This is a genomic window from Hymenobacter sp. 5516J-16, from assembly GCF_022919335.1.
Classification (GTDB): domain Bacteria; phylum Bacteroidota; class Bacteroidia; order Cytophagales; family Hymenobacteraceae; genus Hymenobacter; species Hymenobacter sublimis.
Genome location: NZ_CP095058.1, coordinates 2,977,156 through 3,090,040, shown reverse-complemented (window position 1 = coordinate 3,090,040; position 112,885 = coordinate 2,977,156). Strand labels below are relative to the sequence as shown.

General features: G+C 57.3%; 115 protein-coding genes, 1 other RNA gene and 9 pseudogenes (2 of these 125 running past the window's edge). 94 read left to right on the top strand and 31 right to left on the bottom strand.

The window, feature by feature from the left end; all coding sequences use genetic code 11:
• Positions 1-1,218: the final stretch of a PAS domain-containing protein gene (locus tag MUN84_RS15375; RefSeq protein WP_244694889.1), read on the top strand. Its footprint begins 1,371 nt before the window's first position; the window shows 1,218 of its 2,589 coding nt (coding positions 1,372-2,589); the start codon falls outside the window, past its left edge; it ends in the stop codon at positions 1,216-1,218.
• A 192-nt stretch (positions 1,219-1,410) separates the two neighbouring features.
• On the opposite strand, the gene ssrA is transcribed toward MUN84_RS15375, so the two are convergent.
• Positions 1,411-1,780: a transfer-messenger RNA gene (gene ssrA / locus MUN84_RS15370) on the bottom strand.
• A 256-nt stretch (positions 1,781-2,036) separates the two neighbouring features.
• Here ssrA and dnaX point away from each other — a divergent pair.
• From dnaX to MUN84_RS15315, 10 genes and pseudogenes are all read left to right on the top strand, one after another.
• Positions 2,037-4,214, top strand: a complete 2,178-nt coding sequence (gene dnaX / locus MUN84_RS15365; protein WP_244694888.1) for a DNA polymerase III subunit gamma/tau — start codon at positions 2,037-2,039, stop codon at positions 4,212-4,214.
• A 280-nt stretch (positions 4,215-4,494) separates the two neighbouring features.
• Complete coding sequence (locus MUN84_RS15360) at positions 4,495-5,763, top strand: M16 family metallopeptidase (RefSeq protein ID WP_244694887.1); 1,269 nt, start codon at positions 4,495-4,497, stop codon at positions 5,761-5,763.
• Complete coding sequence (locus tag MUN84_RS15355; RefSeq protein WP_244694886.1) at positions 5,745-7,529, top strand: insulinase family protein; 1,785 nt, start codon at positions 5,745-5,747, stop codon at positions 7,527-7,529. Before MUN84_RS15360 ends, MUN84_RS15355 begins: the two co-directional genes overlap by 19 nt.
• A gap of 169 nt (positions 7,530-7,698) precedes the next feature.
• A pseudogene (gene icd / locus MUN84_RS15345) lies at positions 7,699-8,960 on the top strand (NADP-dependent isocitrate dehydrogenase).
• An 829-nt stretch (positions 8,961-9,789) separates the two neighbouring features.
• On the top strand, positions 9,790-11,040 hold the full coding sequence (locus MUN84_RS15340) for a DNA/RNA non-specific endonuclease (RefSeq protein ID WP_244694883.1): 1,251 nt from the start codon (positions 9,790-9,792) through the stop codon (positions 11,038-11,040).
• A gap of 47 nt (positions 11,041-11,087) precedes the next feature.
• Positions 11,088-12,077, top strand: coding sequence for a hypothetical protein (locus MUN84_RS15335; RefSeq protein WP_244694881.1), 990 nt, complete (start codon positions 11,088-11,090; stop codon positions 12,075-12,077).
• Between the two features lie 35 nt (positions 12,078-12,112).
• On the top strand, positions 12,113-12,364 hold the full coding sequence (locus tag MUN84_RS15330; protein WP_244694880.1) for a hypothetical protein: 252 nt from the start codon (positions 12,113-12,115) through the stop codon (positions 12,362-12,364).
• 35 nt (positions 12,365-12,399) lie between these two features.
• Positions 12,400-15,402 (top strand): T9SS type A sorting domain-containing protein, encoded by a 3,003-nt coding sequence (locus MUN84_RS15325; RefSeq protein WP_244694879.1) that lies wholly within the window; start codon positions 12,400-12,402, stop codon positions 15,400-15,402.
• A gap of 168 nt (positions 15,403-15,570) precedes the next feature.
• Positions 15,571-15,870 carry a DUF3817 domain-containing protein gene (locus MUN84_RS15320; protein WP_244694878.1) on the top strand — a complete coding sequence of 100 codons (300 nt, stop codon included), beginning with the start codon at positions 15,571-15,573 and terminating at the stop codon, positions 15,868-15,870.
• Between the two features lie 303 nt (positions 15,871-16,173).
• Positions 16,174-17,028 carry a M12 family metallopeptidase gene (locus MUN84_RS15315; RefSeq protein ID WP_244694877.1) on the top strand — a complete coding sequence of 285 codons (855 nt, stop codon included), beginning with the start codon at positions 16,174-16,176 and terminating at the stop codon, positions 17,026-17,028.
• A gap of 147 nt (positions 17,029-17,175) precedes the next feature.
• On the opposite strand, the gene MUN84_RS15310 is transcribed toward MUN84_RS15315, so the two are convergent.
• The 3 genes from MUN84_RS15310 to MUN84_RS15300 all read right to left on the bottom strand — a co-directional run bounded on the left by MUN84_RS15310 (position 17,176) and on the right by MUN84_RS15300 (position 19,189).
• On the bottom strand, positions 17,176-17,982 hold the full coding sequence (locus MUN84_RS15310; protein WP_244694876.1) for an SDR family oxidoreductase: 807 nt from the start codon (positions 17,980-17,982) through the stop codon (positions 17,176-17,178).
• A 133-nt stretch (positions 17,983-18,115) separates the two neighbouring features.
• Positions 18,116-18,550, bottom strand: a complete 435-nt coding sequence (locus MUN84_RS15305; protein WP_244694875.1) for a hypothetical protein — start codon at positions 18,548-18,550, stop codon at positions 18,116-18,118.
• A gap of 105 nt (positions 18,551-18,655) precedes the next feature.
• Entirely contained in the window at positions 18,656-19,189 is a 534-nt protein-coding gene (locus MUN84_RS15300; RefSeq protein ID WP_244694874.1) for a DinB family protein, read from the bottom strand.
• A gap of 209 nt (positions 19,190-19,398) precedes the next feature.
• Here MUN84_RS15300 and MUN84_RS15295 point away from each other — a divergent pair, with 209 nt between their 5' ends.
• From MUN84_RS15295 to MUN84_RS15280, 4 genes are all read left to right on the top strand, one after another.
• Entirely contained in the window at positions 19,399-19,719 is a 321-nt protein-coding gene (locus MUN84_RS15295; protein WP_244694873.1) for an aminotransferase class I/II-fold pyridoxal phosphate-dependent enzyme, read from the top strand.
• Positions 19,720-19,748: 29 nt separating this feature from the next.
• Complete coding sequence (locus tag MUN84_RS15290; protein WP_244694872.1) at positions 19,749-20,594, top strand: aminotransferase class I/II-fold pyridoxal phosphate-dependent enzyme; 846 nt, start codon at positions 19,749-19,751, stop codon at positions 20,592-20,594.
• Positions 20,595-20,966: 372 nt separating this feature from the next.
• Positions 20,967-21,308, top strand: a complete 342-nt coding sequence (locus tag MUN84_RS15285) for a hypothetical protein (protein WP_244694870.1) — start codon at positions 20,967-20,969, stop codon at positions 21,306-21,308.
• A gap of 272 nt (positions 21,309-21,580) precedes the next feature.
• Positions 21,581-21,961, top strand: coding sequence for a hypothetical protein (locus tag MUN84_RS15280; RefSeq protein WP_244694869.1), 381 nt, complete (start codon positions 21,581-21,583; stop codon positions 21,959-21,961).
• A 67-nt stretch (positions 21,962-22,028) separates the two neighbouring features.
• On the opposite strand, the gene MUN84_RS23970 is transcribed toward MUN84_RS15280, so the two are convergent.
• Both MUN84_RS23970 and MUN84_RS23965 read right to left on the bottom strand, forming a co-directional pair.
• Positions 22,029-22,505: a zinc-binding dehydrogenase gene (locus tag MUN84_RS23970; protein ID WP_317238961.1), complete on the bottom strand. Its 477-nt coding sequence runs from the start codon at positions 22,503-22,505 to the stop codon at positions 22,029-22,031.
• Entirely contained in the window at positions 22,496-23,068 is a 573-nt protein-coding gene (locus MUN84_RS23965; RefSeq protein WP_317238960.1) for an alcohol dehydrogenase catalytic domain-containing protein, read from the bottom strand. The genes MUN84_RS23970 and MUN84_RS23965 overlap by 10 nt, the downstream gene beginning before the upstream one ends.
• 132 nt (positions 23,069-23,200) lie before the next feature.
• On the opposite strand from MUN84_RS23965, the gene MUN84_RS15270 reads away from it, so the two are divergent.
• The 4 genes and pseudogenes from MUN84_RS15270 to MUN84_RS24640 all read left to right on the top strand — a co-directional run bounded on the left by MUN84_RS15270 (position 23,201) and on the right by MUN84_RS24640 (position 24,855).
• Positions 23,201-23,647, top strand: coding sequence for a cytochrome b/b6 domain-containing protein (locus MUN84_RS15270; protein WP_262920544.1), 447 nt, complete (start codon positions 23,201-23,203; stop codon positions 23,645-23,647).
• A complete protein-coding gene (locus MUN84_RS23110) occupies positions 23,647-23,874 on the top strand; it encodes a cytochrome b/b6 domain-containing protein (protein WP_262920543.1) in 228 nt (75 codons plus the stop codon). Before MUN84_RS15270 ends, MUN84_RS23110 begins: the two co-directional genes overlap by 1 nt.
• 41 nt (positions 23,875-23,915) lie before the next feature.
• Positions 23,916-24,236 (top strand): hypothetical protein, encoded by a 321-nt coding sequence (locus MUN84_RS15265; protein ID WP_244694867.1) that lies wholly within the window; start codon positions 23,916-23,918, stop codon positions 24,234-24,236.
• Positions 24,155-24,855 (top strand): annotated as a pseudogene (locus MUN84_RS24640) (multidrug resistance efflux transporter family protein). The gene MUN84_RS15265 and the pseudogene MUN84_RS24640 overlap by 82 nt, the downstream one beginning before the upstream one ends.
• A gap of 9 nt (positions 24,856-24,864) precedes the next feature.
• On the opposite strand, the gene MUN84_RS23105 reads toward MUN84_RS24640, so the two are convergent.
• From MUN84_RS23105 to MUN84_RS15240, 4 genes are read right to left on the bottom strand one after another with little or no spacing between them, the layout of a single operon-like run.
• The gene (locus MUN84_RS23105) at positions 24,865-25,203 is read right to left on the bottom strand and encodes a DUF1990 domain-containing protein (protein WP_262920542.1); all 339 of its coding nucleotides are present in this window, start codon (positions 25,201-25,203) and stop codon (positions 24,865-24,867) included.
• Between the two features lie 43 nt (positions 25,204-25,246).
• Positions 25,247-25,588 carry a DUF1990 family protein gene (locus MUN84_RS23100; protein ID WP_262920541.1) on the bottom strand — a complete coding sequence of 114 codons (342 nt, stop codon included), beginning with the start codon at positions 25,586-25,588 and terminating at the stop codon, positions 25,247-25,249.
• On the bottom strand, positions 25,581-25,910 hold the full coding sequence (locus MUN84_RS15245; protein WP_244694862.1) for a hypothetical protein: 330 nt from the start codon (positions 25,908-25,910) through the stop codon (positions 25,581-25,583). Before MUN84_RS15245 ends, MUN84_RS23100 begins: the two co-directional genes overlap by 8 nt.
• Positions 25,901-26,149, bottom strand: coding sequence for a hypothetical protein (locus MUN84_RS15240; protein WP_244694861.1), 249 nt, complete (start codon positions 26,147-26,149; stop codon positions 25,901-25,903). Before MUN84_RS15240 ends, MUN84_RS15245 begins: the two co-directional genes overlap by 10 nt.
• A 126-nt stretch (positions 26,150-26,275) precedes the next feature.
• On the opposite strand from MUN84_RS15240, the gene MUN84_RS23960 reads away from it, so the two are divergent.
• From MUN84_RS23960 to MUN84_RS15215, 7 genes and pseudogenes are all read left to right on the top strand, one after another.
• Positions 26,276-26,476 carry a hypothetical protein gene (locus MUN84_RS23960; protein WP_317238958.1) on the top strand — a complete coding sequence of 67 codons (201 nt, stop codon included), beginning with the start codon at positions 26,276-26,278 and terminating at the stop codon, positions 26,474-26,476.
• On the top strand, positions 26,398-26,784 hold the full coding sequence (locus tag MUN84_RS23955) for an endonuclease V (protein WP_317239222.1): 387 nt from the start codon (positions 26,398-26,400) through the stop codon (positions 26,782-26,784). Before MUN84_RS23960 ends, MUN84_RS23955 begins: the two co-directional genes overlap by 79 nt.
• 58 nt (positions 26,785-26,842) lie before the next feature.
• Positions 26,843-26,959 (top strand): annotated as a pseudogene (locus tag MUN84_RS23950) (endonuclease V); the annotation flags it as partial.
• Between the two features lie 481 nt (positions 26,960-27,440).
• A complete protein-coding gene (locus MUN84_RS15230; RefSeq protein ID WP_317238957.1) occupies positions 27,441-27,716 on the top strand; it encodes a carboxypeptidase-like regulatory domain-containing protein in 276 nt (91 codons plus the stop codon).
• Positions 27,717-27,814: 98 nt separating this feature from the next.
• A complete protein-coding gene (locus MUN84_RS15225; RefSeq protein WP_244694860.1) occupies positions 27,815-28,933 on the top strand; it encodes a TonB-dependent receptor plug domain-containing protein in 1,119 nt (372 codons plus the stop codon).
• A 47-nt stretch (positions 28,934-28,980) separates the two neighbouring features.
• Positions 28,981-30,555, top strand: a complete 1,575-nt coding sequence (locus tag MUN84_RS15220) for a TonB-dependent receptor domain-containing protein (RefSeq protein WP_244698945.1) — start codon at positions 28,981-28,983, stop codon at positions 30,553-30,555.
• Positions 30,556-30,873: 318 nt separating this feature from the next.
• Positions 30,874-32,217, top strand: coding sequence for a RagB/SusD family nutrient uptake outer membrane protein (locus MUN84_RS15215; protein ID WP_244698943.1), 1,344 nt, complete (start codon positions 30,874-30,876; stop codon positions 32,215-32,217).
• Between the two features lie 105 nt (positions 32,218-32,322).
• Here the strand turns inward: MUN84_RS15215 and MUN84_RS15210 are convergent, their stop codons facing one another.
• Positions 32,323-33,243 carry a glutamate--tRNA ligase family protein gene (locus MUN84_RS15210; protein ID WP_244694859.1) on the bottom strand — a complete coding sequence of 307 codons (921 nt, stop codon included), beginning with the start codon at positions 33,241-33,243 and terminating at the stop codon, positions 32,323-32,325.
• A gap of 33 nt (positions 33,244-33,276) precedes the next feature.
• Positions 33,277-33,615, bottom strand: coding sequence for a winged helix-turn-helix transcriptional regulator (locus MUN84_RS15205; RefSeq protein WP_244694858.1), 339 nt, complete (start codon positions 33,613-33,615; stop codon positions 33,277-33,279).
• A gap of 157 nt (positions 33,616-33,772) precedes the next feature.
• On the opposite strand from MUN84_RS15205, the gene MUN84_RS15200 reads away from it, so the two are divergent.
• The 11 genes from MUN84_RS15200 (at position 33,773) to MUN84_RS15150 (ending at position 42,247) form a co-directional block, all read left to right on the top strand.
• The gene (locus tag MUN84_RS15200; RefSeq protein WP_244694857.1) at positions 33,773-34,486 is read left to right on the top strand and encodes a pirin family protein; all 714 of its coding nucleotides are present in this window, start codon (positions 33,773-33,775) and stop codon (positions 34,484-34,486) included.
• A gap of 197 nt (positions 34,487-34,683) precedes the next feature.
• Positions 34,684-35,262 carry a nitroreductase family protein gene (locus MUN84_RS15195; RefSeq protein ID WP_244694856.1) on the top strand — a complete coding sequence of 193 codons (579 nt, stop codon included), beginning with the start codon at positions 34,684-34,686 and terminating at the stop codon, positions 35,260-35,262.
• A 4-nt stretch (positions 35,263-35,266) separates the two neighbouring features.
• Positions 35,267-35,977 (top strand): pirin family protein, encoded by a 711-nt coding sequence (locus MUN84_RS15190; RefSeq protein WP_244694855.1) that lies wholly within the window; start codon positions 35,267-35,269, stop codon positions 35,975-35,977.
• 228 nt (positions 35,978-36,205) lie between these two features.
• Positions 36,206-36,826, top strand: coding sequence for a hypothetical protein (locus MUN84_RS15185; protein ID WP_244694854.1), 621 nt, complete (start codon positions 36,206-36,208; stop codon positions 36,824-36,826).
• A gap of 20 nt (positions 36,827-36,846) precedes the next feature.
• Positions 36,847-37,896, top strand: coding sequence for a hypothetical protein (locus MUN84_RS15180; RefSeq protein ID WP_244694852.1), 1,050 nt, complete (start codon positions 36,847-36,849; stop codon positions 37,894-37,896).
• Entirely contained in the window at positions 37,896-38,621 is a 726-nt protein-coding gene (locus MUN84_RS15175; RefSeq protein ID WP_244694851.1) for an alpha/beta hydrolase family protein, read from the top strand. Before MUN84_RS15180 ends, MUN84_RS15175 begins: the two co-directional genes overlap by 1 nt.
• Positions 38,622-38,811: 190 nt before the next feature.
• The gene (locus MUN84_RS15170) at positions 38,812-39,105 is read left to right on the top strand and encodes a YMGG-like glycine zipper-containing protein (protein WP_244694850.1); all 294 of its coding nucleotides are present in this window, start codon (positions 38,812-38,814) and stop codon (positions 39,103-39,105) included.
• A 153-nt stretch (positions 39,106-39,258) separates the two neighbouring features.
• The gene (locus MUN84_RS15165; protein WP_244694849.1) at positions 39,259-40,191 is read left to right on the top strand and encodes a D-2-hydroxyacid dehydrogenase; all 933 of its coding nucleotides are present in this window, start codon (positions 39,259-39,261) and stop codon (positions 40,189-40,191) included.
• 79 nt (positions 40,192-40,270) lie between these two features.
• The gene (locus MUN84_RS15160; RefSeq protein WP_244694848.1) at positions 40,271-40,786 is read left to right on the top strand and encodes a hypothetical protein; all 516 of its coding nucleotides are present in this window, start codon (positions 40,271-40,273) and stop codon (positions 40,784-40,786) included.
• A gap of 19 nt (positions 40,787-40,805) precedes the next feature.
• The gene (locus MUN84_RS15155; RefSeq protein WP_244694847.1) at positions 40,806-41,570 is read left to right on the top strand and encodes a hypothetical protein; all 765 of its coding nucleotides are present in this window, start codon (positions 40,806-40,808) and stop codon (positions 41,568-41,570) included.
• Complete coding sequence (locus MUN84_RS15150) at positions 41,570-42,247, top strand: hypothetical protein (protein ID WP_244694846.1); 678 nt, start codon at positions 41,570-41,572, stop codon at positions 42,245-42,247. The genes MUN84_RS15155 and MUN84_RS15150 overlap by 1 nt, the downstream gene beginning before the upstream one ends.
• A gap of 466 nt (positions 42,248-42,713) precedes the next feature.
• Here MUN84_RS15150 and MUN84_RS15145 read toward each other — a convergent pair whose 3' ends face one another.
• From MUN84_RS15145 to MUN84_RS15135, 3 genes are read right to left on the bottom strand one after another with little or no spacing between them, the layout of a single operon-like run.
• Entirely contained in the window at positions 42,714-43,484 is a 771-nt protein-coding gene (locus MUN84_RS15145) for a DUF72 domain-containing protein (RefSeq protein ID WP_244694845.1), read from the bottom strand.
• Positions 43,485-43,487: 3 nt separating this feature from the next.
• The gene (locus MUN84_RS15140) at positions 43,488-43,985 is read right to left on the bottom strand and encodes a DUF2243 domain-containing protein (protein WP_244694844.1); all 498 of its coding nucleotides are present in this window, start codon (positions 43,983-43,985) and stop codon (positions 43,488-43,490) included.
• Positions 43,978-44,256 (bottom strand): hypothetical protein, encoded by a 279-nt coding sequence (locus MUN84_RS15135; RefSeq protein WP_244694843.1) that lies wholly within the window; start codon positions 44,254-44,256, stop codon positions 43,978-43,980. The genes MUN84_RS15140 and MUN84_RS15135 overlap by 8 nt, the downstream gene beginning before the upstream one ends.
• Positions 44,257-44,537: 281 nt before the next feature.
• Here MUN84_RS15135 and MUN84_RS15130 point away from each other — a divergent pair, with 281 nt between their 5' ends.
• Positions 44,538-44,888, top strand: coding sequence for a hypothetical protein (locus tag MUN84_RS15130; protein ID WP_244694841.1), 351 nt, complete (start codon positions 44,538-44,540; stop codon positions 44,886-44,888).
• Positions 44,889-45,204: 316 nt separating this feature from the next.
• On the opposite strand, the gene MUN84_RS15125 is transcribed toward MUN84_RS15130, so the two are convergent.
• A complete protein-coding gene (locus MUN84_RS15125) occupies positions 45,205-45,966 on the bottom strand; it encodes a DUF72 domain-containing protein (protein ID WP_244694839.1) in 762 nt (253 codons plus the stop codon).
• A gap of 199 nt (positions 45,967-46,165) precedes the next feature.
• Here MUN84_RS15125 and MUN84_RS15120 point away from each other — a divergent pair, with 199 nt between their 5' ends.
• From MUN84_RS15120 to MUN84_RS15110, 3 genes are all read left to right on the top strand, one after another.
• Positions 46,166-48,289 carry a prolyl oligopeptidase family serine peptidase gene (locus MUN84_RS15120; RefSeq protein ID WP_244694838.1) on the top strand — a complete coding sequence of 708 codons (2,124 nt, stop codon included), beginning with the start codon at positions 46,166-46,168 and terminating at the stop codon, positions 48,287-48,289.
• A gap of 90 nt (positions 48,290-48,379) precedes the next feature.
• Entirely contained in the window at positions 48,380-48,628 is a 249-nt protein-coding gene (locus MUN84_RS15115; protein ID WP_244694836.1) for an NUDIX hydrolase, read from the top strand.
• Positions 48,625-48,780: a hypothetical protein gene (locus tag MUN84_RS15110; protein ID WP_244694835.1), complete on the top strand. Its 156-nt coding sequence runs from the start codon at positions 48,625-48,627 to the stop codon at positions 48,778-48,780. The genes MUN84_RS15115 and MUN84_RS15110 overlap by 4 nt, the downstream gene beginning before the upstream one ends.
• Before the next feature lie 183 nt (positions 48,781-48,963).
• Here MUN84_RS15110 and MUN84_RS15105 read toward each other — a convergent pair whose 3' ends face one another.
• Complete coding sequence (locus MUN84_RS15105) at positions 48,964-49,350, bottom strand: DUF3037 domain-containing protein (RefSeq protein ID WP_244694833.1); 387 nt, start codon at positions 49,348-49,350, stop codon at positions 48,964-48,966.
• The gene (locus MUN84_RS15100; protein WP_244694832.1) at positions 49,328-50,119 is read right to left on the bottom strand and encodes a HipA family kinase; all 792 of its coding nucleotides are present in this window, start codon (positions 50,117-50,119) and stop codon (positions 49,328-49,330) included. The genes MUN84_RS15105 and MUN84_RS15100 overlap by 23 nt, the downstream gene beginning before the upstream one ends.
• Before the next feature lie 218 nt (positions 50,120-50,337).
• Between MUN84_RS15100 and MUN84_RS15095 the strand changes: the two genes are divergently transcribed.
• On the top strand, positions 50,338-51,291 hold the full coding sequence (locus tag MUN84_RS15095) for a 1-phosphofructokinase family hexose kinase (protein WP_244694831.1): 954 nt from the start codon (positions 50,338-50,340) through the stop codon (positions 51,289-51,291).
• 125 nt (positions 51,292-51,416) lie between these two features.
• On the opposite strand, the gene MUN84_RS15090 is transcribed toward MUN84_RS15095, so the two are convergent.
• Entirely contained in the window at positions 51,417-51,668 is a 252-nt protein-coding gene (locus MUN84_RS15090; RefSeq protein ID WP_244694830.1) for a hypothetical protein, read from the bottom strand.
• Positions 51,669-52,138: 470 nt separating this feature from the next.
• Here MUN84_RS15090 and MUN84_RS15085 point away from each other — a divergent pair, with 470 nt between their 5' ends.
• The 9 genes and pseudogenes from MUN84_RS15085 to clpB all read left to right on the top strand — a co-directional run bounded on the left by MUN84_RS15085 (position 52,139) and on the right by clpB (position 60,904).
• Positions 52,139-52,597, top strand: coding sequence for an ATP-binding cassette domain-containing protein (locus MUN84_RS15085; protein ID WP_244694829.1), 459 nt, complete (start codon positions 52,139-52,141; stop codon positions 52,595-52,597).
• A 223-nt stretch (positions 52,598-52,820) separates the two neighbouring features.
• Positions 52,821-53,726, top strand: coding sequence for an ATP-binding cassette domain-containing protein (locus MUN84_RS15080; RefSeq protein ID WP_244694828.1), 906 nt, complete (start codon positions 52,821-52,823; stop codon positions 53,724-53,726).
• Between the two features lie 131 nt (positions 53,727-53,857).
• On the top strand, positions 53,858-54,124 hold the full coding sequence (locus MUN84_RS15075; RefSeq protein WP_244694827.1) for a hypothetical protein: 267 nt from the start codon (positions 53,858-53,860) through the stop codon (positions 54,122-54,124).
• Complete coding sequence (locus MUN84_RS15070) at positions 54,121-54,792, top strand: MBL fold metallo-hydrolase (protein ID WP_244694826.1); 672 nt, start codon at positions 54,121-54,123, stop codon at positions 54,790-54,792. The genes MUN84_RS15075 and MUN84_RS15070 overlap by 4 nt, the downstream gene beginning before the upstream one ends.
• 81 nt (positions 54,793-54,873) lie before the next feature.
• Positions 54,874-55,449 carry a hypothetical protein gene (locus MUN84_RS15065; protein WP_244694825.1) on the top strand — a complete coding sequence of 192 codons (576 nt, stop codon included), beginning with the start codon at positions 54,874-54,876 and terminating at the stop codon, positions 55,447-55,449.
• A gap of 50 nt (positions 55,450-55,499) precedes the next feature.
• Positions 55,500-55,955 carry a hypothetical protein gene (locus tag MUN84_RS15060; protein ID WP_244694823.1) on the top strand — a complete coding sequence of 152 codons (456 nt, stop codon included), beginning with the start codon at positions 55,500-55,502 and terminating at the stop codon, positions 55,953-55,955.
• A 450-nt stretch (positions 55,956-56,405) separates the two neighbouring features.
• A complete protein-coding gene (locus MUN84_RS15055; RefSeq protein ID WP_244694821.1) occupies positions 56,406-56,849 on the top strand; it encodes a hypothetical protein in 444 nt (147 codons plus the stop codon).
• Between the two features lie 75 nt (positions 56,850-56,924).
• Entirely contained in the window at positions 56,925-58,151 is a 1,227-nt protein-coding gene (locus MUN84_RS15050; protein WP_244694820.1) for an ATP-binding protein, read from the top strand.
• Positions 58,152-58,286: 135 nt separating this feature from the next.
• A pseudogene (gene clpB / locus MUN84_RS15040) lies at positions 58,287-60,904 on the top strand (ATP-dependent chaperone ClpB).
• 174 nt (positions 60,905-61,078) lie between these two features.
• Here the strand turns inward: clpB and MUN84_RS15035 are convergent.
• Positions 61,079-61,900, bottom strand: a complete 822-nt coding sequence (locus MUN84_RS15035) for a hypothetical protein (RefSeq protein WP_244694818.1) — start codon at positions 61,898-61,900, stop codon at positions 61,079-61,081.
• 295 nt (positions 61,901-62,195) lie between these two features.
• On the opposite strand from MUN84_RS15035, the gene MUN84_RS15030 reads away from it, so the two are divergent.
• The 10 genes from MUN84_RS15030 (at position 62,196) to MUN84_RS14985 (ending at position 71,859) form a co-directional block, all read left to right on the top strand.
• Complete coding sequence (locus MUN84_RS15030; protein ID WP_244694817.1) at positions 62,196-63,164, top strand: gluconolaconase; 969 nt, start codon at positions 62,196-62,198, stop codon at positions 63,162-63,164.
• 569 nt (positions 63,165-63,733) lie between these two features.
• Positions 63,734-64,381 (top strand): hypothetical protein, encoded by a 648-nt coding sequence (locus MUN84_RS15025; protein WP_244694816.1) that lies wholly within the window; start codon positions 63,734-63,736, stop codon positions 64,379-64,381.
• The gene (locus MUN84_RS15020) at positions 64,321-64,767 is read left to right on the top strand and encodes a hypothetical protein (RefSeq protein WP_244694815.1); all 447 of its coding nucleotides are present in this window, start codon (positions 64,321-64,323) and stop codon (positions 64,765-64,767) included. The genes MUN84_RS15025 and MUN84_RS15020 overlap by 61 nt, the downstream gene beginning before the upstream one ends.
• Before the next feature lie 196 nt (positions 64,768-64,963).
• Positions 64,964-67,315 (top strand): hypothetical protein, encoded by a 2,352-nt coding sequence (locus MUN84_RS15015; RefSeq protein WP_244694814.1) that lies wholly within the window; start codon positions 64,964-64,966, stop codon positions 67,313-67,315.
• Positions 67,210-67,512: a T9SS type A sorting domain-containing protein gene (locus tag MUN84_RS23945; protein ID WP_317239221.1), complete on the top strand. Its 303-nt coding sequence runs from the start codon at positions 67,210-67,212 to the stop codon at positions 67,510-67,512. The genes MUN84_RS15015 and MUN84_RS23945 overlap by 106 nt, the downstream gene beginning before the upstream one ends.
• 176 nt (positions 67,513-67,688) lie before the next feature.
• Positions 67,689-68,294, top strand: coding sequence for a HupE/UreJ family protein (locus tag MUN84_RS15005; protein WP_244694813.1), 606 nt, complete (start codon positions 67,689-67,691; stop codon positions 68,292-68,294).
• 236 nt (positions 68,295-68,530) lie between these two features.
• Entirely contained in the window at positions 68,531-68,728 is a 198-nt protein-coding gene (locus MUN84_RS15000; protein WP_244694812.1) for a hypothetical protein, read from the top strand.
• A 68-nt stretch (positions 68,729-68,796) separates the two neighbouring features.
• On the top strand, positions 68,797-70,860 hold the full coding sequence (locus tag MUN84_RS14995) for a M1 family metallopeptidase (RefSeq protein ID WP_244694810.1): 2,064 nt from the start codon (positions 68,797-68,799) through the stop codon (positions 70,858-70,860).
• A 195-nt stretch (positions 70,861-71,055) separates the two neighbouring features.
• Entirely contained in the window at positions 71,056-71,430 is a 375-nt protein-coding gene (locus tag MUN84_RS14990) for a PH domain-containing protein (protein ID WP_244694809.1), read from the top strand.
• Positions 71,431-71,502: 72 nt separating this feature from the next.
• Positions 71,503-71,859 carry a hypothetical protein gene (locus MUN84_RS14985; RefSeq protein WP_244694808.1) on the top strand — a complete coding sequence of 119 codons (357 nt, stop codon included), beginning with the start codon at positions 71,503-71,505 and terminating at the stop codon, positions 71,857-71,859.
• Between the two features lie 102 nt (positions 71,860-71,961).
• On the opposite strand, the gene MUN84_RS14980 is transcribed toward MUN84_RS14985, so the two are convergent.
• From MUN84_RS14980 to MUN84_RS14970, 3 genes are all read right to left on the bottom strand, one after another.
• Positions 71,962-74,001: an alpha/beta hydrolase family protein gene (locus MUN84_RS14980; RefSeq protein ID WP_244694807.1), complete on the bottom strand. Its 2,040-nt coding sequence runs from the start codon at positions 73,999-74,001 to the stop codon at positions 71,962-71,964.
• A gap of 331 nt (positions 74,002-74,332) precedes the next feature.
• On the bottom strand, positions 74,333-75,703 hold the full coding sequence (locus MUN84_RS14975; RefSeq protein WP_244694806.1) for an NAD(P)/FAD-dependent oxidoreductase: 1,371 nt from the start codon (positions 75,701-75,703) through the stop codon (positions 74,333-74,335).
• Between the two features lie 319 nt (positions 75,704-76,022).
• Complete coding sequence (locus MUN84_RS14970) at positions 76,023-76,715, bottom strand: carboxypeptidase-like regulatory domain-containing protein (RefSeq protein WP_244694805.1); 693 nt, start codon at positions 76,713-76,715, stop codon at positions 76,023-76,025.
• Between the two features lie 113 nt (positions 76,716-76,828).
• Between MUN84_RS14970 and MUN84_RS14965 the strand changes: the two genes are divergently transcribed.
• From MUN84_RS14965 to MUN84_RS14950, 4 genes are all read left to right on the top strand, one after another.
• Positions 76,829-77,227 carry an ArsR/SmtB family transcription factor gene (locus MUN84_RS14965; RefSeq protein WP_188559456.1) on the top strand — a complete coding sequence of 133 codons (399 nt, stop codon included), beginning with the start codon at positions 76,829-76,831 and terminating at the stop codon, positions 77,225-77,227.
• Between the two features lie 42 nt (positions 77,228-77,269).
• Entirely contained in the window at positions 77,270-77,596 is a 327-nt protein-coding gene (locus MUN84_RS14960) for a (2Fe-2S) ferredoxin domain-containing protein (protein ID WP_244694804.1), read from the top strand.
• A gap of 77 nt (positions 77,597-77,673) precedes the next feature.
• A complete protein-coding gene (locus MUN84_RS14955) occupies positions 77,674-78,369 on the top strand; it encodes a YjjG family noncanonical pyrimidine nucleotidase (RefSeq protein ID WP_244694803.1) in 696 nt (231 codons plus the stop codon).
• A 143-nt stretch (positions 78,370-78,512) separates the two neighbouring features.
• Entirely contained in the window at positions 78,513-79,061 is a 549-nt protein-coding gene (locus MUN84_RS14950; RefSeq protein ID WP_244694802.1) for a hypothetical protein, read from the top strand.
• Between the two features lie 62 nt (positions 79,062-79,123).
• On the opposite strand, the gene MUN84_RS14945 is transcribed toward MUN84_RS14950, so the two are convergent.
• Positions 79,124-80,128, bottom strand: coding sequence for a glycoside hydrolase family 43 protein (locus MUN84_RS14945; protein ID WP_244694801.1), 1,005 nt, complete (start codon positions 80,126-80,128; stop codon positions 79,124-79,126).
• Between the two features lie 202 nt (positions 80,129-80,330).
• Here MUN84_RS14945 and pruA point away from each other — a divergent pair, with 202 nt between their 5' ends.
• Positions 80,331-82,001, top strand: a complete 1,671-nt coding sequence (gene pruA, locus MUN84_RS14940) for an L-glutamate gamma-semialdehyde dehydrogenase (protein ID WP_244694800.1) — start codon at positions 80,331-80,333, stop codon at positions 81,999-82,001.
• A gap of 60 nt (positions 82,002-82,061) precedes the next feature.
• On the opposite strand, the gene MUN84_RS14935 is transcribed toward pruA, so the two are convergent.
• Complete coding sequence (locus tag MUN84_RS14935) at positions 82,062-82,655, bottom strand: Uma2 family endonuclease (RefSeq protein WP_244694799.1); 594 nt, start codon at positions 82,653-82,655, stop codon at positions 82,062-82,064.
• A 133-nt stretch (positions 82,656-82,788) separates the two neighbouring features.
• On the opposite strand from MUN84_RS14935, the gene MUN84_RS14930 reads away from it, so the two are divergent.
• The 15 genes and pseudogenes from MUN84_RS14930 to MUN84_RS14870 all read left to right on the top strand — a co-directional run bounded on the left by MUN84_RS14930 (position 82,789) and on the right by MUN84_RS14870 (position 93,853).
• Positions 82,789-83,181 carry an NADH-quinone oxidoreductase subunit A gene (locus MUN84_RS14930; RefSeq protein ID WP_244694798.1) on the top strand — a complete coding sequence of 131 codons (393 nt, stop codon included), beginning with the start codon at positions 82,789-82,791 and terminating at the stop codon, positions 83,179-83,181.
• A 69-nt stretch (positions 83,182-83,250) separates the two neighbouring features.
• Complete coding sequence (locus MUN84_RS14925) at positions 83,251-83,805, top strand: NADH-quinone oxidoreductase subunit B (protein WP_308428074.1); 555 nt, start codon at positions 83,251-83,253, stop codon at positions 83,803-83,805.
• A gap of 93 nt (positions 83,806-83,898) precedes the next feature.
• Positions 83,899-84,204 (top strand): hypothetical protein, encoded by a 306-nt coding sequence (locus tag MUN84_RS24635; RefSeq protein WP_410780053.1) that lies wholly within the window; start codon positions 83,899-83,901, stop codon positions 84,202-84,204.
• Positions 84,180-84,461 (top strand): NADH-quinone oxidoreductase subunit C, encoded by a 282-nt coding sequence (locus MUN84_RS24630; protein ID WP_410780052.1) that lies wholly within the window; start codon positions 84,180-84,182, stop codon positions 84,459-84,461. The genes MUN84_RS24635 and MUN84_RS24630 overlap by 25 nt, the downstream gene beginning before the upstream one ends.
• Positions 84,462-84,479: 18 nt before the next feature.
• Positions 84,480-85,748: an NADH-quinone oxidoreductase subunit D gene (locus MUN84_RS14915; RefSeq protein WP_244694796.1), complete on the top strand. Its 1,269-nt coding sequence runs from the start codon at positions 84,480-84,482 to the stop codon at positions 85,746-85,748.
• 22 nt (positions 85,749-85,770) lie between these two features.
• Positions 85,771-86,340, top strand: coding sequence for a complex I 24 kDa subunit family protein (gene nuoE / locus MUN84_RS14910; RefSeq protein WP_244694795.1), 570 nt, complete (start codon positions 85,771-85,773; stop codon positions 86,338-86,340).
• Positions 86,341-86,458: 118 nt separating this feature from the next.
• Positions 86,459-87,798: pseudogene (nuoF, locus tag MUN84_RS14905) on the top strand (NADH-quinone oxidoreductase subunit NuoF).
• Between the two features lie 138 nt (positions 87,799-87,936).
• Positions 87,937-88,938 carry a 2Fe-2S iron-sulfur cluster-binding protein gene (locus tag MUN84_RS14900; protein ID WP_244694794.1) on the top strand — a complete coding sequence of 334 codons (1,002 nt, stop codon included), beginning with the start codon at positions 87,937-87,939 and terminating at the stop codon, positions 88,936-88,938.
• Between the two features lie 99 nt (positions 88,939-89,037).
• Positions 89,038-90,119 (top strand): annotated as a pseudogene (gene nuoH / locus MUN84_RS14895) (NADH-quinone oxidoreductase subunit NuoH).
• A 59-nt stretch (positions 90,120-90,178) separates the two neighbouring features.
• Complete coding sequence (locus tag MUN84_RS14890) at positions 90,179-90,754, top strand: NuoI/complex I 23 kDa subunit family protein (protein WP_244694793.1); 576 nt, start codon at positions 90,179-90,181, stop codon at positions 90,752-90,754.
• Between the two features lie 70 nt (positions 90,755-90,824).
• Positions 90,825-91,337: an NADH-quinone oxidoreductase subunit J gene (locus MUN84_RS14885; RefSeq protein WP_244694792.1), complete on the top strand. Its 513-nt coding sequence runs from the start codon at positions 90,825-90,827 to the stop codon at positions 91,335-91,337.
• A 71-nt stretch (positions 91,338-91,408) separates the two neighbouring features.
• A complete protein-coding gene (locus MUN84_RS14880; RefSeq protein WP_244694791.1) occupies positions 91,409-91,936 on the top strand; it encodes an STM3941 family protein in 528 nt (175 codons plus the stop codon).
• Between the two features lie 164 nt (positions 91,937-92,100).
• Positions 92,101-92,514, top strand: coding sequence for a serine hydrolase domain-containing protein (locus MUN84_RS23095; protein ID WP_262920540.1), 414 nt, complete (start codon positions 92,101-92,103; stop codon positions 92,512-92,514).
• A complete protein-coding gene (locus MUN84_RS14875; RefSeq protein ID WP_262920539.1) occupies positions 92,499-93,470 on the top strand; it encodes a serine hydrolase domain-containing protein in 972 nt (323 codons plus the stop codon). The genes MUN84_RS23095 and MUN84_RS14875 overlap by 16 nt, the downstream gene beginning before the upstream one ends.
• A gap of 32 nt (positions 93,471-93,502) precedes the next feature.
• The gene (locus MUN84_RS14870) at positions 93,503-93,853 is read left to right on the top strand and encodes a hypothetical protein (protein WP_244694790.1); all 351 of its coding nucleotides are present in this window, start codon (positions 93,503-93,505) and stop codon (positions 93,851-93,853) included.
• A gap of 58 nt (positions 93,854-93,911) precedes the next feature.
• On the opposite strand, the gene MUN84_RS14865 is transcribed toward MUN84_RS14870, so the two are convergent.
• The 3 genes from MUN84_RS14865 to MUN84_RS14855 all read right to left on the bottom strand — a co-directional run bounded on the left by MUN84_RS14865 (position 93,912) and on the right by MUN84_RS14855 (position 95,584).
• The gene (locus MUN84_RS14865) at positions 93,912-94,289 is read right to left on the bottom strand and encodes a DUF1682 domain-containing protein (RefSeq protein ID WP_244694789.1); all 378 of its coding nucleotides are present in this window, start codon (positions 94,287-94,289) and stop codon (positions 93,912-93,914) included.
• A gap of 63 nt (positions 94,290-94,352) precedes the next feature.
• Positions 94,353-94,958: an RNA polymerase sigma factor gene (locus tag MUN84_RS14860; RefSeq protein WP_244694788.1), complete on the bottom strand. Its 606-nt coding sequence runs from the start codon at positions 94,956-94,958 to the stop codon at positions 94,353-94,355.
• Positions 94,959-95,110: 152 nt separating this feature from the next.
• Positions 95,111-95,584 carry a MaoC family dehydratase gene (locus MUN84_RS14855; RefSeq protein WP_244694787.1) on the bottom strand — a complete coding sequence of 158 codons (474 nt, stop codon included), beginning with the start codon at positions 95,582-95,584 and terminating at the stop codon, positions 95,111-95,113.
• Between the two features lie 272 nt (positions 95,585-95,856).
• On the opposite strand from MUN84_RS14855, the gene nuoK reads away from it, so the two are divergent.
• From nuoK to MUN84_RS14835, 5 genes and pseudogenes are all read left to right on the top strand, one after another.
• Complete coding sequence (nuoK, locus tag MUN84_RS14850) at positions 95,857-96,189, top strand: NADH-quinone oxidoreductase subunit NuoK (RefSeq protein WP_045687923.1); 333 nt, start codon at positions 95,857-95,859, stop codon at positions 96,187-96,189.
• Between the two features lie 107 nt (positions 96,190-96,296).
• Entirely contained in the window at positions 96,297-98,252 is a 1,956-nt protein-coding gene (gene nuoL, locus MUN84_RS14845; RefSeq protein WP_244694786.1) for an NADH-quinone oxidoreductase subunit L, read from the top strand.
• 4 nt (positions 98,253-98,256) lie between these two features.
• Positions 98,257-98,526: a superinfection immunity protein gene (locus MUN84_RS24625; RefSeq protein ID WP_375374025.1), complete on the top strand. Its 270-nt coding sequence runs from the start codon at positions 98,257-98,259 to the stop codon at positions 98,524-98,526.
• A pseudogene (locus tag MUN84_RS14840) lies at positions 98,526-99,994 on the top strand (complex I subunit 4 family protein). Before MUN84_RS24625 ends, MUN84_RS14840 begins: the two are co-directional and overlap by 1 nt.
• Before the next feature lie 51 nt (positions 99,995-100,045).
• Positions 100,046-101,452, top strand: a complete 1,407-nt coding sequence (locus MUN84_RS14835; protein ID WP_244694785.1) for an NADH-quinone oxidoreductase subunit N — start codon at positions 100,046-100,048, stop codon at positions 101,450-101,452.
• 77 nt (positions 101,453-101,529) lie between these two features.
• Here the strand turns inward: MUN84_RS14835 and MUN84_RS14830 are convergent, their stop codons facing one another.
• Together MUN84_RS14830 and aspS are read right to left on the bottom strand one after the other, a co-directional pair.
• Entirely contained in the window at positions 101,530-102,870 is a 1,341-nt protein-coding gene (locus tag MUN84_RS14830; protein WP_244694783.1) for an OmpA family protein, read from the bottom strand.
• A 476-nt stretch (positions 102,871-103,346) separates the two neighbouring features.
• A complete protein-coding gene (aspS, locus tag MUN84_RS14825) occupies positions 103,347-105,110 on the bottom strand; it encodes an aspartate--tRNA ligase (RefSeq protein ID WP_244694782.1) in 1,764 nt (587 codons plus the stop codon).
• A gap of 312 nt (positions 105,111-105,422) precedes the next feature.
• Between aspS and MUN84_RS14820 the strand changes: the two genes are divergently transcribed.
• The 6 genes and pseudogenes from MUN84_RS14820 to MUN84_RS14795 all read left to right on the top strand — a co-directional run bounded on the left by MUN84_RS14820 (position 105,423) and on the right by MUN84_RS14795 (position 110,712).
• A complete protein-coding gene (locus MUN84_RS14820; RefSeq protein WP_244694781.1) occupies positions 105,423-105,875 on the top strand; it encodes a hypothetical protein in 453 nt (150 codons plus the stop codon).
• Between the two features lie 123 nt (positions 105,876-105,998).
• Entirely contained in the window at positions 105,999-106,616 is a 618-nt protein-coding gene (locus MUN84_RS14815) for a hypothetical protein (RefSeq protein WP_244694780.1), read from the top strand.
• 102 nt (positions 106,617-106,718) lie between these two features.
• Complete coding sequence (locus MUN84_RS14810; RefSeq protein ID WP_244694779.1) at positions 106,719-107,165, top strand: nucleoside deaminase; 447 nt, start codon at positions 106,719-106,721, stop codon at positions 107,163-107,165.
• Positions 107,166-107,274: 109 nt separating this feature from the next.
• The gene (locus MUN84_RS14805; RefSeq protein WP_244694778.1) at positions 107,275-107,883 is read left to right on the top strand and encodes a superoxide dismutase; all 609 of its coding nucleotides are present in this window, start codon (positions 107,275-107,277) and stop codon (positions 107,881-107,883) included.
• A 261-nt stretch (positions 107,884-108,144) separates the two neighbouring features.
• Positions 108,145-109,427 (top strand): annotated as a pseudogene (locus tag MUN84_RS14800) (nucleoside permease).
• Positions 109,428-109,635: 208 nt separating this feature from the next.
• A complete protein-coding gene (locus MUN84_RS14795; RefSeq protein WP_244694777.1) occupies positions 109,636-110,712 on the top strand; it encodes an AAA family ATPase in 1,077 nt (358 codons plus the stop codon).
• A gap of 164 nt (positions 110,713-110,876) precedes the next feature.
• Here MUN84_RS14795 and MUN84_RS14790 read toward each other — a convergent pair whose 3' ends face one another.
• Positions 110,877-111,296 (bottom strand): nucleoside-diphosphate kinase, encoded by a 420-nt coding sequence (locus MUN84_RS14790; RefSeq protein ID WP_110978668.1) that lies wholly within the window; start codon positions 111,294-111,296, stop codon positions 110,877-110,879.
• A gap of 264 nt (positions 111,297-111,560) precedes the next feature.
• Between MUN84_RS14790 and MUN84_RS14785 the strand changes: the two are divergent.
• Together MUN84_RS14785 and MUN84_RS14780 are read left to right on the top strand one after the other, a co-directional pair.
• A pseudogene (locus MUN84_RS14785) lies at positions 111,561-112,603 on the top strand (DHH family phosphoesterase).
• A gap of 47 nt (positions 112,604-112,650) precedes the next feature.
• Positions 112,651-112,885: the start of an FKBP-type peptidyl-prolyl cis-trans isomerase gene (locus MUN84_RS14780; protein ID WP_244694776.1), read on the top strand. 815 nt of this gene lie beyond the right edge of the window; 235 of the gene's 1,050 nt are visible here — the first part of the coding sequence; its start codon is at positions 112,651-112,653; its stop codon lies off the right edge, out of view.

Below are 112,885 nucleotides of genomic sequence, written 5' to 3'. Positions count from 1 at the left end.
GATGAGCACGGCGCCATTGACGGGGTAGTAGTTTTTGCCTTTGACGTGACGGCCCAGGTGCAGGCCCAGCACGCCAGCGCCGCCACGGCCCGGCGCCTGCAGGTTCTTACTGATTCTTTGCCCGTGCTCATTGGCTACCTCGACCAGGACCGGCGCTACCAATTTGCCAACGAGGCCTACCGGGCGTGGTTTCGGCAAGATCCTGCCAAGTTACTAGGCCAACCCGTCCGCGAAATAGTGGGGGAAAAGGCCTACGCGGTAACAAAGGGCTACATGGACCGAGCCCTGGCCGGCGAGCATCTGAGCTTTGAGGCCCAAATGCCCTACCGCCAGGACTTAACCAAGCACATTCATACCAGCTACGTGCCCGATGTGCGCGAGGGTCAGGTGGTGGGTTTCTACACCCTGGTAACCGACATTACGGAACAGGTGCAGGCCCGCGAGCAGGTCCAGGCCCTGAATGAGGAACTGGCTGCCATCAACGAGGAGCTAACGGCCTCCAACGAGGAGTTAAGCGAGACCAACCAGCAGCTTACGCGCACCAACCAGGACCTCGATAATTTCGTGTACGCTGCCTCTCACGACCTCAAGCAGCCGGTGAACAACTTGGCCGGGCTGTTTGCCGAGGTGCGCCGGGGCGTAACTTTCCACGACCCCGCCGAGGAGCAGCTGCTCGTTCCGCTCATCGACGGCGCCCTGCATCAGCTCAGCGCCACCATCGACGACTTGGCGGCCCTGGGCCAGACCCAACAAGTTTCGGCCCCCACCGAAAGGGTAGCGCTGAGCCGCGTGGTAGAGGAAGTTCTCCAGACGCTAAAACCGCAGATAAAAGCCACTCAGGCCCGTATTACCACCGACTTTGAGCGTCTGCCCACCTTGAAGTACGCCCGAACTAACTTGCGTACCATCCTGCTTAATCTGCTGGGCAACTCGCTTAAGTACGCGGATCCTACCCGGCCGGCCCGCATCCAAGTCACGGCGTGGCTGGAGGCCAGTCAGCCCGTACTTATGGTTCAGGACAATGGGCTGGGCTTCGATGCGGACAAGCATGGTCCGGAGCTGTTTCAGCTTTTCCGCCGCTTTCACACCCACACGCCCGGTACCGGCGTGGGCCTTTACTTGGTTCACCGCATTGTACAGGCCCAGGGCGGCCACGTTGCGGTAGAAAGCCGGGTTGGCGAAGGCGCGACTTTCCGCGTTGCCCTGGGTCCGGCCTAGCCTGACCGGAGTTGACCCGGCTCCTGACTTCCGGCGCTTTCTTACTTCCCTCTCCCGGCCACTACGTGCTAGCACCTAGCATCATGCCCGCCCCGCTACGCGGCTTTGCAATCATAACAAAGGCGTAGTGTATTGGCAACACTGTTGGGCAGAAACTAAAAATCCCGCCCTACGATATCGTAAGGCGGGATTCAGTGGAGCTGCAGGGATTCGAACCCTGGTCCAGACAAGGAAGCCGTCGAGCTTTCTACGTGTGTATCTATGCTTGAATTTTCGAGACATTCCAGGCGCACATCAGGCCCTTGGTTTGTCCTTATCTGCTGTGGTTTCGCCTTGGAGTCGCAGCGCCCCAAGACTATCCTAATACTTACGACGCCCCGAACTCACCCGTGAAAAGGAAGACGGATGCGGGACGATGGCAATTACCTAATACCTAGATTAGGCAGCCATGGCGTAGCTATACTCGCCGGTTGTTGTTTGGACGACTTTTTAACGGGAGATTCATCCAACTCCCGACACGCTTACTCGCGACCTGCACAAGCTGTCAATTCCGGTCAGCCCCAATTTTAAAAGAACGGTTCCCACCACAAGTAGCGGGGTGCAAATGTACGCACATTAGCAGAAAAACGTTGTGCAGGGGCAAAATTGTTCCCGTTTTCACCTGTCATTCCGAGCGGAGCGAGGGATTAGAGTGCCTAAGCGGAGGTTAGCCCCGTTTGCTTCCTATGGTAGGAATAACAGTTGTATTTCCTACCGGCAACCTACCCACTTCGTCCTTCCAAACCCCGGCTTTTCGGGGTATCTTTGTGGCTAGTCGTATGGAGAATTTCGTTGTTTCAGCCCGCAAGTACCGGCCCGCCACGTTCCGCAGCGTAGTGGGGCAGCAGCACGTTACTACCACCCTGCAGAACGCCATTGTCAGCCAGCACCTGGCCCAAGCGTTCCTGTTCTGCGGGCCGCGGGGCGTGGGCAAAACCACTTGCGCCCGCATTCTGGCCAAAACCATCAACTGCGAGTTTGTGGAGGAGCACGTGCGCAAGGGCCGGCCGGTTTCGGAGCTGCTGCAAACTCAGCCTGGCATCGTGCCCGACGCTCTGCAGAAGGCCGCTGACCCCGATAATACACCCTTCGAGCTAGAGGCTTGCGGCAAGTGCTCATCCTGCCGCGCCTTTCAGGAAAACGCCTCGTTTAACGTACACGAGCTGGATGCGGCCTCCAATAACTCCGTGGAGGACATCCGCAGCCTCGTGGAACAGGTGCGCTACGCTCCCCAACAGGGCCGCTTTAAGGTGTACATCATCGACGAGGTGCACATGCTCTCGAATGCGGCCTTCAACGCCTTCCTCAAAACTCTGGAGGAGCCGCCTTCCTACGCCATTTTTATTCTGGCTACCACTGAGCGGCACAAGATTATCCCGACCATTCTTTCGCGCTGCCAGATCTTCGATTTTAACCGGATTCGGGTCGATGACATTCGCGGGCATTTGCGCTACGTAGCCACCCAGGAGCAGATTCAGGCCGAGGACGATGCCCTGCACCTACTGGCTCAGAAGGCCGACGGCGGCCTGCGCGACGCCCTGAGCATGTTCGACCAAATGGTCACGTTCTCGGGTCACAACCTGAGCTACAAAGACGTCATCCAGAACCTGCACATTCTGGATTATGAGTACTATTTCCGGCTAATAGATGCCTTGCTGACCGAAAACCTATCGGGCACGCTGCTACTGCTGGAAGAGGTAATGCAGAACGGCTTCGACCTGCACAACTTTGTGGTAGGCGCGGCCGAACACCTGCGCGGCCTGCTCGTGTGCAAGGACCCCGTGACGGTGCAGCTACTGGAAGTCTCGGACAATATCCGGCAGAAGTATGTGCAGCAGGCCCAGGCGGCCCCGCTACCCTTCCTGCTTTCGGCTTTGAACCTGGTAAGCCAGTGCGACCGGGAATTCAAGCAGGCCAAAAACCAGCGCCTGCACGTGGAGCTGATGCTCATGAAGCTGGCCTACCTCAACAGCGCCGTGCAGTTTGCCCGCGACCTGAGCGCCGCGCCGGCTGCCGCTGCCAGCACCCAACGGGCATCGTCGGATAACGGCGAGGCGAAAAAAAAAAGTAGCGTAACTACTTCTCCGGTTCCCGTCAGCAGCCCGCCTGCCCCCAATGGTAGTGCTGAAGTGCCGGCTACCCCTGCTCCTGGGGCAAGTGGCACCGCTCCGTTACCCGCAACGCCGGCACCCACCCCGGTCCCGGCCGCTAGTTCGCAGCCAAAATCAGCTCCTGCTGACCCTGAGCCAATTGTACCCATTGAAAGAGGGGTAGAAGAGTTGCATGGCACCCCCAGCATCGAGGACGAAGCGGCTACCCAAGTGCCCTTCACGCCCCAGCTCCGCGACTCGGTGCCCCACGTGGAAATTGGCAAGCCCAGCGTAGCCGGCCACGAGCCGGGCCAGCTGCCGGTTACGGCCGCTCCCCTACCCCCGCCCCGCCCCGGCATGCCCACCGGCAAACCGATAGGCCTGGGCAGCAAGTTGCCAGGCTTGGGCAACCTAGCGGCCATGAAGGCCCAGCTAGAACAGCAAGCCGCCGCCGGTAAAGCGGCCGTTGATGCAGAGCCCAGTGGGCCCGTTACGGGCCTACCAGCCATCAACGATGAGGTGCTGCAGCGGGTATGGAAAGAGCTGACCGAGGAACGGAAGGCCATCAGCATGATGCACTACAGCCTGCTGAACCGGCCAGTGCAGGCCAACGAAAACCACCTCATCATGCTCCGGGTGGACAACCCGGTGCAGGAGGACCAGTTCAATGAGTTCCGGGCCGAATTCCTGGGTGAGCTGCGCCGCCGCACTGGCTACCCTCGCCTCAACGTGCAGGCCGAGGTAGTGGAGCGCATCGAAACGGGCCGCAAGCTCTATACCTCCAACGACAAGCTGGAATACTTAATGGAGAAGTACCCCATGCTCACGGCCATGAAGCAAAAGCTAGGCCTGGACGCGGATTTTTAACCGTAAGGCGTTCCTGATAAATCAATAGAGAACTGTCATTCCGAGTGCCGCGAGGAATCTGGGCTGATCCATTGAATGGCTACCTCAGATTCCTCGCGGCGCTCGGAATGACAGTTCGTTGCTTGGCTGAATCATCTTGATCAGCAGTTCTTACAACTTCTCATACGCAAAAATCCGCACTTTGAGGCTGCAGCGGCTTCGTCAAGCTTTTTATTCCCAGGGGGGCCGCCTATCTTTGGCTTCTTGTCCTTTCTGCTTTGCTTTCCGCGCTGGCCTTCCTGTGAAAAAAAACCACTTGCTTTTGATTCCGGCCCTGGCCACCCTGGGCCTGACCCAGTGCCAAACCAGTAAGCCCACTGCCGCGGTAGCTCCTCCCACTACGGCCGCCGCGCCAGCTCCTCAGCAGAAAGAATATACCTACCAGACCGTAGAGGGCGACCCGCTGAAAGCGCGCATCTACACCCTGGACAACGGCCTGACCGTTTACCTCTCCGACTACGACGACGCCCCGCGCATCCAGACCTACCTGGCCGTGCGCGCCGGCTCCAAGAACGACCCCAGTACCGCTACCGGCCTGGCGCACTATCTGGAGCACATGGTGTTCAAGGGCACCTCCCGGCTGGGCACCCAGAACTGGGCCGCCGAGAAAGTGGAGCTAGACAAAATCGAGGCCCTCTACGAGCAGTACCGCGCCCAGCGCAACGACCCCGCTGCCCGCAAGCGCACCTACCACCAGATCGACTCGATTTCCAGCGTAGCAGCCAAGTACGCCGTGGCCAACGAGTACGACAAGGTGATGGGCGCCATTGGGGCCAAGGGCTCTAACGCCTACACCTCGGTCGAGCAGACGGTATACCAGGAGGACATTCCGAGCAACCAGCTGGAGAAATGGGCCGCCATTCAGGCCGAGCGCATGCAGGAAATGGTGCCGCGCCTGTTCCACACCGAGCTGGAGGCGGTATATGAGGAGAAAAACCGCGGTCTGGACTCCGACTTCCGCAAGGAGTTCGAGGCCATGAACAGCAGCCTGTTTCAGAAGCACGAGTACGGCACCCAGACCACCATCGGGACCATCGAGCACCTGCAGAACCCCTCCATTACCGAGATTAAGAAGTACTTCGGCCAGTACTACGTGCCGAACAACGTGGCCCTGTGCTTGAGCGGTGACCTGGACTACGACCAAACCATCCGCATCATCGACCAGTACTTCGGCAAGCTGCAGAGCAAGCCGGTGCCGGCCTTTACTGCCGCCCAGGAAGCGCCCATTACGGCGCCTATTGTGAAGGAAGTGCTGGGCCCCGATGCCGAAAATGTAATGGTCGGGTTCCGCTTTCCCGGCACGGCCACCCGCGACGCGCTGGTGTTGCGCATGGTAGATAAAATACTGAGCAACGGGCAGGCCGGCCTCATCGACCTGGACCTGAACCAGAAGCAGGCCGTACTGAGCGCCGCCTCGTTCACGGACCTCAACAACGATTACTCCACCCACATCCTGTACGCTACCCCCGCCAAGGCCAGAGCCTTAATCAGGTGCGCGACCTGCTACTGAGCGAGCTGAACAAAGTAAAGAAGGGTGATTTTCCGGAGTGGTTAATTCCGGCCATTATCAACAACGAGCAGCTGCAGCGCACCAAGAGCTACGAGAGCAACGAGGCCCGCGCCGGCGCTTTCGTGGCGGCTTTCGTGGCCCGCGAGGACTGGAAAGACTACCTCAAGCAGTTCGACGACTTCGCCACCATCACAAAGGAAGAAGTGATGCGCGTGGCCAACCAGTACTACGGCCCCGGCTACGCCCTGGTGTACAAGCGCACCGGTAAAGACCCGAACACGGTGAAAGTGGTGAAGCCCGCTATTACGCCCGTGCCGGTGAACCGCGAAGCGGCCTCCGACTTTTACAAGCAGGTCACCACCATGACCTCGCCGGAGCTGCAGCCGGTGTTCCTGGATTACAAAAAGGACATCCAGGAAACGAAGCTGGCCTCGGGCCTACCGGTGTACTACACCCACAACGCCGAGAACAACCTCTTCAACCTATACTATGTGCTCGATCTGGGCACGAACCACGACCCCAAGCTGGGCCTCGCTACCGACTACCTGCAGTATTTGGGCACCGGTAAGTACAACGCCGCTCAACTCCAGCAGGAGTTCTACAAGCTCGGCTGCTCCTTCTCGGTGAGCAGTGGCCAGGACCGCACCTTCGTTAGCCTCTCGGGCCTCGACACCAACTTTGAAGCAGCCCTGCAGCTGTTTGAAAGCCTATTGGCCGCGCCTAAGCCTGATGCTGCGGCCCTTAAGAACATGGTGGCCGGCGTGCTCAAAGCCCGTCAGGATGCTAAACTCAACAAAGGCGTGATTCTGAACCAGGCGCTGGTAAACTATGCCAAGTACGGCCAGAGAAACCCCTTCACCAGTCAGCTGAGCGAGAAAGAGCTAAAGGCCCTAAAGCCCGAGCAGCTCACCGCCCTCATCCAGAAGCTCCCGACCTACCAGCACCGCGTGCTGTACTATGGGCCGCGTAAGGCCGATGCTAATGAGCCAGCAGTAATTAAAGGCGACCAAACGCAGAAACCCGAAAATCGGGCGGTAATGCCAGGCTTACTCTGGTCACTGAATCAGTTGCACAAAACGCCCGCCAAGCTCACACCCGTACCGGCTAACAAGGACTTTGCCGAGCAACCGATGACGGACCGCAAAGTGTACTGGGTGGACTATAACATGGTGCAGGCCGAAATCTTGTTCCTGAGCAAAGGACCCGTGTTTGACAAAGGTCTGCTGCCGACGACCAGCCTCTACAACGAGTATTTTGGGGGTAGCATGGGGAGCATTGTGTTCCAAGAACTGCGCGAGTCAAAGGCGCTGGCGTACTCGGCTTCCTCGCGGTTTGCCTCGGCCGATAAGGTAGGGCGCAGCTCCTACAACCTCAGCTACATTGGCACCCAGAGCGACAAGCTGCCCGAGGCCATGGCCGGCATGAACACCCTGCTCAACGACATGCCCGTGGCCGAAGCCAACCTGCAGATTGCCAAGCAAAGCATCCGCAATAGCATTGCCACCGAGCGCATCACCAAGTCCGACATCCTGTTCAGCTACGAGCGCGCCAAGCGCCTCGGCCTCGACTACGATGTGCGCCGCGACGTGTACGAGCAGACCTCTAACATGAGCTTCCAGGACCTGCAGAAATTCCAGCAGGCCCGCGTGAAAGGCCAGCCCCAAACTATTCTGGTTATCGGTTCCAAAGACCGCCTCAACTTTAAGGAGTTGGCCAAGTACGGCCAGGTCCAGCAACTCACGCTGAAAGAAATCTTCGGCTATTAGTGTCCCATGTGAACGTCATGCTGAACGGAGCCGAAGCATCTCTCCCGCTTCGTTGTTAGACCTTCTGATTATTAGAGGTAGAGATGCTTCGGCAAGCTCAGCATGACGGCCAGATGACTTTTTCTACTCAACCACAACAACCCTAAGTACCCAAAGTACCTTTTCAACAATGGCAGAGAAAATCACCATCAAGAACGGCAAGCTGAATGTGCCGGACCAACCTATCATCCCGTTCATCGAAGGCGACGGCACGGGTCCGGACATCTGGGCGGCTTCCGTCCGCGTATTCGACGCGGCCGTAGAGAAAGCCTACGGTGGTTCGCGCAAGCTGGAGTGGAAGGAAGTAATGGCCGGCGAGAAGTCGTTCAAGCAGACTGGTAACTGGCTGCCCAACGAAACCCTGGATGCTTTCCGCGACTACCTCGTGGGCATCAAAGGCCCCTCACTACTCCCGTGGGTGGTGGTATCCGTTCCCTGAACGTGGCCCTGCGCCAGGAGCTGGACCTGTACGCCTGCGTGCGTCCGGTACGGTGGTTTGAAGGCGTTCCGTCGCCGGTGAAGCAGCCGAACCTGACCGACATGGTCATCTTCCGCGAAAACACCGAGGACATCTACGCCGGCATCGAGTACATGAACGGCACGCCCCAGGCTCAGAAAATGCTGGAATTCCTGCAGGATGAGATGGGCGTGAAGAAAATCCGCTTCCCCGAGTCGTCTTCGTTCGGCATTAAGCCCGTTTCGAAAGAGGGCACTGAGCGTCTGGTGCGCGCTGCTATTCAGTACGCCATTGATAACAACAAGCCTTCGGTGACCATTGTACACAAAGGCAACATCATGAAGTTCACTGAGGGTGCCTTCAAAACCTGGGGTTACGAGCTGGCGGAGCGTGAGTTCGGCGACAAAGTGTACACCTGGGCTCAGTACGACAAGGTAGCCGCTAAGCAAGGTCAGGAAGTAGCCGACGCTCAGCAGAAAGCGGCGCTGGAAAGCGGCAAGATCCTGGTGAAGGACAGCATTGCCGATGCTTTCCTGCAGCAGATCCTGCTCCGCCCCGCCGACTACTCGGTAGTGGCTACCCTGAACCTCAACGGCGACTATATCTCCGACGCCCTGGCGGCCATCGTGGGTGGTATCGGCATTGCGCCCGGTGCCAACATCAACTACGTAACCGGCCACGCCATCTTCGAAGCTACCCACGGCACCGCGCCCAAGTACGCCGGCCTCGACAAAGTGAACCCCGGCTCGGTTATCCTGTCGGGTGCTCTGATGCTGGAGCACCTGGGCTGGCAGGAAGCGGCCGACCTGATCTACAAAGGCCTGGAAGCCGCCATTGCCTCGAAGCGCGTAACCTACGACTTCGAGCGTCTGATGGACGGTGCTACCCTGCTGAAGTGCAGCGAGTTCGGCGACGAGATTATCAGCCGGATGTAGTAGCTTGGCACTAGCCAATTAAACCACACAACCCCGCGTTGGCTGCAAGGCCGGCGCGGGGTTGTGTGGTTTAATTGATTAAGTCAAGAGTGTATTCTTACATTACAGCAAGTAAGCATACCGAATAGGCGCAACTACATTCCTGTATGTACCTTACTTACCAACTACAGCTGCGTTTGTGTAGCATTCAACAGCACTCAAATTTGCTTACCCACAACCATACTGAGTTAGTGGCGTGCAAACCATTCACTTCCTGAAGCCCCGGTTGTCCCTGCAGCCGGGGCTTCGTCTTTTCAGATAACAGGTCGCGTGTAAGGTAACGACCGTGCGAGTAGTGCGAGGGCAGGCCCTACCATCACATCTTGAAGGTATGTGAGGCAGCATCCAATTACTGACGGCTCCCTAGGTGCAGTAATGGTCTCTAGAACAGACAGGAGGATGTACTAAGTAAGGCACCATGCATAATTCAATAATTTTGCACTATTCCTTTTAATTATATCAATTATATTACAGTAGAACTATATAGACTCAACTCCCTTTTAAACGGCTTGAGCCAGTGTTGTTAGCGGTAATGATGGTTTGACGTACTAGAATATCCTGCAGGGGCGTAGCGTTACTCAAAACTCATATGTTGCACTATTTACATATATTATATTTATGCCCGCATTTTGTTAACAATTTGGAAATAAGTTAGTCCTAAAACAGGCTTATTTTTGCGGATCTGTTGGGCCTGTGGTTTCATCCGGAACTTGTTTTCTTGTTTTCTTCTTGCGGGTATATGCCAAAAATTTTACGACGTGCTTTGCACGCTTGGTTGCTATTGCCGTGCATGGCGCTTCAACCTCTTCTGGCTGCGGCCAACGTTCAAGAACCTTTTGACACTGGCACCAAGCCGGCCTACCCTGCTGGCACTGTAAGCCTTACCTCTGGCGACTGGATTCTGACGGATGCCGTGCTCGGCAGCGCGGAGGCCGACCGTAAAAATGGAGCGCAAGCCGTACGCCTGCAGCAGAACGGAACGCTCAGCATGGCCTTCTTCCTGCCTAATGGCGCCAATACAGTAACCGTGCAGCACGCCATTTATGGCACCGACGCCAGCAGCAGCTGGGAGCTGTGGGCGCAATCGGAGGCCTGCAACTGCAACAAGTGGACGAAGGTGGGCAACACCGTATTCACGACCACTGCTACGCTACAAACGGCGGCCTTTACGGTGAATATTCCGGGCAAGGTGAAGTTTGAGATTCGGAAAACGTCGGGTGGGGCGGCTCGCCTGAATCTGGACGATTTTGCCGTTACTGACTACGGCGTTGCCCAGCCCTCCCTCGACAACGATCACCTGGCCCTGGGCAACCCTAGCGGCGCTACCGCCGACCCCAGCTACCCAAACAACTACCTGTTGCTCAAGCCCCAATTTGCCGTGGGCTACAACCGCGACCAGGGCAAGCCCAACTGGGTGAGCTGGCACCTCGACATCTCGGACCGTGGTAGCAGCGACCGGCAGGACGACTTCCGCAACGATACCTCCCTACCCCAGGGGTGGTACCAGGTGCAAAGCACCAGCTACTCGGGTTCGGGCTTCGACCGGGGCCATAACTGCCCCAGCGCCGACCGCACTTCTTCGGATGAAAACAACTCGGCTACCTTCCTAATGACCAACATGATGCCCCAGGCCCCGCAAAACAACCAGGGGCCCTGGGCTACGCTGGAAGGCTACGCGCGTACCTTTTTACCCAACAATGAGGTGTACATCGTTTGCGGCAGCTACGGGGTAGGCGGCACCGGCAGCAACGGCGGCCTGACTACTACCCTCGACCAGGGCCGCCTTACGGTGCCTAACCGCACCTGGAAGGTGATTGTGGTTCTACCCGTGGGCGACAATGATGTGGCCCGCATTACGGCCGCTACCCGCGTCATTGCCGTGGATATGCCCAACATCAACACCCTGAATCAGGACTGGAGCACCTACCGCACGACCGTGGACGCCATTGAGGCCGCCACTGGCTACGACCTGCTCTCGAAGCTCCCGATAGAAGTACAGACGGCCATCGAATCGAAGGTTGATGCCGGCCCGGTCCTGTAGTCTTCAGTCCTACTTTCTCATTGATTTTGCGGCGTTTCCGTCACTATATGAATTACATTTCTAAGCAGCACCACGTTGCCGGGCGGGTAAGAAAGCTGATGACTGGGCTTCTGACAGGCCTAGCAACAGCAGGACTCCTAACCACTGCTACCACCGCGCAGGCGCAACTCATTCTAACCAACGCCACACCGGTTACCGAAACCTTTGACGGCCAGGGCAACGCCGCGGGTGCCGTTCCGGCAGGCTTTGTGCTGGCGGCCGGCACAACGAACATCAACTACTTCAACGCGGCCAATGTGGCCGTTACTACCCGGGCTAGCGGCACTGTAGCCCCCGGCGCCCTGGCTAGCAACTCCGCCGGCGCGGCCTACAATTTTGGCAACGGCACCACGGCTACAGCCACCGACCGGGCCTTGGGTTTCCTGTCTTCTGGTAGCTACTTGGCGCCGCGCCACTTGCTGCTAGCCGTGCGCAACAACACGGGCGCTACCATTACGGAGCTGGCCGTGGCCTATGACGTGGAGAAGTACCGCACTGGTACCAACCCCTTCGAGTGGCAGTTCTACACCAGTCCCGATGGCGCTACCTGGACTCCTCAAACCAGCCTGACGATAACCTACGGCTCCGATGGCGCCAATGCGGTTGTCAATCCGCCGAGCAGCACATCCAAGAGCACAGTCCTGAGCGACCTGAACCTAGCCAACGGGGCGACTACCTACCTACGCTGGTCGTACGTGGGCACCCTGGGCAGTGGCAACGCCCAGGCCTTGGGCCTCGACAACCTCAGCCTTACCCCTACCCTCTCGGGCACCGCTAACCCAGCGCCAGCCGCAACTATTACCACTGGCAGCGTGCCCACCGCCGCTTTCTGCGTGACGAGCACGGTGGGTAGCACTGCTTTTCCTGTGGCCTATACCAGCAGCGGCACTTACACTGGCAGCTACAAAGTGCAGCTTTCTGATGCCAACGGCGTTTTCGCGGCTAGCACTACTACAGGCATCATCGGACGGGCACTAGCTCGCCGATTTCGGCTGTAATTCCGGCCGGTACGCCTAGCGGTAGCGGCTACCGCTTGCGGGTGCTGAACGATGCGCCGGCTACCTTCGGCTCCGATAATGGCGCTAACCTGAGCGTTAGCCTGACGCCGGAAGCCAGCTCCGTTACCGTTTTTCCCGCTTCCGTTCAGACGCTGCCAGTTGACGGCACGGGGGCCACGCTTACCGCCTCGGGGCCGCTGGCGCTACGTTCGCCTGGCAGTACGGCACCAGCGACACCGGGCCCTATACTAGCATTGGGGGCGCAACCTCAGCAACGTATCAGCTGAAAGGCAGTGATTTCCCGAGCGCCGGAAGCTACTTTGTGGTGGCGCGGGCTACCGTTACTACCTCCTGCGGCACGGTAAGCAGCGTTAGTGCACCCGTTGCCGTAACGGTAGCAGCGCCAGTGGTTCCGCCGGGTGTACAAGTTTCGCAGTCCAGCCTACCTGCATTTGGCGCCGTGGAAGTTGGCGCGGGTAGCCAGCCAAAAAGCTTCACGGTGAGTGGCAGCAACCTGACCAGCAGTCTTACCATTACGCCCCCGGCAGGCTTTGAAATTCGGACCGGCAACAGCCCGTTTGCCTGCTGTGCCATTGTGCTGGAGCCGGTGGGCGGCACCGTGCCCAGCACCACCATCGACGTTCGGTTTGCCCCTACCACTACTCAGGCAGCGCAGGCGTCTATTCCGGTTGCTACCGCTGGCCTACCGGAGCAAGCCGTAACGGTTTCCGGGACGGGCAGAGTAGCTACCTACCCCGTTACCCTGAGCACGACGGCAGTTTCTGGCCTTACGCCTACCAGCGCCACAACCGGCGGTAGCGTGGTTTCTGATGGTGGTAGCGCCATTACGGCCCGCGGCGTAGTGTGGTCGAAAACGGCCAACCCCGTGCTGGGCATCACCAAAACCGAGGATGGCGCTGGCACGGAGGCTTTCACGAGCACCATCAGCAACCTACTGCCCGGCACTACTTATTTCGTGCGGGCCTATGCCACCAACGCGGCCGGTACTGCCTACGGCGAGGAGCTTTCCTTTACAACGGTTACAGTGCCGTTGGCTCCCGAGCCCACCGTTGCCGGCACACTTACTGCCAGCCAAGTAACCACTACCTCGCTGCAACTGACCCTAGCTGGCGACAACGCCACCAAGCGCCTGGTAGTAGCCCGCCTGGGCAGCGCCGTTGATGCTGAGCCCGTTGATGCCGTTACCTATGCCGCTGACGCCGCGTTTGGCGCCGGCAAGCAGCTAGGCAAGGGCAATTACGTGGTGTATAATGGCACCGGCACTAACGTTACGGTCACGAATTTGCGGCCGAATACGCCATACTATTTCACCGTTTTCGCCTTCAACGACAACGGCACGCCCTACGCCGAGAACTACCTGACAACCACACCCGGCACTCTCACCCAGACCACGCCTGCAGTTCCGGTAGCCCTGTTGCTGGAAGAAAACTTCGAGTACACGTCTGCGTCTTTGCTGACCGCCAACTACTGGTCGGCCCACAGTGGCGCGGGTTCCAAGCCAGTGGCAGTAACGGCAAGTGGCCTTTCCTACCCCAACTACAGCACCGGAACTGGTAAGGCCGCAGCCCTGACCGCCAGCGGCGAAGACGTAAACCGTTCCTTCGAGCCCGTGTATGGCCGCACGCCGGTGTACGCCTCCTTCCTGGTGAACGTCTCCAACGTTTCCGCTGCCGGCGACTACTTCTTCCACTTAGGCCCGAAAGTTATTGGTACCACGTTCCGCAGCCGCGTGTTTGTGCGCAAAACAGCGACGGGCAAGCTGCAATTTGGTATTAGTGGCTCCGGCGCCGCTACCTACGCTCCGGGAGAATACGAGCTAAACACGACCCACTTGGTGGTGGTGAAGTACTCGTTTGATGAGACCGGCAGCGTCAGTCAGCTGTTCCTCAACCCTACCACTACCCTTGCGGAGCCAGCTACAGCCTCGGCCAGCTCCACTGAAACCGGCACCACTCCCGCCGCCCCCAACGACAACATCGGTTCCGTGGCTTTGCGCCAGGGCTCGGCTTCACCGGCGCTGGTAGTTGATGGCATACGCGTGGGTACCTCGTACCGGGCCGTGAAAACCGGCGTGGCCTGCACCGACCCGGAGCTGACCGTGCCCACCCTGGCTACGGTGCAAACCAGCGCTACGGAATGTGGTGCTCCGGTGGCGTTTGTCGCAACGGCTACCGGCGTTCCGGCGGCTCCCATTACCTATTCTATTGTGAAGGATGGCGTTGCTACTCCCATTACTTCGCCCTACTTCTTTCCGGTAGGGACAACCACCGTTACGGCTAGCGTTACAAACCCCTGCGGTACTGACACCAAGACATTTGTGGTGACCGTAGAAGACAAGCAAGCCCCCATTGTACAGACGCAAAACTTAACGGTAGCCCTCAACGCCGGCTCTGCCACCATCACGGCCGACCAGGTGAACAACGGCAGCTCCGATGCCTGTGGCATTGCGTCGATGGTGCTAAGCCAAACGGCGTTTAGCTGCGAGAACATAGGAGCCAACACCGTAACCCTGACCGTGACTGATACGCACGGCAACATCGCTAGCCACACGGCTACCGTAACGGTTACCGGCACGGTACCAACACCCGCTATTGCCATCATTCCGGCTTCTAAAGTGTACACCGGCGGCGTGGCTTCTACCCTCTACTTGGGTTACGGACCGCAAAGCGCAACGCTTGCCGCATCGGGCGGCGACAGCTACAGCTGGAGCCCAGCGGCTGGCCTCAGCAATGCGGCTAGTGCCAACCCCGTGTTCACGGCCCAAACGGCTGGTACGTTCACGTACACGGTCACCGTGACTTCTGCTTCCGGCTGCACGGCCACCAAGAGCATAACCCTGCGCGTAGTGGATGCCCGCTGCGGCAACAAGAACGATATGGTGAGCGTGTGCCACAACGGCAAGGCCCTCTGCCTTTCCGACAATGCCGTAGCGGTACACCTTGCCCACGGCGACCAGCTTGGCGACTGCACAACCGCTTCGCTAACAGCTACGAGCACTTCTTCGGCTCAGTTGGCCGAGGCGGCCGAGCTTGCCACTACCCTGGAGCCGGTGTTCGAGGCTTACCCTAACCCCTTCACCGAACGCACTGTCATTCGCTTCCGGGCTGGCAGCACGGGTCCGGCCCAGCTGCAGCTCTACAACCCGCTTGGCCAACTAGTGAAAACGTACTACAACGCCACCGCTCAGCGCGGCCAGGTGTACGAGTTTACGGTAGAAGGCACCAACCTCACGTCGGGCCTCTACATCAGCAAGCTGCTACTCGACGGCAAAGTGCAAACCTTGCGCATATTGCTTAATAAGTAGCTTTTCGGGGTTACTTCACAAACAAAAGGGAAGCTCGTTAGGGCTTCCCTTTTGTTTGTGAAGTAACCGTTGGCTGCCGCACAGCTGCGTTACCTGCCTCCCTAGGCAGTGCCACTATTGCCTTAGCCGACCGCAGCGTAACTTGCCACTTCATTGATAGTTCATCCTATGCTTTCTTCGTTGCTACGCACTTCGTTAGGCCGCTTACGCGCGGTGGGTTTCCTAGAGGGAGTTTCCTTCCTGGTGCTGCTGGGCATTGCTATGCCGCTGAAATACTTTTTCGGGCAGCCGGCGGCAGTGCGCATCGTGGGCATGGCTCACGGGGTGCTTTTTGTGGCCTACGTGCTGCTGGTGCTACAGGTGAGCCTGGAGCGGAGCTGGTCGTGGCGGAAGGCCCTGTTGGCCCTAGCCCTTTCGCTGGTACCGTTTGGCACGTTCTGGGCCGACATGAAGCTGTTTCGGGAGTAGCGCTGTAGTGCCTGCCCCTTGCTATATGCCACCAAAAAAGGCAGCTGTTCCTGGCAGGAACGGCTGCCTTTTTGCTGTTGACCTAGTCCACTATCTGCCTTCTGAACCCATCAAATAGGCAAATAAAAATATCTTTATTCGTCTGGGCAGTTTATTAAACTTATAATATATAAGCACTTTTAATAAAAATAATACATCTGTTGTGGTATAGTTTTGAATTATTGATACTACTTTGCTCGCATTATGGAAGAAAGTGTTTGACTTTCTTGATGTCCCTCCTACCACAACCAAAACCCAATTTGCATGCGCGCACCCCGTTTCTCTCGCTTGGCTTTCTTGGCTACTCTAGGCACTTTTTCGGTTTTCAGCTGCAGCAAAGACCAGGAGTCGGCGGCTGTACAGCCAGTCGCTAGCCACCAGCAAGACGCAAAAGTAGAGCAGGCCTACCCCGGCCAGACCGGCGAAAGCCGGGCGGGCTACCTCGGCGGCCAGCCTATTGAATACCGCAGCATTAACGGCGAATTGATTTACGAAGGCGACATTATTCTGACAGCCGACCAAGTGGCAAAGTCCACCGGAACGGCCCAGCCGGAAAGTGCTGGTCGCACTTCAGGCCGGTGGCCCTCGGCGGTTGTGTACTACACCATTGACGCCGCCCTTCCCAACCAGGCCCGCGTAACCGACGCTATTGCCCACTGGCAGGCCAACACGCCTATTCGCTTTGTGAAGCGCACCACCCAGGCTAACTACGTTACCTTCCGGGTAGGCTCGGGCTGCTCTTCCAACATTGGAATGGTAGGCGGGCGCCAGTACATCAACCTGGCCTCGGGCTGCACCACGGGCAACAACATCCACGAAATTGGCCACGCCCTGGGCCTGTTCCATGAGCAGACTCGCAACGACCGGGATACCTACGTAAACATCCTCACCCAGAATATTCAGTCGGGCTACGAGAGCAACTTCTCGAAGTACTCGGCGCTGGGCTACGGCGGCACCGATTACGGCATGCTCGACTTTGGCTCCATCATGATGTACGGTTCCTTCTCGTTCTCCTCGAACGGGCAGCCCACCATCACGAAAAAAGACGGCTCCACGTTTAACATCCAGCGCACGGGCCTCTCGGCCGGCGACAAGACGGGCATTGATGCCATGTACTAGGAGTTGTTATCAGGTAGCTCAACCATTGTCGTGCAGAGCATTCTGCCACGCAAAAGCTCTACCTGTTCGCACGACTTAGGCCTGTAATAGTCTGTACTAATAAAAAAGGGCACCCGAAATCGGGTGCCCTTTTTTATGCGATACGCCTTACCCAATATTAGGTATTGAGCACCTCGCCCCATTCGGGTGAATGGCCTGGCCCGTGATGTAGGAGGCGTCTTCGGAGGCCAGAAACACGTAGGCGGGCGCTACCTCGGAGGGCTGGCCGGGGCGCTTCATGGTGGTATCCTTACCGAAGGAGGCGACCTTTTCGGCGGGGAAAGAGGCCGGGATGAGCGGCGTCCAGATGGGGCCGGGCGCCACCGAGTTAACCCGGATTTTCTTCTCGGCTAGCTGCTGGGCAATGGAGCGGGTATAGGCCGTAATGGCGCCCTTGGTCGAGGTATAATCCACGAGCTGCTGGTTGCCACGGTAGGCGTTGATAGAGGACGTGTTGATGATGGAGTCGCCCTCTTTCAGATGAGCCAGCGCGGCCTTGGTCACGCGCACGAAGGAGAAGAAGTTAACCTGGAACGTGTCCAGCCACTGCTCGTCCGGTATGTCGGCCACATCCTGGTTCACGAACTGTTCGGCGGCATTGTTTACTAAGATGTTGAGCTGGCCCAGCTCCTGCACCGTCTGATCCACAATGGACTGGCAGAACTGCGGGTCGCGCAGGTCGCCGGGCAGCGTCAGGCAACGGCGGCCTTCGGCTTCCACCAGTTGGCGGGTTTCGTAGGCATCCTGCTCTTCCTCGGGAAGATAGGTAAAGGCCACATCGGCGCCTTCGCGGGCAAAGTGCACGGACACGGCCCGACCAATACCGGAGTCGCCGCCCGTAATAAGGGCTACTTTGCCTTGCAGCTTCTCGCTACCCTTGTAATTAGCCCGGATGTATTCCGGTTGGGGTGTCATTTCCTGTTCAATTCCCGGTTGCTGATCTTGCGCTTGCGGGGCAGGGTGGTTGGTTTATTTTCCATAGCAGTGGTAAAGGATTGAGCTTTACCCAACGCCAGGAAGGCCCCAGGGGTTATGGTGGAGTCCGGGTTTAGAGTTGCTTTTCAGCTACTTGCTTCGCTTGCAGCCACGCAGTAGCTTCCTGCTCGGCCGTGAATTTCCCCATCTGGAAGGATTGACCTTCGTACGCTTCATCGGCCGGAACTAGCCCGCTCGCTGCCAGCTCGCGCTTCAGGTCTGGGGCCAGCAGGTAAGCCAGGTACACCGTGCCACCTAGCGCCAAAGGCAACTCCGGGTAGTAGCTACCTACCAGCCACTCTACATTGGCAGAATCTACCCGCGGACGCCGCCGGATATCCAGCAGCCAGAACCGAGCGTGGTGCTGGCGCGCCGCTTCTAGCATACGGGTGTACCCCCTCCTTGACTCCTCCAGGGTAATAGGTCGGGTCCAGCGGCCCAGCAAAATCAATAAATCATCGCGGTAGTGCAGCTCTAAAAAATCGGGGGATGGAAGCGGAGTAATCATAGCGGACAACTGAGGATGGGGCAACGCGTACTACTGCAACCTACCCAGAAATTATCCAATGATCAAGCCGCTTCAGAGTAGCATAATTGAATAAGCGGCTTCTTTTTACCCTACTCCTACCCCAGCCCGTACCATCTGGGCCGTTACCAGCAGCTGGCCCGTGTGGCGGGTGGTGTGCTCCGCGGCGTGCACCAGCAGCCCGATTACGGTGCTGGGCAGCCCGGCCCGCCCCACCGGCCGGAACTCCAGCAGCGTGCTCTCAGAGGTAGTGCGCAGGGTAGCCAGCATAACTTCTACTTGCCGAGAAAACGCCTGGAGCAAATCCTGGGTGCTTTCTGGCGGTACGGAGCCTTCTTTTTCCGCGGCTAGAAACGTGAACTGGGCTTCCGTAAGCGGCTGGTGGCGGGCGTAGGTCTGCATCCGGTCGAGCACGCCAGCCAAGTGGCGCAGGTGAAACTCTACCGACGCTACCCCAGCCGGCCGGACCGACAGCAACTGGTCGGGAAAACCAAGGAGGGCGGCCTGGAGTTCCTCGCGGGCCTGCAGCAGGGCGTGGGCTACAGGCTGGAGCAAGGGCGGTACATCGGGCAGCGGGCCACGCAGCCACACTTCCGGCAGATTAGCAACGGATGCAGTCATGGCAGCATAACCGGCTAGCAGGCCACGGAGTTTGGCCCGCGGTACCCGCGGAGGGCCGCGGGGCCCGTCATTGGCCCCGCAGCACCCTGCAATTTTTCGTTTTCAACTACCTGAATATGAAACTTTTTGCTTGGTCATGAGGAGCTACTAGGCCGCCGAGAACTTGCAAATAAGTGGGGCTTCTAGCCCGGAGGCTTATCTTTAAGCCCATGCTTCAGATTTCGCAGCGTGGGCTGGCTCTGCCCCCCTCTCCTTACCGCCGACTCACTCCTTACGCCGACGCGGCCCGGCAGCGCGGCATCACGGTGCATCCGCTCAACATCGGTCAGCCCGATATCGAGACGCCCCCGGCCATGCTGGCAGCCGTGCAGCAGGCTGATATTCGGGTGCTGGAATACGGCCCCACGGCCGGCAATCTCAGCTACCGCCAAAAGCTGGCCGAGTATTACCAGCGCCTGGGCCTACCCGTAGCCGCCGACGATATATTGGTTACTACTGGGGCAGCGAATCCATTTCCTTTGCCCTGCTAGCCTGCCTAAACCCCGGCGACGAGTTCATCGTGCCCGAGCCATTTTACGGGCCGTATCAGGCTTTTGCCATTTCCACGGGTACGCACGTAGTGCCGGTTGCCGCGCACCTGGAGCAAGATTTTGCCTTGCCCCCCATTGCGGAGTTCGAGCAGAAAATCACGCCTCGCACCAAGGCCATCCTCATCTGCAGCCCCAACAACCCGACCGGCTACGTGTACAGCCGCCAGGAAATGGAGCAGCTCAAGGACCTGTGCGTACGCCACAACCTCTACCTGCTTTCCGACGAAGCCTACCGGGAGTTTTGCTACGACGACGCGTACACCAGCGCCCTACACCTGCAAGGCGCTGATAACCACATCGTACTCCTCGACACGATTTCGAAGCGTTACAGCGCCTGCGGGGCCCGTATCGGCTCCTTGGTCACGAAAAACAAGGCTCTGCGCGACGTTATTTTCAAGCTGGCTCAACTGCGGGTTTGTCCGCCGGGCCTGGGCCAGCTGCTGGCCGAAGCCGCTGCCGACTTACCCGAGGACTATTTCGACTACACCAAAGCCGAATACCAGGCCCGCCGCGACCTAATGGTACGCCGCCTGCGGGCCATGCCGGGCGTGCAGTGCCCCCTACCCCGCGGCGCATTCTACGTTCTCTGCCACCTCCCCGTTGATGATGCCGAGCGCTTTGCTCAGTGGCTACTGGAGGAGTTTCAGTACCAAGGACAAACCTTAATGGTGTCGCCGGCGGCGGGTTTCTACGCTTCTGCCCACCTAGGCCGCCAGCAGATGCGCCTAGCCTATGTGGTAAATCAGCACGTCATCAACCAAGCCATGGACTGCTTGGAGGTAGCCCTGCAGCAGTACCCCGGCCGGCAGGGGTAAATCAGTTTAGGCCTCACGCAGAACAGGTAGCGGCCGTGAGCTACCACTAAACTCAACCTGCCGATCCTCCTGATGAAGGGAAGATGACCGGCGGGTTGAGTTTACTGGTTGGGGAGAATATGAAAAGATTCAGACCAACGGCGGTTAGCCAAGGCTGGACAGCTAATTGCTACCCAACGCCTTTTTTCAGTATCTTCTGGGCTGATTCTTGCCTTTCCGTGGCCCAATGAACCGCTTCCCACTTCTTCTGCTACTTCCGCTGCTGGGCTAGCTCCCAAATCCAGCCGTCCTACCCCCGACTCGGTCCGCCTACTTACCCTGCGCATCAACGGGCAGTCAGTACAAACGGACACTATTAGCTCCCGCTTTTATTTGGGCGCCGACCGGGCCCTGCGTCTCAACATTGTGCGGGCTGATGACCCCGATGGAGAAGGCCTAACCATCATCATCGACCGGTTCCCGATTCAGGCGGGCACCTACAGCTTCCAGGAAATCCTGAGTGGCCGTAACCGCGACGCCTCCTACCGCTACGGCAGTACCGCCGCCTACTCCAAATCCTGCCCCGACAACCCCGGCTCCGTAACGATTACCGGCGTCAATGCGGCTCGCCATTGGCTGATGGGCACTTACCGCTGCCAGGTCTGCGAATCGGGCCGCGGCGGCAAGCGCCTAACCTTGGAAGGCACGTTCCGGTATCCGGTGGAAAAGGAATAGGACGTTGATGATACCTGTTAAACCTATTATTGCTTATGCTGTATCAGCTAAACTCGCCTCTAGCTATTCTGATTATTGCTGTAGACTTTCTCATCGTGGGCCTACTAGCCACATTGCTTTTGAGGCCGCGTAGGCTATTGGTCAAGTGGCCTGTTATTCTTACCCTTATCGTACTGGCCATACCGCTAACCGGAATTAAGCTTCTGTTAAGCTCACCGGGTACAGCGGCTTCTACGCCTGGTTCGGTTATAATCAAAAACCCGGAGTACCACATGAACAAGCTGTATTTCCTTCGGCAATACCCTAAAGGAACATGGCAGGTAGATTGGATAGAGTATTTGTTAACTTCTGACAAGGAAATAGTTCTGGAAACAGAAAGTCATAATGGCTTGGAGGTAGCTTACCAACATAGTGGCAAATGGCACTACGCTCCTATCGAGTTTAATAACTCTTACCAGACCGAAATCATTTTTCCACAAGACTTTACCGCCGTAGATATGTCTGGCCGCATTGAGGCCGCTGTAGCGGGCTATACGCTCACTGAATTGGGTAGCTGGCTTTCTAATTTGCTTACAGTTGGCAGTATAGGCTTACTCGCCACGCTATTAGGTCGCCTCTTCTCGTCGAAAAGCCGCCTTGCAACAGCTAGCTAGAGTATTCTTCAGCAAAAAGCCCGACTACCTTATGGCAGCCGGGCTTTTTTATTCTAGCTCATGTCAACTAGATAGTCGCCAAATCCAGCACGAAGCGGTACTTCACATCGGACTTAAGCATCCGCTCGTAAGCCTCGTTGATGTAGTCCATACGGATGAGCTCAATGTCGCTCATGACGTTGTGTTCGGCGCAAAAATCCAGCATTTCCTGCGTTTCCTGAATGCCACCAATTAGGGAGCCGGCAATGCGGCGGCGCTTGGCAATGAGGTTGAAGGCATGCAGTTGAGGCGCTTCTGGCGGTACGCCTAGCAGCACCATGGTGCCATCCACGCGCAGGGTGTTGATGTAAGGGGCCAAGTCCATGGGTGCCGATACGGTGTTGATGATCAGGTCGAAGTAGTTCGACACGGATTTCATCGACTCCTTATCCTTGGTTACCACAAACTTGTGAGCGCCCAGGGCTTTGGCATCAGCTTCCTTGTTAGGCGAGGTGCTGAACACGGTTACCTCGCAGCCCATGGCGGCGGCGAATTTTACGGCCATGTGGCCCAGGCCGCCCAGGCCATCACCGCTACTCGGTCGCCGGCTTTGGCGTTCCACTGGCGCAGCGGCGACCAGGTGGTAATGCCGGCGCACAGCAACGGGGCCACGCGGGCCAAATCCAGCTTTTCGGATACGTGCAACACAAATTTTTCCGTCACTACAATGCTGTTGGAGTAGCCGCCGTAGGTTACCGTGCCGTCGCGGTCAGTGGCGCCGTAGGTACCCACGAAGCCTTCGTCGCAGTACTGCTCTAGGCCTTGGTTGCACTCGGGGCAGTGCTGGCAGGAGTTGACCATGCAGCCTACGCCGGCCAGGTCGCCGGCTTTAAAGCCTTTCACGTGGGCACCTACCTCGGTCACGCGGCCCACAATTTCGTGGCCGGGCACCATGGGGAATACTGAGCCGCCCCACTCGTCGCGCACCTGGTGCAGATCAGAGTGGCAGACGCCGCAGAACAGGATTTCGATGCGCACATCGTGGGCGCCAACCTCGCGGCGCTGAAAATCAAAGGGGACGAGGGGAGCATTTACTGCCGGAGCAGCATAGCCTTTTGCTTCTGCCATAAGAGAAGGGTTGGTTGTAGAGGATTAAGACGCGAGAACGAACCGCAACAACGGTTTCAGGGCTGATTGTTTAAGAAGCTGTTGGCAAGCGCTACCTTACGGCACCTACTATCCTCCCTCTTTTACTGCTCCATGACTCCGCAAACCGAACAAGCCCCACTAGCTACAGGCCCGAAACGCAACTCCTTGGGCCTGCGCCTCTGGCATTGGGCCAACACCGCCGTTATCAGTGGCCTGCTGCTCACCATCCTGTTTCTGTTCGTTATTGTGCAGATGAAGACGGTAGGCCCGGAGTTTCAGAAGGTGCTGGCCGCAGAAGGCGTTACGTTTTCGCGGGAGCAGGTGCGGGGCCTGACGCGCATCGTGTCGCACCGCATCTGGGGCTGGCACATTGGGCTAGGTGTGGCCCTTACGGTGTTGCTGGTGCTGCGCATAGTGGTGGAAGTGGTGCAGAAGGGCGGGCAGCGCTTCGGCGTGAAGCTAGCCGTAGCGCGCCGCGTTTTCCGGCAGCGCGGCCCGAGTTGCAAGACTCTCGCCACTCCCTGCTGGTTAAATATTCCTACCTCGCCTTCTACCTGATGCTGGTCGTGATGGTAGTAACCGGGCTGGCGCTGCTGTACGCCGACGATTTTGAGGCCCTTCATGCAATAGAGCACACCGTGGAAGAGATACACAACATCACAATGTACCTCGTGCTGGCTTTTACCGCCGGCCACCTAGCGGGAGTTGTTTACGCCGAGCTGACCAAGAACCGGGGCATCGTTTCGGATATGATTCATGGGGGCGGCCCCGCGGAGCAAGCGTAGGGCGCTACCTTGCGGCAGCGGCTGCAAGCCGTTTCTCACGTATGAGTTCCTCGCCTCCCGCTGCTGCCCTCCCCTACCGCGCCATGCTACTGGCAACGTTGGGAGCGGTGCTGTTTTCATCTACCTTCCTGCTTAACCGCCTCATGGCCACTACTGGTGGTCCGTGGGTCTGGACGGCGGTGCTCCGCTACGCTTACACGGCCTTGCTGCTGGTGGGGTGGCTGCTGGTGCGCCGGGAGTGGGGTCCGTTCTGGCTGTTCTGGCGGGGCTCCTGGCGGATATGGGTGCTCTGGGGAGCGTGGGTATCGGCGTTTTCTACTCCCTCATTGCCGTGGCGGCACAGTTTAGCCCGGCCTGGCTGATAGCGGGTTCCTTTCAGCTCGTGCTGCTTTCAGGCCTGCTACTTACGCCCGTCATTTACACTGACCACCGAGCCGCACTCAACTTCCCGGCCCTGCGGATGGCCGGGCTGGTAGTGGTAGGGGTGCTCTTGATGCAGGTACCTAACCTAGTGGAGGGGTTTTCGGGCCGGGCGCTACTGGGCTTTGCGCTGGTGGTGCTGTCTACTGTTCTCTATCCCTTGGCCAACCGCAAGGTGCTGGTGTACTTGGAAACAACGGGCGCCCGGATTTCCGCCGCGCAAATGGTGCTGGGCCTTACCCTGGGTAGCTTGCCCTTCTGGGCGCTCCTGAGCATCTGGGGCAGCCTGAGTAGCCCCGGCCCTACCCCCAGCAGTGGGGTTATACCTTTGTGGTGGCGCTGCTAGCGGGCGTGCTGGCCACAGGGCTATTTTACTACGCCTTGGCGCTGGTAGGCCACAACGCCACTCACCTTGGAGCCGTGGAAGCAACCCAAACCGTGGAGCTGTTGGCTACTGTAACCCTGGAGGTCACCCTGCTTGGGGCCCCGTTGCCGCCGGTTATCAGCTGGATTGGAATGGGCCTGGTGGTAGTAGGCATTGTGCTGTACAGCCGCCTGTAGCCGCTCTAGTTACCCTCCGGCCTTGCGAAGCTGCTCCTGGGCGCTGGGCTGACTTGACACGGCCTGCACCGGCGGGCCAGCCTGCGCTGCTGGGGCCCGCCAGCCCTTGCGCAGCACTTCCGTCACCTGCGCCTGCATCCGTTTCAACGACTCCGTGGAGAACTTGCGTTGCAGCCGCCGCCCAAACAGCTTGAATCCCAACCAGTAAAATGGATTACTAATGCGGCCCGTTTGGGAAAACGCGTGGATGTGGAACCGGACCCGGCCCGTGGTGAGGTTTTTATGAATAGTAAAGTCGATTTGGCCCCGCTCGAAATGCCCTTCCAGGGTGCGGTAATTATAGCCCACACGTGTTCCTGCTGCCCGTCTGGGAGCGTACGCACCTCGTCGGTCACGCCCCGATGCGCACCCCAAACCAGAAAGTGAACAGTAGAAACCGTCCCCGCAACACCATCACGCGCTGCTCCAGGGGCTGGTCGGGCAGGAAAATGCCGGTAATCAAGTCGGGCGGCGGAAAGGTATAGTTGCGCAGTACTTCCCGGGCGGCGGCCCAAGAACCGTGCGCATCGGGTGGGCCGGGCGCCTCCAAGGGTAGCTCCGTTTCGTAGTCATCCACGCGCCAGCCATTTTCGGGGGTGTACTCGGCCGTGCGCGTCAGGTCAAAGTTGTAGTTCGCCTGGGTGTAGGCCGCCAGCCGAGTTTTCTGCAGCTCATGCGGCGGTAGCTTAGGCATCGTGGCTGACGTGGGTTCCGGCACTACCCTGCTTGATGGTTTCAACCTGCACTGGCACCAGCTGCAGGCCGCCGCTGTGCTCGGCTACGCGCTGGCAAAACGTTTCCCAGGTCTGCTGCTGCACTTTCCGCCCAATGCCCAGCGTGTCGTAGGTCAGGGCTACCAGCCCGTCGCGGGAGCGGGCCCGGGAGTGAATCTCAAACCGCAGCGTGTCGGGTAGCCATTCGTGGGGTCGCAACGAAAAGCAGATTTTGCCGGCTTCCGGATGGTTTTCCAGGGTAGTCAACTCAAAGTAATCCGAGCCGATTTCCGTCACGCGCACCTCTCCGTTCCAGGGCCCAGAATCTTGATCCGGAATTCGTCGCCTACTTGCAGATTACCAGCCGCGCCCTGCTTTTTCTCGAAATCGGCCAGCAAATCGGGTGAGTATTCGGGTAGGTGGCACTTGATGTGTTGCAGCAACTCGGCCGCCGGTTGGCACGGGTGCTGTACATCAACCCAGTAGCGACGCTCGAAAAACGGGCCGCTGCCAGTGTGGGCAGGTTGCTCAGCTTTGGACATAATAGGGAAGAATAGTTGGTAAACTAACGTACCGAGCTCACGCGGGTTGTAGCCCCTCACCGGGCCAGCCTACAACCCCACCAGCACTGGGCTAGTACAAGTAGTCTCCACCTTGCCCTTCTCCTGATGGCCTATTACCGCCCGCCCGGCCCACCCGCCGACCCCATTATCGTCCGCGACCTTACGCGTCAGCAGGATGAGCTGCGCACCCAGGTTCGCCTGCAACCGCTACCCCAGGAGCCCAGCTCATTGCCGGCTGCGACTCCTCTTTCCCCACGCCGGAAACTGTATTATCTGTTTTTGTGGTGTTGCGGTTTCCTACCTTAGAAATTGTGGAGAAAGTGTACCACACTAGCCCGGTTACGTTGCCTTACATTCCGGGCTTGTTGGCTTTCCGGGAAGCTCCTAACCTGTTACTAGCCTACGATAAGCTCCAACGGAAGCCCGACGTAATTATGGTGGATGGTCATGGCATTGCGCATCCGCGCCGCATGGGCATAGCCGCCCACCTGGGTGTACTGCTCGATGTTCCCACGTTTGGAGTAGCCAAGCAGCGGCTCACCGGCACTTACCAAGAACCTGCCCTGACGAAGGGTAGCATCACCCCCTTACCGAGAAAGGTGGGGAGCTACTAGGGGAAGTAATCCGTTCCAAGGACAAGGTGAATCCGCTCTTCGTGAGCCCGGCCACCGCTGCGACCAAGCCACCGCTACCCGCCTCACGCTGGCCTGCCTGCGCGGCTATAAGCTCCCGGAGCCCACCCGCCTAGCCGACCATTGGGCGGAGGAGTTTAAAAAGGAGTTGCGGTAGTGCTGTAGAGAATAACCAACAGCTGCACTTGTATGCAGGAAAGTTTATGTGTTTCATAGTTTTCAAACGCTCACAGTTCATAGTTACGCCTTGGACTGAAGCTGTAACTCGATTACTACTGCTGAACCAAATGAGCTACTAAGGTTTTTGTGCTAGTAACTGTTTTGCGTGATTCAATATGTACAATTTTTTAAAACACTAATTTTATAACTATTCTAATTATACACTATTTAGCATGATTTTAAAATCACAGACCATCCATGTTTGAATTAGTTATAACATGTCGTTCGCGCATTTTCTTTGTTTCAAAAGAAATTGTCAAAGAACGATTCATATTTATAACTATTTTAATAATCACCCTAAATTATATAAAGTAAGATTGGGTTGGATGCATAAATATTAACAATAGCACCCTATTTTTATCGACACATAGACGCAATGTTTACTTCATTGCAATAGTCACTTAAACACTCCACTTTCAATGAGAAAATCATTACTCATGGGTATCCCTCTGGCTGCACTGGTTGTTGTGCAGGGGGTAGCTCAAACCCGGAGCCTATCTGGTCGAGTTACAGACCGCTCTACTGGCGAAGGTCTGCCGGGAGTAACAGTTTTAGTTAAAGGCACCACAAATGGTGTTTCTACTAACTCTGATGGTACGTATACACTTACGGTACCCGCAAATGGTGGTACACTAGTTTTCTCCTCCGTTGGTTACGTCCCCTGGAACGGGCCATTGGATCTGACAACTCCTTAAACATTGGTCTTGCCTCCGACACGAAAGCTCTAAGCGAGGTTGTTGTTACTGGCTACGGTACGCAGGAACGCCGTGACGTTACGGGCTCTATCGCTTCGGTGAAAGGAGAAACCATTGCCCAACTGGCAACACCCAGCTTTGACCAGCAACTGGCAGGACGAGCTTCTGGTGTGCAAGTAACGACTCCATCTGGCATACTTGGAGAAACCCCTCGCATTCGGATTCGCGGCACTAACTCTATTTCCTCGGGTTCACAACCTCTTATCGTAGTGGATGGGGTACCGGTAGTAACCGGCAACCAGAGCGGGGTAACACCAAACAACCCGCTTGGCGACATCAACCCAAACGATATTGAGTCGTACGAAATCCTGAAAGATGGCTCAGCCACAGCTATTTACGGTTCGCGAGCAGCAAACGGCGTAATCTTGATTACAACCAAGAAGGGACGTTTGGGCCGGGCCAAGATAACCTACGACAACTGGTTCGGCTGGGCAAAAACGGCCAAGCGTTACGAGGTGTTAGGTGCTGAGGATTTCATAAACATCACGAACGAGAAGTATCGTAACGCAGTAGGTGCAGCTGACTATACTCCTATTGCAGCTCCGTTTGAAAATAATGTAAGCACCGATTGGCAGGACTTAATTTTCCGCACCGGTTTCCAGCAAAATCATGCTGTTTCGGTATCGGGGGCAACGGAAAAGACTAACTACTTCTTCTCGGCAGGTTACACCGATCAGGATGCCGTTATCAAGGCTAACTCCTTACAGCGAGCCACCTTCCGGGCTAATTTGGAACAAGAGGTAGTTAAGTGGCTGCGCGTTGGATTGAGCTTAGGCTTGACTCGTACGGAAAACAACGGTTTGAACACCAGCCGCAACGGTTTGTCGGGTAACGTTACCAACGCTCTTTCGCTCTATCCCAACGTACCAGCTCGTAACCCTGATGGCTCTTACTACATCAGCACCACAAACCCAGCCGTACTGGGTCAGGGTAACAACGCTGCTACTATTGACTTCAACTATACTAACATCTTGTTCCCGCTTGAAAACAACGTTTTCAAAGCGACTAACTACCGGATTTTGGGCAATGGCTTCGCCGAAATTGAGCCTATTGCCGGTTTGCGTCTGCGTAGCCAATATGGTACTGACTTCTTCCTCAACGACGACTTCCAGTACAATGATCCTCGGCATGGTGACGGCCGCGGTGCGGGGGCTTAGTATTCCAACAGTTTGCGCCAACTTTCCGTTGGAACTGGCAGAATACTATCTCTTATAACAAAACTTTCAACGAAGCTCATAAAATTGGATTCGTTGGCGGCGTAGAATACCAAAAAACAACTGCTCGGTCGTACTCGGCTACAGGCACGGGTCTGTCTGACCGGTTTTTTGGACCTGAAAACATTATCTCGGGTACTATCGGTACGCCCACCATTGGCGGCGGCTTTGTGCAAACCGGTTTTGACTCTTATTTTGGTCGTCTTAACTACGCTTTCAAAGATCGTTACCTGCTGAGTGCTACTTTGCGTAATGACGCTATTTCCTCGTTACCTGAGGCAAATCGTCGGGGCTACTTCCCTGGAGCCTCCGTTGGCTGGCGCATTTCTGAAGAGTCATTCCTGAAGGATAGCGGCGTGTCACGGGTCCTCTCCGACCTGAAAGTGCGGGCTAGCTACGCCGAAGTAGGCAACGTGGACATTGGTGCCTTCCCTTATGCCAGCTTATTTGGACCAGCTAAGTATGGTTCTCAGAACGGTATTGCCTACAACATCAACGGACAATTTGGTAACCAGAACCTGAAGTGGGAATCTTCGAAGAAGAAGGACGTAGGTATTGATTTTGGCTTCCTAGAAAACCGCTTCACCCTGTCGACTGATTATTATCAGAACAACATTGATGACCTGATTCTCTTCGTACGCACCCCACAGTCGTTGGGTATTCCCGGCAACGGCTACAACGACAACATCGGAGCAATGCGCAACGAGGGCTTTGAGTTTAATTTTAACTCACAGAACATTGCGCGTGAGGGGTTTACGTGGAGTACCAATATTAACTTCTCCACAAACAAAAACAAGGTATTGGCCCTCAATAACAATGAGGACATCCTGAACCCCTATAACGTTACGCGTGTAGGCCAACCTATTGGCGCCATTTATGGCTATGACTTCGTAGGGGTAAACTCACTAAACGGCTACCCAATTTACCGAAAGGGCGACGGCCAACTAGTGCAGGCAAACGTTGACAATAACCGCTATTACCTTTACGACGCAGCTAACCCAGCCGCTACTACTACAACCACGGCCCTAAGTGCTGCTACGGACCGCAAAATCTTGGGTAACTCCAACCCGACCTGGTTTGGTGGCATCGATAACAACGTGGCGTGGAAGAACTTTGATCTGAACATATTTGCCCGTTTCTCGGGTGGTAACAAGATCATGAACGTAAGCCGTCAGCAGTTGCTGCGGATGGACCTAGTGAACAATGGCGTAGAGATTCTCGACCGTTGGACAACCCCAGGTCAACAGACGGATGTGCCGAAACTGGTGTTCCGCAACTCGGACTTCATCAACCTCAACAACGCCGCTGTTTCGCGCTTTGTAGAAAAAGGCGACTTCTTTCGTCTTCAGAACGTGACTCTGGGCTATACCCTGCCTAATAATATCAAGGGCTTATCAGCGCTGAGCCGGGTACGCATCTACGGTCAGGTACAAAATGTCTTCACCATCACGAAATACAGTGGGCTTGACCCAGAGGTTAACTCCAACGGGAATACAAATCAGCAGTTCGGGGTTGACTTTAATAGCAACCCGCAACAGCGCGTGTTCACGGGGGTCTTAACGTAGCTTTCTAGTAAACTGTCCATGACAACGATATCTAACTTTTTGCTTTCCCGCCATTCTCGGTTAGTAGCCCTGACGGCATTACTTTCCCTGGGTTTGAGTGCGTGCGAAGTAACTGACCTTTCGCCCAAAGATGCTCTGCCGGAAAATGCAGCCTTTGAAGACGCCGCCAAAGCTGAATTGTCGGTGGCAGGGATGTACAATGCTGCTCAATCAGGTTATTATGACCCTCTGAACGGAACTGCTATTGCAGTTCGAGGATATCCTTTTGGATCCGCAGCTAGTGAACTCGGCGATGTTCGGGGTGAGGATGTGGTAGATATGGCCGGCTTTTTCGGCATTGTGTACCAGAACACCATCACGCCGTCTAGCCCGAACGTAGTGAATATGTGGTCAACGTTATACGCTGTCATTAATCAAGCTAACGTTACCATCGAAGGAGTGAAATCGGCAGGGACACGGGGCGTACTGGCAGCTGACGTAGCAGCCGCTTATGAAGGAGAGGCCCGGTTTCTGCGAGCCCTGGCCTACCACGAATTGCTGCAGCACTTTGCTCGACCCTACGCCGATGGGGCCGGCAATAAACCTGGTGTTCCTTACCGCGACTTTGCGATCAATACCATTGAAAACATTACGCGGGCTAAGACACAAGGCCGTAATACGGTTGGAGAGGTATACACCAAAATTCTAGAAGACCTCACTTTCGCTGAAACCAATCTGCCGGTTAACCGCACGGGTACCAATAAGGTAACCCGCGCCACGAAAGGTGCTGCCATTGCGCTCAAGCAACGGGTGTATCTGCATCAAGGTAACTGGGCCTCCGCCGTCACGGAGGGCAACAAGCTGATTTCGGCCGCTGCGCCCTTCACTAGTGCTGTCGGTTCTTATACGTTGGCTGGCAGCCCGGCTAATGCCTTCCCCGGTGGTACTACTACCACCAATGAGAACATCTTCTCGATTGAGAACAGCTCTGACGATAACCCCGGCGTAAACGGCGCGTTGCCCACGATGTTCGGTTCGCCAAATACGCCAGCTCAGACTCCTCCTGGCATTCAGGGTCGTGGCCTGATAGCCATCAGCCCCGTGCTGTTTAATGCTCCCTTTTGGACCTGCTCTGATGCCCGCCGGACTCAATTGTTGCAGGCTACTTCCACGCGCTATTTTAGCTTCAAGTACAAGGATGCCAGAACGAACACAGACTTTGCGCCTATCATCCGGTATGCTGAGGTTCTGCTGAACCAAGCCGAAGCCATATCGCGCTTGGGCACTGACCCGGCCCGCGCATTAACACTACTCAATGCGGTGCGTAACCGCGCCGTATCAGGTACCGATCAGTTTTCGGCAGCAAACGGCAACGTGCCGGCCGGTGACGCCCTCACCCAAGCTATCCTGAATGAGCGTCGGATTGAGTTCGTAGCTGAAGGCTTCCGCTGGGACGACATCCACCGCTTAGCGGTTGATCCGAAGTTCAGCACTTCCGGGATTCCGCGTAAGGCTGGTAGCGCTCAAGCCGTTATCGCTAATTACAATTGCACTACTCGTCCGACTGTAGCTGGCACAATTGCTTCTATTCCGTACTCGGACTTCCGCTTCCTGTGGCCTATTCCAGCAGTTGAGTTAGCAAATAACCCTACTCTGCAATCACAGCAAAACCCTGGCTACTAACACATATTGTAGCTTGATTGAGCCCCCTCTGTTAGTTTAACGGAGGGGCTTTTGCTTTTTTTAGTAACTATGTAATTATCAGTCTGATACTTCACTTTAGCCTGATTACCTTGCCTTACTAGCTGCTTCAACTCCTGCTAATAACATCCCCAACGATTCTCCAGCTGCTGCGGGTAGCGCCAGTAACTGCGCTACTGCTTGGTATACTACTTGCGGAGTTCCTACCTCATCCATCACTCCGCGCTGCTCTCCGGCTTGGGTTGATTTAGACAATTTCTGACCGGCTGCGTTCAGGACAAGGCCGTGGTGGGCAAACTGAGTTGCCGCGAAGCTTTCTTGCCCAGGCAGATATTGCGTTAGCCAGAGTTGAGCCGCGGTGCTAGGCAGCAGGTCTAGCCCTCGGACGATAAGCGTAGTACCCAAGCTCACATCGTCCACGACGGAGGCGACCTGGTAGGCGGCCGCGCCATCCTTTTTGCGCACCACAAAGTCGCCCAGGCTTTCGTCCAGCCGGAGTGACACTGGGCCTTGTAACCCGTCAGGGAAGTGGACGGGGGTGGGGGTGGGCACGTGGGCCCGCCAAGCCGTGTTGGGCGTTGTAAGGGGTAGTGGCTGATGCTGGCAGGTGCCAGGGTAGCGGCCGTCGGGTAAGGCCAGGCGGGCGAGTTCGGAGCGGGAGCAGCGGCAGGCGTAGAACACGGCGGGGTGGGCCTGTTGAGCGGCCTGCAATACGGCCTCATAGTCGGCCAGAAAATGACGCTGTGAGAAATACCGCTCGAAGTCATCGGGGCCCGTGGGGCCGTGGTCATAGTCGAGGCCCAACCACTCCAGGGTACGGAAGATATTATCGAGGTAGGCGGGCCGGAACCGGGCCCGGTCCAGATCATCAATGCGGAGGTGCAGGGTGCCGCCGGCCTGGCGGGTGAGCAGCCAGGTCAGGGTGAAGTTGATGGCGTTGCCCAGGTGCAGAAACCCGCTAGGGGTAGGTGCCAACCGCGAAACAACTGGAAAATTAGGCAGGTGCATGAGCGAGAATCAGGAAAGCAATGCCCTACCCTGCTAGGCAGCCCGTAGCACGGCCTTGTTCTGTTCGCCCCAGGTCCGGATGGCCTCGATGACGGGGTGCAGGCTTCGTCCGCAGTCGGTGAGGGAGTATTCTACAGTGGGTGGCACGGTGGCGTAGGGCTGACGCCGTATAATGCCGTGGGCCTCCAGCAGCTTCAGCTCCTTAACCAGCATGCGGGCCGTAATGCCGGCGACGTCACGCTCCAACTCCTTGAAACGCAACACCTCGTGCTGAAGCAAACTGTCGATGATGGCAAACTTCCATTTGCCCTCCAGCACATCCAGCGTCTGGCGGAATGCGCACTGCGGAAATTCTTTTGCGCGAGTAGCCATGGTATCTGCTTGATTTTCAGCAAAGGTTACAATAAGGATATTAATATACAGGTGTGTGCCTACTTGCAAAAGTATAGCAAGAGGTGAATCTTTGACACACAATCCATGTATGTACATATGATTGTGCGTTTCGATTCACTTTACTCTTTTACTTACCATGCAGACCTTGCTTCATACGGCCGCCTCCCGGGGCCACGCTAGCCACGGCTGGCTTACTTCCTACCACACGTTCAGCTTTGCGGGGTACCAGAACCCGGAGCGGGTGCATTTTGGGGTGCTGCGCGTGCTCAATGATGACACCGTGGCGGGCGGCATGGGCTTCGGCACCCATCCCCACGACAACATGGAAATCATTAGTATTCCTCTGTCTGGCACGCTGGAGCACAAGGACAGCGCCGGCAACCACGGCATTATCCGGAGCGGCGACGTGCAGGTGATGAGCGCCGGCACGGGCATTGCCCACAGCGAGAAAAACCACAGCTGGCAAGAGGAAGTGAAGTTTCTGCAGATTTGGGTGTTCCCGAACAAGCGCAACGCTACCCCGCGCTACGACCAGCAGACCTTCCGGGCCGAGGACCGCCACAACCGCTTCCAGCAAGTGTTGTCGCCGAACCCCGACGACGCGGGCGTGTGGATTCACCAAGACGCCTGGTTTCACTTGGCTGATTTCGATGCGGGTTTTGCCGCTGCGTATCAAGTGAAAAAGCCCGGTAACGGTGTGTACGTGTTCGTGCTGGAAGGCGACGCCACGGTAGGCGGGCAGGCCTTGCACCGCCGCGACGGATTCGGCATCTGGGACACGGATTCTTTCACAGTACAGGCTGACTCTACTACCCGTCTGCTGCTGATGGAAGTACCCATGACGCTGTAAAGCCACGCAGAGGCCTGCATTATTCCGGCGGGCCGGCGCGTAGGCTTCACCAACAAAACAGCGGCGTCTGCCGACTCCCCGTTGGGGGTCGGCGTGCTCGTTCTACATTCACTGCTACACACCTGTTTTTGCCTACTTCCCGCTCTTTGTTTTGCCTCGGCCTAAACAATGGCGGGAAGTATGGTTTACTAGCTACCATGAAACACGCCCCCACTACTTTCCCCGTGCAGGAAACCATCCGCAAACGCTGGAGCCCGCGGGCCTTTGCCAGCTACCCCGTGGCCCCAGAAACGCTTCAGCAGGTGTTTGAAGCCGCCTCTTGGGCCGCCAGCGCCATGAACGAGCAGCCCTGGCGCTACATCTACGCTCATCACGCCAATCAGAAGACCTTCCAGAAGATGGTGGACTGCCTGCTGCCGGGCAACCAGCCCTGGGCCCAACATGCGCCCGTCCTGATTCTGGCCCTGGCCAAAACTCACTACGACAACGGCAACCCCAACGGCGCCGCCCTCCACGACCTGGGCCTGGCCAACGCCAACCTTATCCTGGAGGCTACTGCCCTGGGCCTGCATGGCCACTTCATGGGCGGCTTTGACGCAGCCAAAACTCGGGAGGCCTTTCAGCTTCCGGAGAGTTTGCAGCCCGTGACGTTCATTGCCCTAGGCTACATGGGAGCGGCCGAGCAGTTGGAGGAGCCCTTTTTGAGCCGGGAAAAAGCCCCGCGCCAGCGCAAGTCGCTCAGTGAAATTGTGTTCCACGAAAGCCTACCCGCCTAACGTTATGCCCTTTCGCCTCACCCGAGCCGCCGACCGCGGCCTGAAAGACATTGGATGGCTGCAAAGCCATTTTTCCTTGAGCTTCGGCCCCTACGCCAACCCCGAGCGTGCTGGCTTCGGGCTGCTGCGAGTATTCAACGATGACTTTGTGCAGCCTGGCAACGGCTTCGGGCTGCATGCTCACGCCAATATGGAAATCATTTCCGTGATGCTGGCCGGGCGCATGAACCACAAAGACTCGTTGGGTTACTCCGAGGAGGTAGGCCCCGACTCGGTGCAGATTATGAGCGCCGGCAGCGGCCTGCGCCACGAGGAGCACAACATTGGCGAGGACCAAGTGAATTTTCTGCAGATCTGGATTGAGCCCAAGCTTCAGAACGTGACGCCCCGCTACCAGCGCCGCTCCTTCCCCCGCGAAAAACGTCGTAACCAGCTCACCACTATCGTCAGCAACGAGGAAGGTACCGCCCACTGCTGGATTAACCAGAACGCCCGGCTCAGCCTAGGGTTCTACGACGCTGGCCAGCACCTGGAGTACCGCCTGAATCCGGTGAATAAGTGCGTGTTTGTATTCGTAATGGAAGGCCAGCTCACCGTAAATGAGCAGGCCGTGGCCGCACGGGAAAGCATTGGGCTGTGGGAAACTGACTTGGTGGCTATTAAAGTGGAAGCCGCTAGTCACTTTGTCCTGATTGAAGCGCCCATCAATCACTAAGCCTTTAGAATCCAGTGCATTCTCTAAAAATGCACTCTTCATGAACAAAGCCTCTGCCCTTGGGTGGGGCTTTCTTGTTTGCGGCCGAATAAGAAAGCTCGGCGCTACGTGATAATGAGGCAAGGAGTTGTACATCCTTTAGAAAATCTGCCGGATTGTACCGTCCTTTGTAGTAATTTTCTGTTGCTTACCTCTTTCTATGAAAATATTTCGACTCACCCTGGCCTTGTGCGTGAGCACGCTGAGCCTGGCTACGGCGCAAGACTTGCCGTACCAAACGCCCCCAGGGCCATTGCCGCGTTGGCCGATGCTGCCCCTACCCCGCGGGTTAGCTTTGCCTCCAACGGGCAGTGGATGCTGCTAATGGATGTGCGCGACATGCCGTCTATTGCCGAGCTAAGCCAGCCGGAACTGCGTCTAGCGGGCTTGCGCATCAACCCGCGCACCAACGGCCCCAGCCGGGCGGCCTACGTTTCTTCCCTGCGCTTGCGCAAGTTACCCGATGGCAAGGAGCTGCTAGTAACGGGCCTGCCCGCCAACGCCCGCATCAGCGACGTGCAATGGTCGCCGGACAACACCAAAATTGCCTTCACCCACACCACCAGCAACCACGTGGAGCTGTGGATTGCGGATGTAGCTTCGGCCTCGGCCCGGCTGGTGCCCAATCTGTTTTTGAACAGCGTTTTCGGCACCCCGTTCGAGTGGGTTTCTGACAACAAAACCATCATTGCCCGCGCGGTGGTAGGCGGCCGGGGGAGGCTCCCAGCGCCACTGAAGTACCCAAAGGCCCGGCTATTCAGCAGAACATCGGCCGCACTGCCGCCGCCCGCACCTACCAGGATTTACTGAAAAGCCCGACCGACGAGCGGTTGTTTGATTACTTTGCCCTGTCTCAGGTAGTAAAGGTGGGCCTCGATGGCCGCATGGCGCCGCTGGGTCAGCCCGGCATGATTCAGCAGGCCGTGCCTTCCCCGAATGGCCGCTACGTGCTAGTGCGCACCCGCCACCGTCCTTACTCCTACACCCTGCCCGTAAGCAGCTTCCCGCAGCGGGTGGAAGTACTGAATTTAGAAGGGCTGGTAGTAAAGGAGCTGGCCGAGCTGCCCTTGGCCGATAACGTGCCTACCAGCTTTGACGCCGTGCCCACCGGGCGCCGTCAGTTTGGCTGGCGCGAGGATGCCCCCAATACCGTGTTCTGGGTGGAAGCTCAGGATGGCGGCAACCCCAAAACCGAAGCTCCGGTGCGCGACAAGCTTTTCGCCCTGCCGGCCCCCTTCGACGGGCAGCCCCAGGAGTTGGCGGCCCTGCCCCTGCGCTTCCGCAACATTCACTGGGGTACCGACAAGCTGGCCCTGGTAGAAGGCTACCGGTGGACTGACCGCAAGGAAACCACCTGGACCCTGGACTTGGCCACCAAAACCTCGCTCACGCCCCTGTTCGAGCGTTCTTCCCAGGACACCTACACCGACCCAGGCACCCCGTACTTGCACCGCAACAGCCAGGGCCGTCAGGTACTGACTACCGATGGAGCCGGCGACGTAGTGTACTTCATTGGGGCGGGTGCCTCACCCGAGGGCGACCGGCCGTTTATCGACGAGCTAAACGTGCGGACGAAGAAGAGCGCCCGGTGGTGGCGTTCTGAGGCCCCTTATTACGAGATGCCCGTCACGATTTTGGACCCCGGCAAGCGGACATTTGTAACCCGGCGGGAATCGGCTCAGGAGTCGCCGAACTACTTCCTGCGCGACGCTCCAAGCCTGAAGCTTACCCCGCTTACCAAATTCCCGAACCCCTACGCCAGCCTCGGCAACTTGCAGAAGCAGGTGCTAAAGTATAAGCGCGCCGACGGGGTAGAGCTGACGGCCAACCTCTACCTGCCCCGAACTACAAGAAGGAAGACGGCCCGCTGCCGACCCTGATGGAGGCCTATCCGGTAGAGTTCAAGGACAAAAAGGACGCCAGCCAGGTAAAAGGCTCGCCCTACACTTTTGCCCGTTTGAACTGGGGCTCGCCGGTGTACTGGGTAACCCAGGGCTACGCCGTGCTGCAAGGCACTAGCATTCCAATTGTGGGCGAAGGCACGAAGGAGCCCAATGACACCTACGTGGAGCAGCTCACGGCTTCGGCTAAGGCTGCCATCGACGAGGGACAGCGCCTGGGTGTGGTGGACCCCAAGCGGGTGGCCGTAATGGGCCACAGCTACGGAGCGTTCATGACGGCCAATTTGCTGGCTCACACCAACTTGTTTAAGGCGGGTATTGCCCGGAGCGGCGCTTATAACCGCACCCTGACGCCCTTCGGGTTCCAGGGCGAGGAGCGGACTTACTGGCAGGCCCCGGAGGTGTACAACACTATGTCGCCTTTCAACTTTGCTGACAAGATCAAAACCCCTATTCTGCTGATTCACGGGGAGGCGGACAACAACTCCGGCACCTTCCCCATTCAGAGTGAGCGGTTTTATAACGCCCTGAAGGGCCACGGCGCTACCGTGCGCTACGTGGTGCTACCTGCCGAGTCGCACGGCTACGCGGCCCGCGAGTCCATCATGCACATGCTGTGGGAGATGAATATCTGGCTTGACACCTACGTGAAGAAAGCCAGCACCACGCCCGCCGCGGAAAATACCAAGGCCGACGTTCGATAAGCGCTGCTTTCCGTTGCGTACACTACCCCCGGGCTGTTGGTTCGGGGGTATTTTTTTACGGTTACTGCATATAGCTTTTTATATACTACACAATACCTAATTGTGTAAAATTTCAGCCAGTATGAAACCCGGGTTTTAGTGCTTCGTTATAAAGCTAAAATTCATCCATTCAGGATTTATCATACTGACCATGAAAACGTTCAAGCTATATGCGGCCATGCTTTCGGCCCTTTTCGTGATGGAAAGCACTGTGGTAACGTCAACTGCCGAGGCGCAGACCACTCCCAAAAAAACCTGGAGCAAAAAAGCTAAGGGTGCCGCCATTGGTGGTGGCGCTGGAGCTGTAACCGGGGCCGTAATCGGCGGCGGCAAAGGTGCCGTGCTAGGCGGCGTGGCCGGAGCAGCGGCCGGCGGCATTATCGGTCGTAAGAAAGACAAGAAAAAAGACCCCGTCCGTTACGATCAGTACTCGCGTAGAGACTAATGACAATGTTGCTGTAGCAACCTTACAAAGCCCCGAATCACCCGATTCGGGGCTTTTTTGTGGGCAGGGCAGCCGCCTACGCTGGCACCTTACTAATCAGCTACCAGCCCCTCCGCGTGCAACCCCCGAGCGGAGTTAGCGAGTATGGCTACTATGCACGTATTCGTTTATTCTGACCTGAACCCCGAAGCGCAAGCTCGCCTGCTGGCGCAACTGCCCCCAGATGTTACCGTTTCCTTCCGCTCTGAACTGGCCGCCTCGGCCCAACAGGAAGAACTGCAGGCGGCGGACGTACTGCTAGGCAACCCACCGGCCGCATGGCTGACGCCCGCACCACCCCGGCTCCGGTTCTGGCAGATTGATTCGGCCGGAATTGAGCGGTATCAGCAGCTGCAGCTTAGCTGCCCGGTTGCTAACATGGGCGACTTTTTCGCCTGGCCCTGCGCCGAAACAATGGTAGCGGGCCTATTAGGGCTGCTGCGCTACGTGCCCGAGCTGGCAGTATTACAGGACCAGAAACAGTGGATAGGTGGCCCCTTGCGCCCGAAGCTAGGGTTACTCCGCGGCAAGCGCGTCCTCATTCTGGGTAGCGGCGCCATTGGGCAAGCCGTGGCTCAACAGCTCACAGGTTTCGGGTGCGACGTGCAGTTTCTGGCTCGCACCGACCCACAGGCTCACCTGCATTCCAAGGAAGAACTGCGCGCTGCTTTGCCCACTACCGACATAGTGGTGAATTGCTTGCCGGGTAGTGCCGAGGGGTTTTTCTCCGCTGACCTGATTGCTACCATGCCCCCGGAGGCCCTCTACGCCAGCGTAGGCCGCGGCAACACCACCGATGAGCCCGCCCTAATTGCCGCCCTGCGAGCGGGTCGGCTCGGGGGTGCTGTGCTGGATGTAACGGCCCAAGAACCGCTGCCTACCAACAATCCCCTCTGGGATTTGCCGCGCGTGCTGCTCACGCAGCATAGTGGCGGCGGTCAGCCCGGCGAAGATGAGGGTAAAGTGGACGTGTTCCTACGCAACCTTGACCACCTACGCCAGCAGCAGCCCCTAGAGAATCAGGTGAATTTGCGGCGGGGCTATTGAAGTTGCTATTCTTGCGTTGCAGTGCAACCATTTCGCGGGTGGGAATACTCTTGCCGTTACCCACTCTTTACTGTTTGCTATGCGCCAACTGTACTCCCTCCTAGTAGGCGGCACGTTTCTGCTGAGTCTTACGGCCTGCCCCATGGTGGAGCCGATTGACCGGGTGCCGCTCCCCTCCTATAAGCCCCTGCTGATGGCCCGAACTCAGCTGGAGCAAGCCGTGGCCGTGCTGCCGCCCCAGGAAATGCACAATACCGGCAAAATCTATCTGCGCGACCCGTACATCCTTATTAATGAGCAGTATCAGGGAGTGCACATTATCGACAACCACGACCCCAGCCGTCCTCAGCCGGTAGCCTTTTTGCGTATTCCGGGTAACGTGGACGTGGCCATGAAAGGCAATTTGCTGTACGCCGACAGCGGCCCGGACCTGCTCACCTTCGACCTTGCCAACGTGCGAGCTGCCCGCCTGCTCCACCGCGTGCGCGAGGCCGTGCCGGAGCTGCCCTTGCCCGAAACCGCCCAGGTACCCGCTGAATACCAGGTAAAAAACCGTCCCGCCGATGCCGTAGTCGTCGGCTGGCAGAAGCTATAATCCTATTTTCTCTGCCACTATGCGTCTACTTTCTACTCTTATATCTACTGCCCTAGCCGGCATTTTCGGCTTAGCGTTAAGCGGATGCTCGGCCCAGAACGACGCCAGCCCCACTAGCGCCGACGGGGGCGACGGCAAAGGTGGGTCCCTGGCCCGCTTTACCGTGCTCAACAACACGCTCTACGTCGTTGACAACCAGAGCCTGCGCCTCTTCGACCTGACCACGCCCACTACCCCGGTCCGCAGCACGGTAGTACCCCTGGGTTTTGGCATTGAAACCATCTACCCGCGCGCGCCCTACCTGTTTCTGGGCACCCAGCGGGGCATGTACATCTTCGATGCCAGCCAGCCGGCCCAGCCCCAGCAGCTCGCTTTCTACCAGCACGTTATCAGCTGCGACCCAGTGGTGGTGGACGACCGGTATGCTTACGTAACCTTGCGCGACGGCCGCACCTGCGGGGGTGGCCCCAACCAGCTCCAGGTTATCGACCTGAACAACCTACGCGCCCCACGTCTGGCCCAGTCCTACCCCATGACGCACCCGTTGGGATTGGGCGTGGATAGTACGTTGCTATTCGTGTGCGACAAAGACCAACTGAAAGTGTTCAGCACCCGCACGGCGCCGATGCTGCCGCCCCCGCAAACGTTTAACGTCAGCGTGTCCGACGTTATTCCGCACCGTGGGCTGCTGCTAGCCATTGGGCCCGGCGGGCTGTACCAATACCGCTACAGCGGCAGCACGCTCACCCGTCTCAGCCACCTGCCCATTATCCCGACCAACTAATGCGCGGCTTGCTTATGTGGGGAGTGCTGGGTGCGGGGCTATTGCGCCTGAGCACTACGGCAGCAGCCCAGTCGGGGGCACTGGGCCGGCCGGCGCGGCTGCACAGCGTAAAGTTAGGCATGACTCCTGTGGCGGCCGGAGGGTTTCATATTAGTGGGGAGAGAATGTGGGGGCCTACCTCCCGCAACGCGTGGGTAGTTACACCCCAACTCTATTACGGTCCCGTTTCCGACTTCACCTCCGACCTGAGTGAGGGACCACAGGACCGGGTGCGCGGCTACGGCCTGGAGGTGCAGCACCGCATCTACCTGGGTGAGCAAACCGCTGGGGTCGAGGGGTTTTACGTAGCCTACGGCCCGAGTTACCAGCATTTTCGTTTGGCGTTCGAGAGTCGCAGTTGGGCGCCGGAACTGGCAGCCAACGGCCTCACCTACTACGAGTACCGTTTGCGCCCCCAAACTGAGGTAATTGACCGGTACGGGATGTGCGCCGTGGTGGGCACCCAAGCATTTTTGCCCCGCACCCCCCTTTTTGTTGACGCTTTCATTGGCATAGGGCTGCGCAAGGCATCCTCCCGCTCTACCGTAAACGGGCCCCGTTACGCGAGTGGCATGAGCGACTATGGCCATGAGGGAAGCTACATTCCGCTGGGTTTCCGGATTGGTGCCGCCTGGTAACGCGCGCCGTGCTGTAGTCCGTGTTCCTACCAGGTACGACAGGAAACGGGCTCCGCGGCTTTCGCGTAACGGCAGGAACAGCAACGCTGCGCCGGTTTCTAGCCGGGCGGTGGGTGTGGCATTCAGTAAACCTAGTTTACAGTGCGGTTCAAACCCAGGAGCGGGTTCCGGGCAGTGCGTTACGCTACCGGGAACCCGCTCCTGGGTTCAGTTTGTGGTAAGGACTAATGACCGGGAATGATGCCCGTCAGGCGCATTACCCAACCCAGCAGATAGACGCCTATGATTACCAGCACGTAGGCCCACCAGGGCATGTGCGTCAGGCGGTAGCCCATGCTCATGTATCGTCTTGGTCTTGTTTCCATGGTGTATCTGGTTAAGTGCGTGCCTGTTAAGATATCTTTTTCGCCAGATAAATCCTACCCCAACCACCTTATTATAACCGGCCTAAAGTTCCTGCTACCCGCTACTCGTTAGCTGCCCCGACTATTGCCTGCATCTGGCGGGCGTTGCCGATGGCGGAGGCGTCAATGTCGTTGTTGAAGTAGAGGTAGGCTTCCCTTACTTGTCCGGCGGCCTGAATCTGGCCCAGCACCCGGCGCAGAAACTCCTCCGGATACGGCGACTTATACAGCTCTGGCACGCCATGGAAGCGGTAGTACACCACTTCCGTGTTGGTTACTACCTCGTCGGGCAGGGCCGGGTGGCTTTGGCCTACAAAAGCAATGCGCCGACGGGCCAGCTCCTGGTACACGTGGCCCAGCCACCAGCTAGGGTGCCGAAACTCCACTACGTTGCGGAAGCTCGGGTCGAGGCTTTCCACGATGCGCGCCAGCCGCTCCTCCGAGTACGTGAGGCGCGGGGGCAGTTGAAAGAGCACAGGCCCCAGCTTTTCGCGCAGACCCTCCTGTACCGTACCATAGAAGTCGGCGAGCAGTTGGGCGCAGTCGTGAAACTGTTTGTAGTGGGTAATTAGGCGGGGAGCCTTCACCGAAAACTGGAAGTCTGCGGGGCTTTGCTGGTACCAGCTTTCTAGGGCTGAAAGTTGAGGAAACCGGTAAAAGGTCACGTTCAGCTCCAGGGTGCGGAAGTGCTGGTGGTAAAACTCGAACCAGCGGCGCTGGGGTAGCTTTTCGGGGTAGAATACGCCTTTCCAGTGCTTGTAGTGAAAACCCGAGCAGCCAATGTGGTAGGTGGTTGAAGGTGGCGCAGCAGCGCCGGAAGAAAGCATTGGCATACTTTAGTCCCGGTAAGCGGTGCGCGGCGTAACATCCCGGCGGCCTGCCCGAATGAGGCCCCAGCCCGCCAGCAGCAGCAAGGCCCCAAACGCCAGGAAAGCCATATCCCAGGGCAGCTTCTCGTCGGTGTACTCATACACGTGATGAAGCCCGAGCAGGGTGTGGTCAATCAGGCCTTCCACCACATTGAACAGGCCCCACCCCAGCAGCAGCCCACCCACCAACGTGCGCCCCGACCACGCCACATCCGGGCGCCGGCTGGCGACCCACAGCACCCGCAGCCCGATGGCCGTGAGCACCCACACCGCCGCGTGAAATACCCCGTCCCAGTACATGTTTACTTTGGCCGCCACCAAGGTGTTGGGCGGCAGTTGGTTGGAGAGCATGTTGTGCCACTGCAGAATTTGGTGCAGCACAATGCCATCCACGAAGCCACCCAGCCCAGCCCCCATCAGCAGGCCGGCGGCAATTAGAGGGGTACGGTGTAGGGGTTCAGTCATGGGCGGAGGGAGAAGTTAGGCGAGCTTTGAGGGTCGGAGCGTAGAACAAGCCCAACCCTACGAGGAGCACTACCGCCACGGGCAGCAGCAACAGGAGTAGGTTGGCGGTGTACTCGGCGTTGTGAATCCCGGCGTGCACCCGGGGGCGGCACACCCGGCAGGCCCAGGCCGCCGGGCCTGTCAGCAGAAGTAAACTGGCAAGCCAGGTAGCAACTACCCGTTTCATCATGGCCGAACAGATACGTGAGGGTACCTGAAGCGTACGTAGCACCCGGGCCGGAAAGTTATGTCGAGCTAGCCGCGCCCGGTGCCTACCCGTACCGGAGGGCGCCAAACTGCCGCTGCTTACGTAGCGCAAAACCAGCTCGACGGTTCCCCAAGTCCGCCCATCTAACCCATTGATTAACAACAGATGAGCTTAACAGTACTGCCGTGGGTTTTTCCGCTTCTAACGCAACTGCGCCTGCCGGGCAGCATACCACTAACGGGCCCGACGCTGGAATTAACGGACTGGTCTGTCGGCCATATTCCCACCACCTAATTTCTACGAGCATGTCTAAGCAATCTGGAAAACGCAGCCAGCACGACCCCAACTCCGGGGCCAACGCCAACGACAAAATCAGCAACCAGTCTTCGGAACAGGCCCAGCATCTAGGCTCCACCGATCAGGACCGGTCGGTGCGCAGTGGCTTGCCGGGCCAAGCCAGCCAGCCCCACGTAGCCGTGGGCAACCGCCCCGAGTCGTTTGAAAACCAAATAGCCGGCGACATGAACAGTGGTACTGGCATGACGGCTCCTACTGAGAAAGGCAACCGGGCCGGCATGAAGAGCGGCGAAGGCCAAACCGGTGAAACTGCTATGAACACGTCTTCTGGCAAGAATCCCACCGCCGGCAACGACTAAGCTGCGCCTCTCGACTCCGCTACCCGCCGTGCCTTCTATACGCCAGCAGAAAATATCCTCCTGCCAGCGTATAGAAGGCACGACGGGTGACCTACCGCTAGACGGCAACCGCACTTTTCTACCTGTCATCCTGCGCAGCGCGAAGGACCTTATCACGCCTGGACAAGTTTCGTAATAACGGGCTCGTTCAAACATGATAAGGTCCTTGGCGCTGCGCAGGATGACGTGTTTTTGAGGTACAGATGGGCTTCTTCAGTTCCGGCTGAAATGACGCGCTAGAAAGTACGTCGGGGCGTTTTAGGGTAGCAAACGCCCGTCAATTTGCGCACGTGGCCTGTTCCTGGGTGCTCTGCTTGAACAGCTGCTGCATTTGCTGGGCATTCAGGGCTCCTACCCCACCGATGCCGTTGTTGAAGTAGAGGTACACTTCCTGCGCTTCCGGGGCCGCGGCAATTTCGTGGGCTACCCGCGTCAGAAACTCCGGGCTGTACGCCGACTTGTACAGTTCCGGCACGCCGTGAAAGCGGTAGTACACCCGCGGCGTGTTGATGATTACCTCATCGGGCAGGGGTAGCGGGTGGCTTTGGCCCACGAAGCTGATGCCGTGGCGGGCCAGCCGCCGAAATACTTCCCCATCCCACCAGCTTGGGTGCCGAAACTCGATGACATTGTGAAACTCCGGGTCTAGCTGCTCGATGATGCGGGTTAAGTACTCCTCGGTGTAGGCGGCTTTGGGCGGCAGCTGAAACAGTACTGGGCCCAGCTTCTGGCCCAGCCCTTCCCGGATAGTTGCGTAAAACTCGGCCAGAATAGGCTCCGCTTCCGGCCCGAACTTCTTGTAGTGCGTTACCTGTCGGGGCGCTTTCACGGCAAACCGGAAGTTTTCCGGGCTCTGCTGGTACCATTGCTCAAAGGCCTTGAGTTCGGGCATTCGGTAGAAGGTCACGTTCAGCTCCAGGGTGTTGAACTGGGTGCAGTAGTAGGCAAACCACTTGCGCGGGGGCAGGTCGGTGGGGTAGAACACGCCTTTCCAGTCGCGGTACGAAAAGCCGGAGCAGCCGATATAGATGGTGGGCATATAGCAAAAGGGAAAGGCGTGCGGCTAGAGCGGCCGGCCCTGGGCCTACGCAGGGCACCTGGCTTGGGGTTCTGGGGAAGCGGCTTTCCGCTAGAAGCAACGGCTGGTGTAGCGCAGACTGGACGCAGCTTTCTTATCTTGCCTGTGACAGTTCACTTACCCCGAAGCACATCTTCTTTCTGCACCCTACTTCCTCACGATGAAAAGACTGTTTCCTTCCCTGGCGGTTCTGCTGGTAGGCTCCCAAGCCGCCGCCCAAGCGCCCATCAAAACCCAGCCCTACCCCCAAACCCGGAAGGTAGATACCGTTACCACCTACTTCGGCACCAAGGTTGCCGACCCTTACCGCTGGCTGGAAAACGACCAGGCCCCCGACACCAAGGCCTGGGTGCAGGAGGAAAACAAGGTGACCCAGGGCTACCTCGCCCAGATTCCTTACCGAGAGGCCATCCGGAAGCGGTTGGAAACCCTGTGGAACTACGAGAAGTACGGCGCCCCCTACAAGGAAGGCAAGTACACCTACTTCAGCAAGAACACGGGCCTGCAAAGTCAGTCGGTGCTGTACCGGCAGGTGGGCAACGGGGCGCCGGAAGTGTTCCTCGACCCGAATAAGTTTTCCAAGGACGGCACTACCTCGCTGGCGGGCATCAACTTCACCAAGGACGGCTCGCTGGCCGCCTACCAGATTTCGGAAGGCGGCTCCGACTGGCGCAAGGTCATCGTGCTGAAAACCGCTGACAAGAGCCTCGTGGGTGATACGCTCAAGGACGTGAAGTTCTCGGGCCTGGCCTGGAAAGGCAACGACGGCTTCTACTACAGCTCCTACGACAAGCCCACCGCGGGCAGCCAGCTAGCCGGCAAAACCCAGATTCACAAGCTTTACTACCACAAGCTGGGCACCAAGCAAAGCACCGATAAGCTGGTGTTCGGGGGCGAGAAAACGCCGCGCCGCTACATTGGGGCCTCCCTCACCGAGGATGAGCGTTTCCTGGTTATCAGTGGGGCGAATACCACCACTGGCAATGAGCTGTACATCCAGGACCTGAGCAAGCCGGGCAGCCCCATTGTGCAGGTAGTGGACAATGAGAAAAGCAACGTGGACGTGGTAGACAACGTGGGCAGCAAGCTCTACATCTTCACCAACCTGAATGCGCCCAACAACCGGGTAGTAACCGTGGACGCGGCCAACCCCAAGCCCGCCAACTGGAAAAACCTGATTCCGGAAACCCAGAACGTACTGAACGTCAGCACCGGCGGCGGCAAAATCTTCGCCAACTACCTCAAGGACGCTACCTCTCTTATTGAGCAGTATGACATGAACGGCAAGAAGGAGCGGGCTATTACGCTGCCTTCGGTGGGCACGGCTGGCGGCTTCGGCACCAAAAAAGAGGAAAAGGAAACCTACTACACCTTCACCTCCTACATCTACCCGCCCACCATCTTCAAGTACGACATTGCCACCGGCAAATCTACCGTCTACAAGAAGGCCGGCGTGCAGTTCGACCCCAGCAAGTTTGAGTCGAAGCAGGTGTTTTACACCTCCAAGGATGGCACCAAAGTGCCGATGATTATCACCTACAAGAAAGGCTTGGTGATGAACGGCAAGAACCCGACCCTGCTCTACGCCTACGGGGGCTTTAACTCCAGCGTCACGCCCGGCTTCAGCACCAGCAACATCATTCTGCTGGAGAATGGCGGCATCTATGCCGTGCCCAATATCCGGGGCGGCGGCGAGTACGGCGAGAAGTGGCACCTGGCCGGCACCAAGCTGCAGAAACAGAACGTGTTCGACGACTTCATTGCCGCCGCCGAGTACCTGACCAAGAACAACTACACCTCTAAGGACTACCTGGCTATTTCGGGCGCTTCGAACGGCGGTTTGCTGGTGGGCGCTACCATGGCCCAGCGCCCCGAGCTGTTCAAGGTGGCCTTCCCGGCCGTGGGCGTGATGGACATGCTGCGCTACAACCAGTTTACGGCCGGCGCCGGCTGGGCTTACGACTACGGCACGGCCCAGGACTCCAAGGAAATGTTTGAGTACCTCTACAAATACTCGCCCTACCACGCCCTGAAGCCCGCCGCCTACCCCGCCACCATGGTAACTACCGCCGACCACGACGACCGGGTAGTGCCGGCCCATTCCTTCAAGTTTGCCTCCAAGCTGCAGGAAAGCCAGAAAGGCGATGCCCCCGTCCTGATCCGTATCGAGACCAAAGCCGGCCACGGCGCCGGCCGCTCCACCGCCCAGGTTATCAGCGAGCAGACCGACAAGTGGGCCTTCTTGTTCCAGAACATGGGCGTCCCCTATCAGGCTGTAAACTAGCCTACCTCTAGCTGCTCTTGTACTAGCTTGCCGGCCTTCTAAAGGTCGGCAAGCTTTTTTATAGCCCGTTCCGAGTTCAACCGTTTGCTCATGCCCCTCATCGACAAAATTGCCTGGCTGCACCTGCACGAAGGCCGCCTGCTCAGCACCCGCAGCCGCGGCAAAGACCGGTACTACATTCCTGGCGGCAAGCGCGAAGCCGGCGAAACGGACGCCCAAACCCTGCTGCGGGAAATCAAGGAAGAGCTAACCGTAGAGCTGAACGCGGCTACTCTGGTACACGCTGGCACCTTCACGGCCCCGCCCACGGCCACGCGGAGGATGTTCTGGTGCAGATGACCTGCTACTACGCTACGTACGCTGGCACCCTGCAGCCAGCCGCTGAAATTGAGGAAGTCGTGTGGCTTACTTACGCCGACCGGCCCAGGGTTTCAGCCGTAGACCAGCTGATTTTCGACTGGCTCCGCGAGCAGCAGCTTCTGGCCGATTGATACGAACAACAAACACTGTCATTCCGAGCCCGAGCGAGGAATCTGGGTTAGCCTCTCGTGAGTATTCCAGATTCCTCGCTTGGGCTCGGAATGACAGGTCGGTCGTTAGTACTACAGCAGACACCGTAATCAACCCTCAAGCACAGCCACACAAATGCAGCAGTAGCACCACCCTGCGCTTGGCTATTGCACCAATTGGGCATGCAGCCGGGCTAGGGTGTCGGCGGCGTTTTCGCAGAGGCCGGGGTGCACGGGCGAGGTTTGCACGACGGTGCTGCGCGTGGCCGTGAGCCAGCGGAAGCGCGAGGCCAGCGGCAGCTGCCCGATGGGGCCGCCCTCCTTCCGGCCCCGGCAAATTCGCTCGAAGGATTGCAGCCGCTCGGTCAGGTCGGTTAGGTCAAGCTGGTCGCCGGCAAAGGCACGCAGCCGGGCCTCGGGCACCTCGAAGCGGGCCTGCAGAAACCCCTGCGCCGAGCAATACACAATCACCCCGACGTTCAGAAATTCTTCGCGCTCCACACGGGGCACTACGCGCAAAACGGCGTACTCAAACAAGTGCTTTTCGGGCATTTTCGGCTTCCTGAACAAAGGTTTCTGATGCGGCGAGCCGGGCGGTGAGAAACCGCACATAGTTCTGGCGCTGCTCTTCCACGGTCACGGAGGGCTCGGCTAGCCAATCGGCGGGCACGGCATCCACAATGGCCTGGATGCGCTCGGGCGTGAGTAGGGCGCGGCCTTCGGCGTCGGCGGCGGCCAACTCCTTGGCCTGGGGGAGGAGCACGTGGTCTTTAATTTGGGCGAAGGGCCGGGGCCGCGGCTCGGCCCAACCGGGGCCGGCGTGGTGCACGTACAGGGCCGCACCGTGGTCAATCAGCCACAATTCCTTATGCCACATAAGCAGATTGGTGTTGCGGGCGGTGCGATCCACGTTCAGCGTCAGGCAGTCCAGCCACACTATTAGGGAAGCCAGCCGGGGCTCAATGGTGGTTACTAGGGGGTCGTAGGTGCTGGCCCCGGAGAGGTAGTGAAGACCCAGGTTTTGGCCGGTGCTGAAGCGGAGCAAATCCTGAATTTCCTCGTCGGGCTCGGTGCGGCCGAAGGCTTCATCGAGTTGGCAAAATACCAGCTCTGGGATCCGCAGGCCCAAGGCTCGCGCCATTTCGCCCACAATTAGCTCGGCAATCAGCGCCTTCAGCCCCTGGCCCGCCCCCCGAAATTTCACCACGTACAGAAAACCGTCGTCGGCTTCCACCAGGGCCGGCAGGGAGCCGCCTTCGCGCAGCGGGGTAACGTAGCGCGTCACGTCAACGGTTCGGAGGGAAAGGTCACTAACCTGCATAGAGCACAAAAAAGAAGGAAATAGGCCCGCAAAGGACGAACAATTCCGGCAGTTTTTGCAGTTGCCGCCGGCTGGCACCTAGCGGCCGAGCCGGCGGAGCCTAGCGGCAGTAGGCCGGGCCTTCGCGCAACCAAGTGCGCGACTACCAGTACATACGCGTACTACCTTGCTGGCGGCCGATCCTTATCCGGCCCCACTCATTTGCTACTGCTGCTCCCATGAAGCCTATTGTCACTCTGACCCTGAACCCTACCGTCGATAAAAGCACCACCGCCGACCAGATTATTCCCGACCAGAAGCTGCGGTGCGCGGCCCCGAAATTCGAGCCCGGCGGGGGCGGCATCAACGTTTCGCGGGCCCTCAAGCGGCTCGGCGCCGATTCAGTGGCGGTATTTCCGGTGGGCGGCCCCAGCGGCGCGCTGCTGCGGGAGCTGTTGGAGCAAGAACACATTCAGCAGCAGCCGGTGGAAACCGTAAGCCGCACCCGCGAGAATTTCATCGTGGTAGATGCTACCACCAGCCAGCAGTACCGCTTCGGTATGCCCGGCACCCCGCTTTCCGTGGAGGAGCAGCAGCAAATTCTGACTACCCTAAAAAGCCTGGCCACGGTACCCGAGTTCCTGGTTATTAGTGGTAGCCTACCCCCCGGAGTAGAACCCGAGTTTTTAGTGCGCATTGTACGGGCCGCCAAAGGGCTGGGCATCAAGGTGGTCATTGATACCTCGGGCCCAGCCCTGCACCAGGTGCTGGCCGAGGGTGTATACTTGGCAAAGCCCAACGTGGGCGAGCTAAGCAAAATGGCCGGGGTTGATGAACTGGACAGCGAAGCCGTGGCCGAGGCCGCCCACAAGCTGGTGCGGGAGGGCAAATGCGAAATTGTAGTTACGTCGTTGGGTCCGCAAGGTGCCTGCGTAGTTACCCAAGATTTGGTAGACCACGTACCGGCTCCGGCCGTGAAAAAGCGCAGTACCGTAGGGGCCGGCGACAGCATGGTAGCAGGCTTGGTGTACGGGCTGTCCACGGGCCTTTCGGTGCAGGAAACGGTGCGCCTGGGCGTGGCTTGCGGCACGGCCGCGACCATGAATCCCGGCACCGAGCTGTTTCGCAAAGCAGACGTGGATAAGCTCTATCAGTGGCTGCTGCAGCAAACCATGCCGGCAAAGGCAGCCTAATTACTGGGTTAATGTTGCCTCCCAGAATAGTACGAATACGGGCCCGGTACAGTGCGTACCGGGCCCGTATTGCGTGTAGGGCCTCGTGTTTGAGTAGGTAGCACGGTTACAGCTACCCTAATGAATTATGCCGCCGACCAATAGTCGCGCAACAGGGCTTGTAAGTTCGCTAGCGTCAGCAAGGAAGACCGGAAGTGAAGCAGCGGGGAATGCACCGGTCCTACTAGCACTTCAATTTCGGAAGAGTCAGAATACCACAGCACGCTGATTAAGGCTCTGTCGAAGTGCCGGCAGATTACGCGCCCTTTGTCCTGCCAGGCAGGTGGGCACTCCGAAGAATCACGAAAGCCTAATTCCAGTAAATCAGCAAGCAACATGAGCAGAAATGGTACGCATTAAGAAAATTATAGAGCAAATTTATCAGCTAGCGCCCTGGACTCCAAAGAAATAAGCATTAGCCAGCTGAATACTACCCCCGGACTTCCCGCAAAGGCCTGCCCAATTCGAAAAAGCCGATTCGCTTCTTTCGCGCCTCGCCTCTGCCAGACGGTTATATACAAGGCAAAAATCCTGACTGCGCTTATGACCTAGTGAGTCATTTCACAGTCAAATTTTCTTCTCACTACTTCTGTCCTTGCCTGGCCTTTCTTGGTTAACGCTTGCTATTCAGCCTATTGACACGTATTTGCTTCGGGTTGGCTCCGGCAGTGGCATTGCGTGAAAAACTGTACATTCGCCTTCGTTAGCAGAAAACACCGGTTTATGTAATAGCTGATTTCTTTCGAAAGTCGAGTAGCTACCCCGTTCCGTGGGCGGCTATATCTGGTTGCTTTTCAAGAAAGAACTTATGCTACTTCTACAAAACCTCGGGTACGCACACCCCAACAAAGACGTGCTCTTCGACCAACTGAATCTGGTAGTAAATCACCACCAGAAGATGGCGCTAGTTGGCAACAACGGCGTTGGGAAGTCTACGCTGCTTCAACTTCTTGCGGGCACTGTACTACCGTCCGGCGGGCTGGTGCACGCCAGTTCCCCGCCGTACTACGTTCCCCAGCATTTCGGGCAGTTCAATGACCTTACCATAGCCCAGGCCCTCGGCATCCATGATAAAATCAGGGCCCTGCAGGAAATTCTGGAGGGTCAGGCCACGGAAGCCAACCTGGCGGTGCTGGATGACGACTGGACCCTTGAGGAGAGAAGTCAGGAAGCCTTACAACAGTGGGGCCTGGCGGCGCTACACCTAACCCAGCCGATGGCTAGCCTCAGCGGGGGCAGAAGACCAGGGTTTTTCTGGCCGGCGTAGCCATTCATCAGCCTGGCATCATACTGCTCGACGAGCCCAGCAATCACCTGGACGGCGCCGGCCGGCACCAGCTCTACGAGCTTATCCGGACTACCCCAGCACCCTGCTGGTAGTAAGCCACGACCGGAAACTGCTGAACCTGCTCGGCTCAGTTGCGGAAATAAGCCGGCGCGGCATCACTCTGTACGGGGGCAATTACGACTTCTATGCCGAACAAAAGCAGTTGGAACGCACTGCGCTCAACCAGGACGTGAAGAGCCGCGCAACTGCCCTGCGCAAAGCCAAGGAAACCGAGCGCGAAGCCCTGGAGCGCAAGCAGAAGCTGGATGCCCGCGGCAAGAAAAACCAGGACAAAGCTGGCCTACCCACCGTTGTGCTAAACCTGATGCGCAACAGTGCCGAGCAGAGCACGTCCCGCCTCAAAGGCATTCATGCCGAGAAGGTAGGCGCGCTTTCTCAGGAGCTAAGCGAACTACGTAAGGAACTGCCAGCCACCGACAAAATCAAGCTCGACTTCGACAACTCTACCCTGCACAAAGGCAAGCTACTCCTCGCTGCTCAGGAGCTTAACTACGGCTACGGTACCCGCCTGCTGTGGCCGACGGCCCTCACTTTTCAGATACACAGTGGCGAACGAGTGGCGCTGCACGGGCTGAACGGCTCGGGTAAAACCACGCTCATTAGGCTGCTGCTGGGCTACCTGGAACCAACGCTCGGGACGATAGCGCGGGCGGCAAACAAGGCCGTGTTCATCGACCAGGAATATTCTCTGCTCACCGACCACCTTTCCGTGTTCGAGCAGGCCTGGCTATTTAATAGCTCGGGGCTGCAGGAGCACGAAGTAAAGATTCGCCTGACCCGTTTCTTGTTTACCAGCGCCACCTGGAGCAAAGCCTGTGGCGCCCTGAGCGGAGGCGAGAAAATGCGGCTGCTCCTGTGCTGTCTGATGATTGGTCAGCAAGCGCCGGACCTGATTATTCTGGATGAGCCCACCAACAACCTCGACCTACAGAATCTGGAAATTCTGACCACCGCTCTTCACGACTACCAGGGCACGCTGCTAGTGGTGTCCCACGACGAGGTATTTCTGGAGCAGTTACGCGTAGAAAGAGCCATCCGGCTGGGGTAGGTTGCTACCCTCTGGTACATAGGCCAAAGAAAATTTATTGGATTTCGCTTGCTTGCTTTGAAAAACAAAGTACTTTTGACTGCGTACTACAACAAGCAGCGTCTCCTCTAAAAATCTGCGGGTCTGTACCCATGAAAAGCGCAGGGAACACAAAAAACGGCACGGGCCGAAAGCGGCAAATTCTAGCGGGTATTGCGGTGCTGCTTGCCGTGGGCGTGGGATTTCTCTTGAGCAAATGGAAGGAAGCCTCAGACCATGGCGGCCAACTGTCCCGGGCGCCATTTCGCATTGCGGGCAACCTGTACTACGTGGGCACCCGGGATGTAACGTCCTTCCTGCTTACTGGCCCGGCAGGCCATGTGCTGATTGATGGGGGCTACCCCGGTACCGCCCCATGATTCTGAAAAGCATTGCTACCCTGGGTTTTGCTATCAAGGATGTAAAAATCCTGCTCAACTCGCACGCCCACTCCGATCATGCTGGTGGTTTGGCCGCCCTGCAAAAGGCCTCGGGAGCCACGCTATGGATTCATGAGCGGGATGCCGACATTGTTGCCACCGGTGGGGCCACCGACCCAACCATTGGGCCCTTCCGGATTCTGGCTGCCGTGGGCCTCCTCAAGTATCCGCCCCCTCGCATCGACCACCAGTTCAAGGACGGCGCCCAAGTACAGCTCGGGCCTATTCGTCTGACGGCGCATGCCACCCCTGGTCACACCCCGGGTTGTACTACCTGGGCATTTCCTGTGCAGCATGGTGGCCGCGAGCTGCTTGCCGTGCTTGCCACCGATATGGTGCTGCTCCCGACTGCCTCACTCGTGGAGCCCGAGAGTTACCCCGGTATTCGGGCCGATTTCGAGCACAGCTTTCGTGTGCTGCGCAGCCTTCCTACTGACATCTACCTGACTTCTCATGCGCGTGCCTTCAGCCTGAAGCGCAAAGCGGAGGAACGCGCCACGGCCCCGGACCCGGTGCTGCCATTCATCGACCGGCAGGGGTATATCGAAGATATTACGAAGGCAGAGGCCGCCTTTCGCAAAGCGCTCAAGGAGCAGCAACAACAATAGCCGCCTACCCTTTTGGCAGCACCACATACTACCCGTAACAACAGCATTTTCTCTACATCTGACCTCCAAAATTCATTAATCATGACACTTACCAAAAGCATTCTTCGCGTTGCGCTGGCCACGGGCCTGCTACTGCTCATTCCTCTTGTGGCCATGCAGTTCACGCACGAGGTAAACTGGACGTTTTCGGATTTCGTCTTCGCGGCGGTTATGCTGTTCGGCACGGGCCTGACGTACGTGCTGATTGCGCGCAAGTGGAACAACCTCACCTACAAGCTAGCGGTAGGCGTGGGCGTTGTCGCCGGGCTCATGCTGATGTGGGCCAATGCCGCAGTGGGATTGGTTGGGAGTGAAGATAACCCGGCTAACCTGCTCTACCTCGGGGTACTAGCCGTGGCCCTGATTGGCGCTTTTGCCGCGCGCTTCAAGCCGCTTGGCATGTCGAACGCCATGTTTGCGGCGTCTTTTACCTACGTGATGGTCACTGCCGTTGCACTGTTCATCTGGACACCCACGGGCGCGGCTGCCGAGCCCCAAGTGCGGTTAGTGAATGTGTTGGTAGCCAATGGGGCTTTCGCCGCCATCTGGGCCGTATCGGGGTGGTTGTTCCGCCGCGCCAGCGCGATTGGCTCTAATCTGAACCAACGCCTAGCCTAAAAGTGCCACGTACGAAACACATCATTCCTACCTTTTACCTACCTACTCCTATGGCCACATCTCATCTTGTAATGGCGGGCATCCTGCTGCTTGTCTTGGGGCTCCTGTACCTGCTGGTAGCCAGCTGGGGCCGCAGCGGCGCGTATAAACTAGCCGCGGGCGTAGCGGTAGCGGCTTCCCTCCTGCTCGTGTGTGGCAATCTGGCCGTGGGTTTCATTGGCAGCGAAGACAACCTCGCCAACCTACTCTACGCCGTTGTGCTGGCTGTGGGCTTCATCGGGGCCATTCTAGCGAAACTTCAGCCGCAGGGCATGGCCAAGGCTATGTTTGCAACCGCGCTTGCGCAGTTCGCCGTTCCGTTCGTGGCAATGGCTATCTGGCGGCCCGAGCTGAACCTGGGAGTGTTGTGGGTGATTGTGCTGAATACCATTTTTGCCGGGTTGTGGGTAGTGGCGGGGTGGCTGTTTCGGCGGGCAGGTTTGGCTAGCGCGGGTTTGGGCCGGTAGTGAGGAAATTACTAGATGAATGTTGCTACTTTCAGCCTCTATGCAATAGCTGAACCCAAGAATTGCCTATATCGTTAAGCCCTTGATAGCAACTACTTTTTGCAGACAATTAGGTAGCTTTGTTCTAATGAAAAACCCAACTTCCACCTCTGCTTGCACCCCAAAGCTGGTTACGCAGCTTAATGCTCCTAAGGCTACGGCTCCTGTGCAGCCGGTAGCCTTCCGGCCAGTACAGCCGGAGGATTTAGCATCTAAGCGCCGTAAGGCTTATCCCTACCTGTTTTGATTCCCGCTGATTTTCCGGGTAATGCTTACCCATTTCGCTTTATTCGTGAAGAGCCGCCCTACTCCCCGGGCGGCTTTTTGCTTGAGCGGTTTATCTGTCCCTTCAAAACCAGAAAGGGACGGCACTACATTATCCAAGTTGAGCAATACCAACACCACATCTACGTGCTCAAATTCTATCTGAAGGAGCACCGTTATCAGCATGACCCAGAGCCAAAATATTATTTTCAAACCAATGATGGGCCGGCCGAAGCTATTCGTATCCTCAATACTTGCCTGTCGGTAATGCTCTATCTACTCAAGCGCAACCCGCTAGCTTCCGGCGGCTTCATTGGCACTCTCAAACCAGAGGAAGGCGAAAACGCCACCAACGGCCAACGTTTCCGCATTTACTCCCAGCTGGCCCGCGACTTTTTTCCACCTGAACGGTGGGAGCATCAGCACAGCCCGGAAACCAACGCGTATCTTTTGCTTAACAAAGCCGCGCTAGGCCACTACCCCGACTTGTTGCAGCAAGCTCAACTTATGTTTCAGGCACTCTACCCCGATTTCTCCAACGCCCTCAGCGACACCTTGCGGCCCGTGGTTCCGCCGATTCGAATTGGATAACCAGCTTTTAACCACTGTCTTCAACAAATTACTTGTACTCACGCTGCAAAAATCATTTAATTAAACTCAAATCCTATGAGCAAGCTTAAGTTAATGACTAAAGAGGATAAATTATTGAAGCTGGATGATGTATTCAGTCCTACCGCTCCTATTGAGAAAAGGGATTTGTTTTATGGTAGGATTGGTCAACTTAGTGATTTGTATAGTGCAGTAACTCAAAGAGGAGCACATGCTGTTCTTTATGGTGACAGGGGCGTTGGAAAAACCTCCCTTGCCAATATGGCCACTACGATGTTTCCCGATGTAGTGGCGACTAAAGTAACATGTAACAGGACTGAGGATTTCAAAACTATTTGGCAGGAAGCTCTGAAGAAAATAAGATTCTACTCAAGCTCCAAGAGCATAGGTTTTAAGGCTGAAATCAGACAAGAGGCTGTTCAGCTTGATTTATTTCTACCTCCTAAAGATGAAATTGATTCATCTGATATTCTTCAGGTGTTCGAAAATTTATCAACTAAGCTATTAATTATTTTTGATGAATTCGATAGTATAACAGATGAAAACATTCGCACAAGAATGGCTGATACGATTAAAGCGTTATCCGACAATGTTCCGAACGTAACTATTTTAATCGTTGGAATTGCAGATAGTGTTGGTGCTCTACTTGGAGAACATCCTTCATTAGAAAGATGCTTGATGCAGATTCAAATGCCAAGAATGTCCGATGAGGAATTGAAAGAAATAATTGATAATGGATTAAAGAAACTAGAGCTAGAAATAATAGACAATGTCAGAGATAAGATAATCGAGTATTCTTCAGGCTTTCCACACTATACGCATGCTATATGCAAATCTTCTGCTTGGTATTCAATCAATCAAGATGTTAACACTATATCCTTACAGCATTTTACCTATGCGGTGAAGAGAGCAATACATGCCACGGCACAGTCTTTAAGAAATTCTTATCAAAAAGCTATAATAAATTCTAAAGGACCTTCACACTTTGAGGAAGTATTAGCTGCATGTGCTTCAGCTAAACTAGATGAATATGACTGCTTCACCAATAGTGCGTCTTTAGCACATTTCAAAGGCAAGAAAAAAACTAAATCAAATATGACGACTAGTGATTTTAGATATTATCTAGATGCTTTGTGCAAGAATGAGAAAGGTCCGATTTTAGAGAAAATTGGGCAGGGTGTTAACCTTAGATACAAATTTATTAATCCAATGATGAGAGCGTTTATCAGGCTTAAGGTTTATGAGAAACGACATGAGTCCAATAAAGTATTCGAGCAAAACTAAGACACTTTGTCTATATGTCATTTTCAAATTACACAAAATAGAGACAAAAAGTCCGTTAAAGTTCTTCTGCACCCCGTTTGCTAAGCATCTCGTAGAACTTCCTAACCCGAAGCACCTACCTAGATCTTAGCGACCATGAACTTTAATAATTATACGATCAAGGCACAGGAGGCCGTGCAGAAAGCCACTGAAATTGCCGGGGGCAACCAGCAGCAGGCTATTGAAACCGGCCACCTGCTGAAGGGCCTCTTCCAGAGCGACGAGAACGTGCTGTCGTTTCTGGCCAAGAAGCTGGGCGTAAACTTGAACATCCTCACGCCCCGCCTCGATGCACTAGTAACGGGCTACCCCAAAGTAAGCGGGGGCTCGCCCTACCTCTCCAACGAAGCCGCCGCCGCTCTGCAGCGCGCTACCGGCTTTCTGAAAGAGTTCGATGATGAATATGTGTCGGTGGAGCACCTGTTGCTGGGGCTGCTGGGCGGTAAAGACGCCGTGGCGACCCTGATGAAGGATGCTGGCTTCAACGAGAAAGACCTGAAAGTGGCCATCAAAGAGTTGCGCGGGGCCGCAAGGTAACCTCGCAGACCGCCGAAGACCAGTACCAGAGCCTCAACCGCTACGCCCGCAACCTCAACGAGCAGGTGCGTACCGGCAAGATGGACCCAGTTATCGGCCGCGACGAGGAAATCCGCCGCGTACTCCAGATTCTGAGCCGCCGCACCAAGAACAACCCCGTGTTGCTGGGGGAGCCCGGCGTCGGTAAGACCGCCATTGTGGAGGGCCTGGCCCAGCGCATCGTGGCCGGCGACGTGCCCGAAAACCTTCAGGACAAAATTATCATGTCCCTGGACATGGGCCTGCTCATTGCCGGCGCCAAGTACAAGGGCGAATTCGAGGAGCGCCTCAAGTCTGTCATCAAGGAAGTAACCGACTCCGAAGGCCAGATCATTCTGTTCATCGACGAGATGCACACGCTGATTGGGGCCGGCGGTGGCGGCGAAGGCGCCATGGACGCAGCCAACCTGCTCAAGCCCGCCCTGGCCCGCGGCGAGCTGCACTCCATTGGGGCCACTACCCTCAAGGAGTACCAGAAGTACATTGAGAAGGACAAGGCCCTGGAGCGCCGTTTCCAGGCCGTGATGGTGGATGAGCCGACCACGGAGGACGCCATCAGCATCATGCGCGGCATTAAGGAAAAGTATGAGCTGCACCACGGCGTGCGGATTACGGACGACGCCGTTATTGCCGCCGTGGAGCTGTCGAGCCGCTACATCACCGACCGGTTCCTGCCCGACAAGGCCATCGACCTGATGGACGAGGCTGCCGCCAAGCTCCGCATCGAGTTGAACTCCATGCCTGTGGAGCTGGACGAGGTGCAGCGCCGCATCATGCAGCTAGAAATTGAGCGCGAAGCCATCCGGCGCGAGGAAAATCACGACCGGGAAAATGTGCTCAACAAAGAGCTGAGCGAGCTGACGGCCAAGCGCGATTCGCTGAAAGCGCAGTGGGAAAACGAGAAATCGGCCCTCACCAGCATTCAGACTGAAAAGGAGAACATTGAGCGCTACAAGCTGGAAGCCGACCAGGCCGAACGCCAGGGCGACTATGGCCGCGTGGCCGAGCTGCGCTACGGCAAGATTCAGGAAGCTGAAGCCAAGCTAAAGGAACTGCAGGCCCAGGCCGAAGCCGATAAAGGCAAGGATGGTGGCTCGATGCTGCAAGAGGTAGTGACTTTCGAAGATATTGCCGAGGTAGTAGCCAAGTGGACGGGCATTCCGGTAAGCAAGATGCTGCAGTCGGACCGCGAGAAGCTGCTGAACCTGGAGCAAGAGCTGGGCAAGCGTGTAGCCGGCCAGACGGAAGCCATTGCGGCCATTTCTGATGCCGTGCGCCGCTCCCGGGCGGGCCTCCAGGACCCCAAGCGCCCGATTGGCTCGTTTATCTTCCTGGGCACGACCGGCGTGGGTAAAACCGAGCTGGCCAAGGCTCTGGCCGAGTACCTCTTCAACGATGAGAACAGCATGGTGCGCATCGATATGAGCGAGTACCAGGAGCGCCACGCCGTGTCGCGGCTGATTGGGGCGCCTCCCGGCTACGTGGGTTACGACGAAGGTGGTCAACTGACGGAAGCCGTGCGCCGCAAGCCGTACTCCGTAATTCTGCTCGACGAAATCGAGAAGGCCCACCCCGATGTGTTCAACATTCTGCTGCAAGTGCTGGATGATGGCCGCCTCACCGACAATAAAGGTCGGGTGGCGAACTTCAAAAATACCATCATCATCATGACCTCGAACACGGGCGCCGACATCATTCAGAAGAATTTCAAAGAGCTGAATGAGTACAACCATGACGAAGTGGTAGACCGCACCCGCGAGGAAGTGGTGGAGCGCCTGAAGCAACACATGCGCCCCGAGTTCCTGAACCGCATCGACGAAATTGTGATGTTCCAGCCGCTGAAGCGCCGCGAAATCCGCCGCATCGTGGACATCCAGTTCCGCCAGATTCAGCAGCGGCTGGAAGAAGCCGGCATCCGCCTGGAAGCCACCGACGAGGTGCTCGACTTCCTAGGGGAACAGGGCTTTGACCCGCAGTTCGGTGCCCGCCCCTTGAAGCGCGTACTGCAGCGGCTAGTGCTCAACGAGCTGTCGAAGGACATCCTCTCGGGCCGCGTGAGCAAGGACGCCGTGGTGGAAGCCGTGCTGGAGGACGAGCACATCCGCTTCGTGAACGTGGAACTCCCGACCGTAGGGTAACCCCGGAGTGCAAACAGTAGAAAGCCCCGCTGGCAGAGTGCCAGCGGGGCTTTTGTATTTAGCGAAATGGCTTCTCGGCCGCCAACCTATTAAATCGAGGATATTCCGTTACCCGGCTTCGGCAGATTCAGCGCCTACTATCCAGAGCCCCTTACATCAGTGAGTGGCACCCTACTACAAGTAGCCGCCCAGCACGAGGTACTGAATGGCATCTTGCTGAGCAGCGGCCACGCCCCCTACTGCCGAACGGTTATGATACTTGTTGTCCTTCTTCACAAGCATCTTGTATGTAATGTCGCGGGCGCCGGGAGAGTCGGCCATCCAGGCTTCAATAGTTACTTCCGCAATGGAGAGGCCGTCTGGTAACACGATAGCCCAGTTGGAGCGGCCCGATTCGTTGCTTACCGGGTTGAGGTAGCCGATTACTTTGTCGCCCTGCACGATTTCGGTACGTTTAGTACGCTTGTTATAGTTGATGCCCGCCTGGTTGCTACGGGAGCGGTCAACCGTTTTGTATTCTAGTGGCTTCGTGTTGTTCTGCTTCTCGGTTTCGGCGGCATATTTGGCGGATAGATTCTCACTGTAGGCTTCGCGGAAGCGCTTGATACCATCCGGGTTGGGCTGCCCGTCGCGCATCACCTCGTTTTTCACTAGAGCTTCGGCTAGCTGCTGGGCGAAATTCAGACCGGTTTTGCTCATTTCGGCTGTTTCGCCGCCGGGTTGAAACGTCATCATGTAATAGATGAAGGTTTCGTTATTCGGCAAGGCGGTAATGTTGCCTTTTGCCTTCATCACCTCTTTGTCATCCAGCGTCAGCAGAGTGTAGTCTTTCATCAGCATGCTTCCGCCTTTGGCCAGCTTAGCGTAGGGCTTCTTGTCTACGGTGATGACGTCGCCCTTGATGGCCACGTTTTGGGCATGCACGCTGAGCGAGAGTAGCATCAGTAGCATGACTGCGCCTAAGCGGCGGGTAGTGCGAATAAAGAGGGTAATCATGGTTTTTAGTAGTGAAAGTGAAGAGAATGCAGCGTACGATAATTTCGAAAATCTCTGCAAGGTAGGGCGCCGCCTGACTCATTCCTAGTCCTATACTTGGTGAGGCTTACGCCAACTCCCGGAAGCCAACCTTCCTGCTACCACTCTGCCGAAAGAGCTATTTACTGCCCTGAAAGTAACGCTGAGCGTAGTCTCTTCTGGCCGAGGCACGTATGAGTAGCTACCTGATTTGTTGACCTTTAACTTAGCTCGTATGCTTGGCTTTACTACTTCCCTTACAACTGCGCCGCGACCTTTGGCACAATATCTTCGGCTGGCAACTCTGGTGCTTAGCCTGACTGGCATGTTGGCCGGCTGCTCTGACGATGAGGATGACACAGCTGCCGAGCCGGCAGCACCTACCCGCATCAATGTGGCCCAGGCCGGTTTGCACCCCGAAGGCATCCAGTATGATGAGGCCAACAAACGGTTCCTGGTCAGCTCCCGCACCAAGGGGCAACTAGGCAGCGTGCGCGACGACAGCACCTACACGCTATTCGCCGATGATGCCCGGTTGATTTCCACCATTGGCCTGAACCTGGATGCCAGCCGGCAGCGTCTGCTGGTGGCCGTGTCGGATAATGGCGCTAATACCAGCCGCTCCACGGCCGCTACGTTGCGTAAGCTAGCGGCCGTGGCTATATATAATGCCAGCAGTGGCAGCCTGATTTCCTACGTCGATTTGGGCGGTCTGCGGCCAGCTGGTAACCATTTCGCCAACGACATAGCCGTGGATGGACAAGGCAATGCCTACATCACCGACAGCCTTTCACCGATTATCTATAAGGTGGATGCTCAGGGCGTAGCTACAGTTTTCCTGGAGAATGCGCAGCTTAGCGGCGGCACGGGCTTTGGCCTGAATGGTATCGTGTATCACCCTGATGGCTACCTGCTGGTGGCTAAATCCAATGACGGCACGCTGTTTAAGGTACCGCTGAGCAACCCCAGCAGCTTTTCCCGCGTGACCAGCGCCCAGAGTTTGGTAGGAGCCGATGGCCTACTGCTGCTCAATGCCCAAACCCTGCTGGTGGTGGCAGGTAGCCAAAGCACCGTGTTCCGGCTAACTAGCTCCGACGCCTGGGCTACGGCAACAGCTGCCGGCAGCTTTGCCACCGGAGCCGTTAGCCCCACCACCATCACGCGCCGCAACCAGTCGGATGCTTACGTGCTGTATCCTTACCAAAGCACTTCGCCCCGCTTCGCCATTGTGAAAGCCACTTTTTAAACTTCCCCAGCTGGCGCAGAACGTAGCTGTAGGGCAGTGCGGGCTGGTGCAGAATTGTGGCTACTCTATTGCATGCAGAGCCCCGTTGCTAGCCTGGCAACGGGGCTTCTGTGTTAGGATGTCCTATGAATAAATGCTGTTTTTTCTGGTAAATGCGCTAGGTGGGCAGGTCTTTTTCTATACCTTTAGATCAATAGTATCCGGAAAAAATATAACGTTGTTTTTTTCTGGGGGCAAGTCTCCGTCATCCTTATTAATAGCACGTTCCAAGTCAGGACTTCTGGCTGAGTTACACTTCTTTTTCCTTTCCTTATCGTTCCCACCCTTACTTCCATCCCTATGATGCGAACAACTACCATGACCAGCCTCGGCCGGCCACTTGCCGTGGCGTTGCTGGGGCTGTTGTCTTTTACCGAGGCATTAGCACAAAAACGACCTATTCCGGCGACGACCGGCGCGCACTACCGGCCCACTACCCGCAGGCAGCCGTCAGCTCTACCGCTACCGGCGGCAACTGGAGCGACGCCGCTACCTGGACGGGTGGCGTAGTACCCACGGCGGCCGACAACGTGACCATTGTGAGCGGAGCAACGGTAACGCTGGACGTGAATGCGGCCTGCGCAGCCCTGACGGTGGCTACGGGCGGCTCCCTGCTGACCTCGGCTACTACCGCCTATCAGCTGCTGGTAGCCGGCAGCCTAACCAACAACGGCACGCTGGACTTAAGTAACCCATCCGGGACGAGCACGGTTGGCTCGGAACTGCGCTTTACGGGTGGTGGCGACGCCAGCTTCAGCGGCACGGGCACCACTGATCTGCAGAGCCTTTCCCTGGGCAAAGCCGCCGCTACGGATGTAGTAAGCCTAGACCTGCCTACCCTGCAAGTACAGGGCGCAGCCGGCACAGCCACCACGGGCACGGGTTTTCTGCTGACACGAACCGGCTCACCCGCGGCCGACTACATGACGGGTATTCTGAAGCTAACGGGCACTGCCACGCTCACCAACAAAGTTTTTCAGACTGTTTCCTACGTCATTCCCGCCACCGGAGGCATTTGGCTCAACAACCCCAATTTCACGGTAGTAGGACAAGGGGCTCCCCCATTAACAACGGGCTGCTGCGCGTATCGGCGGGCACCTACACCATTGGTTCGGGCATGGGCAACTCTCTCAGCTTCGGCAGTGGGGCGGCCCTTACCGTGGAGGGCGGGGCCCTGAACGTGGCCGGCCGCTTAAACGCCGCCGCCTCGGCTCCCATCACCTTTACCCAGAGCGGCGGCACGATTAGCGTAATGACGCAGACGCCGTCGCCTAGCGGTTTTGCCTCGTTTGGCTTGCTGAGCAACGATGCCGGCAGCGTCCAGAATATTTCGGGCGGCACTATCATTCTGGTAAACCGCAACGGGGCCTCTCCTCCCAACAACGACTACAATGTGCTGGGCACGATGAACCACACGGGCGGTACGCTGCAAGTAGGTTCGGGCGCCACGACTACTAACTTCGATTTCCGGATTGGGGTAACGTGCCGGGTTTGGTTATCGATAATACAACCAACGCCAAATCAGTTACCCTCGGGGCTCCTACCACGGTGTACGGCCCGGTAACTATCAACTCGGGTACTACGCTGGATGCCAGCGTGCTGGAGCTTACTCTCCGGGGCCAAGCCTCACCAACAACGGCACCCTGACTGCCTCGTCGGGCCGGTTAGCCTTCACTGGCACCGCAGCCCAAACCCTGGGCGGCTCGGGCACCTTCTCCCCGGTCTCGACGCTTACCCTTAACAACGCCGCGGGCCTAACCTTGGGCACCCCCCTCACCGTTAGCGGCAACCTGGTTCTCACCAACGGCAAGCTCATCACTTCGGAAACAAACCTGCTGACCCTGCAGGCCATCAACCCGCCTACCGGCTCGGCGACCAGCTACGTACAGGGCCCTCTGGCGGTGCAAGTGAATAGCACTGCTCCGGCGGCGCGCACCTTTGCCGTGGGTGATGCTACGGCCTGGCGCCCGGTAGTACTCAGCGGCCTGACCACCTCGGGCACGCAAACGTTCACGGCTACGGTTATCAGCGGTACCCCTACCGCCACGTTGAGCAGCCCCCTCACCTTAGTCAATTCGGTTCGCTACGCCCGCGTGCAGGGTCCGCTCCCGACTACAGCTTCCGTGCAGCTTAGCTACGGCGCCGATGACGTCATTGGCAACTTGTCTTCGGCGGTAGTGGCCCAGGCGTCGGCCCCGGCTGGCCAGTACGTTTCGCGGGGCGGAGCGCCGGCCACTACCCCACCACCGGCTTGTTCTCGACCCTGGACCTTGCCAGCGGCGCGGAGTACTTTGTTTTGGCTAACACCCAGCAGGAAGGGGCGTGCTGAGCACCAGCGTGGCCAGCGGCTGCCCCGGCATTTCGGGCACGCTCACGTTGTCGAATTACAGCGGCACTATTCAGGGCTACCAAGTGAACACCGGCTCGGGCTTCCAGGCCGTACCCGGCACCAACACCTCTCCTACCCTGGCCTTCACCGGTCTAACCCAGACTTCTACCTTCCAGGCTGTTCTGCTCACCCCCGACGGACGCACGGTGTTTTCCCAGCCCGTTACGGTAACCGTGACTCCGGCCCCGATGCTACCCTGACGGCCACTTCAGCTACGACGTTCTGCGGCTCCGGCACGCTTACGCTTACGGCCCCGGCCGGCACGGGCAGCTTGTTTTACCAGTTTCTGCGCAACGGCCAGCCCATTGCCGGCGCTACTTCCGCTACGTATACCACCACGGTTACGTCCAGCGCATCGTACTCCGTAACGGTTAGCAACACCAGCGGTTGCTCGTCTACTTCGGCCCCCATCCAGGTGACGGTAAACCCGGCCACCAGCGCGGGCTTCAGCTACGCCAGCGCCAGCTACTGCACCTCGGGCACGACCAACCCCACGCCTACCCTAACAACGGGGGCCACGGCTGGCACGTTCAGCAGCACCACCGGCCTAGCCCTGGACGCGGCCACTGGTGCCATCAATCTGTCCGCCAGCACGCCCGACACGTATACCGTTACCAACTCGGTCGGCGGCACGTGCCCATCCAGCGCTACCTTCCAGGTAACCATCACGGCTCCGGCCACCGCAGGCTTCAGCTACGCGACGTCCACGTTCTGCACGTCGGCCAGCGGTACCGTAACGCCCGCGTTGGCTACCGGCGCCTCAGCCGGCACCTTCACCAGCACTGCCGGGCTAACCCTGGATGCCGCAACGGGCGCTATTACGCCCGGCACCAGCACGCCCGGCACGTACACCATCACCAACACCGTAGCAGCGGCCGGCGGCTGCGCGGCGGCTACCGCCACGGCCACCGTCACGATTACTGCTCCGGCCCTTGCCGGCTTTAGCTACCCGGCTACCAGCTACTGCACTTCGGGCACAACCAACCCGACCCCGGTACTGGCCAGCGGTGCTTCAGCAGGCACGTTCTCGTCTGCAACAGGCCTGAGCATTGACGCGGCTACGGGCACAATTAACTTGGCGGCCAGCACTCCGGGCACCTACACGGTAACCAACACGGTGGCTGCCGCCGGCGGGTGCGCCGCCGTTACGGCCACGGCTACCCTCACGATTACGGCCCCGGCTACGGCAGGCTTCAGTTACGCCAGCACCTCGTTCTGCTCCGGTGATGCGACCAACCCCACGCCTGCCCTGGCAACGGGCGCTACGGCCGGCACGTTCAGCAGCACCCCTGGCCTGACGATTAACGCTACCACGGGTGCTATTACCTTGTCTTCGAGCACGCCCGGCACGTATACCGTGACCAACACGGTAGCCGCCGCCGGTGGTTGCTCGGCCGTAACGGCTACTACCACCGTAACCATCAATGCTACCCCGGCTCAGCCCACGGTAACGGCCTCCTACAGCGGCGCCACCACAACCCTGACCAGCAGCGCCACAACGGGCAACCAGTGGTACCTGAACGGCACGGCTATTCCCGGTGCTACCAACCAGACGTACGTGGTAAGCGCGGCGGCCCAGTACGGTAACTACACCGTGGTAACCACCTCGGCACAGGGCTGCGCCTCCCTGCCCTCGCAGCCGCTGGTGGTAACTACCAGCCAGAAGCCGCTGGCCGGCTCCTCGCTTACTATTTACCCCAACCCGACCCCGACGGCCGCCTGACCCTGAAGCTGCAGGGCTACACCAAGGCCGTTGAGCTGACGGTGTTCAACGCCGTGGGCCAGCCAGTGCGCACCCTCACGGTGCCCGCCGGCCGCCTAGACCAAGCCCTGGACCTGAGCCAGCTGCCCAGCGGCGTGTACATGCTGCGCGCCCGCACCGAAGGTGGTCTTGACGTCCGCCGCATTGTGAAGGAGTAATCTTTCACAAAAGCGCATTCAAAAAGCCCCGTCGAGGATTCGGCGGGGCTTTTTTATGCTGTAAGCGGCCGGCTCAGTTACCGGGCCACTTCTTCAGCCAGCCTGGGCGCGCTACCCCCGTAGTACGGAGTAAGCCCGACTTTACGCATCCGCCCGCTATCTGCTAGATTTGCCCGATGTCGTCCTCTGTCTTCACTACGTATCTGCAGCTTGGGTTCCACCACATTTTCAACCTGCAGGCCTACGACCACCTCGTATTTCTGCTGGCCTTGTGTGCGCCCTACGTATTGCAGGACTGGCGGCGGGTAGTGGCCTTGGTTACTAGCTTCACGGTGGGCCATTCCGTCACGCTGGCCCTGGCTACGCTGAACGTGGTGCGCTACTCACCCGCACTGATTGAGGTGTTGATTCCTATTACCATTGTGCTGACCTGCCTGCTGAACCTGGCGCGGGCCGGCCGCGCCGCCTCCCGCCCAACTACCCGCCGCGAGTCAACTCACCTGCTGCTGACGCTACCCAACCTGCTGGCAGCCTTGTTTGGGCTGATTCACGGCTTAGGCTTCTCGAGCTACCTGCGCGAGCTGCTGGGCCAGCAGAGTCGGCCGGTGCTGGAGTTACTGAGTTTTAACCTGGGTGTGGAGTTGGGCCAGCTGCTGATTGTGGCCATCATTCTGCTGGTAGGGCTGGTGCTACTGCGCGCCTTCAACGTTGCCCGCCGCGACTGGCTGTTGGTTACGAGCGGAGCCGCTTTGGGCATTGCGCTGACTTTGTTGGTAGGCTAAGTGGTCAAGTGGTGAAATTGTGATATGGTGAATTTGTGAGTTTGATGTTCTGATCGTACGAAGCTGCTCCATACACGCAGTTAGAACATCAAATTCACAAATTCACCATGTCACAATTTCACCACTTGACTTGCAACCCACCGAGCCCGTTTGTGTCTTTCGCCGCACGCGGCGGAGGCCAATCTTTGGACCCGTCATTTTAACCTGATTTGCTCTCTTCTCTTCGCTCTTCCTCTATGCTAAAACCTACTCTGCTGGCCGCCGGGCTGGTGGCGCTACTGGCCTTGCCGGCGGCGGCCCAGTCCACCAACTCCGGCACCGATAAATTTGCCCAGCTGGAAACCCTGCTGCCTACCCCAATACCTACCGGACGGCCTCGGGCGCGCCCGGCAACGAGTACTGGCAGCAGCGCGCCGACTACAACATCCGGGTAAAACTGGACGACACGAAGCAGTCGATTTCCGGCGACGAGGACATTACCTACACCAACCTCTCGCCCGATGTGCTGACCTACCTGTGGGTGCAGCTCGACCAGAACGTGATGGACAAGAACTCCATTACCACCGCCACGGAAGTCGGCCAGATTCAGCCGCGCATGTCGTTTCAGGCCCTGGAATACCTGCAGCAAAGCGAATTTGACGGAGGCTTCAAGATTTCGGAGGTGAAGCTAAAGGGTGGCAAGGCCCTGCCTTACGTTATCAACCACACCATGATGCGCGTGGACCTACCCACGCCCCTGCGCCCGCGGCAAGCCGTGACGTTCAGCATCAAGTGGGCCTACAACATCAACGACCAAACCAAAATCAGCCAGCGCTCGGGCTACGAGTATTTCCCGGAGGACAAGAACTACCTCTACGAAATTGCGCAGTTCTATCCCCGCATGGCCGTGTACTCCGATAATCAGGGCTGGCAGCACAAGCAGTTCCTGGGCAACGGCGAGTTTGCCCTGCCCTTCGGCGACTACCGGGTGAGCATTACGGCTCCTGCCGACCACGTAGTGGGCGCCACTGGCACGCTGCAGAATCCCAACGACGTGCTGTCCTCGGTTCAGCGCCAGCGCCTCGAAAAAGCAAAGAACTCAACCAAACCGGTCCTGATTGTGTCGCCGCTGGAGGCGGAGCAGGCCGAGCAGAAGCGCGCCACAGGCACCAAAACCTGGACGTACGCCGCCAAAAACGTGCGCGACTTTGCCTGGGCTTCCTCCCGGAAATTTATCTGGGATGCCATGGGCATCAAGCAGGATGGCACGCCCGTGATGTGCATGAGCTACTACCCCAAGGAGGGCAACCCACTGTGGGGCAAATATTCGACGGAAGTGGTGGCCCACACCATTAAAACCTACTCGAAGTTCACGATTCCGTACGCTTACCCGGTGGCTATTTCCGTGCACGGCCCGGTGGGCGGCATGGAGTACCCGATGATCTGCTTTAATGGCGGCCGCCCCGAGAAGGATGGTACCTACTCGGCGGACCGGAAATACGGGATGATTTCGGTGATTATCCACGAGGTAGGCCACAACTTCTTCCCGATGATTGTGAACTCCGATGAGCGGCAGTGGACGTGGATGGACGAGGGCCTGAACACCTTTGTGCAGTACCTCACGGAGCAGGAATGGGAGCGTAACTACCCCTCCAAGCGCGGCGAGCCGGCCAACATTGTGGCCTACATGCAAACCGACAAAACCCTGCAGACGCCCATCATGACCAACTCGGAATCGGTGCTGCAGTTTGGCAACAATGCCTACGGCAAGCCTGCTACCGGCCTGAACATTCTGCGCGAAACCATCATGGGCCGCCAGCTCTTCGACTACGCTTTTAAAGAATACGCTACCCGCTGGGCCTACAAGCACCCTACCCCCGCCGACTTTTTCCGGACCATGGAAGACGCCTCGGGTGTAGACCTGGACTGGTTCTGGCGCGGCTGGTTCTACACCGTGGACAAGACCGACCTGGCCATTGAAAGCGTGAAGTGGTACACCGTGGACTCCAAGAACCCGGAAATTGAAAATGCCCGCAAGCGCGAAATCATCAACAAAGCGCCCCAGAGCATTTCCCAGCAGCGCAACCTCCAGGACATCAAGAAAACCCTGGTGGACGACAAGCCCGAGCTGAAGGATTTCTACAACAACTACGATCCGCTGGCTACCACCGAGGCCGACAAGCAGCGCTACCAGCAGTTGGTGAAGGGCTTGAGCCCCGAGCAGCAGCAGCGCCTCAACAGCGGCCTGCACTTCTACGAGGTCAGCCTGAAAAACCGCGGCGGCCTGACCATGCCGGTTATCGTGCAAATGACTTACGAGGATGGTAAGCAGGAAATCATGAACATTCCGGCCGAAATCTGGCGCAAGAACAACGCGGAGGTAACTAAGGTGTTCATCACCGAAAAGCCGGTAGTAAGCTTCGTGCTGGACCCCTTCCTGCAAACCGCCGACACGGACCTCTCCAACAACGCCTGGCCCCAGAAAGCCGCACCCTCGCGCTTTGAGCTGTTCGAGCAGCAGCAGCGCGCCCAGCCCAACCCATGCAGCAGCAGTCGGCCCTGCAGCAAAAGGAGCAGAAGCCAGTGAACAGCACTACCTCGGGCGGCACCAACTAACGGTCATTCCGACGCAGGAGGAATCTGGGTTAGCCTCTGATAAGTGTTCCAGATTCCTCCTATGTCGGAATGACATTGACTTTTCAGCGAAAAGCGCCGGATTACTCTGTAGTCCGGCGCTTTTCTTTTAGCTTCCTTCCAATCTTTCCACCTTACTCCTACTGCTATGGGACTTCTCGATGCCCTCCTCGGCAATGCCGCCGAAACCGACGCCCAAGACATTCAGCTGGAACTCAGCCAGCTGCTAGCGCCCGGTGAAACTGTGCGCAATGCCTACGCCGTAGTGCGCGACCTGCTGGTGTTTACCAGCAAGCGTTTGATTCTGGTGGACAAGCAGGGCGTGACGGGCAAAAAGCGCGAGTACCTGAGCATTCCCTACCGCAGCATCGAGCGGTTTTCTATGGAAACTACCGGCCATTTCGACCTAGATGCGGAAATAAAAATCTGGGTGCGCGGCCAGACCGAACCCATCAGCAAGAACTTCCGCAACGACAAGAACATCCACGATGTGTACCGCGCCCTGAGCGAGTTTGCGCTCTAGCGCCGGGGTAGGCGTATGCAACCTTTTGTCAGGGAAGGAGGCTCCCAGTGTCACATTCTGATTACATCTCGCATGACACGAACCATACTTTCTCTGGGGTTAAGTGGCTTTTTGCTGGCCGTGCTACTAGGTAGCTGCCGGAGCAACGAAGAAGCGGCGGAGCCTGATCTGTCCTGTATTAGCGGACAGGTAGTAGGGCCGAGCTGCAATGGCACACTCATTCAGCTTCCGGCTGATGTGGCACTGGGCAACACCATTTCCTACGCTGATACGTTGCGCCCGCACGTCATTGGAACGTATTCCGAATTGCCGGCGGGCGTGGGCCCAGGCGACAAGTTCACCTTCAGTCTGCGTAAGCCTACCAAAGTAGAGGCTACCCTCGCATCTGCCTTGCTATCTACTCAACCTTCGATGTGCCGCAGATGGTAGTAGAAGGGCCAAGGTGCCAGAGGTAGTCATCGTATTCCTATCTCAAAAAAAGCCCGTCGCAGATTTGCGACGGGCTTTTTTAAATTCATAATCAGTGTTCCATTACTGACCGCCAGCGGTAGTAGTTCCCGTCTTCAGATACTTGTCGTACCAGGCCAGGTACCGCTCGTAGCGGTCCTTCACGTAGCTGGGCTTGCTGATGCCGTGGAACTGGCCGGGGTAGATGATAAGCTGAGTGGGCACTTTCAGGCTTTGCAGGGCCTGGTACATCTGCTCGGTGTTGAGCAGGGGCACGTTGAAGTCCTTTTCGCCGCACAGAAACAGGGTGGGCGTGCTGATCTGGCCGGCATGGAAAAAGGGGTAGGAAATGCGCATCCACACGTCGGTATGCTCCCAGGGCGTGCCCAGCTCGGTTTCGTAGTCGCGGATGTACTGGTCGGTGCCGTAGCCGGCCAGCACGTTGGCAATGCCTGCCCCGCTAGTGGCAGCCTTGAAACGCTTGTCGCGGGCGATGAGGTGGTCGGTGAGGATGCCGCCGTAGCTCCAACCGCCCACCCCGAGGCGGGCCGGATCGGCAAGGCCCTGCTGCACGGCGTAATCGACTACGGCCAGAGCATCGTCGGAGTCTTTGTTGCCCCAGTCGGCGTAGATGGCGCGGCAGTACTCCAGACCACGGCCCGAGCTACCACGCGGGTTGCTGGCTACTACCGCGTAGCCGCGGGCGGCCAGCACCTGCCACTCGGGCGAGAAGCTATAAGCAAACTGCGAGACAGGCCCGCCATGAATCCGGAGCACCGTGGGGTACTTCTGGCCCGCCTGGTAGCCCACGGGCTTTACCAGAAATCCGCTGACCAGCGTGCCGTCTTTGCTCTTAGCCTGCAAAGGCTCCACGGCCCCAAGCTGCACGGTTTTCAGCCAAACGTCATTCTGTTTCGACAAAGGGCGCAGGCTTTTCTTCTCAAAGGCAAACACCTCGTCGGGCAGCAGCGGCTCGCTGTTTACTACCACTACTTGCCCCTTTGGGCCTAGCTCAAACTCCGTGATTTCGCGCTGCCCGTCCAGCACCCGCTCTACCTTGCCGCCGGTGGCCGGCACGCGGGCCAGCACTTGGGCGCGGTCGTCTTCGAGTAGAAAATACAGGCTCTTGCCATCCTTGGACCACTGGGGTTTCAGCGTGTTCCGGTCGAGGCCCTGGGTGAGCAGCTTGGGCGTGCCGCCGGTAGCCGGAATAACGGCTAATTGGTGCAGGCCGTACACGAGCTGCTCTTTGGGGGCACCTTCCACGAAGGCAATCTGCTTACCATCAGGGCTCCAGGCGGGGCGGCCGCTCCAGTTGCTGGGGGCGCTGTCGGCTACATCAGTTGTCGTGAGTTGGCGCGGCTGGGCCCCGGGCGTGGCGTCGATGGCGTAGAGGTCGAAGTTGTCGTGGCGGTCGGGGTCTTCGCCGCGCTTACTCACGAACACTAACTGCCGGCCGTCGGGGCTCCAGGCGGGGGCGTACTCATCAAAGCGGCCGGGCGTGAGGTTTACCAACTTGCGCGTGGCCACCTCGAATACGTACAGGTGTTGGCGCTGCTTGTTGAGGTAGCCATCCACGTCCTGCTTAAACTGAAACCGGTCGAGGACAATAACCGGAGGCGTTTTCTTGCGGGCCCGCTGCACCTGCGTCAGTGAGTCCGGGTCGGCGTCACGGATGATGAGGGCCAGGCGCTTGCCGTCAGGGGCCCACACGTAGTCTTGCACGCTGCCTCTCAGCTTGGTGACTTTCTCGGCCTCGCCGCCGTTGCGGTTTAGCAGCCAGAGTTGAGCTTTGCCTTCCTCGCCCTCGCCGCGGCTGGAGAGAAAGCTCAGGTAAGTACCATCAGGGGAGAAACGGGGGCTGGTTTCGTTGTCGGGGCTGGTGGTGACGCGCAGGTTGCGGGTACCGTCGTAGCGGGCCATCCACACGTCGGCGTTGTTTTTATCGGCGGCGGTATCGGCCTGACTCACCACGTAGGTAACCCACTGCCCATCGGGCGAGAAGTGAGCGTCCCGGACGTCGCGCAGTTGCTGCAGGTCGCGGGCCGTGAGCGGGTGCGGAACCGTTTGCGCCGCCACGGCGGCCGGAGCCAGCACGCCCAGCAGGAAGAACAGCTTTTTCATATAGAGGGGTAGAAAAGAATGCCAACAAGGACAAGGAGCCGCCGGAGAGGTTGCCCCCACTTCTTCCTGAAGATACAACGCCGCAGGGGCCTTCTCCACGGATGAGGTACAAAAAAGACCCCGCCGGGTGGGGCGGGGCCTTTTCATCAACTGTCATTCCGAGTATTCTGCGCATCCAGCAGCGACGAGGAATCTGGGTTAGCCTCTCAACGACTTGGCTCAGATTCCTCGCTCTACTTGGAATGACAGATTAAACTACATGAGCAACAACGCGAGCAGTAGGTCGGTGGAGCTAGGTGTTGCGTTTCTATTATCCTTTTACTACCCCCAACTACAGCGGCAGTAGGCATGGGCACCGAGGGTTATACTGGGGAGTGGAGGCATTTTGCTGGGCAGAGGGTTTGCCCTTATCGTCCTTGAAATCGTTGCGCTTGTAGGGCCGGATGATGAGGCGCAGGGCTTTGTCGGAGCTGAAATAGCTGATGGCCCAGCCTACCAGCGTCACCACCTTGTTGCGGAACCCGACCAGTGTAAGCAAATGCACGAATAGCCAGGTGAGCCAACCCAAGAAACCGCCAAAGTGCCGGTTGCCAGGCAAATCAACCACGGCGCGGTTGCGGCCCACAATAGCCATGCTGCCTTTGTTGAGGTACTTGAAGGGCTTCAAGGCTTCGCCCTGGAACAAGCGCTTGAAGTTGTCGGCCAGCTGTTCGGCCTGCTGGATAGCTACCGGAGCCAGCATGGGGTAGCCGCGGGGCATTTCCTCCGTCACCATGTTGGCCACATCCCCGATGGCGTACACGTTCTGGAAGCCTAGCACCCGGTTTACGGTATCCACGTTGATGCGCTTGTTGCGGGCTACGGCCGCTTCCGGCAGGCCCTCCACGGCGGCCCCATTCACGCCGGCTGCCCAAATCAGGTTTTCGGTGCGGATGTACTCCGTTTCAGAATAGTAGAGCTTGCCGCTCTCAAACCGTTGGGCTTTCATGTTCAGGCGCACGTGAATACCCATGTCTTCCAGGTATTGCTTGGCCTGCACCTGCGAGTCCTTGGACATGGGCCCTAGCACTTCCTCCCCCGATTCGACCAAGTAAATTTCCATCTGCTTCAAGTCGAGCTCGGGGTAGTCTTGGGGTAGTACGTCCTTGCGCATTTCGGCCAGGGAGCCGCAGATTTCCACGCCCGTGGGGCCGCCGCCCACCACCACCACGTTCAGCAAGGCTTGGCGCTGGGCCGGGTCTTCGGTCAGCAGGGCCTTTTCGAAGTTCTGAAACAAGTAGCTGCGCAGGTTCAGGGCGTTGGGTATGCTCTTGATTTGCATGGCATTGCGCTCAATGCTGTCCAGCCCAAAGTAGTTGGTTAGCGAGCCGGTGGCTACTACCAGGTGGTCGTAGCGGATTTCGCCGATGTTGGTCACTACTGTGTTGCGGCCCGTATCTACCCGCTCCACATCGGCCATGCGGAAAAAGAAGTTCTGCTGACCAGCGAAGATTTTACGGATGGGGTAGGCAATGCTGTCGGCTTCCAGGGCGCCGGTGGCAACTTGGTAAAGTAAGGGCTGAAAATTGTGGTAGTTGTTACGGTCGATAACCACCACTTGCACGGGCGAGTCGGCCAGGTCTTTGGCCAGCCGCAGCCCAGCAAAGCCACACCCAATAATAACAATGCGCGGTTGGGAGGTAACCGGAAGATTGGTATCCATAAAACAGTACAGGAAATTGCGCCGCAAGCAGCGCCGCAAACCAAGGCAACAGTGCCAAAATCCTGTACCGAAAAATGCCGGTTGAGGTTGTGAATCGGTGAACTAGTGAAATGGTGAGATGGTGAGTTCTGTCAGGGCGATGTACGACGCCATCCTTCCTCTCTACTGCTGTGACCACCCCAATAAAATAGCAAGCCCTTATCCTCGTGTAGAGAATAAGGGCTTGTCACGTCTCAAGGGGTAGTGCTACGTGGAGGAAGGGTAACGTTGCGCGGCTCGCCCTAACAGGACTTACCAGTTCACCATCTCACTAGTTCACCTAGTAGTCTACCCCTTCTTTTTTCTTGAACTCACCGTCTTTCACCTGTTTGATTAGCTGCAGCCAGCTGAACGGGTTGAGCAGGGGGTTGTTGGTAGCGGGGGTGGGGCCCATGCCCATACGGCGCTGCTGATCGTACTGCTGGTTTTGCATGGTTTGGCGGTAGTTACCCATGCTGGTTACCGGTAGGGTATTAAACATGCGGCGCATTACCTGCTCGTTCAGCTTGTCGGCAGGCGTCCGGTCACTTTCCGTGGGGGCTTTCATGGCCAGGAAGGCTTCCTTGAAAGCTTTTTCGGTGGCGTAGGGGAAGATGCGCACTTCGGGCAGCACGGTGGCGTCTTCCTTGAGCTGCACAATAACGGAGTAGCTCTGGCGCTGATAGTCTTCCGGAATGATAACGTACTGGTTACGGTAGCCCAGGCTCCGAATAACGATACTGTCGCCGGCCAGCACGGGTAGGGAAAAGTAGCCGTAAGGGTTGGAGGCCGTGCCCCGGCCCGCCTTGGGCACGAAAATGGCCGCACCCGGCACCCCCAGCAACGAATCGCCAGAGGCCACGATGCCAGTGAACTGCACCACCCGGCGCTGGCCCTGGGCCCGTGCCTGGCCCGGCACCAGCAGCAAGGCTACCAGCAGAAACCCAAGCAGGGCGGGTAAGAAAGAAATACGAATTCGAGCCACAGCAGACATACAAGGCATTACAGACGACAAAGATACGGCACTTTCAGGGCCGCTGCCCGGTTTAGCCTAAATTCGGGCCCGCCCCAATTGGTTCGGTCCTCCTTCCCTGCTTTTGTCTAAAGATGCGCCTCAAACACTTTACCGTTGCATTTGGCCAGCAACTATTCAAGGCCCTGGGCGATGAGAGCCGGGTGCGCATCCTGCATTTGCTCTGGCGCAACCAGGAAATGTGCATTTCCGACCTGGAACAGGTGCTGGATTTCACCCAGACCAAAACCTCCCGGCAACTAGCGTACCTGAAAAATGCCGGCCTGGTAAATTTCCGCCGCCTCGACAACTGGGTGTTTTATTTCATCAAGGACGAGGCCCAGGATTTTCTGCACCAACTGCTGGGCTACATGGAACGGGACCCGCAGCTGGTACAGGATCAGAAGATTTATCAAACGCTCTGGTCGAACCGGGAACTGGCCGCGTATAAGCTGCAAAACCGCCGCTGGACCGGCTCGCCCGAACCCCGCTAAGCTGGGGCGCAGGCTTCTCTCTTTTCCTGGCTTTTTTAGTGTATGAAATCTGCTTCCGCCGTTACCCGCCTGTTTGTTTGTACTGCCCAGAAAGATGAAATTGGAAAGGATGTAGCGAAGGCGCTGAAGATTGAGCTTAAAAAGCAGGGCCTCAAAAAACTCTTTACCGGCGGCGAAAAGCTCAAAGTACGGGTGCAAACCTGCAACTGCCTCGACCTCTGCAAGCACTGCAAAAAAGGACCCGGGGCGGCCATCATTCTGCATCCGGAAGGCACCGTGTACGGCGACGTAAAACCCAAAGACGCAGCCGACATTGTGCGGGAACATCTGGGCGAGGGCCAGGTTGTCAAGCGGTTACGAATAGAATAAAAGCTCACATACCGGACCTTCGGCCTAGCTCCAGTGCCATCCGCAGCCTACCCTCATTTTTAATTCTCAATTTTTAATTGAAAACGTACCGCCATCTTTTCTTCGACCTGGACCACACGCTCTGGGATTTTGAAGCCAACGCCGACGAAACCCTGCGCCACCTATTCACGCAGCACGAGCTAAGCCGGCACGGCATTACCGCGGAGGATTTTATCCGGGTTTATTCCGACATCAACCACGGGTTGTGGCGGCTGTATCAGGGCGGCAAAATTACCCAGCAGCAGCTACGGGTTACCCGCTTCCCGCGCACGTTCGTAAAGCTGGGTTTGCAGGAAACCGATTCGCCCGAGGCTATTTCAGCCCAATTCACCGAAATTCTGCCTCAGAAAACCGCCGTGTTTCCCTACACCTACGAGGTGCTGGATTACCTGCGCGACAAAGGCTACGCCCTGCACCTAATTACCAACGGCTTCAAGGACATCCAGTACGTAAAACTTAACTCCTCCCGGCTCACCGACTATTTTCAGGAAATCGTGACGTCGGAGTGCTGCGGCCACCTCAAGCCCGACGCCCGCATTTTTCAGCACGCCTTGGAACGCACCGGCGCTACCCCGGTTGAGAGCCTGATGATTGGCGACAACCTGGAGTGCGACGTGCTAGGCGCCTTCAATGCGGGCATCGACCAAGTGTATTTCAACCCCGACAAGCGCCGTCATTTTGCGCAGACCACTTACGAAATCAGCTGCCTAAGTGAGCTGAAGAGCATTCTGTAGCTGTGTCTTTCTGAAACAGCCATCCTAAGCAAAGCCAGGAACCAGAGTTTCTTCCTTACGAGCCCAGTCAACACCCTACCCGCGCTCGGCACATGACAGCTCCACCCAAGACCTAACTCGGCGGGCTCCTTACCTTTGCGGCCATGATACGACTCATTGGCTTTTCGGGGCGCCGCGGCAGCGGCAAAGACACCATCGCCCGCCTGCTGCAGCAGTTGCAACCGGAGCGCCGATGGCATATTCGCTCCGTGGGGGAGCCCATTAAAGCCGTATGTGCCGCACTGGCAGGAGAAGGCGTGGCGCCTTACTTTTCCCAGCAGGGCAAAGCGGAGCGCCTGCCCGCGTTTGGCCGCACCCGCGGCGAAATGCTGCAGCAGGTAGGCCTGGCCCTGCGCCACTGGGAGCCGAACATTTGGGTGCAGGCTTTCTTCTCCCACCTACCGGCGGAGCAATGCACCCTGATTCCGGATGTGCGCTTTCCCAACGAGGCCGACCTGATTCGTAGCCGCGGCGGGCTGATGCTGCGCGTGGAAGGCGACCCGCTCCAGCAGCGCGGCGACGGCACGCGCGACGACCTGCACCTCAGCGAAACTGCCCTCGACGACTACCCCCACTTCGACGCCACCATCCTCAACAACGGCTCATTTCAGGAGCTGGAGCAACAGGTGCGCGAGTTGTTGGAGCGGGTATGAAGTATTTGCTGCAAAGACAAACCACTTGCTAGCAGCCTCTGCTAAGCTAAAGGGTCGGTTACTTACCCACCTACCGGCCCCGGCTGCAGTTGCCACGACGGCGTCCCGCCCGTCACGAGCCGGGGCCAGCCATCCACGTATTCCAACCGGTCTAGCAGCAGCACGCGGCGGGAGAAGCCTTGCTCGTCGTCAATGGCATCAAAAGTCGGCTGCCGGGGGTCGATGGCGTGGTAGGCCAGCCAGTCCTGCCCGGCCGCATCCGCGACGACGCAGTTGTGGCCGGGGGCGTGCCAGTGCTCATTGCCTTCCAGCAGCATGGCGTAAGGGTTGCCGGTGGCCTGGGCCAGGGTTTCAAAGGGGCCCGTGGCGGCGCGCGACCGGGCCACCAGCACGCCGTAGTGCGCATCGGGGCCGCAGCAGTTGTTGCCAGAATAAAACAGGTAGTACCAGCCCTGGCGCAGCACCACCCAGCTGCCTTCCAGTAGCTGGTCGTAGCGGCGCGGGTCGCCGGCTCCGGCGGGCGTCAGCAGCACAATTTCCTGGCTGCCAGAAGCAAAAGACAGCCGGTCCTCCGCTAACTCTCGCACCCGAATGGGGCCAAAGCCGGAACCCCAGTAAAGCAGACGCTTGCCGGTGGTGGGGTCATCAAAAGCCATAGGGTCGATTTCCAGAAAGCCCGTGCCTCGTTGCAACGGTGCGCCCACATCCACGAACGGGCCGGCGGCAGTAGCGGAAGTAGCCACGGCCAGGCACAGGCCCACGCCGGTATCGGGTTTGGCGGAGTAATAAAGGTAGTAGATGCCGTTATGCTCACTTACGTGCGGGGCCCAGAACTTCTGGGTTGTGCTGGCCCAGAGCGGCTTCTGCGGCAGTCCTTCGCCTAGGTAGTCCCAGTGCACCAAATCGGCGGAGCGGGCCACCTGCAAGTTGACAATAAGGTTGCCAGGGCGCTTGGTTTGGGTGCCGTAGGCGTAGTAGAAACCATCCGAAGCCCGGATAATAGTGGGGTCGGGAAAGTCGAAATCCCAGACGGGGTTGCGGTAGGTAAGGGCAGCTTTAGGCATCATGTAAAACCAAGTAAGACAACTCCTAAGCAAACGAGTTCTGGCCAGCTAGGATGCAAAAGAAGGCCGCGAGTAAGCCTGAGCGCAGAACATCACGTGGCCTGGCGCGCATTAGCGGCCTTGAGCAATAATCTATTTTCCGGTTGCTGGCTACCTTTGCCTCTCCCCCATCCACCATCCACGCATCCCAAAACCAGTAACCATCATGGCCAACGGCTTTTTCAACGTTCCCATTCCTATTAACGAGCCAGTTAAGGCGTACGCCCCCAACTCGCCCGAGCGCACCGAGCTGCTCAAGACCCTGAAGGAACTCAAGCAGCAGGAGCGCGACATTCCCATGCACATTGGCGGCCGAGAAGTACGCACGGGCAAAACCCAGCGCATCTTCCCGCCCCACGACCACCAGCACACGCTAGGCTTCTTCCACGAGGGCGACGCTTCGCACGTGCAGCAGGCCATTGACGCCGCCCTAGCCGCCCGCACTGCCTGGGCTGAACTGCCCTGGGAGCAGCGTGCTGCCATCTTCCTGAAAGCCGCTGAGCTGCTGGCTGGCCCCTACCGTGCCCGCCTCAACGCCGCTACCATGCTGGGCCAGAGCAAGAATGCGTTTCAAGCTGAAATCGATGCGGCTTGTGAGCTGATTGATTTTTTCCGCTTCAACGTGCACTTCATGCAAGAGCTGTACGGGCAGCAGCCCCAGAGCCAGCCCGGCATGTGGAACCGCCTAGAGCATCGCCCGCTGGAAGGCTTCGTGTTTGCCCTCACGCCCTTCAACTTCACCTCCATTGCCGGCAACCTGCCTACCTCCGCCGCCCTCATGGGCAACGTGGTGGTATGGAAGCCCGCCAACACCCAGATTTACTCGGCCCAGGTGCTGATGGAGTTGTTTAAGGAGGCTGGCGTGCCCGACGGCGTTATCAACCTAGTGTATGTAGATGGCCCCACCGCCGGTGAGGTTATTTTCTTCCACCCGCAGTTTGCCGGCATTCACTTCACTGGCTCCACGGGCGTGTTCCAGAACATCTGGCAGACCATCGGTCAGAATATCAAGCGCTACAAGAGCTACCCTCGCATCGTGGGCGAAACTGGCGGCAAGGACTTTATTTTAGCTCACCCTTCGGCCCACGCCAAGGCAGTAGCTACGGCCATTACCCGCGGCGCCTTCGAGTACCAGGGTCAGAAGTGCTCGGCCGCCTCACGCGTTTACCTGCCCAGCAATTTGGCCAGTGAAATCCTGGGCTACGTGAAGCAGGACTTGGCCTCGTTTAAAATGGGCGACGTGGAGGATTTTTCGAACTTCATCAACGCCGTTATCAGCGAAGCTTCTTTCGACAAGCTGGCCAAGTACATTGATGGTGCCAAGGCTGATGCCAACGCTGAAATTGTGGCCGGCGGCGGCTACGATAAGTCCAAGGGCTACTTCATTGAGCCTACGGTTATCGTAACTAAAGACCCAAAGTACGTGACCATGTGCGACGAGCTGTTCGGCCCGGTGGTAACGGTGTACATCTACGAGGAAGCAGAGTTCGAGCAGACCCTGGAGGTAGTGGATTCCACTTCGCCCTACGCCCTCACCGGCGCCATCTTCTCCCAAGACCGCTACGCCATTGAGCTGGCCTCGAAGAAGCTGGTGCAGGCCGCTGGCAACTTCTACATCAACGACAAGCCCACCGGCGCCGTGGTAGGACAGCAGCCCTTCGGCGGCGCCCGCGCTTCCGGCACCAACGACAAGGCTGGCTCCCTGCTGAACCTGCTGCGCTGGGTGTCGCCGCGCGCTATCAAGGAAACCTTCGTGCCGCCCGTTGATTACCGTTACCCCTTCATGGGCGTAGAAACCGGCGAAAACCTGAACGTAACCGGCCAGGGTGGCTTCTAAACCAATACCGATTAATTGCAAAAAGCCGCTTCAGTTGTTCTGAAGCGGCTTTTTGCTTTACTAAGTACGGGGCTTGTCTAGTTGGGGCACCATGTCCAGCTCGGTGTAGATATCGGCCAGGGGTAGGACAATACCCAGCTCCGAAATGGTCACGGCATCGTCCTGACTGGCCAGAGGCGTATACGACCACACGCCCGAAGGCTCCCGTCGGTACCACTCCACCAGCCAATTATTGACCGACACCAGTAGATAATGCTGCAGAGAAGACAGCTGGGTGTAACGGCTGAATTTCCACACCCGGTCGTGGCTTTCCGTGCCCGGCGAAAGCACTTCAATAAGCAGGACTGGGTGGTGCATCATCACTTGGTCCGGCGAGTCATTGGGGTGGTAGGTCACCATCACGTCGGGGTAGGTGTACAGTTCCCCTCGCAAGACGGCTAGGCGCACATTTTCCGCGTACACGCGGCAGCCTTTGCCTCGAAGCGAGTTACGTAGGCTCATGACACAGTTTAACACCGTGAGTTTGTGCCCGCCTACCCCACCGGACATGGCGAAGACTTCCCCGCGGTAAAACAGGTGCCGTTCTTCCGAGGCCTCTTCTAGAGCAAAATATTCTTCCACCGTGTAGCGGCGGGTAGTGGCAATTTGTTCCATACCAATCAGCAAGGGGGTTTCCTTCAAAGATACACCTTTCCCTTCCCGCCTGATTTCACCTTTGTTCCCAACTGCCCAAGCGCTACCTTTGCCTCCCATGCCGTTTCTGAGCGGCTTTACTTTGTCGATGCCTATGCTTCTCGCTGTTCCGACCCAATATCAACCCGCTGACTTTCTGCCAATTATTGTGCAGTTTGTTTTAGCCATAGCCTTCGTAGCTTTTTCCATGGTAGCCTCCCACTTGCTGGGGCCGCGCCGCAAGAGCGTAGTAAAGGACGAGGCCTTCGAGTGCGGCATCGAATCGGTGGGCAACGCCCGCACCCCGATTTCGGTGAAGTACTTTCTGACGGCCATCCTGTTTGTGCTCTTTGATGTGGAGGTAATCTTCATGTACCCTTGGGCCGTGAACTTCCGCGCTCTGGGCAAGGACGGCTTCATTCAGATGATTGTCTTTCTGGCCCTGTTGATGGCAGGCTTTGCCTACGTCATCAAAAAAGGCGTTTTGCGCTGGAATGAAGCCCGTTAGGGCAACCTTTAGCCCCTGGCTAGTGTTGCCTACCTGAAGCCTTCTGCTTCCCCAAACTGACTGATCCTCATGGAAAATAGAGCTCCTGAAATCAAAATGGTAGACGCGCCTGATGGCCTGGAAGGCGCGGGTTTTTTTGCTACCTCCCTGGAGAAAGTGGTGGGCATGGCCCGCGCTAACTCGCTTTGGCCCCTGCCCTTTGCTACCTCTTGCTGCGGCATTGAGTTCATGGCAACCATGGGTGCCCGCTACGATATTTCGCGCTTCGGCTCTGAGCGGCCTTCTTTCTCGCCCCGGCAGGCTGACCTGCTGATGGTGATGGGCACTATTGCCAAAAAGATGGCGCCCATTGTAAAGCAGGTATATGAGCAAATGGCTGAGCCCCGTTGGGTGCTGGCCATGGGTGCCTGTGCCTCGTCGGGTGGTATTTTCGATACCTACTCCGTGCTTCAGGGCATCGACCGGATCATCCCGGTCGATGTGTACGTGCCCGGTTGCCCGCCTCGCCCGGAACAGGTACTGGACGGCCTAATGCGCATTCAGGACCTGGCTCGCAACGAATCTACCCGCCGCCGCAATTCGCCTGAGTATCAGGCCCTGCTGGCATCGTACAACATTAAGTAAGCTGTTGGCTGTTGGCTATTGGCTGTTAGCTTCTCTTCTGGAGGCACAGCCAATAAGCCAATAGCTAGCAGCCAACAGCTAATAGCTTACAAAATGGCTGATCAAAACGAATCCCCGGAGGCACAGGAAATGGCCGCAGCTCAAGACCCGGCAGCGCAGAAAAATGCTCAGCTCCTGAGCTTACTGCACCGCTTGTTTGGGGCCGAAACCTTCACCGACGTAGAAGAGCCCTACGGCCTGCTGACGGCTACCACCACGCGGGAGCGGATTCATGACATCATTGCTGGCTTGCAGCAGGATCAGGAGTTACAGCTTAACTTCCTGACTACTATGTGCGGCATGCACTTCCCGAGCGGGAGGGCCAGGAGTTGGGCATGGTGTACCACTTGCACAGCCTGACTCAGAACATACGGTTACGGCTGAAGATCTTCTTCCCTATTGCCGACCCGGTAGTACCTACCCTAACTGACCTGTACGCCACCGCCAACTGGATGGAGCGCGAGGCCTATGATTTTTACGGCATCATCTTCCCCGGCCACCCCAACCTTATTCGCATCCTAAATGTGGAGGACATGGACTACCACCCCATGCGCCGCGAATACGCCTTGGAAGATGGTACTCGGGAGGATAAAACTGACCTTTTCTTCGGCCGCTAGGCCCCTGATACCTTTATCATGGCAGTAAACGACACGCTGGAAGGCACCCGCAAAATTGTGGAAGAAGCCGAGGTGCAGAGACCTAATCTGCACCCGCTGGCGCCTTCCGTCAACGACTTTAACCAGGAACTCACCACCCTGAACCTGGGCCCGACCCACCCCGCTACCCACGGCATCTTCCAGAACATTCTGCAGATGGACGGGGAGCGGATCGTGTCGGGTGTTCCGACCATTGGCTACATTCACCGCGCCTTCGAGAAGATTGCCGAACGCCGGCCTTTCTACCAGATTACGCCCCTGACGGACCGCATGAACTACTGTTCGTCGCCCATCAACAACATGGGTTGGCACATGACGGTAGAAAAGCTGCTGGGTGTAGAAGTGCCCAAACGCGCCCAGTATATCCGGGTTATTCTGATGGAGCTGGCCCGCATCACCGACCACCTGATCTGCAACGGCATTCTGGGGGTAGATACCGGCGCTTTCACTGGCTTCCTCTACCTGATGGACGAGCGGGAGAAGGTGTACGAAATCTATGAGGAAGTAAGCGGCGCCCGCCTGACCACCAACATGGGCCGGGTAGGCGGCATGGAGCGCGACTTCAACGACGTGGCTATTACCAAGCTGCGGGCCTGGCTGAAAACCTTCCCGGCCGTGATGGCTGAGTTCGAGAAGATGTTCAACCGCAACCGCATTTTCATGGACCGCGTGGTTGATGTAGGTGCCATTTCGGCCGAGCGGGCACTGAACTACGGTTTCACTGGCCCCAACCTGCGCGCCGCTGGCGTCGATTACGACGTGCGGGTGATGAACCCTTACTCCAGCTACCAAGATTTCGAGTTCGACATTCCGGTAGGCACCAAGGGCGACACCTACGACCGGTTCATGGTGCGTAATGAGGAAATCTGGCAGAGCTTGCGCATTATTAAGCAGGCCCTGGAAAACCTGCCCGAAGGCCCCTACCACGCCGATGCGCCGCATTACTACCTGCCGCCCAAGCAGGCCGTGTACAAGAACATGGAAGCCCTCATCTATCACTTCAAAATTGTGATGGGCGAGATTGAGGCGCCGGTTGGCGAGGTGTATCACTCGGTAGAAGGCGGCAACGGGGAGCTAGGGTTCTACCTGGTTTCCGACGGAGGTCGCACGCCCTACCGCTTGCACTTCCGCCGCCCTTGCTTTATTTACTACCAGGCTTACACCGAAATGGTAGTGGGCCAAACCCTCTCCGACGCCATCGTGACCCTATCGTCGATGAACGTTATTGCCGGCGAGCTGGACGCGTAGTTTTTTGCTGAATTTGCCCCTTATGGAGACGACTGCCGTCAAGCCACAATTTTCCGAAGCCGCTCAGGCTGAAATCAAGCGTCTGCTTACCCACTACCCCGACGACCGCCGAAAGTCGGCTTTGTTGCCCGTGTTGCACATTGCGCAGGCTGAGTTTGGCGGTTGGGTAAGCCCCGAGGTTCAGAACCTAGTAGCGGAAGTGTTGGACATCAAGCCAATTGAGGTGTACGAGGTTTCCTCCTTTTACACCATGTTCAACCTCAAGCCGGTCGGCAAGCACGTGCTAGAAATCTGCCGGACGGGTCCTTGCATGCTGCGCGGTTCCGACGAGCTGACGGCCCACCTGGAGCGCATTACGGGGGCCAAAGTGGGCGGTTCGGCTTCGGCCGATGGCTTGTTTACCTTGAAGGAGGTAGAATGCCTGGCAGCCTGCGGCTTCGCTCCTATTGTGCAGGTGCGCGAGAAGTACTACGAGCAGCTGGATACGCCGGACGCCGTGGATGCTATGCTCTCGGAACTGCGCAACCAAGTACACCGCCCAGCCTTGCCTTGGGAAGAAACCGGCCTGCCGAACGCGCTGGCCAATAATTAGGCTGTTAGCTATTAGCTAATAGCCCTTCTGCCCCGAGTAATTTTGTTGGTCGGATTCATTCTGACAGCCTACTTACCTAGCTAACAGCCATCAGCTAACAGCTACTAGCTCCAAAGACATGGGACGCAAACTGCTGACCGAACATATTAACGTTGAAGGCATTGATACCTTCGAGGTGTACCGCAAACACGGCGGCTACCGCTCGGTGGAGAAGGCCATCAAAACGATGACCCCCGACGAGGTGGTGGAAGAAGTGAAGAAGTCGGGCCTGCGGGGCCGCGGCGGCGCAGGCTTCCCCACTGGCATGAAGTGGAGTTTCCTGGCCAAGCCTGAAGGCGTGCCGCGCTACCTCGTCTGCAACGCCGATGAGTCGGAGCCAGGCACCTTCAAGGACCGGCAGTTAATGTCGAAGCTACCCCACTTGCTCATCGAGGGCATGATTACGAGTTCGTACGCGCTGGGCGCCAACACCTCGTACATCTACATCCGCGGCGAGTTATTGTACGTGCTGCGCATCTTGGAAAAAGCCATTGCCGAAGCCTACGCCAACGGTTTCCTGGGCAAGAACATTTTAGGTTCGGGCTATGACCTAGACCTGCATGTGCACCCCGGTGGGGCGCCTACATCTGCGGCGAGGAAACGGCCTTGCTGGAGTCCTTGGAGGGTAAGCGTGGCAACCCGCGCAATAAGCCACCGTTCCCGGCCGTGCAAGGTTTGTACGCCCGCCCGACAGTAGTAAACAACGTGGAATCCATTGCCGCCGTGCCCGTCATCGTGAATGAGGGCGGCGACGAATACGCTAAAATTGGCGTGGGCCGGAGCACTGGCACCAAGCTGATTTCGGCCTGTGGCCACCTCAACAAGCCCGGTATCTACGAAATTGAGTTGGGCCTACCCGTCGAGGAATTCATCTACTCCGACGAGTACTGCGGCGGCATCTGGAAAGGTCGGGAATTGAAGGCAGTAGTAGCCGGTGGTTCTTCCGTGCCGATTCTGCCCAAAGAACTCATTCTGAAAACGGCAGCTGGTGAAAACCGCCTGATGACCTACGAGTCGCTTTCCGACGGTGGTTTCGTGACGGGTACCATGCTGGGCTCCGGTGGCTTCATCGCCATGGACGAAACGACCTGCATTGTACGCAACACCTGGAATTTCTCTCGCTTCTACCACCACGAGTCGTGCGGGCAATGCTCGCCCTGCCGCGAGGGTACGGGCTGGATGGAAAAGGTGCTGCACCGCCTAGAGCACGGCCACGGCCACATGGAAGACATTGACCTGCTGGTAAGCGTAGCCAAGCAAATCGAGGGCAACACCATTTGTCCGCTTGGTGAAGCCGCCGCTTGGCCAGTTGCCGCTGCCGTGCGTCACTTCCGCCACGAGTTTGAGTGGCATGTGACGCACGCCAAGGAAGCAGCCCAACCGGGTGCCGTGTACCGGGCTAACGCCGTGCTGGTGTAATTTTTTAGTAGTAGAACGTCATGCTGAGTGCAGCGAAGCATCTTGCGTGGCAGCGTTGTAATAGTAACTCTAACGTCAGCACGCGAGATGCTTCGCTGCACTCAGCATGACCGACGACTTTAACAGTCTTCAACCTAAATGGCTAAAATAACTTTCGACGGCGTTGAGGTAGAAGTTCCGGACGGAACCACTATCCTGAATGCAGCCCGCCAAATTGGGGGTAGCATTGTGCCCCCGGCCATGTGCTACTATACCCCGCTGAAAGGCTCGGGCGGCAAATGTCGCGCCTGCCTCGTACGGGTAGCGGCCGGCTCGGCTAAAGACCCGCGCCCCATGCCCAAGCTAGTGGCTTCTTGCGTAACACCGGTACAAGACGGCATGGTAGTGGAGAACACTACCTCCGAGCAGGTGCTGAACGTGCGCAAGGGCATTGTGGAGATGCTGCTCATCAACCACCCCCTGGACTGCCCCGTGTGCGACCAGGCCGGGGAGTGTGACCTGCAGAACTTTGCTTTTGAGCACGGCGTGAGCACCACCCGCTACCAGGAAGAGCGTCGTACCTTCGAGAAAATCGACATTGGGCCGCTGATTCAGCTGCACATGACGCGCTGCATCCTGTGCTACCGTTGCGTGTACACAGCCAATCAGATTACTGATAACCGCGTGCACGGTGTACTGGGCCGCGGCGACGCGGCCGAAATTGGCACCTACATCGAGAACATCATTGATAATGATTTCTCCGGCAACGTCATTGACGTATGCCCGGTAGGAGCCCTGACTGACAAGACGTTCCGCTTTAAATCACGCGTGTGGTTCACCAAACCCGTGAATGCTCACCGCGATTGTCCCAAGTGCTCTGGCAACGTAGTGCTCTGGTACAAAGGCAAGGACGTGCTACGCACCACGGCCCGTAAGGACCAATACGGCGAAGTAAAGGAGTGGATTTGCAACGAGTGCCGCTTCGAAAAGAAGGAAACCTCCGACTGGACGATTGAGGGCCCCGCCCATATCGACCGTTCTTCGGTGATTTCGGCTAACCACTACGAGCTACCCGTGCTGAACCAGTCCGTTATTGCTGACCTGCCCGAAAGCACCCAGCGCGAGCTGGCCCAGAACCCGCCGCTTAAATTAGGCTCATAAGTAAGCTGTTAGCTAATGGCTGCTAGCTGTTAGCGTCTCTTCATTCCATTCCGAACAAAAGCTATTAGCTACCCGCTAGTAGCTAACAGCTAAAAAAGAATGATTGAACTACCCGCATTAGGCTGGCAATCCATTGTCATCTTCGTTGTTTTCGCGCTTTCGCTGCTGATTGCAACCTACTGCACCTACGCTGAGCGCGTTATTGCAGCCTTTCTCCAGGACCGCGTTGGGCCGGACCGCGCCGGTCCTTACGGCCTAGCCCAGCCCCTGGCTGATGCCGTGAAGATGTTCACGAAGGAAGAATTCTTCCCAGGCGGTGCTAATAAGGCCTTGTTCATTTTCGGTCCCTGCTTGGCCATGATTACAGCCCTGATGTCATCGGCGGTAATTCCGTTCGGCAACAACATGAGCTTCGGCAACAATGCTTTTTTTCTGCAAGGCATTGAGGTTAACATTGGGATGTTGTGGGTGTTCGGCGTCGTTTCGCTGGGTGTTTACGGTGTCATGATTGGGGCTGGGCCTCCAACAACAAGTTCTCTTTGTTAGGAGCTGTTCGGGCTGCTTCCCAGAACATTAGCTACGAACTGGCCATGGGCATGGCTCTGATTGCCGTGCTGATGATTTCGGGCACGTTGAGCCTGCGCGACATTACCCTGCAGCAGTCGGTGGCGGGTGAATGGCACTTCTGGAATATCGTGAAACAACCCTTGGGTTTCATCATTTTCTTGGTGTGTGCCTTTGCTGAAACCAACCGTACGCCCTTCGACTTGCCAGAATGCGAAACCGAGCTGGTAGGTGGGTACCACACGGAGTACTCCTCCATGAAGCTGGGTCTTTACCTCTTCTCGGAGTACGTGAACATCTTCGTAGTATCCGCCGTGATGAGCGTGCTTTACTTCGGCGGCTTCAACTTTCCGTTTCAGTATGAGCTGCGCGACTGGTTGGTAAGTAACCACGGCTGGGAGCTGGCTTCGGCTCAGAACCTGATTACCATACTTGGCACGGTTGGCCTGTTCCTGAAGATTTTTGCCTTCATCTTCTTCTTCATGTGGATTCGCTGGACCCTACCGCGCTTCCGCTACGACCAGTTGATGCGCCTGGGCTGGACCATCCTGATTCCGTTGGCAGTTATCAACATCCTTATCACCGGCGGGCTCATCCTGTTTGGAGTGATTAATTAACTTTCCTTGCTACCGCGTCATTCGTACCGCTACGGTAGAATGACACTTGGTCTGACCATATGCAACTCACGAATAGAGCTAAGAAACTAGAAAAGAAGCCCATGACCCTGGCCGAGCGGGCCTACCTGCCGGCTATTTTCCAGGGTCTGAGCATCACGATGCGTCACTTCTTCATGAAGAAGGCGACGGTTCGTTACCCAGAAGAAGTTCGTCCCTTCGCTCCCATTTTCCGGGGCTTACACGTGCTTAAGCGCGACGAGCAGGGCCGGGAGCGGTGCACCGCCTGCGGCTTGTGCGCCGTAGCCTGCCCCGCTGAAGCTATTACCATGGTAGCCGGCGAACGGAAAAAGGGCGAGGAAGGCCTGTACCGAGAAGAGAAGTACGCCATCAGCTACGAGGTGAACATGCTGCGCTGTATTTTCTGCGGCCTATGCGAGGAAGCCTGCCCCAAAGCAGCAGTCTACCTGCAAGCTGATAAAATCGCGCCGCCTCGTTACGAGCGGGACGAGTTTATCTACGGCAAGGACCGCCTCGTGGAGCCCGTGTCGCCGGATGAGCGCTCAGTGCGTGGCATTCAGCTGACGCCGGAGCAAGCCGATGCGCTTCGCAATAAGCTAGCCCAGCAGCCGGCGTAACCTACTTATTCATGGGAAGGAGCAGGCGGGAAGCCTCGCCAGTTCCTTCTGCATGACAAACTCCTTGTCTATGTCTCCTCTTTTCCTCTTCCTGGCTTTTGTGGCGCTACTTAGCGCATTGGGTGTGGTTTTCGCCAAAAACCCAGTGCACAGCGTGCTCTTCCTAATTCTGACGTTCTTCGCTTTGTCGGGTCACTACCTGCTGCTGAACGCACAGTTTTTGGCGGCGGTAAACATTATTGTGTACGCCGGCGCCATCATGGTTCTGTTCCTGTTCGTGATTATGTTCCTGAACCTGAACGTGGACACGGAGCCGCATAAGCCTGCCCTGGCCAAGATTGCCGCCGCAGTGGCTGGGGGGTCCTTGCTGCTGATTTTGGTGGTGGCCTTGAAGGATGTGTTGCCTACCGGTGCCCCCATCGACGTTACCTTCGACTCACAGATTGGGATGGTGAATCGCCTGGGCCTGGTATTGTACAGGGAGTATTTGCTGCCCTTTGAACTGGCCTCGGTGCTGTTCTTGGTTGCCATGGTAGGAGCCGTTATGCTCGGCAAGCGTGAGGTAGGCGAGCGAAACTTCTAGCATGACCCTGCCGAACCGGCAGAACAGAAAGCGGCTACTGAACTATCAGTAGCCGCTTTTTTTATGTTTGCATGATGGAAGTAAAGCTGTACAAGTCTCGGTGGCGCGCCATAAAGCTGCTGATTGGTTGCTCAGGTTTCGTTGCGGTAGGCTGCGGACTGTTGATTAAGGGCACTACTCCGCAGTGGGGAGCGTGGGCGTGCATCCTGTTTTTTGGGCTGGGCTATCCAGTGGGCATCTACCATTTGCTGGACCGCCGGCCCCAGATCATCCTGAACGAAGCCGGTATTTTCGACCGGATGGCGCATAAGGTATTCATCAACTGGCATATTATTGAGGATGCCTACCTGGCTGAAGTACACGGGCAGAAGTTTATCTGCTTGGTTGTGCGGCCCGAACTGGAGCCGTCGCGCGGAAAAGGAAAGCTGGCCCAAAAGCTAGCCCCAATTTCCAAGCACTTAGGTTTTCAGGAACTCAATATTTCCTTAGGCCAAATCAACGTCGATGAGGTGAGGCTGCTTGAGTTTATCCTGCTCATGTCGAAAGCTAGCACTGATGTGCGCGTACCTTTGCTTGAGGACTTTTACAAGAGAACTTGATTTGCAATATCAGTGATTAGCTTGTCAACTTCTTTTAAAAATTAAACTTTATCCCGCAATCTACTTACCAAATTCTCCATATTATCTAATAAAATTGTAAGTCTGCTAGAAGACTGCAGCAGCTGTATTTAGCTGTTATAGAGACTATTTATCAGGTTGGATTTGTGAAGAAGTTGCTGGCCCTACTGCTGGGCTTGCTGGTCTACCCGGCCTGGGCGCAAACGGGTGCATCGGCGCCCGAAACGGCACCGTGTGATGCCGTTATTCAAAAGTTCATGACTCGCTGGAAGCTCCCCGGTGCTTCCGTGGCCATCAGCCGGCAGGGCCAGCTGGTGTACGCCCGCGGCTTTGGCTACGCCGACCTGGCCAAAAGTCAGCCCTCGACGCCCGCCACCCTGTTTCGGGTGGCCAGCGTGTCAAAGCCCGTAACCTCTGTAGCCATTATGAAGTTGCTAGAAGAGGGCCACCTTGATCTTCAGCACAGAGCTTTTGGCCCCAGGGCTACCTCGATAACCCCTATTACACCAGCGTCATCACCGACCCGCGCATCTATACTATTACAGTGCGCCAGCTACTAGAACACACCGCGGGCTGGAACCGCGACGCAGGCGTGGATGGCTTTAGCAGCTCCGACCCCATAGACTTTCCGGTCCATGTGGCGCAGGTAATGAACGTGCCCAATCCAATTGGCGACTCCACGTTAGTGCGCTACCTACTGAGCCAAGGGTTAAATTTCACGCCCGGCAGCCGGTTCGCTTACTCCAACATCGGTTACCTGATTCTGGGCAAAATTATCGAGAAAGTGACTGGGCAGCGCTACGAAACGTGGGTCCGCACCCACGTTCTGGCTCCTAGTGGTATTCGGGAGGCCCACCTGGCCCGCAACCTGCGGCCGGATAAGCAGGAAAACGAGGCGGAATATTTCTGTCCGCTCATGGGTGAATCGTGCTATGGCACGGGTAAGCAAGTGCCTTTTGCCTACGGCGGGGCTAATCTGGAAGCCATGAATGCCCACGGGGGCTGGCTTTTCACGGCACGGGATTTGGTGCGCCTCCTGCTCTCGGTGGATGGCTCCCCTACCCGCCCCGACATCCTGCAGGCATCCACTCTGGACACTATGACGGCCCCTTCCCAGGCAACCCGGCGCTACGGCAAGGGCTGGATGCTCAGCAAGCGCGGGGTGTGGTGGCATACCGGTTGCCTCAACGGCTCGACCAGCCTGGTAGCCCGCACACCCGATGGCTACACCTGGGCCCTGCTATTCAACGCCTGCCCCAACACCAACCGCTTCTGGAATGACGTGGAGGAATTGGGCTGGGACTGCGTGAATAGTACCAACGCGTGGCCATCCGTTGATCTGTTTCCGCCCGAACAACACGCCACTCGGTTCCGGGTGAAGCGGACCACTGCTAACTCAGCTACTCTGGCCTGGAGGAATGGCAACGGCACGCACCGGCTGGTAGTAGTGCGCGAAGGCGCCCCGGTCAATGCTTTTCCGCTGGATGGCCGTACCTACGCCGGGGGCGCATACTAGGTAACGGGGCCACCCTGGGCCACGGTAACTACGTGGTAGCCGCCGGCCCCGACAGCACTGTGCAGGTAAACGGCCTGCTGCCCGGGCGCACGTATTACGCCCGCGTAATGGAGTATCGGCTGGGTGAGCAGACGGGCATGCAGCCGGTGTACGCCTTCGACGGGAACCCGAGCATTCACTTCCAGCTTCCTGAGTCGGCTCCGCTGGCTAAAGCAAAGGCCCGGGGTACTTCCTACAAGAACACCTTGGCAAGTAAAGTGCGAGCCAAAAGTTCTCGGGTGGCCTCGCCCGCCCTACCCTCCCGGCCTAAGGCGCAACCTACCTCGGAGCAGACCTCTTACCTGGGGCGCCTACGCAGCTTGCTCAGCTGGCGCAAGGAATAAGAAGTTACGTGTATTTCAATAAAAAAGGCCCTGGGTGAATAACCCAGGGCCTTGTCGTTTAGAGTGGGGAAGTGGACGGCTCCTCTGCGGGGGAGCGACGCATCCAGGCCGGGCCACAGCTGGCACGCATCTTCTGCCGGAACTTCTCCTGCTCTTCCGGGGTCAGGCCCGCCATCCGAGACTCCATCTTTTGCTTCCACAGGCGCCGCCGCTGGGCCCAAGCTTGGCCCCGGCCCCCGCGGCCCCACCCGCCAAACAGGATGCGGGAAAGCAGCAGTAGCCCTAGGGTTTGCCAGAACGTGATGGTGGGTCCGTGGAACAAGGCTGGCACCAGCCAATTCCACAGGTACATAGTTAGGTAGCCGGCTACGGCCACGAACAAGGTGCCAAAAAGTATGAATTTGAGGCCGCCAAGCAGCCAAAAGGAGCGGTTCATGTTATGTAAGTCAAAAGCAGAGAAGAAAGGAAAGACAACGCCTTGCCGTACTTTTCAGATGAGTTAGTCAGTAAACAACTCGGTGTATAGCGTTTGCAGGCGCTTGCGCAGGTGCTGCACGGCGTAATGCTTGCGCGAAATCAGGGTTTTTAGCGGAACGCCGGTTTCCTCTTCCATTTCGCGAAAGGTTTTGTCTTCCAACTCGTGCCAGATGAATACCTGCCGCTGGGCTGCTGGTAGCTCCGCCAGCGCGTCGGAAAGGGCCTCCATGAGCGTCTCGCGCAATAAGCGGTTTTCCGGCGCATCGTCGGGCGCGGGCAGGATGTCGGCCAGCAGTAGCGTATTTTCCTCCCCGTCGGCCGCATATAGGGCCATTTCATCTTCCAACGAAACCGGCTTTTTGCGGCGGTACAGGTCCGTAATTTTGTTGCGGGCTACGCGAAACAGCCAGGCGGCCGCCTGCTCCACCGGTTTCAGCATCCGGTAGCTCTCCACCAGTTCCGCAAATACGTCCTGGAGCACGTCTTCAGCCTCGGTTTCATCGGGGATGCGGCGGCGAATAAAGGCCAGCAGGCGTGTGCGCTGGGTGCGTACAGCTTCCTGAATTTGCAGGTCCTGGTGGCCAGCCGTCATCAGTGAGGCGTCGAGTGGGTAGGCAATAGTTTCCATTCTACTCCGGCAGACGCGGGAGCCTTCTGAATACTTTATCCTAGGTAGTAATTATTTAAGGATGCCCTCAGCCCGCACGAATTCAAAAAACGCCCTGGCAGCCGAAGGCTCTCGTTAAGCTGGAATTGCTAAGAGGGAAATACTAGCGCCCTTTACTGCGCCGGATTATCGAAATGATACAGGAAGGTGATAATGCCTGTATACGCGGGTTTACGGCTGCCTTCAATATTCAGTGCTACCTCGATGCGGGCCTTAGCAATGCCGCGCAAATCTTTCACCGACAGTAGCTTAGCCCGCAGCTGCACCTGGCTATCCACCGTTACAGCTTGGTTGAAGCGTAGGCTCTCGATTTCGTAGTTGACCTGCATCTTCAGGTTCTCAATGGCTACAATCTGGTTCCAGAGGTAGGGCAGCAAAGCTACCGTGAGGTAGCCGTGGGCAATGGTAGCCCCGAAAGGCGACTCCGTTTTAGCGCGCTCAGCATCCAAATGAATCCACTGAAAATCGAGCGTGGCGGCCGCAAACTGGTTGATTTGCTCCTGCGTGATGCGGTGGTAGGGCGAGATTCCCAGCTCTTGTCCTTCGTACTGCAACAACTCGGTCAGGCTGCCAATGGTAATGCTCATGCGGGTAGAAAATTGGGGTGAGGATACGAAGGTAGGAAACGGGCGCCAGCGGCCCGGCCTGCAAAGATGGGGTTCAGGCGGGAAATGAAAACTACCGTTACTAGCTGCCCAGCCCCATCCGGCGCCCCGCCGGCAGCGAATCTTCGCCTCGCGCCAGCCCAGAAAGGGTCAGATTTTGCCGTGGCGTTTTCCAATTTTCAGGATACCTTTGCCGGCTAGTTGTCCTGAACTCCTCTATAGTTCGGGCGTCCTTTCGCCGTCAGCCTTCCCGCATGGACCAGAACATACCGCAGGTCATCCAAACGGTACCCCTTCAGTACTACGTTTTCTTTGCCACCGCCTTGTTTTCCATTGGGGTGCTCGGAGTACTAACCCGCCGAAATGCCATTATCATCTTTATGTGCGTGGAGCTGATGCTCAATGCCGTGAATGTGCTGCTGACGGCTTTTTCAGCCTACCGGGCCGACGCGAACGGGCAGATTTTTGTGTTTTTCATCATGGCTGTGGCCGCCGCGGAAGTAGCCGTGGGCCTGGCCATTATTGTGATGATTTACCGCAACCTGCAAAACACCGACGTTAATCTGCTTAACCGACTGAAGTTCTAGGTTTGAGCCTCAAGAGCTTAAGGCCTTGGATGCCCGGCTTTTCTGTTGAACGGAAGTAGCCAATGCAAGCCAAGCCGTTGAGCCCTAGGCCCCAAGACCCCATTCATATGCAAGAACAAGTATTACCCGCTGCCAGCGCCCCGTACGCCACTTTTCTGTACGTGCTGATTCCGCTGCTGCCGTTTCTGGGTTTTCTCATCAACGGGCTGCTAAACCGGCGGCTTTCTGGCACAGTAGCCGGCCTGATTAGCTCGGCGGCTGTACTCGGCTCCTTTGCTATTTCCGTGTTCCTGTTCCTGAATTTTCAGTACCAGTACACCGTCACGCTCTTCGACTGGATTTCGGTAGGCTCCCTGCAGATTCCGTTTTCCTACCAGATTGATCAGCTCAGCCTGATTATGCTGCTGCTGGTAACGGGCGTAGGATTCCTAATTCACGTCTACAGCATCGGTTACATGCACCACGACGAGAACGTGGGCAAGTTCTTTAGCTTCCTGAATCTGTTCGTGTTCAGCATGTTGGTGCTGGTGCTGGGGGCTAACTTCGTGATTCTGTTTATCGGCTGGGAAGGCGTGGGGCTCTGCTCCTACCTGCTGATCGGCTTCTGGAACAAGAACCACAACTACAACAACGCCGCCAAGAAAGCCTTCATTATCAACCGCATCGGTGACTTGGGCTTTCTGTTGGGCATTTTCCTGATCTACCTCACCTTCAACTCAGTGCAGTTTGGGGAGGTATTTCAGAAGGCGCATTTGGGCCAGTTTGGTCCCTACACCGTGAGCATCGTCACGGTGATTACCCTGCTGCTTTTCGTGGGCGCCACTGGTAAATCGGCCCAGCTGCCGCTCTATACCTGGCTGCCCGACGCCATGGCAGGCCCTACCCCCGTATCGGCCCTGATTCACGCCGCTACCATGGTTACGGCGGGCATTTACATGATTCTGCGCGCCAACGTGCTGTTCACGCTGGCCCCCGATACACTCGAAATCATTGCCATTATTGGGGCCGCCACGGCCCTGTTCGCCGCTACCATCGGGCTGGCCCAGAACGATATCAAGAAAGTACTGGCCTATTCCACCGTTTCGCAGCTGGGCTATATGTTCTTGGCTCTGGGCGTTATGGGCTACAGCACTTCCCTGTTCCACGTCCTGACGCACGCCTTCTTCAAGGCCCTGATGTTCCTGGGCGCGGGCTCCGTGATTCACGCCATGAGCAACGAGCAGGACATGCGCCGCATGGGCGGTTTGCGTAAGGCGCTGCCCATTACGTTTATCACCTTCCTGATTGGCTGCCTAGCCATTGCCGGCATCCCACCCTTCTCGGGCTTCTTCTCCAAAGATGAAATTCTGCTGCACGCCTACCAGCACAGCAAGGCCCTGTACGCGGTAGGCCTATTTACGGCTTTCCTGACGGCTTTCTACATGTTCCGGTTGCTGTTCCTGACTTTCTTCGGTGAGTTCCGCGGCACGGAGGAGCAGAAGCACCACCTGCACGAGTCGCCGGCTTCTATGACGCTACCGCTCATCGTGCTGGCTATTCTGGCTGCTGTGGGTGGTTTTATGAATGCGCCACTGCTGCTGGGCGAAGGCAACGGCTACCTCGCTAATTACCTCGCACCTCTCTTTACTTACTCTAAACAGCTAAACCCCGAAGCATTCGGAGTTGAAGTCGACCACGCCACCGAGTACATGCTCATCGGCCTTTCGGTGGGAGCCGGCGTACTGGGTATCATCTTCGCCTACGTGCAGTACGTAAGCCGTGGCGTGCGCCCCGCCGAAGATGAGGCCCACCGTTCGGCCCCGGAAAATGTGGTTTACCACAAGTACTACATCGACGAGCTGTACAATACCTTGTTCGTGCGCCCCATCATGGGCCTCTCGCGCGGGCTCTACCGCTACGTGGAAAATGGCATCATTGACCCGGTAGTGAACGGCTTCGGCCGCCTGACCATGGGCGGTGGGCAACTACTGCGCTACGTGCAAACTGGTTCCGTGGAAACCTACCTCATCTTGATGGTAGTAGGCATTGTGCTGGTGCTGGCCTTGAACTACGTGAAGTTTTAGGTACATGCAGGGCGCATTACTCCTAGCAGATATACTCGAACCAGGCTTTTCCTCCACCGGAGCCTTGTTCATGCTGACGTGCTACTTAATGCCCGCCCTTTTCGGTCGTGACCAGCAGAACGGTCGGACCATATTCTTCCTGAATCTGCTTTTGGGCTGGACCATCATCGGGTGGTTCTACGCTCTTCATCTTGCGCTCAAACTGTCGCCTGCTGATCGGGAAGCTGCCGCTTCACACGGCTTTTGGCGTCAAAAGAACAACCTGATTAGCTAATGCTGACTGTCCTTCTCCTACTCTGGCCCGTGGCGGCCGCTCTGTTGCTGCACTTCTTCAAAGGGCGCACGGCCCGGGTCGCGGCCTTTGGCGCGGCGCTGGTTGAATTTGTGTTGGCGGCCTACGCGGCCTTCATCTTCAACGCCAACAACTCCGGTCAGTTCTCGCTGAACCTACCTTGGATTGCCTCCGCGGGCATCAACTTCCACGTGGGCATGGATGGTCTGAGTTTGCTGCTGGTGCTACTGACGGCTTTCCTGGTGCCAATTATTCTGCTGGCCGCTTTCCGCCGCAACTTCGAGAACGAGTCGGTGTTCTACGCCCTGGTCTTGTTTATGGAAACCGGCCTGATTGGCGTCTTTACCGCTCAGGATGCGTTTCTGTTCTACTTCTTCTGGGAGGTAGCCCTCATTCCGATTTACTTCCTGGCCGGTGTATGGGGCGGCGCGAATCGGGCCAAGGTCACGTTTAAGTTTTTCTTGTATACCATCGTCGGTTCCTTGTTCATGCTGGCCGGCTTCGTGTACCTCTACTTCCAGACTGGCCCCGCCGCCAATGGCCTAGCGGCACATAATTCCGACCTAGCTTCCTTCTACAACCTGAACCTGCCCGCTGAAACCCAGGCCTGGCTGTTCTGGCTGATTTTTGCGGCCTTCGCCGTGAAGATGCCCATCTTCCCCTTCCACACCTGGCAACCCGACACCTACACCGAAGCCCCGCACCGGCTACCATGCTCCTGTCGGGCATTATGCTGAAGATGGGTATTTACGGTTGCATGCGCTGGCTGCTGCCCGTGGTACCCCTGGGCGTCGATCGGTGGCAGAATCTGGTGCTCATCCTGGCCGTTATCGGTATTATTTACGGAGCCATCATTGCCATCCGTCAGCAGGACGTGAAGCGCCTGATTGCGTACTCCTCCCTCTCGCACGTAGGGCTGATGATTGCCGGCGTGTTTTCGCTGACGCAAATGGGCTTGCAGGGCGCTAGCATTCAGATGCTGGCCCACGGCGTAAACGTAGTAGGTATGTTCTTCATTGCCGATGCCATTGAGCGCCGCACCGGCACTCGCAGCATTGCCGACCTGGGTGGCCTAACCCGCCAGGCGCCGGTGCTTACGGTGTGCTTCCTGGTGTTGCTGCTCGGTACCGTGGCCCTGCCTCTGACCAATGGATTCGTCGGTGAATTTCTGCTGCTGGCCGGCGTGTACCAGTACAATGCCTGGATGGGCGCCGTGGCCGGCGTGACCATCATTCTGGGCGCGGTGTACTTGCTACGCATGTTCCAGCGCGTGATGCTGGGCCCGGATTCCTCTTTCACCGCTACCTTCACTGACCTGACCGGCGCGGAACTAGCCTTGCTGGTGCCACTTATCGTGCTGGTATTCTGGATTGGCTTGTTCCCGAACACCTTCCTGCACCTGTCGGAAGGCAGCGTACTGAGCATTCTGAACGAGGTAGTAAAACGCTAAACTGACGGTAGTCCGCGGCGGCTTCCGCCGTGGCAACTCCCTCCTACGCTAATGTATTCAATCATTCTACTTTCCGTTCTGGGCCTAGGCAACCTGTTTCTCGGGTTTCGCCGCTCCAACCGGTTGCTGCTACCTGCGGCCATGCTCATGCTGGCCGTGGTATTCGGGGTAAATTTCCTGGACTGGGGCACTACAGAGTCGTTTTTTAACGACATGCTGGTTGTCGACAACTTCTCGGTAGCCTTCACCGGAATTGTAGTCCTAACGGCCCTGCTGCTGCTACCCTTCTCTCAGAAGTACGTGCACGACGGCGAAGCTAACCTTGCGGAGTACTACTCCCTGCTGCTTTTCTCGCTAGTGGGCGCCATCATGATGGTGTCATATAACCATCTGCTAATGCTGTTCCTAGGGATTGAAACCCTGAGTATTGCTATGTACGTGTTGGCGGGTTCCGATAAGCGCAACCTGCGTTCCAACGAAGCGGCCCTAAAGTACTTCCTGATGGGAGCCTTCGCCACCGGCATTCTACTCTTTGGCATGGCCCTGGTGTACGGTGCCACTGGTACTTTCGTGCTGCGCGACATCAGCTTTGCGGTACAGAACCCCGTCAATGCCTCGCTCACGCCTATGCTCTACATCGGCATGCTGCTCATGCTGATTGGCATCGGCTTCAAAGTATCGGCCGCGCCCTTCCACTTCTGGACCCCCGATGTGTACGAGGGCACGCCTACCTTTTTCGCGGCTTTCATGAGCACGGTGGTGAAGACGGCGGGCTTTGCGGCCTTCCTGAAGCTACTGGTGCAGGCCTTCCCGGCCGCTACGGCCCAAGGTCTGTGGCTGCCTACCCTCACGGCCATGTGCGTACTCACCTTGCTAATTGGCAACGTGGGAGCCGTAGCCCAAACCAGCATCAAGCGGATGCTGGCCTACTCTAGCGTATCGCACGCTGGCTACCTGCTGATTGGCCTGGTGGCTTTCAACGGACAATTGGAAGGAGCTTCCGCTAACGGCGTTTTCTTCTACTCCCTAGCTTACTCCGTAGCTACTGTGGCCGCTTTCGGGGTACTCAAGTTGGTGGCTGATGTGCGTATGCGCGAGGACTATAACGGCCTGAATGGCCTGGCCAAAACCAACCCGCTGCTGGCCTTTGTATTGACGGTGGCCATGCTGTCGTTGGCTGGAATTCCGCTTACGGGTGGCTTCTTCGGTAAATTCTTCGTGTTCTCGGCCGCCGTAGAGAATGGCTACATTGGCCTCGTGGTGTTCGCCGTGGTGATGTCAATGGTTAGCATCTACTACTACCTGCGGCCCATTATTGCCATGTACATGAACGACCCTGATGCTACCACCGCCGAGCCAGTGCCGGTTAGCGCATTCCAGTCGGCGGCCCTGCTGCTGCTGGCCTTGCTAACGGTAGTACTCGGCGTACTGCCGGGCCTGGTGAGTGGCATCTTATAAGCGCCGTAGCGTAACAATCGACAGCACATAAAAAAAGCGCAGCCCAAGGCCGCGCTTTTTTTATGTGCTGTCGATTGTTACTTCTTCACTACCCGAATGCTGATGCGCCGGTTTAGAGCCCGGCCCTCGGCGGTATTGTTGGGTGTAACAAAGTACTTGCTCCCGTAGCCTTTGGCTTGCAGGCGGTTCAGGTCTACGCCCTCGCTGGCCAGCACTAGCATGGCAGTTTTTGCCCGCTCCTCACTTAGCCGGAAGTTTTTGAGGGCGTTACCGGTACTGTCAGAGTAGCCGCCAATCTTCACGACTGAATTAGGAAAGGTTTTCAGGATGCTGGCTACGTTGCGCAGTTGCTGATACGATTCATCGGTGAGCGTGGTCTGGGCCGTCTCAAAGTACACCCGGTCGAAGTTGATCCACCCGTTGGTGCGGTTCACGGAGTCAACCTGCATGCGGGGGTCGGCCAGGAAGGTGTAGAGGCGGTTTTCTGTGGAGCTGGCTCCTACTTTTTGGGTGGTACCATCAGCTAGCCGTAAAATCAGAGGCTGCCCCGTGTCATAGATGTACTTATCATTGATGGGGTCATAGCGGCCAGATGTAGCAGCCTTAGCGGGTGCGCTAGCCGTTGCCGTGCTGGTAGGTACCAGCCCCGCCGTGGCGCCGTTCTGCGGATTCTCTCCGGAGTCATGACCAAAGAAGTAGCCCAGGCCAACTGCCGTCAGTAAAAGCACGCCCCATACCCACGGCTGGCTGGCAATTTGGGTAGCAGCGGAGGGCGCAGGCGGTGCGGGCGTAAACGTGCGGCCCCCGCCTACCGCGGCCCAGGAGCCGGCAGTAGTTGCCATTTCGGTGCCTACTCCCAGGGCTACTTCTGGTAATGGAGTAAGCTCCCGGCCGGTTTCGGTGGGGGTAGGCAGGCGGGTGCCTCCGGCCAGCAGCAGCCGGCGAAACGTGGCCTCATCCTGTTGCAACCACTGCGCCAGTCCCGTCACATCAAACTTCTGTTCCTGGCTGTACTCGCCGGCTACGCCTAGTGCCGCTACCGCAGCCACGCTGAACAAGTGGTGTACCGCCGATGAGTTGATGTTGGCAGCAGAAGCTATTCGCAGGCTGGTTATGTTGTAGGATTCCCCCATGAGACCCCGCATTAGGGCCTCGCCCCGTTGCAGCCACGCCTCCTGGCCTGGCTCCAAGATGGTTTCGGGCACGTTGGCACCGTAGGCTTCCCGGCTCAGCTTCCACACTGCTTCGGGTCCATCAGGACCACTGATGCGCCCTACCAGCGCGTGTACCACCGTCGGGACTATTTGGCCCAAAGCCACCCAAATACCAGCTTGGCTTTCCTGAGTTTGCTCGGCCAGCCGATCTACAACCTTACTGGTGAAAAATACTTGTGAAGTGTGCGTTACGGTGTGTTCCATAATAATCCATTCCCTTACAGTCCAACATGACACAAAGTACAATTATTTATAACAATAATTACGTAAAATGATTAAATCTTACACCAACTGCTTGCACCAAAAGCCCGTCGCCTTTCCTTGAGCATCAGAAACTTAGCAGTACTATCTAGCCCAAATACCCTACTATCAGCTTGCTTTCGATAGAAGAATGCTTGTAAAGTATCCTGCACCTGCCGAAGCCTAATTCTACATTCAGTGTATGCCACGCTTCGTCGCTGTAGCACTCATCCCAATGCAATTCTTGGAGCAAACGAGCTATAGTAACTATGTCCTTAAGCTGGTACCAGCGTGTGGAATTATGCCGGAACACACTTCGGCGCCACTACTTATAACGCGACGTTCCACCTCCCCGCACGTTCGCGCCACACAGCAATACCATCGGGTAAACTGCATGTGGTGCGACCGTGCGCAGAGGTGGAACGTCGCGTTACGATTATTTACTTCCCAACAACCGCCGTAGCAATGCTCAGTTCCTTTAATTGAGCATCTGAAATGGGCGAGGGCGAGTCAATCATGACGTCGCGGCCAGAGTTGTTTTTCGGGAAGGCAATGAAGTCACGGATGGAGTCGGCGCCGCCGAAGAGGCTGCAGAGACGGTCGAAGCCGAAGGCGATGCCGCCGTGGGGCGGGGCGCCGTACTCGAAAGCGTCGAGTAGGAAACCGAACTGCGCTTTGGCTTCTTCATCGGAGAAACCTAGCAACGAGAACATACGGGCCTGCACCGCGCGGTCGTGGATGCGAATGGAGCCGCCCCCTACCTCCACCCCGTTAATAACCATGTCGTAGGCGTTGGCGCGCACTTCCCCGATGGTTTCGGGCGAGTCGAGCAGGGCTACGTCTTCGGGTTTGGGCGAGGTGAAGGGGTGGTGCATGGCGAAGTAACGGCCTTCTTCCTCATTGTATTCCAGCAGCGGGAAATCGACTACCCACAAAGCCGAGAAGGTGTCCTTGTCGCGCAGGCCGAGGCGTTGGCCCATTTCCAGGCGCAGTTCCGAAAGGGCTTTGCGGGTTTTATTCGGCTCACCGGCCAGCACCAGCAGCAAGTCGCCGGGCTGGGCGTTGAAGGCCGCTTTCCACTGCTGCAGCACTTCCTGGGAGTAAAACTTATCCACCGACGACTTCACGGAGCCATCGGCTTCCACGCGGGCGTACACGAGGCCGGTCGCGCCAATCTGGGGGCGCTTCACGTACTCAGTCAGCTCATCAAGCTGCTTGCGGGTATAGCTGGCGGCGCCGGTAGCGTTGATGCCCACTACCAGCCCGGCGGCTTCAAACACCGGGAAGCCATAACCTTTTACTACCTCGTTCAGCTCCACGAAGCGCATTTCAAAGCGTGTATCGGGCTTGTCGTTGCCGTAGTAGCGCATGGCGTCGGCGTACGTCATGCGGGGCAGCTGGCCGATTTCCAGGTTTTTCACCTCCCGGAAAAGGTACTGTACCAGGCCCTCAAAGGTGTTCAGAATGTCTTCCTGCTCCACAAACGACATTTCGCAGTCAATCTGCGTGAATTCGGGCTGGCGGTCGGCGCGCAGATCTTCGTCGCGGAAGCACTTCACGATCTGGAAGTACCGGTCGAAACCTGACACCATCAGCAACTGCTTGAACGTTTGGGGGCTCTGGGGCAGGGCGTAGAACTCGCCGGCATTCATGCGCGAAGGCACCACGAAGTCGCGGGCGCCTTCCGGAGTGCTTTTGATGAGCACGGGCGTTTCTACCTCGATGAACTCCTGCCCGTCGAGGTAGCGGCGGGTAGCTTGGGCCACGCGGTGGCGCAGCATCAGGTTCTGGCGCACGGGTGAGCGGCGCAAATCGAGGTAGCGGTACTTCATCCGCAGGTCGTCGCCGCCGTCGGTGTCGTCCTCGATCAGGAAGGGCGGCAACTTGGCTGGGTTCAGCACCTCCAGCTTCTCCACCCGAATTTCAATGTTCCCGGTGGGCATCTTGTCGTTTTTGGAGTGACGCTCGGCCACCCGGCCCGTAACGGCCAGCACAAACTCGCGGCCCAGCTGCCGAGCCTGCTCGCGCACCTCGGCGGTTTCTACCCCTTCTTCCAGGGCCAGCTGCGTGAGGCCGTACCGGTCGCGCAGGTCAACCCACAGGATGCCGCCTTTGTCGCGGGTGCGCTGAACCCAGCCGCAGAGCGTAACGGTTAAACCAATGTGTTCGGGGCGCAATTCGCCGCAGGTGTGAGTCCGGAGCATGAGGTACAACTGAGAAGTGAGAGCCTAGAACCGAGAAGAAAGGGAATAAGCAAGCCCCATTAAGGTTCGCTTTTCTCACTTCTGACTTCTCAGCTCTGAGTTCTATAATAGGGCGAAGGTAGGCAGGAAAATCAGTCGAATGCTGAAAAAACCTCGACTTGGGAACGGGACTTACCGGGGCTATAGTTGAGGAAAACTAGGATTTACCAGATAGAGGCTCCTTTTTTGCAGGCCCGGCCCAAATCCGGCACGGAGTATGCAAACTACCCCATACCAACCATTTTCCACGTGCCACAACCTTCTTTTACCCATATGAAACGCCCCGTTCTGCTCGCCCTGGCCGCTACGCTCTTGTCTTTCTCCGCTGCTCAGGCCCAGACCAAGGTTAAAACCAAAACCAAGTCCGACAACGGCACGGAAATCAAGACGAAATCGGAGGTGGAGCCCGTAACCCTGAACGGCCCCATCAAGCGGGTAGAAACCCTTTCGGGCATCGACGTATTTCCTTCATCCAGCGGGCAGAGCATCATGCTCAGCTTCACCCAGCAGTTCACCAAACCCGGCACGCTGGTGATGACCAACTATAAAAAGCAGCCCGTGTACACTACCGAGCTCGACCCGCAGAACAATACCGGCGAGCCAGTGGACCTGGGCCGCATTCCGGCGGGCACCTACCTGATTGAAGCCAAAACCGGCAACTACGTGTACTGGAAGAAAGTGAGCATCAAGTACCCGTCGGTGTCGGTTTCGAAAAAGCGCCGCTAAACCACAGATTAAACGGATTGGTCGGATTGCCCGGATTCGTTTTGGCTATGCTGTGCGCGTAGCAGATTTTTTTGCGCTCCGAAGTCGTTGTGGCTTCGGAGCTTTGCATTTGCAAGGTATCGTTTGCCGCTCCCGTCCCGCTGGGGCACGGCTTCTACCTCCTTTCTTCCCTTGATGATGATGACGCCCCGATTTTTCCGCCTTGCCTCCTTACTGCTCGTATTCGGAGCCCTGGTGGCCTTTGCTGGCCCCAAGCTGAAAAAAACTCCCATTGGCCAGAATATTACCCTGGGAGTGCCTGAGGGCTTTGCGGCTCTGCCCGACGATGGTATTGCCGCCAAGTATCCGGCCGCTCGCAAGCCCCTGGCCGTGTTCAGCAACCCCAGCGGCCGCATCGACCTAAGCGTAGCCCAGAAGCCGACCACCTTCAGCAACCGCGACTACGCTCTGCTGCTGAAAATTTACAAGGCCAGCATCCAGAATATGTACTCGAAAGTGCAGTTCCTGCAGGAAGATATCCGCACGGTAAACAAGCGCGACTACGTGGCCCTGGAGTTTGTATCGACGGTTACGGACAACCGCCGCGGGGGCAACCTGGCCCCCATCCGTAAGTACCAGTTCGTGCAGTACGCCATCGAAGGCGACCAGTTGTTCGTTTTCACCTTTGTAGCCCCCGCCGAAGAACAAGCCCAGTGGCAGCCCATTGCCAAGGCCGTAATGAGCAGCGTGACGATGAAGTGAGATGGTGAGCTGGTGCACTAGTGAGTTTGATGTTCTATTTGTACCCTTGAAACCAGCCGAACATCAAACTCACTAGTTCACCAGCTCACTATCTCACCGCCTATGACCCTTTCGCTTTATTCCGACGAGCATTACATGCGGGAGGCGCTCAAGCAGGCGCGCTACGCTTTTGAAGAAGAGGAAATTCCGATTGGGGCGGTAGTCGTGCTGGATAAGCGCATTATTGCCCGGGCCTACAACCAAACCGAGAAGCTCCAGGACGTGACGGCCCACGCCGAAATGCTGGCCCTCACGGCCGCCGCCAACCACCTGGGCAACAAATACCTCACCGACTGCACCTTGTACGTGACCGTGGAGCCCTGCGTGATGTGCGCCGGTGCCACGGCCTGGTCGCAGGTGCGGCGGGTAGTGTATGGGGCCTCGGAGCCGAAGTTTGGGTTTCGGCGCCACGGCAACCTGCTGCACCCCCGGGCTGAGCTAGTGAGCGGCATCCTGAGCAACGAGAGCGAAGAGTTGATGCGGGAGTTCTTCGTGCAAAAGCGGAAATAGTCTACTTTTGGCCGCTTCCGTAACCCTGAGGCCACCGCGGCGGTTATAGCTGCAAGTACCCCGGAGCGGATGCGTCCCTTCCTCTTTCCACCAATCAACCCCTTCTGTTATGGCCTTCGAACTGCCCCAACTGCCTTACGCCTACGATGCCCTGGAGCCGCAAATTGATGCGCAAACCATGGAAATTCACCATACCAAGCACCACCAAGCCTACGTTACCAACCTCAACAATGCCATTGCTGGCACCGAGTTGGAAGGCAAAAGCCTGGAAGAGCTGATGCATAACATTGCCGCCGCACCGGCCGCCGTGCGCAACAACGGTGGGGGTCACTGGAACCACTCCTTGTTCTGGACCATCCTGGGTCCCAACGGTGGCGGAGAGCCTACTGGCCCCATCGGCGAAGCTATTACCAAGGCGTTCGGCAGCTACGAGAAGTTCAAGGAAGAATTCACGAAGGCCGCTACTACCCGTTTCGGCTCCGGCTGGGCCTGGCTCTGCAAGCAGGCCGATGGCTCGGTGCAAATCTGCTCCACTCCCAACCAGGACAACCCCCTGATGCCCGATTCCGGTTGCAAAGGCACTCCGGTACTGGGCCTGGATGTGTGGGAGCACGCCTACTACCTTAAGTATCAGAACCGCCGCCCCGACTACATTGCGGCCTTCTACAACGCCATTAACTGGGACGAAGTAAACCGCCGCTTCTCGGAGGTAGCGTAATTGCTGCGTTTTCTGCTGTATCTGGAAAGGCTACCACTTCGGTAGCCTTTCTTTTTTGGCTTAGCCTCGTCCACTACGGCTGCTGGGAGCCAACACGGGCTTTACTATCGGTTCAGCGGCCCAAATCCTGTAGCCTCAGGCTGAATTTGCTGAGCCGCTAGTTTTGCCCGCGCTGGAACTTACCTGCCCATTTCACCGGACGGATTTCTTGTATCTTTAGGTTCAAAATTCTGTTCCCCTTCCTTTCTCAACGGCATTTGCATGAGTACCAAGCTGCGTCTCATTATCCTGAGCTTTCTACAGTTTTTCATCTGGGGCTCGTGGCTGATTACCATTGGAGCGTACTGGTTTCAGACCAAGCAGTGGCCAGGAGGAAAGTTCGGTGCCGTATTCGCCACGATGGGTGTTGCTTCTATTTTTATGCCCTCCATCATGGGCATCATCGCCGATAAGTATGTGAATGCCGAGAAGCTCTATGGCATCCTGCATATTCTGGGTGGGATAGTACTATGCTTCATTCCGTTGATCGACGACCCGGATCAACTGAAATGGGTAATGCAGTTGAATATGATTTTCTACATGCCCACGCTCTCTCTCTCTATTGCCGTCTCTTATTCGGTGCTCAAGCGCGAGGGGCTGGATGTGGTGAAGGACTACCCCCCATCCGGGTGTGGGGTACCATTGGCTTTATTGCGGCCATGTGGACAGTAAGCGGGCTGGGCTTCGAGAAGTCGGCTAATCAGTTTTACGTAGCAGCCGCGGCGGCTTTTGCCCTTGGTTTGTACTCGTTCACGCTGCCCGCCTGCCCGCCGCCATCCAAGGGTACTCCGAGCCGTTCTTTGGTTGATGCGTTGGGGTTGAAGTCGTTTGCTTTGCTGCGCGATACGAAGATGCTCACGTTCTTTTTGTTCGCGCTGCTGCTAGGCGCCGCCCTGCAGCTCACCAACGCTTACGGCGACACGTTCCTGCACGATTTTGACAAGGTGCCGGCCTACCAGGATACATTTGCCGTGAAGTACCCGGCCGTAATCATGTCCATCTCCCAGATTTCGGAAACGCTGTTCATCCTGGCCATTCCGTTTTTTCTGCGTCGTTTCGGTATTAAACAAGTAATGCTGTTCAGCATGATTGCCTGGGTGTTACGCTTCGGCCTGCTGGCTTATGGCACGCCCGACCACCCCGGCATCTGGCTGATCATCCTCTCGTGTATCGTGTACGGCATGGCCTTCGACTTCTTTAATATCTCCGGTTCACTATTCGTAGAAACCCAGACGGCTTCCTCCATTCGGGCCAGCGCCCAGGGTCTGTTCATGATGATGACCAACGGCTTCGGGGCGGTGCTGGGCTCCTCCGTCAGCGGCATCGTCATTGAGAAGTACTTCACCAACCCCGTTGACCAAACCAAGGACTGGCATAGCATCTGGCTGACCTTTGCGGCCTACGCGCTGGTTATTGCCGTGCTATTTGTCATCCTGTTCAAGCACAAACACAGCTCGCAGGAAGTTGAGGCTACCCACGCCGAGCCCCTACTCGCGGTGGAGTAAGTCAGCCTTCTTTTTCAGCACAAAAGCCCCGGCGGTATCTTTCCGTCGGGCTTTTTGCGTTTGTTTCAACCTGTTCAACTAGTTATAGAGAAGTTCGTCGGGCATATATCTGGCTGCTTTATCCTGCCAATTCGCCCCTAATTGCCTATCTATGCGGAAAGCCTCGCACTACTTTGGAAAAACAAGCTACCGCGCCCCCTCCCCCGCCATGGTATCAGGTCTGGAGTCAATGTTTGACACAGCCTTCTACTTTCAGCCCGTTCGTTATTTCTACCAGCGCTACGGCAAGCTGCCGCGCCGCCTGAACTTTCAGCTTTCCGGAAAGGCTGACCGTCAAACCCTGCTCACGGAGCTAGGTACTCTCTATAACTTAGAAGCTTCCCTAGTAGCCCACACCCAGTCGTATGAGAAGGCAGGCGAAGGGCCGGAGGTATTAACGACGGCCCTGCTGCTGGCGCCGGAGCTACTGCTGCTTTTCGGCGACCGGAGCGGCTACGGCGACCGAGGCGCCTTCGTGTTTTATTCCCCTGACACCGACCGGCAGGAGCTGGAGCGCGTAACTAAGGTGCTTACCAGCTTGCTCGATGCGGGCGAGCAGGAGCGCCACCGCATTCATGTGCTGCGCCTAGCATTCAACGACCTGGAGTTTACGCCCCTGAGCATCAAGATTCCGGAGCTGGACTTGGCCACGCACTACAACGATGACCTATTGCAGGCCCACGAAACCATCGTGCAGCGCCTGCGCCAGCCCCAGGACAAAGGCATCGTGATTCTGCATGGGCAACCGGGTACGGGCAAAACCAGCTACATCCGCCACCTGTGCGGCCTCACCGACAAGCCCAAGCTGTTCATTCCGCCTAACCTGGCTCCGCGCATCGCCGATCCAGAATTCATCAATCTGCTACACGACAATACCAACTCCGTGCTGCTCATTGAGGATGCGGAAGAACTCCTGCTCAAGCGCGACGGGGGCCGCGGTAGTAGCGCCGTTAGCAACTTGCTTAACCTCTCGGATGGCTTACTGGCCGACTGCTTCCACATCCAGATTGTGTGCACGTTTAACACCGATCTGGCCCGGATTGACAATGCTTTGCTGCGCAAGGGCCGCCTGATAGCCGCGTATCACTTCCAGCCGCTAGTGCAAGAAAAGGCCCAGGCCTTAGCGGCCTCCTTAGGGCAAATGGAGCCCGTTACTACCCCCCTAGCCTTAGCCGACATTTACAACCGTGACGCTCCCATCTTCGAGACGACTGTAAATGGGAACCGTATTGGTTTCAGCCGCTAGCCTCCTCGCCTTTAAGTTTTAAATTGGTATAAATCTAGTCTATAAACAGTCTGTTTGTAGCACACAAAAAAACCGCTTCACAGCATTGTGAGGCGGTTTTTTTGTTCTTTTCGCTAAGATAGAAGTCGTTCACTGACTTACTAGCGAGCAGGCGGCAAAAAAGCTTAGAATTGCTCGTCAGCGGTGAAGAAGAAGTTGCCTTCGATCTGGGCGTTTTCGTCGGAATCCGAGCCGTGCACGGCGTTGGCTTCAATGCTTTTGGCGTACTTTTTCCGAATGGTACCTTCGGCAGCCTGGGCAGGGTTGGTAGCACCAATCAGGGTACGGAAGTCAGCTACGGCGTTGTCTTTCTCCAGAATAGCCGCTACAATGGGGCCCGAAGACATGTATTTAACCAGGTCGCCGTAGAAAGGACGCTCCTTGTGTACTTCGTAAAACTGGCCGGCGCGCTCGGGAGTCAGCAGTACTTTCTTCAGGCTAACGATGCGGAAGCCGCCTTCCTCAATCATGCTCAGGATGCCACCAATGTGGTTTTCCTGGGTAGCATCGGGCTTAATCATCGTGAACGTGCGGTTCGTGGCCATGGGCTCTGTCGTATGGTTGGGGGTTGAAATGAGTTCTGCGCGCGAGGCACTGCCTGTTTGCGGGGGCAAAAGTAGCGGGTTTAGCCGGCATTGCGAGGTGGAACTGAAGCATTCCACAAAAGTGTCTTGCTATTCCAGGGCGCATAGACCGCCTTAAACGCACCTTTCCAAAAGGTGTTTTGTTGGAACCCAGATTATTTACGACTTTTGCCGCCTTTGTACGCGGCCTAATCGACCGAAATTCAGTCACCTACCCCGTAGGCAATGTCCACAATATCTGAGCTGAAGGAGCTGCTGGCGCAACCCCGACAGATTTTCATTACTACCCACCACAAGCCCGACGCTGACGCCCTGGGCTCGTCGCTGGGCTGGCCGGGTACCTGCGCAAGAAGGGCCACTCCGTTACGGTCGTGACGCCTTCGGACTACCCGAACTTCCTGGCCTGGATGCCCGGCAACGACGAAGTAGTTGTGTATGAGCCACGTGAAAACGACGCGCAGGTCCGCGACATCATCGGGACGGCTGAGGTGCTCTTCTGCCTCGACTTCTCCTGCCTAGGCCGCATCAACGAGCTGGGCGAATACATTCGGAACGCCCCCGGCACCAAGGTCCTAATCGACCACCACCAGGAGCCGGAGCAGTTCGCCGATTTGGACTACTCTAATTCCAAAGCCGCCGCTACCGCTGAGCTGGTGTTTGAAGTAATCCGGGACTTGGGCGACCAGAACCTGATTGACACCGGCATTGGGGAATGCCTATACGCCGGCATCATGACCGACACGGGTTCCTTCCGCCACCCGAGCACCTCCCGTAACGTGCACCTGATTATTGCTGAGCTGCTTAGCGCCGGCATCAACCTCTCAGACGTGCACCGCCGCATCTACGACTCGCACTCCGAGGAGCGCCTACGTTTCCTGGGTTTCGTGCTGAAGGACAAGCTCACTGTTTTGCGCGAGTACAACACGGCTTACATTGCTATTACGGCCGATGAGCTGCGCCAGTACCACTCCAAAACCGGCGACACAGAAGGGCTGGTCAACTTTGCGCTCAGCATCGAGGGCATTGTGTTTGCCGCCATTCTCATCGACCGGCCCCAGGCAGTAAAGATTTCTTTCCGCTCGGTAGGTGATTTTTCGGTGAGCGAGTTTTCACGGCGCCATTTTCAGGGCGGTGGCCACCACAACGCTGCTGGCGGCATCAGCCACGACCCCTTAGAAGACACCGTGCAGCGCTTTTTAGGGCTGCTCCCCCACTATCAAACCCAACTGGTAACGGCCCCACTGGCCATTACGCCGCCATCGGTATAATTCGGTGTAACTTGGGCCCACATTCCGTTTTAACGCTAAACCCTTTCATGCTCCTTCAACGCAACTTTTTGAGCCTGGCCCTCGCTGCCGGCGTCCTGGGCCTCGCCTCCTGCAACAAAGGCGGTGATTTCAGCAAGACGAAATCGGGGATTGAATACAAAGTTTTTAAAGGCACTAACGGCAAGTACGATGACCGCGAGGTTAGCGCCGAAGGTGATCCTACCTACAAAGATCGGGTAGGCAAAATCATGGCTTTGCACGTGGAATACCGCACGGCCAAGG

Coding starts and splice junctions, on each gene's coding strand:
- MUN84_RS15300 (WP_244694874.1), bottom strand. CDS start 19,189: ATGACTGCATCCGTTGCTAATCTGCCGGAAGTGTGGCTGCGTGGCCCG.
- MUN84_RS23100 (WP_262920541.1), bottom strand. CDS start 25,588: ATGCCTAAGCTACCGCCGCATGAGCTGCAGAAAACTCGGCTGGCGGCC.
- MUN84_RS15070 (WP_244694826.1), top strand. CDS start 54,121: ATGATTCTGAAAAGCATTGCTACCCTGGGTTTTGCTATCAAGGATGTA.
- MUN84_RS14805 (WP_244694778.1), top strand. CDS start 107,275: ATGGCCTTCGAACTGCCCCAACTGCCTTACGCCTACGATGCCCTGGAG.
- MUN84_RS14985 (WP_244694808.1), top strand. CDS start 71,503: ATGACACGAACCATACTTTCTCTGGGGTTAAGTGGCTTTTTGCTGGCC.
- nuoK (WP_045687923.1), top strand. CDS start 95,857: ATGGACCAGAACATACCGCAGGTCATCCAAACGGTACCCCTTCAGTAC.
- MUN84_RS15130 (WP_244694841.1), top strand. CDS start 44,538: ATGTCTAAGCAATCTGGAAAACGCAGCCAGCACGACCCCAACTCCGGG.
- MUN84_RS15295 (WP_244694873.1), top strand. CDS start 19,399: ATGCTTCAGATTTCGCAGCGTGGGCTGGCTCTGCCCCCCTCTCCTTAC.
- MUN84_RS15170 (WP_244694850.1), top strand. CDS start 38,812: ATGAAAACGTTCAAGCTATATGCGGCCATGCTTTCGGCCCTTTTCGTG.
- MUN84_RS15270 (WP_262920544.1), top strand. CDS start 23,201: ATGACTCCGCAAACCGAACAAGCCCCACTAGCTACAGGCCCGAAACGC.
- MUN84_RS15340 (WP_244694883.1), top strand. CDS start 9,790: ATGGCGCTTCAACCTCTTCTGGCTGCGGCCAACGTTCAAGAACCTTTT.
- MUN84_RS14855 (WP_244694787.1), bottom strand. CDS start 95,584: ATGAGCATTACCATTGGCAGCCTGACCGAGTTGTTGCAGTACGAAGGA.
- MUN84_RS15230 (WP_317238957.1), top strand. CDS start 27,441: ATGAGAAAATCATTACTCATGGGTATCCCTCTGGCTGCACTGGTTGTT.
- MUN84_RS24625 (WP_375374025.1), top strand. CDS start 98,257: ATGCAGGGCGCATTACTCCTAGCAGATATACTCGAACCAGGCTTTTCC.
- MUN84_RS15155 (WP_244694847.1), top strand. CDS start 40,806: ATGCGTCTACTTTCTACTCTTATATCTACTGCCCTAGCCGGCATTTTC.
- MUN84_RS15310 (WP_244694876.1), bottom strand. CDS start 17,982: ATGACACCCCAACCGGAATACATCCGGGCTAATTACAAGGGTAGCGAG.
- MUN84_RS23960 (WP_317238958.1), top strand. CDS start 26,276: ATGGCCTATTACCGCCCGCCCGGCCCACCCGCCGACCCCATTATCGTC.
- MUN84_RS14930 (WP_244694798.1), top strand. CDS start 82,789: ATGCTTCTCGCTGTTCCGACCCAATATCAACCCGCTGACTTTCTGCCA.
- MUN84_RS23110 (WP_262920543.1), top strand. CDS start 23,647: ATGCTGGTCGTGATGGTAGTAACCGGGCTGGCGCTGCTGTACGCCGAC.
- MUN84_RS14970 (WP_244694805.1), bottom strand. CDS start 76,715: ATGTCTGCTGTGGCTCGAATTCGTATTTCTTTCTTACCCGCCCTGCTT.
- MUN84_RS15200 (WP_244694857.1), top strand. CDS start 33,773: ATGCAGACCTTGCTTCATACGGCCGCCTCCCGGGGCCACGCTAGCCAC.
- nuoE (WP_244694795.1), top strand. CDS start 85,771: ATGGAGACGACTGCCGTCAAGCCACAATTTTCCGAAGCCGCTCAGGCT.
- MUN84_RS15000 (WP_244694812.1), top strand. CDS start 68,531: ATGCTAAAACCTACTCTGCTGGCCGCCGGGCTGGTGGCGCTACTGGCC.
- MUN84_RS15215 (WP_244698943.1), top strand. CDS start 30,874: ATGGCCGGCTTTTTCGGCATTGTGTACCAGAACACCATCACGCCGTCT.
- MUN84_RS15190 (WP_244694855.1), top strand. CDS start 35,267: ATGCCCTTTCGCCTCACCCGAGCCGCCGACCGCGGCCTGAAAGACATT.
- MUN84_RS15100 (WP_244694832.1), bottom strand. CDS start 50,119: ATGCAGGTTAGTGACCTTTCCCTCCGAACCGTTGACGTGACGCGCTAC.
- MUN84_RS14860 (WP_244694788.1), bottom strand. CDS start 94,958: ATGGAAACTATTGCCTACCCACTCGACGCCTCACTGATGACGGCTGGC.
- MUN84_RS24630 (WP_410780052.1), top strand. CDS start 84,180: ATGGTGTACCACTTGCACAGCCTGACTCAGAACATACGGTTACGGCTG.
- MUN84_RS14950 (WP_244694802.1), top strand. CDS start 78,513: ATGATACGACTCATTGGCTTTTCGGGGCGCCGCGGCAGCGGCAAAGAC.
- MUN84_RS15160 (WP_244694848.1), top strand. CDS start 40,271: ATGCGCCAACTGTACTCCCTCCTAGTAGGCGGCACGTTTCTGCTGAGT.
- dnaX (WP_244694888.1), top strand. CDS start 2,037: ATGGAGAATTTCGTTGTTTCAGCCCGCAAGTACCGGCCCGCCACGTTC.
- aspS (WP_244694782.1), bottom strand. CDS start 105,110: ATGCTCCGGACTCACACCTGCGGCGAATTGCGCCCCGAACACATTGGT.
- MUN84_RS15280 (WP_244694869.1), top strand. CDS start 21,581: ATGAACAAGCTGTATTTCCTTCGGCAATACCCTAAAGGAACATGGCAG.
- MUN84_RS14990 (WP_244694809.1), top strand. CDS start 71,056: ATGGGACTTCTCGATGCCCTCCTCGGCAATGCCGCCGAAACCGACGCC.
- MUN84_RS14980 (WP_244694807.1), bottom strand. CDS start 74,001: ATGAAAAAGCTGTTCTTCCTGCTGGGCGTGCTGGCTCCGGCCGCCGTG.
- MUN84_RS15075 (WP_244694827.1), top strand. CDS start 53,858: ATGAAAAGCGCAGGGAACACAAAAAACGGCACGGGCCGAAAGCGGCAA.
- MUN84_RS15065 (WP_244694825.1), top strand. CDS start 54,874: ATGACACTTACCAAAAGCATTCTTCGCGTTGCGCTGGCCACGGGCCTG.
- MUN84_RS15145 (WP_244694845.1), bottom strand. CDS start 43,484: ATGCCAATGCTTTCTTCCGGCGCTGCTGCGCCACCTTCAACCACCTAC.
- MUN84_RS15125 (WP_244694839.1), bottom strand. CDS start 45,966: ATGCCCACCATCTATATCGGCTGCTCCGGCTTTTCGTACCGCGACTGG.
- MUN84_RS14880 (WP_244694791.1), top strand. CDS start 91,409: ATGATGGAAGTAAAGCTGTACAAGTCTCGGTGGCGCGCCATAAAGCTG.
- MUN84_RS14810 (WP_244694779.1), top strand. CDS start 106,719: ATGACCCTTTCGCTTTATTCCGACGAGCATTACATGCGGGAGGCGCTC.
- MUN84_RS14835 (WP_244694785.1), top strand. CDS start 100,046: ATGTATTCAATCATTCTACTTTCCGTTCTGGGCCTAGGCAACCTGTTT.
- MUN84_RS14795 (WP_244694777.1), top strand. CDS start 109,636: ATGGTATCAGGTCTGGAGTCAATGTTTGACACAGCCTTCTACTTTCAG.
- MUN84_RS15035 (WP_244694818.1), bottom strand. CDS start 61,900: ATGATTACCCTCTTTATTCGCACTACCCGCCGCTTAGGCGCAGTCATG.
- MUN84_RS15175 (WP_244694851.1), top strand. CDS start 37,896: ATGGAGGCCTATCCGGTAGAGTTCAAGGACAAAAAGGACGCCAGCCAG.
- MUN84_RS14975 (WP_244694806.1), bottom strand. CDS start 75,703: ATGGATACCAATCTTCCGGTTACCTCCCAACCGCGCATTGTTATTATT.
- MUN84_RS15105 (WP_244694833.1), bottom strand. CDS start 49,350: ATGCCCGAAAAGCACTTGTTTGAGTACGCCGTTTTGCGCGTAGTGCCC.
- MUN84_RS15335 (WP_244694881.1), top strand. CDS start 11,088: ATGAATTACATTTCTAAGCAGCACCACGTTGCCGGGCGGGTAAGAAAG.
- MUN84_RS15265 (WP_244694867.1), top strand. CDS start 23,916: ATGAGTTCCTCGCCTCCCGCTGCTGCCCTCCCCTACCGCGCCATGCTA.
- MUN84_RS15050 (WP_244694820.1), top strand. CDS start 56,925: ATGAGCAAGCTTAAGTTAATGACTAAAGAGGATAAATTATTGAAGCTG.
- MUN84_RS15240 (WP_244694861.1), bottom strand. CDS start 26,149: ATGTCCAAAGCTGAGCAACCTGCCCACACTGGCAGCGGCCCGTTTTTC.
- MUN84_RS15005 (WP_244694813.1), top strand. CDS start 67,689: ATGTCGTCCTCTGTCTTCACTACGTATCTGCAGCTTGGGTTCCACCAC.
- MUN84_RS15095 (WP_244694831.1), top strand. CDS start 50,338: ATGAAGCCTATTGTCACTCTGACCCTGAACCCTACCGTCGATAAAAGC.
- MUN84_RS15305 (WP_244694875.1), bottom strand. CDS start 18,550: ATGATTACTCCGCTTCCATCCCCCGATTTTTTAGAGCTGCACTACCGC.
- MUN84_RS14830 (WP_244694783.1), bottom strand. CDS start 102,870: ATGGAACACACCGTAACGCACACTTCACAAGTATTTTTCACCAGTAAG.
- MUN84_RS15120 (WP_244694838.1), top strand. CDS start 46,166: ATGAAAAGACTGTTTCCTTCCCTGGCGGTTCTGCTGGTAGGCTCCCAA.
- MUN84_RS15115 (WP_244694836.1), top strand. CDS start 48,380: ATGCCCCTCATCGACAAAATTGCCTGGCTGCACCTGCACGAAGGCCGC.
- MUN84_RS14865 (WP_244694789.1), bottom strand. CDS start 94,289: ATGAACCGCTCCTTTTGGCTGCTTGGCGGCCTCAAATTCATACTTTTT.
- MUN84_RS15320 (WP_244694878.1), top strand. CDS start 15,571: ATGCTTTCTTCGTTGCTACGCACTTCGTTAGGCCGCTTACGCGCGGTG.
- MUN84_RS15085 (WP_244694829.1), top strand. CDS start 52,139: ATGCTACTTCTACAAAACCTCGGGTACGCACACCCCAACAAAGACGTG.
- MUN84_RS15150 (WP_244694846.1), top strand. CDS start 41,570: ATGCGCGGCTTGCTTATGTGGGGAGTGCTGGGTGCGGGGCTATTGCGC.
- MUN84_RS15060 (WP_244694823.1), top strand. CDS start 55,500: ATGGCCACATCTCATCTTGTAATGGCGGGCATCCTGCTGCTTGTCTTG.
- MUN84_RS24635 (WP_410780053.1), top strand. CDS start 83,899: ATGGCTGATCAAAACGAATCCCCGGAGGCACAGGAAATGGCCGCAGCT.
- MUN84_RS23965 (WP_317238960.1), bottom strand. CDS start 23,068: ATGGCAGAAGCAAAAGGCTATGCTGCTCCGGCAGTAAATGCTCCCCTC.
- MUN84_RS15205 (WP_244694858.1), bottom strand. CDS start 33,615: ATGGCTACTCGCGCAAAAGAATTTCCGCAGTGCGCATTCCGCCAGACG.
- MUN84_RS15315 (WP_244694877.1), top strand. CDS start 16,174: ATGCGCGCACCCCGTTTCTCTCGCTTGGCTTTCTTGGCTACTCTAGGC.
- MUN84_RS14900 (WP_244694794.1), top strand. CDS start 87,937: ATGGCTAAAATAACTTTCGACGGCGTTGAGGTAGAAGTTCCGGACGGA.
- MUN84_RS14925 (WP_308428074.1), top strand. CDS start 83,251: ATGGAAAATAGAGCTCCTGAAATCAAAATGGTAGACGCGCCTGATGGC.
- MUN84_RS15195 (WP_244694856.1), top strand. CDS start 34,684: ATGAAACACGCCCCCACTACTTTCCCCGTGCAGGAAACCATCCGCAAA.
- MUN84_RS14890 (WP_244694793.1), top strand. CDS start 90,179: ATGCAACTCACGAATAGAGCTAAGAAACTAGAAAAGAAGCCCATGACC.
- MUN84_RS15210 (WP_244694859.1), bottom strand. CDS start 33,243: ATGCACCTGCCTAATTTTCCAGTTGTTTCGCGGTTGGCACCTACCCCT.
- MUN84_RS15110 (WP_244694835.1), top strand. CDS start 48,625: ATGACCTGCTACTACGCTACGTACGCTGGCACCCTGCAGCCAGCCGCT.
- pruA (WP_244694800.1), top strand. CDS start 80,331: ATGGCCAACGGCTTTTTCAACGTTCCCATTCCTATTAACGAGCCAGTT.
- MUN84_RS23970 (WP_317238961.1), bottom strand. CDS start 22,505: ATGGCCGTAAAATTCGCCGCCGCCATGGGCTGCGAGGTAACCGTGTTC.
- MUN84_RS14965 (WP_188559456.1), top strand. CDS start 76,829: ATGCGCCTCAAACACTTTACCGTTGCATTTGGCCAGCAACTATTCAAG.
- MUN84_RS15165 (WP_244694849.1), top strand. CDS start 39,259: ATGCACGTATTCGTTTATTCTGACCTGAACCCCGAAGCGCAAGCTCGC.
- MUN84_RS15140 (WP_244694844.1), bottom strand. CDS start 43,985: ATGACTGAACCCCTACACCGTACCCCTCTAATTGCCGCCGGCCTGCTG.
- nuoL (WP_244694786.1), top strand. CDS start 96,297: ATGCAAGAACAAGTATTACCCGCTGCCAGCGCCCCGTACGCCACTTTT.
- MUN84_RS14790 (WP_110978668.1), bottom strand. CDS start 111,296: ATGGCCACGAACCGCACGTTCACGATGATTAAGCCCGATGCTACCCAG.
- MUN84_RS14885 (WP_244694792.1), top strand. CDS start 90,825: ATGTCTCCTCTTTTCCTCTTCCTGGCTTTTGTGGCGCTACTTAGCGCA.
- MUN84_RS14945 (WP_244694801.1), bottom strand. CDS start 80,128: ATGATGCCTAAAGCTGCCCTTACCTACCGCAACCCCGTCTGGGATTTC.
- MUN84_RS14915 (WP_244694796.1), top strand. CDS start 84,480: ATGGCAGTAAACGACACGCTGGAAGGCACCCGCAAAATTGTGGAAGAA.
- MUN84_RS14820 (WP_244694781.1), top strand. CDS start 105,423: ATGAAACGCCCCGTTCTGCTCGCCCTGGCCGCTACGCTCTTGTCTTTC.
- MUN84_RS15090 (WP_244694830.1), bottom strand. CDS start 51,668: ATGTTGCTTGCTGATTTACTGGAATTAGGCTTTCGTGATTCTTCGGAG.
- MUN84_RS15020 (WP_244694815.1), top strand. CDS start 64,321: ATGGGCAACTCTCTCAGCTTCGGCAGTGGGGCGGCCCTTACCGTGGAG.
- MUN84_RS14960 (WP_244694804.1), top strand. CDS start 77,270: ATGAAATCTGCTTCCGCCGTTACCCGCCTGTTTGTTTGTACTGCCCAG.
- MUN84_RS14935 (WP_244694799.1), bottom strand. CDS start 82,655: ATGGAACAAATTGCCACTACCCGCCGCTACACGGTGGAAGAATATTTT.